Consider the following 112,707-nt stretch of genomic DNA (forward strand, 5'->3'; position numbering starts at 1 on the left):
GCCTCGCGCCGCCGCCCGCCTTGACTGACGGCCCCTATGGCGATCGCCCGCCGGCCCGCGGCGACGACTGGGGCGGTCAGGTGCGCGGACTCCACGCGGGTCTGGGGACCGAGGCCGAGGACGATCTGGATGCCGCGGTCGAGGGCGGCCTGCAGCAGGAGCGTCATCCAGGCCTGTTCGATGAGGTCGTCGCCCGTCCCGCGGCCGACGAGACGGAGCTCGGTTTGGGGCTGGCCGACGACGACAGCGACGCGGTCGCCGATCGCCAGGCCATGGCCCGCGCCGGCCAACCGATCGCCCGCGCCCACGCCATGAATGAAGGAGCCGGTCGTGACGACGACGACCTGCTGCCGGCTTTTTGAGGGGGCGGCGACATGAAGCCCCGCCATCACCTTTATCTCGACGACGCCCTGACCGAGGCGCTCGACCGCCTGGGCGGCAAGCCGGGAACCTCCAAGTCGGCGATCGTGGCCGACGCCCTGCGCGCCTATCTGGACCGTCGCGCGGCCAGCGAGATGGACACGCTGTTCAAGGTGCGGCTGGACCGGATGAGCCGCCAACTGAACCGGCTCGAGCGCGACCAGAAGGTCCTGCTCGAGAGCCTGGCCTTGTTCGTCCGCTACCAACTGACCGTCACCGCGCCGCTGCCCGAGGCCGACAAGGCCGCCCAGGCCGTGGGACGCGAGCGCTTCCAGCGCTTTGTCGACCAGGTCGGCCGGCAGCTGGCCAGCGGCCACGCGACCCTGGACGTCGACGGGGACGGGGAGGGCGCGCGATGAGCCTCATTCAGCCCGAGACCTTCGAGCGCCGCCGCACCATGCTGCGCACCGCCATGGGGCCGGCCATCCAGGCGGCCCTGGTCGATCCGGCCGTCGTCGAGGTGATGGTCAATCCCGACGGCGCCCTGCGTCTGGACCGGCTGGGCGAGGGCCGGGTCGACACCGGGGTGGTGCTGGCCCCGGCCGAGGTCGAGCGGATCATCCGCCTGGTCGCCAGCCACGTCCGCGCCGAAGTCCACGCCGGCGCCCCGATCGTCAGCGGCGACCTGCCGCCCCGCGACGGCGCGCTGACGGGCGAGCGCTTCGAAGGCGTCCTGCCGCCGGTGTCGGCCGGTCCGTGCTTTTCGATCAGGAAGCCGGCGAGCCGGATCCACACCCTGGACGACTATGTGGCCGACGGGGTCCTGGCCCCGGTCCAGGCCGACCTCCTTCGTCAGGCGATCGTCGACCGCCTCAACATCGTGATCGTTGGCGCGACCTCGGCGGGCAAGACGACCCTGGCCAATGCCTTGTTGGCGGAGATCGCGCGCCAGGACGAGCGGGTCGTCATCTTGCAGGACGTGCCCGAGCTGCAATGCGCCGCGCCCGATTGCGTGGCGCTGCGCACACGGCCCGGCGTCGTCAGCATGGCCGATCTGGTGCGCTCGACCCTGAGATTGCGGCCTGACCGAATCGTCGTGGGCGAGGTGCGCGGCGGCGAGGCGCTCGATCTTCTCAAGGCCTGGAACACCGGCCACCCGGGCGGCCTGTCGACGATCCACGCCAATTCGGCGCGCTCGGCCCTCTATCGGCTGGAGCAACTCGTCCAGGAGAGCGTCATGGCCGTGCCGCGCCGGCTTATCGCCGAGGCGGTCGATCTCCTGGTCTTCATACGTGGTCGGGGAACCGGCCGACGTGTCGAGAGCCTCGCCCGGGTCACGGGCCTCGACTCCGCCGGCGACTACGTCGTCGCCGATCTCGACCCTCCTCAGCTCAAAGCTCTAAGGCACGGAGAAATAAAATGAATGACCGCGCGACTTCATGCGCGCCGCGCGACCTGCGCCCGCTGCTTCTCACCCTCACCCTGACCTTGCTGGTCAGCGTCCAGGCCCAGGCGGCCGGATCCGGCATGCCCTGGGAGGAGCCTCTCCAGCAGGTGCTGGAGTCCGTCCAGGGGCCTGTCGCCAAGATCGTCGCGGTGCTTGTGATCATCAGCACCGGCCTCGCCCTGGCGTTTGGCGAGACCTCGGGCGGCTTTCGCAAGCTGATCCAGATCGTCTTTGGGCTCAGCATCGCGTTCGCGGCCTCCAGCTTCTTCCTGTCGTTCTTCAGCTTCGGCGGCGGAGCGCTGGTCGCGTGACGGGTCCAGCCACCCCTTCGAATGTCGGGACGCCCGGCTCCGGTGTCGCCGGTTTCGACATCCCGCTGCATCGGGCGCTGACCGCGCCGATCCTCCTGGGCGGCGCGCCCCGGGCGATCGCCATCCTCAACGGCACCCTGGCCGGGGCGCTTGGCCTTGGCCTCCAGCAATGGATCCCCGGGCTGGTGGTGTGGGTGATCGGCCATAGCCTGGCGGTGTTCGCCGCCAAGCGGGACCCGCAGTTCGCCCCGGTCCTGATGCGTCACCTTCGCCAGAAGGGGTGGCTGCGATGCTGAACCTGCGCGAATATCGCGACAGCGCCGACCGCCTGGCCGACCACGTCCCCTGGGCCGCCCTGGTCGCTCCTGGCGTCGTGCTCAACAAGGACGGCGGCTTCCAGCGGACCTTCCGCTTTCGTGGCCCCGACCTGGAAAGCGCGACGGACGCCGAACTCGTCGCCGTCTGCGCGCGGGCCAACAACGCCTTGCGCAGACTGGGCAGCGGATGGGCCCTGTTCTTCGACGCCGAGCGCGCGCCGGCCCTGGGCTACCCCGACAGCGCCTTTCCCGATGCTGCGTCCTGGCTGGTCGACGAGGAGCGGCGTGGCGGTTTCGACGGCCGCCGGGGCGAGCTCTTCGAGAGCCGCTGTCACCTGACCTTCTTCTACCTGCCGCCCGCCGACCAGGTCAGCCGGGCCGAGCGGATGCTGATCGAGCGTGAAACCGGCCAGACGGGGCGAGACTGGCGCCAGGAGCTTGCGGCCTTCGTCGCCCAGACCGATCGGATCCTCGATCTGCTGGCCGGCTTCATGCCGCAGATCCGGCCGCTCGATGATGTCGAAACCCTGACCTTCCTGCACGCGGCGGTGTCGGCCAAGCGCCATCGCGTCGCCGTGCCGCCAACGCCGATGTACCTGGACGGTCTTCTGGTCGACACGCCGCTGAGCGGCGGCATGGAGCCCCGTTTGGGCGAGCGGCGCCTGCGCACGCTGACGGTGCTGGGCTTTCCAAACACCACGCGGCCAGGGCTGCTGGACGCCCTCAATCATCAAGGGTTCGCCTATCGCTGGTCCACGCGGTTCATCGCCTTGGACAAGCCCGCGGCCGCCAAGGCCCTGGGGCGGATCCGCCGCCAATGGTTCAACAAGCGCAAGTCGGTCGTGCAGATCCTGCGCGAGGTCATCAGCAACGAGCCCGCGCCGCTGACCGACAGCGACGCCGACAACCAGTTGGCCGACGCGGACCTGGCGCTGCAGGAACTGGGCGGCGACCACGTCGCCTTCGGCTTCCTGACCACCACCATCACCGTGGTCGACGCCGATCGCGACGCGGCCGAGGAGAAGGTTCGTCAGGTCGAACGCGTCCTGGGCGGGCTCGGGTTCACCTGCATTCGCGAGCAGGTCAACGCGGTGGAGTCCTGGCTCGGATCGCTCCCCGGTCAGGTCTACGCCAATGTCCGCCAGCCGCTGGTTCACACCCTGAACCTGGCCCACCTGATGCCGTTGTCGGCGGTGTGGGCCGGGCAGGCGGGCAATCCGCACCTGAAGGGACCGGCGACCTTCTACGCCGTCACCAGCGGCTCCACGCCCTTTCGCTATGCGACCCATGTCGACGACGTCGGTCACCAACTGCTCGCCGGCCCGACCGGCGCGGGCAAGTCGGTGCTGCTGGCGCTGCTGGCGCTGCAGTTTCGGCGCTACGACGAGGCCCAGGTCTATGTGTTCGACAAGCGCTTTTCCTCGCGCGCGGCGGTGCTGGCCATGGGCGGTCGCCATCACGGCCTGGCGGCCGACGCGGGCCTGGCCTTCCAGCCTCTTCGGCGCATCGACCAGCCGGGCGAGCGCGCCTGGGCCATCGACTGGCTGGGCGATCTGCTGGCCGGCGAGAACCTGGTGGTCACGCCCCAGACCAAGGAGGCGCTGTGGTCGGCCCTGGGGAGCCTGGCCAGCGCCCCGGCCGCCGAACGGACCCTGACAGGGCTCTCGATGCTCCTGCAGTCCAACGCCCTGAAGGCGGCCCTTGCGCCCTACACGCTGGACGGGCCGTTTGGGCGCCTGCTGGATGCGGCGGAAGACGGCCTGGATCTCAGCGACGTCCAGTGCTTCGAGACCGAGACGCTGATCAAGACGCCTTCGGTGGTCGCACCGGTCCTGACCTATCTCTTCCATCGCCTGGAGGCGCGGTTCGATGGCCGCCCGACCCTGCTGGTGCTCGACGAGGCCTGGAAGTTCCTCGACACCCCGTTGTTCGCCGCCCGGATCCGCGAATGGCTCAAGGATCTGCGCAAACGCAATGTCGCGGTGGTCTTCGCCACCCAGTCGCTGGCCGACATCACCGACAGCCCCATCGCGCCGGCCATCATCGACGGCTGCCCGCAACGTGTATTCCTGGCCAACGACCGGGCGATCGAGCCGCTGTCGCGCAAGGCCTATGCCGGCTTTGGGCTCAACGACCGGCAGATCGAGCTGATCGCCCGGGCCACCCCCAAGCGCCACTACTATTTGCAGTCCCGCCTAGGCAACCGCCTGTTCGAGCTCGGCCTTGGCCCCGTGGCGCTGGCCCTGTGCGGCGCTTCGGATCCCGCGGTCCAGACCCTGATCGACAAGGTGCTCGCCGATCATGGCCAGGCCGACTTCGCGGCGGGCTTCCTCGCCGCTCGCGGCCTGCCTTGGGCCGCGTCGCTGATCGCCGATTTCGTCCCCCCTCAAACCCACAAGGAGTCCGCGCCATGACCCGGCGTCCCTTGGCGACGTGTGTCTGCGTCGCCGCTCTTGTTGTCGCGCCCCTGACGGCTTCGGTCTCGCCGGCCGCCGCCCAGATTACGGTTTTCGATCCGGCCAACTACACCCAGAACGCGTTGGCGGCGGCGCGCGCCCTGCAGCAGGTCAATGGCCAGATCCAGGCCCTGCAAAACCAGGCGGCCATGCTGCAGAACATGGCCCGTCAGTTGAAGTCTCTCGACTACAGCTCGCTCGACGCCATCAAGTCCAATCTGCAGAGGATCGACGCCCTGATGGCTCGGTCCGAAGGCATGGCGTTCGACCTGACGTCCACGCAGTCGGTGTTGGACACCGCCTTTCCATCGACGCTGGACGCGGGCGCCACCACCCGCCAGCGGGCCGACCTGGCCCGCACCCAGGCGCGACTGGCGATGGACGGCTACCGAAAATCGCTCAAAATCCAGGCTCAGGTCGTCCAGAACGTCCAGGCCGACGGCGACCTGATCAGCGCCTTGATCGGCCGGAGCCAGGCCGCGAGCGGGCAGCTGCAGGCGCAACAGGCGGCCAACCAGCTGCAGGCTCTGGCCATCAAGCAGGACCAGCAACTGCAGACCCTGATCGCCGCCCAGGCCCGGGCCGACGCGCTCGAACGGGCGCGCCAGGCCCAAGTGCTGGACGCTGGGCGACTGGCCACCCGCCAGTTCATCGGCTCGGCCTTGGCCTACTCGCCCCATTAGCCCCGCCGCAACGCTTTAGCCAAAGGCCGCTCCCGTGGACGTCGCGCCCGATCTCAACATCATCGACCGCATGATGGCGGCCTATGCCGCCCTGATCGACAGCGGCTTTGGCCTTCTCGGTCCCAAGGTCCGTAACCTTTCCTCGATCCTGATCGCGCTGGACGTCACCCTGGCGGCGCTCTGGTGGACCCTGGAAGGCGACGACAACATCCTGGGTCGCCTGATCAAGAAGGTGCTCTATGTCGGCGCCTTCGTTTTCATCCTGAACAACTTCGCCTCGCTCAGCGGGATCATCTTCCGCTCGTTCGCCGATCTTGGCGTCACGGCCGGCGGGGGCGGCATCTCGACTGCGGACCTGCTTCGGCCCGGAAAGCTGGCCGGGGTCGGCTTCACCGCCGCCCATCCGCTGATCGACAAGGCCAGCGACCTGATGGGCTTTCCGGAGTTCTTCGCCAACGCCCTGACCATCTTCATCCTGCTGCTGGCCTGGGTGTTGGTGGTGCTGGCCTTCTTCGTCATGTCGATCCAGATGCTGGTCACGGTTCTGGAGTTCAAGCTGACGAGCCTGGCCGGGTTTGCGCTGGTGCCGTTCGCCTTCTGGAACAAGTCCAGCTTCCTGGCCGAGCGCGTGCTGGGCAACGTCATCTCCAGCGGCGTGAAAGTCATGGTGCTGGCGGTGATCGTCGGCATCGGCAACACCTTTTTCGACACCTTCCTGTCGACCCTTGGGCCCGATCCCGACCTATCAGCGGCCATGACGCTGCTGCTGAGCGCTCTGACGCTCGCGGGCCTTTCGATCTTTGGGCCAGGGATCGCCGCGGGCCTGGTGTCTGGTGCGCCGCAGCTTGGCGCGGGCGCGGCGGTTGGCGCCGCCGCTGGCGCGGCCATGCTCGGTGGCGGCGCGGCGATGCTCGGCGCCAAGGCGGCGGGGATCGCCGGGGCCGGCGGCCTGGCGGCGGTTCGCGCCGGCGCCGCGCTGGGCTCGGGAGCCAGCGCGGCCTATCAACTTCGCCAGGCCACGTCCGGCGCGTCAGGCCTGCAAGGCGTGGCTGCCGGGCTCGGCGGCGTCGGTCGCGCCATGGGTGGAGCGGCGATGGCGGGGATGCGCGACGTCGTCGGACGCGCCGGCGACGCCCTTCAGTCCAGCGCCCAGAGCGGTCGCGCGGCCGCGTGGCGGGCGACGGGCGGCGCAAGTCCGGTCTCCGGCGGGCCGAGCCCCGGCGGCGCGCCTGGCGCGAGCGATATGCCCCCGCCTTGGGCTCGCGATCTTCACGTCAACCGGTCGCCGAGCCTGGGTCACCACGCGGCCATCCAGACCCTCAAGGACGGCGATCGCCCCGGCGCGCCGGCCAACCCAGACCTCAGCCAGGAGGACTAAGTAGTGCTCTTCAAGCGAAGCCCTCAGCGTTACGGGCGAACGCCGCCCCCTGAAACGCCCTATCAGGTCGCCGGCCAACTGTGGGACGAGCGGATCGGTTCCGCCCGGGTCCAGGCGTACAACTGGCGCCTGGCGTTCTTTGGAGCGCTCACCCTCAGCTGTGGTTTGGCCGGCGGCGTGATGATGCTGGCCTTGCAGAGCAAGATCACCCCCTACGTCGTCGAGGTCGATCGGCTGGGCGAGGTTCGTGCGGTCGGTCCCGCCGAGCAGAACTATCAGCCTTCCGATGCTCAGGTCGCCCGCGAGCTGCGCCAGTTCATCGTCAATGTCCGCTCATTGTCCTCGGATGGCGTGGTGGTCCGCCAGCGTTGGAACCAGGCCTATGACTACGCCACCAAGACCGGACAAGCCTTCCTGGACAGCTACGCGCGCGCCAATGAACCGCTGGCCGGCTTTGGCGAGAAGACCGTCCTGGTCCAGCCCACCAGCGTGGTGCGCGCGACCTCGACTTCGTTTCAGGTCCGCTGGACCGAGCAGACCTTCGAGCGCGGAGCCCTGGCCAAGACCGAGCGCTGGACCGCCATCCTGACGCTCAAGCGACAAGCGCCGAAGACCAGGGGCCAGCTCGAGCAAAATCCCCTTGGCCTCTACGTCGATGGTGTCGACTGGGCCCAGGAGGCCGACAGCGCCGCGGCCACGCCCAGGGCCTCGGACACGCTCGCCCCGCCGCCCGCCGTGGTCGTCGCGCCGCCGCCAGCCACCGCGCCTGCGCCCCCATCACCCCTCTCGGCTCAGGGAGAAATCCAGCCATGATCGCCAAGATTCTCATCCCGCTCGTCTGTTCGACGGCCCTGGGCGCCTGCGCTCACGATAAGGCGCCGCCGCCGGCCATCCAGTATGACCCGGCCAGCTTCGTGGCGGCGAAGGTCGAAGCGGAGCCGCTCAGGCCCGTCCAGATCGTCGAAATTCCCAAGCCCTTGCCTTTGCCCGGCCAACTGCTGCCGCCGCCCAGCGTCCGTGGCGACGCCGGAACGCCGCGCGCGCGGGTCGATACCGCCAATCGCGCCGCTACCCAGGAGCCCAGCACGGCGGGCTACATCAACGCCATCCAGGTCTATCCCTGGAGCGAAGGGGCGCTCTATCGGCTCTACACGGCGCCCGAGCGGATTAGCGATGTCGCGCTCGAACCCGGGGAACAACTGGTCGCTGTCTCCGCCGGGGACACAGTGCGCTGGGTGATCGGCGACACCACGAGCGGGGCGGGCGAGACGCGTCAGGTCCATGTCCTGGTCAAGCCCTTCGCCGCGGGCCTTTCCACCAACATGGTCATCACCACCGACCGTCGGGCCTACCATCTGGCGCTGGCCAGCACCGACGCCACCGCCATGGCGGCGGTGTCCTGGAGCTATCCTCAAGACCGATTGATCGCGCTCAAGCTCCAGAATGCGCAGGCCGAAGCGGCCGCGCCGGTCGCCGATCGCGTGGCGGTGGACGCGATCCAGTTCCGGTACGCCATCAGCGGCGACAATCCGCCCTGGCGGCCGGTGCGCGCCTGGGACGACGGCGCCAAGGTCTATATCGAGTTTCCCGCCCGTCTCGACCAAGGCGAGGCGCCGCCGCTGTTCGTCGTCGGCCCGCTCGGCGAAAGTCAGCTGGTCAACTACCGGGTGAGGGGCTCCCACTACATCGTCGATCGGCTGTTTGGCGTCGCCGAACTGCGTCTGGGCCAGAACCCCCAGCAAGTCGTGCGGATCAGCCGATCTGACGACCCGGCCAAGGCGCAGCGGCCATGATCGGAGAGGGCCATGACGCCCCGAGCGCTGGCGGCGACCCGGGACAGGGCGCCGACGTCAAGGCTGCGGCCGACACCTTGCGCTTGAGGGCAAGGACCCGCCCGGTCGTTCGCTTTCGGCGTGGATTGCTGATCGGCGCGGCGGCCGTCGGCGCGGTCGGTCTCACCGCCTTCGCCTGGCTGGCGCTCAGTCCTCGGGCGATCCGTCTGGCCGGACCGGCGCAGGAGCCGGCCGCGGACGATCGCCGAGCGCCGGCCAATGCGGTCGCGTCCTTGCCCAGCGACTACACAGCCCAGCGGACGGTCCCGATGCTTGGGCCGCCTCTGCCGGGCGATCTTGGCCATGCGGTCGTCGATCAGGAACGCCGGCGTCTCAGTGAGGGGAGCGGTGCGGAGCAGGCCGAGCGGTCAGCGGCCCAGCAGGCGGCGGAGGCCGAGCGCCAAAGGCTGGCCGCGCAGACCAAGCAGGCGCGCGAGGCCGGCGTGATGATCCAGACCGCATCGCCGTCGTCGCTGGCGAGCACGGCGCCCGCCGCGCCCGTCCAGCTTTCGGCGCCGGGCGTTACCGGCTTTCCCGCGGAGGCCCCAGCCTCGGTCGATGATCCCAACCGTCAGCAACAGAAGGCGGCGTTCCTGGAGCGGACGCCGTCGGCTGGGCCGAGCGCCGACCGGCTGGCGCCGCCGGCCTCGCCCTACGCCGTAATGGCCGGCAGCGTGATCGCCGCCAGCCTGATCACGGGCCTCAATTCGGACCTGCCAGGCCTGGTGACCGCCCAGGTCACCGAGAATGTGTTCGACAGCGTCAGTGGGCGGTTTCTTTTGATCCCCCAGGGTTCGAGGCTGATCGGCAGCTATGACAGCGTGGTGGTGTTTGGGCAGAGCAGGGCGCTCGTCGTCTGGCAGCGGCTGATTCTGCCCAATGGCGCATCGATCGTCCTGGACAACCTGCCGGCCACCGACGCGGGCGGCTATGCGGGCCTGTCGGACAAGGTCGATTTTCATACCTGGCGACTGCTCAAGGGCGTGGCGATGTCGACCCTGCTGGGCGTCGGGACCGAGCTTAGCCTCGGTGGGGATGAGAGCGATCTTGTTCGCGCCATTCGCCAGTCCACCCAGCAAAGCTCGGCCCAGGCCGGCCAGCAGATCGTCTCCAAGCAACTGGACGTGCAGCCGACCCTGCAGGTCCGCCCTGGGTGGCCGCTACGGCTCGTCGTCCACAAAGATCTCATCCTGCGCCCCTGGCCCGACTCAAGGAGGTAGCCCCGTGAAGCTCGCGAAACTTCCCGACAGGAACCCAGTCCGGCTGACCATCAGCGTGATGCCGGAGCTCAACGCCGCATTGAACGCCTATGCCCAGGCCTACCAGGCCGCCTACGGCGAGCCGGCCGCGGTCGCCGACCTGATCCCCTTCATGCTGGAGGGCTACCTCGAGAGCGATCGCGATTTCGCCAAGGCTCGCAAGTCGCACCCGGGATCCGGCGCCCCAGACGCTGCGCAGGCGCGTGGGGCGTCGAAGGCCATGGCCGGGAAGGGCGCGTCATGAACCGGTTGGTGATTGGTGTCTTCCGCCTAGCGAAGGATGGTGGATGGGAGGGCGAGATTCGCAGCCTCCTGATGAACCTCAAGGTGCGGCTGGCGCCGAATGACGATCGGTCAAACGACAACGCTCCAGCGTTCCATGTCATGACGGGACAGGTTCGCATCGGCGAAGCTTGGGAGGGGCGCTGGGGCGCCCAACGCTCCCACGTCTTCTATCGGGTCAGCCTCGACGATCCGTTTCTCCCTGGACCGCTTTCAGCGGCGCTATTCCCTCGCGAGGAGGGCGACGCCGCCCAACTGGTCTGGATGCGGCCCAAGGAGGGGGGATCGGACGACCGTTCCGGCCCGATGATCACCTCCTCATCCGATCTCCGGAACCGCGAGGAGAGCGATGTCGGCGGGCCGGGCTGATGGGGGGCGTCGGGCCAGGGCGGGCGTCGTCTGGACGACAAGGTCGCCAGTTCTCAGAGGAGTTGGTCAAGGACGCCCAGCGATTGTTTGAGGCCCGATGCGGACGGCCCGTCACGCCTGATCAAGCGCGAGTCATGTTGGGGGCTCTGACTGAGTTCGCTCAAATTCTCAGTAGAGAAGGGTGTGCATTCTCTCCTGCGCGAACCGATAGTATTTTTAAAAATGACGATGGTTCTTTGAGCGGTAATTGCATCAATGAAAGGAAGTAGTCATCGCACGATAATCTGTCTTTGATGCGCGGTGAGGCCCGGAATATCGCGTCTGGAAGCGTTCGATTATTGATTGAGACTCGCGCTTTGGTAAGATTCCCGGGTTGGTTAGGCGAGGGCGCCTCGCTGTGCGCGCGCTCTGACCTTGTCCGTCCCGAACGAAAAGTGCAGGAGCGCTCGCGTGGCGAAATCATCCAGGATCTGGCGTTCGCCGCAGCCGGAGCGGCCGACCCGTCAGCGCGCCGTCATCTACGCGCGCGTCTCCTCCAAGGAGCAGGAGCGCGAAGGCTTCTCTATCCCCGCCCAACTCAAGCTTCTCAAGGACTATGCCGACGTCAACGGCGTAACGGTTGTCGCAGAGCACGTCGACGTCGAGACCGCCAAACAAAGCGGCCGCACGAATTTCTCCGAGATGCTGGCGTTCCTCAGGAAGCACCCGACAGTCCGGATCCTCCTCGTCGAGAAGACCGATCGCCTCTACCGCAACCTCAAGGACTGGGTGACGGTCGACGAACTCGGCGTCGAAATCCATCTGGTGAAGGAGGGCGTCGTCCTGTCGAACGATTCGCGTTCGTCCGAGAAGTTCATGCACGGCATCAAGGTGCTGATGGCGAAGAACTATATCGACAACCTGTCGGAGGAGACCCGAAAGGGCATGATCGAAAAGGCCGAGCAGGGGCTCTGGCCGTCGTTCGCCCCTATCGGCTACCTTAACGTCGAGGGGGCGTCCGGCAAGAAGGTGATCGCTGTTGATCCCCACCTTGGTCCTTTGGTGGAGCGGCTCTTCGGCTGGTACGCCACAGGTCAGTTTTCCCTGAAGGAAGTCGCCGCCAAGGCGCGGCGAGCCGGGCTGTCCTATCGCAAGAGCGGAACGGGCGTGGGGATCAGCACCGTGCATACGATCCTGCGCAATCGGATCTACACGGGAGCCTTCGAATGGCTCGGGAAGACCTACAAGGGCTCACATGACGCCTTGGTTTCGGAGGACTTGTGGTTCGCCGTTCAGGACGTCCTGGACAATCGCAGCGCCTCCAAGGTGAGGGGCAGCCGCCACGACTTTGCCTTCACCGGTATGCTGACCTGCGGTCACTGCGGCTGCGCCATGGTCGGCGAGCTGAAAAAGAAGAAGTACATCTACTACCACTGCACCGGATTTAAGGGAAAATGCGGCGAGCCCTATGTCCGTGAAGAGGTCCTTGAAGAGCGGTTCGCGGGTCTCCTCGCTGAGCTGCGCTTCGACGATGAGGTCTTCGAGCTCGTGCAACGAGCGCTGAAGGAGAGCTTCGGCGACGAGGTGCGTGAGCGCGCCGCGGCGGTCCAGCGGCTTCAGGCAGAGGCCGAGAGGCTTCGAAAGCGTATCGAGGCCATGTACGTCGACAAGCTGGACGGAACGGTCGACAGCGGCTTCTTCGATCGCATGGCCGCCCAGTGGCGGGATGAGCAAGCTCGATGCATGAAGGACATCGAACGGCACAACCGAGCCGACGATTCCTACATGGACAGCGGAGTGGCTCTGCTGCGTTTGGCCCAGGATGCGCATCGGATATTCGAGGCGAAGGGTCCTGATGAAAAACGAACTCTTCTAAATTTCGTATTCTCGAACTGCTCGTGGGCCAACGGCGAGCTGTCAGTGGATTTCCGACAACCATTTGATCTGTTGAGGGAAACGAACCTAAGTCCGGATACGAAAAATCCGGCCGAAGGGCCGGATTTCTCTCAAAACCGGAGGTGGCTCCGCGGGTAGGATTCGAACCTACGACCAGCCGGTTAACAGCCGGCTGCTCTACCACTGAGCTACCGCGGAACAGGTCGCCTCAGGAAGAGGCCGGGTGATAGCCGCCGATTTGACTCGGTGCAAGCGCATTCGGACAAAAAAACAGCCCGGCTTGCGGCCGGGCTGTGGAAAGTCAGTGATGGTGGGGTGTCTTCAAGAAAGACCAGTCGAAATTGGGTCTTTATGGTTAATCAGGCCTTAATTTCGACTGCGACCAATTGGCTCCCGAGGGCTTGCTCGGCCTTTGTTCAGGGCTTCATCAGGCCGACCGGCAAGGTTCGGGCGGCCACGGCGACATCGGTCTTGGCGGCCGTGTCGCGCGACGAGGCGCCCAGGATGACGGTGTAGTCGCCGGCCGCGACCGACCAGCCGTGGGCCTGCGCGTTCCAGGTGGCCAGCAGGCGGGGATCGACGGTCAGGCTTACCTTGGTGGTCGCGCCGGGCGCCAGCTCGACCTTCTTGAAGGCCGCCAGACGCTGGGGCGCTTCCCAGCCGCCGGACTTCGGCAAGACATAGACCTGGGGCACGGCCTTGCCGGTCCGTTTGCCCGTGTTCTTGACGTCGAAGCTGATGGTCAGGGCGCCGTCCTTGGTTTCGGCCTTGAGGTTGTCGTAGGCGAAGGTCGTGTAGGACAGGCCGTGGCCGAAGGCGAACAGCGGCTGGTGGCCCTCCTTGTCGAACCACTTGTAGCCGACCGCCGCGCCTTCGATGCTGTAGTCGACCGCGAACAGGTCGTCGGGCTTCTTGGGGTCGCCGTCCAGCGTCGGGCGGGGCAGCTGGCCGAGGGCCGCGGGGAAGGTGACGGGCAGGCGGCCCGAGGCGTCGACCTCGCCGGTCAGCACGCGGGCGATGGCCTCGCCGCCTTCCGAGCCCGGATACCAGGCCTCGACCACGCCGCCGACCTTGGAGAGCCACGGCATCAGCACCGGGCCGCCGGTCTCAAGCACCACCACCGTCTTGGCGTTGGCGGTCGCGACGGCGTCGATCAGGGCGTCCTGGTTGTTTTCCAGCGTCAGCGGGCTGTCGAACGACTCGCCGTTCCACTGGGTGGCGAACACCAGCACCACGTCGCTGTCGGCCGCCAGCTTGGCGGCGGCGGCCTTGTCCGTGCCGTCGTTGAAGCGGATGTCGGCGCCCGGCAGGCGGGCCTTCAGCGCCTTCAGGGGCGAGGACGGGAAGTAGATCATCGGACCGGGCCAGCTGGCGGGACCTTCGCCCGTCACCGCGCGGCCGCCGATCGGATAAACCTGCGAGGAGCCGCCGCCCGACAGCACGCCCACGTCGGCGTGGCCGCCGATCACGGCGATCTTCTTGGCCGAGGCCAGCAGGGGCAGCAGCCCCTTGTCGTTCTTCAACAGGACGACCCCTTCCTCGGCGTCGGCGCGCGTGACCTTGGCGTGGGCGGCGTAGTCAATCGTCGTGATCTTCACCGGCCTTTCGACCACGCCGCTGGCGAACAGGCCGCGCAGGATGCGGCGGGCCATGTCGTCGATCCGGGCCTGGCTGACCTCGCCCTTGGCCAGGGCGTCCTTCAGCGGACCCCGGAAGAAGGTCTGCTTGTCGAAGGCCTCGCCGGCCGACTCCTGGTCGAGGCCGGCGTTGATCGCCTTGGCGCCGGAGTGCACCGCGCCCCAGTCGGACATCACGTAGTTCTTGTAGCCCCAGTCCTGCTTGAGCACCGTGTTGAGCAGGAACTGGTTCTCGCAGGCGTAATCGCCGTTCACCCGGTTGTAGGAACACATCACCGAGTGCGGGTCGGAGTCTTCGATCGCGAACTGGAAGGCCAGCAGGTCGGAGGTGCGGGCGTCGGCCTCGCCGATCTTGGCGTCCAGCACGAAGCGGCCGGTCTCCTGGCCGTTCAGGGCGTAGTGCTTGATGGTCGAGACGATGGCGTTGGACTGGATGCCCTTGATCTGGGCCCCGACCATCTTGCCGGCCAGCCAGGGGTCTTCGCCGCCGTATTCGAAGTTGCGGCCGTTGCGCGGCTCGCGGACCAGGTTGATCCCGCCCGCCAGCATGACGTTGAAGCCGGAGTCGCGGGCTTCGGAGCCGATCATCGCGCCGCCGGCCTGGGCCAGTTCGGGGTTCCAGGTGGCGGTGGTGGCCATGCCGGAGGGCAGGGAGGTGCGCTCGCGCTTCTTGGGCTCGCCGCCCTGGGTGGCCACGCCGACGCCGGCGTCGGTCTGGAACTGGGCCGGGATGCCCAGGCGCTCGATCCCCGGCACGTAGCCGGCCGAACCGGGCAGGGCATCGGCGACGCGCTTGTACTTGGTTCCCATGTCGGCGCCGAAGAAGCCGAAGATGATCGTCAGCTTCTCGTCCTGGGTCATGGCCTTGACCGCCAGGTCGGCGCGCGTGTCGGCGTCGAGTTTGGGGTCCAGCCACGGACGGGCGGCCGGGGTCGCGGCGGGCGCCTGGGCCTGGGCGCAGGAGGCCATGGCGCTTACGGACGCGCCGAGCATGAGGGCCAGGGCAAGGCCCCGCCAGGTCTGTCGGTTCATAATACCTCCCACTCTATTGTTGGCGCGGACGAGAGTTCGCCGACGCGGATAGGACTGCGGATCTAGCCAGCGCGGACCGGGCCGGTGGATTCTCGGATCACCAGGCTGTGCTGGGTCAGGATCGTGGCCGCCGACTTGCCGAGCGCCGCGTTGGCGTTCCAGGCGTTGAGGGCGGTGATGGCCCGCTGGGTCATCTGGTCGAAAGGCTGGCGTATGGTGGTCAGGGAGGGCCAGATCGCGGCGGCGATCGGCGCGTCGTCGAAGCCCACCACCGACAGGTCGTCGGGCAGTTTCAGACCCCGCCGCTGGGCCTCCATGCAGGTGGCGGCGGCCATGTCGTCATTGGCCGCGAAGATGGCGGTCGGCGGATTGTCCATGTCCAGCAGGGTCTGGGCGCCGACCAGGCCGCCCTTGAAGCTGAAGTCGCCGGGGACGATCAGGGCCGGGTCCGGGCGCGGCTTGCCGGCGGCGGCGTAGGCTTCGTTGAAGCCGTTGCGGCGCAGGGTGCTGGCGGCGTGGTCGGGGTGGCCGGCGATGTGACCGATTCGTTCGTGCCCCAGGCTGAACAGGTGCTCGACCACTTCACGGGCGGCCGCGCGGTCGTCCATGACGATGCTGGGCGAGTGGGAGTCGGGGCTGGTCGGCGAGATCAGCACGCAGCGCACGCCGTGCTCGCGCAGCAGGGCCTTCAAGGGCGCGAAGTCGCATTCAGGCGGCAGCAGCACCATTTCGCGGACGCCGCCCTCGGTCACGAAGGCGCGGATGCGATCCTGCCAGCCGCTCATGTCGCCGTCGACCAGCTCGGCCGACAGGTGGCGTCCGTTCTGCAGGCAGGCGACCATCAGGGCGTGGTGGACGCGGGTTTGGTACCCGCCGCTGGGGTCGCCCATCAGGATGCCGACCGCCGGAGCGGATTGCGAGCGAAGGACGCGAGCCACGGTGTTGGGGTGGTAGTCGAGGGCCCGCATGGCGTCTTGAACCCGTTCGCGGGTCTTGGCGGTGACGCTCTCGTGGTCGTTCAGGACGCGCGAGACGGTCTTCGGCGACACGCCCGCTCGCAGCGCCACATCGTGGATCGTCGCCATGACCTTGTCGCACCCAACACTTGATAGTCGCGCGGTTCGCTCGCTCACGCAGATCGCCGCCGCCCCGTTCCGCAAGCCATAGCCCAGCCCGACAACGATGTCATGGGGCAGGACAGAATTTTGTCCTATTGAGACAAAATGGGACCGGTACCAAGTCAATTTGAGACAAAACAGTCGGGCGAAACCAGTGTGCCGCGAGGGAGACAGCTCGCGGGAAACGTTCGGACCTGCCCCAAAAGCTGCTTGAGAACTTTGCCGGAATCCGTCCCCGCGGCCCGGGCGAGTCCACGTTGTGTGGTAAAAATATCCTGTGAAATCAGATGATTATAATTATGTTGCCACATGTGCGCTGCTATTCGCCGCAGGTCGATGCGCGCCTTTTCGCGAAGGCGCGTCCGAAAATGACAACGTTGACATTCTGGTTGACACAGACAGGACATTTATCGATCTTGTGGACACGGCTGGGGACGGCGTGAGCCAGCGTATGCGTCGAGGGGCGCAGGGGCCGCCAAAAGACTTTCACTTGAAGCGGGCTCGCCGGGCAGGCCGGGGGCTCAGCGTCAGGCGATCGCGAAGACAGCCCGCGTCGAAATCGGCGTGGGTCGAGAACGGCCATAAAAACTATTAGGGGAGCGAAGACCTTGTCCAATCCACGAAACCAGTCCGCGTTGGCCCGGGGCATGACCCTGGCGCTGCTGGCGGGCGCCTCGTCCATGGCCCTGGCCACGGGCGCCCACGCCCAGGCGACGCCGGACGCGCCCTCTCAAGTCGATGAAATCGTCGTCACCGGCATCCGCGGCTCGCAGATGCGCTCGGTCGACGTCAAGCGGCGCGAAGCCTCGATCGTCGACGCGATTTCGGCGGAAGACATCGGCAAGCTGCCCGACACCACCATCGCCGACTCGCTGCAACGCATTCCCGGCGTGCAGATCCGGCGTGACGCCGGCGAAGGCGCGACGATCAACATTCGCGGCCTGGCCCAGGTCATCACCCTGCTGAACGGCGAACAGTATCTCAGCGCCGGCAACATGGGCTCGGCCCAGCCGAACCTGCTGGACGTGCCCGCCCAACTGATGAACTCGGTGGTGGTCTACAAGTCGACCGATCCGACCAACGCCCTGTCGGGCATCAGCGGCACCGTCGACCTGCGCACCCGCCGTCCGTTCCAGATGGAGCAAGGGCTGCACTTCGCCGGCGGCCTGGAAGCTCAGCGCGGCGAGCGCACCGAGGACAACGACTACCTGGTCAACGGCCTGGTCAGCTGGCGCAATGACCGCGTCGGCCTGATGGTCGCCGCCACGAAAAGCGAGGCGAACCTCGGCAACAACTCGTCGGGCGTCGTCGGCCTGTCGGGCAACAACGACTGGGGCGGCTCGGCCGCCAACAACTTCATCTCGCCGCACGGCTTCGAAAGCTTCCACCGCGAGGTCGAGCGCAAGCGCCTGGGCGTCAACGTGGCCTTCGAGGCCGATCTGGGCGAAGGCTTCACCCTGATCGCCGAGGGCTTCTACGCCAAGCTCGACGAATACAACCGCGCCGCCGGCATCAACATCTCCAACCGCTGGGACGGCGGCGCCTTCGGCGTCTGGACCACCCCGACCGTGTTCGAGAACACCGGACAGAAGAGCACTGGCAACGGTCGTCCGTGGTTGGCGGTCGACGAGTACGACATCAACGCCTGGTGGGTGAACAGCTTCTCGGTGAACCGCACCACCAAGTCGGAGACCAAGAACTACAACCTCGAACTGAAGTACGACAACGGCGGTCCGTTCACGAGCGAAGTGCGGGCCGTGCGGGCCAACGGCAACCGCCTGAGCATGAACGGCCAAGCCCAGGGCGACCTGAGCAACTGGCAGTACGCTCCGGACCGCTTCAACCTGTTCCGCAACGCCGCCGACCGCACGCGGGGGCCGTTCTACCCGGCCGCCATCTGCTCCCAGTATCCGGCTTCGCAGCGTAGCAACGCTGTCGTCGGCAGCGCCGGCGGCTGCTACCTGAACCCGAACCCAGCGGGCTACGGCGCCAATCCGCAGCTGCACTACAACATCGGCGGCAACAAGGCGATCTGGAGCGGCTTCGACCGCCCGCTGGTCGGTGGCCTGGGCGCGAACAAGACGCTCAAGGACTACATGGCCAACAAGGACAGCTACGCGATCGGCGCGTTCTCCTCGGAAGGCAACAACGAGGTCGACTCGGACATGAACGTGTTCAGCGCGGCTGGACACTACAAGTTCGACGACAAGCTCCTGGGCTTCGTGACCAAGATCGACGCCGGCGTCCGCCAGAGCGACCGTACGGTCAACGTGGAAGCCTTCCACCTGTTCTCGCCGTTCTACGGCGGCACGCCGGGGGCCGTTCAGGCCAACGGCACGCCGGTGCCGGCCGCGGGCTGTTTCGCCCAGTGGAAGGCCATCGACGTCGTCATGGACCAGAATCAATGCCAGGCCGGCGAATTCGTGCCCAACCCGGCCGGCGGCGCTCCGGTTTTCCAAGGCTACACCGTCAACCGTCCGACCAAGATCGACGCCTACAACAACGTCATCTGGATGGACGATCTGGGCTCCATCACCCAGGGCATCCCGGGTTTCTGGGTCGTCGATCCGCATGACTTCGACGACGTCAAATCGTTCCAGGAGAAGGTGTTCGGCGCGGCGGTCCGCTATCAGATCCCCGGCGTGACCTATGACGTTACCTTGAAGGAGCAGAGCGCCTACGGTTCGGCCAACTTCGAGATCGGCAATCTGACGGGCGACGTCGGTCTTCGCGTCATCCAGACGCACCTGCTGGTGAAGCAGAACCTGACCGGCGACACCCAGAACTACGGCGACACCAACCTGGACGTCGGTGATACCGTCACCAGCCGCAAGTACACCGACTGGCTGCCGTCGTTGAACGCCTCCTACGACGTCAACGAGCACCTGAAGCTGCGCTTCGCCTACGCCAAGACGATGCAGCCTCTGGATCTGCAGAACTATGGCGGCGGTCTCAGCATCGCCACCGCCGACTGCGGCACCAAGCCGGGCCGCTGCGTGACGGGCGCCAGCGCATCGGGCAACCCGCAACTGGATCCGTGGCGTTCCACGAACTTCGACGGCGCGGTCGAGTACTACTTCGGCGGCGCGTCGATGGTGAACCTGTCGGTGTTCAAGCTGAAGATCGACAGCTTCGTCACCGGCGGCACGACCCGCGGCACCTTCAAGGATCAGGACGGCACGCCGCGCGAAGTGAACGTCAACCAGCCCATCCAGGGCGACGGCGGTTCGGTCAAGGGTCTGGAAGCCGGCACCAAGCTGGCGTTCAGCGATCTGCTGACCGACGGCGGCTTCTTCTCGAACTTCGGTGTCGACGCCAACGCCACCTACTCGCCCAGCTCGGAGTCGCGTCTCGGCCTGGACGGCAAGAAACTGCCGTTCACCGACAACTCCAAGTACCAGTACAACCTCGTGGGTTGGTACCAGGACGACAAGTGGCAGGCTCGTGTGGCCTACAACTATCGGACCGATCGTTTGAGCAGCGTCACCGGAAGCTCCGGCGATAACCTGGCGGTGTTCCAGGACGCCACCGGCTTCGTCGACGTGAACGTCAGCTACAACGTTCGTGACAACGTCACGGTCTACTTCAACGGCTCGAACGTGAGCGGCGAGATCGAGAATTACTATGTGCGGTTCGCCGACGGTAAGACTCAGTACTTCAGCCAGAACGAGTTCGAACCGCGCTACACCCTCGGCGTCCGCGCCAAGTGGTGATCTAGCCTAATCCTTCCCTGCGGGCCGCCGTGACCCCTGTCACGGCGGCTTCTTTTTTTGAGCGGGGCGGCTAGCATCGAGGCCAAGACGGGCGTGTTGAAAGCCCGCGACGAGAAGCCGTGAAGCGCTTCGAGCAAGGGTAGGAGCGACCATGCAGGACAGCGCGCACGAGGGACGTATCCGCGACATCGTCATCGTCGGGGGCGGCACGGCGGGCTGGATGGCGGCCGCCAGCCTGAGGCGTCATTTCGGCGCCGCGCCGGTCAACATCACCCTGATCGAGTCCTCCGAGATCGGCACGATCGGGGTGGGCGAGGCGACGATCCCGACCATTCGCCGCTTTTATCAATCAATGGGTCTGTCCGACATCGACGTGCTGCGGGCGACAGGCGGCACCTGCAAGCTGGGCATCCGCTTCAACGACTGGCTGACGCCGGGCTCTTCGTTCATCCACCCCTTCGGCCTGTACGGCCAGGATCTGAAGGGCGTGTCGTTCCACCACTACTGGATGCGCCTGCGGGCCCTGGGCGAGGCCGCCCCGATCGGCGAATACTCGCTGGGCGCCAGCCTGGCCGCCGGCGGCAAATTCACCACCCCCTCGCGCAATCCGCCCTCGACCCTGTCGGTGTTCGACTGGGCCCTGCATTTCGACGCCAGCCTGTTCGCCCGGCTGATGCGCCAGGTCGCCGAGCAGAACGGCGTCAAGCGCATCGACGCCAAGATCGTCGAGGTCAATCTGCGCGCCGGGGACGGCTTCATCGAGTCCGTGTCGCTCGACACCGGGGCCACCGTCCCTGGCGACCTGTTCATCGATTGCTCGGGCTTCCGCGGCCTGCTGATCGAGGAGGCCCTGCACACCGGCTACGAGGACTGGAGTCAGTGGCTGCTGTGCGACAGCGCCATGGCCGTGCAGAGCGAAGGCAAGGGCGATCCGCCGCCCTATACCGACGTCACCGCCCGTGAGGCCGGCTGGCAGTGGCGGATCCCGCTGCAGCACCGCTGGGGCAACGGCTATGTCTATTCCAGCCGCCACACCTCCGACGAGGAGGCGAGGGCGGTGCTGACCGGTTCGCTGGACGAACGTTTGCTGCACGAGCCGCGCAAGATCGGCTTCCATCCGGGCCGGCGCCTGAAGGCCTGGAACAAGAACTGCATCGCGCTCGGCCTGGCCTCGGGCTTTCTTGAGCCGCTGGAGAGCACCAGCATCGCCCTGATCGAGACCGGCATCGAGAAGATCAAGTCGCTGTTCCCCAACCGCGACTTCGATCCGGCGGTGGTCGAGGAATTCAACGAGATGTCGCGCCTGGAGATGGAGCGCGTGCGCGACTTCATCATCCTGCACTACAAGCTCAACCAGAGGACCGACGACCCGACCGGCTTCTGGACCCACTGCCGTGAGATGTCGGTCCCCGACTCCCTCCAGAAGAAGATGGACCTGTGGCGCGTCCAAGGGCACTTCGTCCGCTATCGCTGGGAGATGTTCGCACCGCCCAGCTGGCTGGCGATCTATGCCGGCTTCGACCTGCTGCCGCGGACCTACGACCTCAGCGTCGACGGCTTCGACGCCGCTCAGCTCTCAGGCGCCCTGGCCGAAATGCGCAAGGCGGTGGCCGACACCGTCGCCGCCACCCGCGCCCACGGCGAATTCATTGAACAGTATGCCCGCCCCCAGTCGGTCGCGGCCGAGTAGGAACAGTCAGATGGCCCACCTGAACAAGATCGTCATCGTCGGCGGCGGCTCGGCCGGCTGGATCTGCGCGGCCATGCTCAGCCACTATTTCCAGAACGGACCGACGCAGGTCGAGCTGGTCGAGTCCGAGGAGATCGGCACGATCGGGGTGGGGGAATCGACCATCCCGCCGTTCCTCCAGCTGATCCGCACCTTGGGGATCAACGAGCAGGAATTCATTCAGGAAACCCAGGCCGCCTTCAAGCTGGGCATCCGGTTCGAGGACTGGCTGGAGAAGGGCGACGTCTACTATCACCCGTTCGGCCAGATCGGCGGTCCGCTGGAGGTCAACGAGTTCTATCAGTGCTGGCTGCGGGCCAAGCAGAACGGCCATCCGTCCGATCTGCAGGACTTCGCCCCGGCCACGGTGATGGCCAAGGCCGGAAAGTTCATGCTGCCGGCCAAGGCCCAGCGCACGATGATCGCCAACGCCAACTACGCCCTGCACGTCGATGCGAAGCTGGTGGCGCTGTACCTGCGCAAGTTCGCCGAGGCGCGCGGCGTCAAGCGCACCGAGGGCATCGTCACCGACGTGGCGACCCGCCCGGACGGCGGCGTTGCGAAGGTGATCATGAAGGACGGCCGCGAGGTGGCCGGGGACTTCTTCATCGACTGCTCGGGCTTCCGGGCCCTGCTGATCGGCAAGACCCTGGGCGAGCCGTTCCGCGACTGGGGCGACGTGCTGCTGTGCGATCGGGCGATCGCCGCCCAGACCGAGAACGTCGGCGCGCCCCATCCCTACACCCTGGTCCAGGCCCAGGACTTCGGCTGGCGCTGGCGCATCCCGCTGCAGCACCGATCGGGCAACGGCTACGTCTACGCCAGCAAGTATCTCAGCGACGACGAGGCCACCGCCACGCTGCTTGGCCAGATCAAGGGCGAGGTCGTGCTGGGCCCGACGGTGATCCCGTTCAAGACCGGCGTGCGCGAGCGGCCGTGGGTCAAGAACGTGGTGTCGATCGGCCTGTCGTGCGGCTTCATCGAGCCGCTGGAATCCACGGCCCTGCACCTGATCTACAAGGGCATGGACTATCTGCTGCGGTTCATGCCCGACATGGACGCCGACCAGACCCTGGCGGCCGAGTACAACCGCCGCATGGTCGCCGACTACGAGGAGATCCGCGACTTCATCGTCCTGCACTATGTGACCACCCGGCGCGATGACACGCCGTTCTGGCGCGACTACCAGAAGGTCGATCCGCCGGAGAGCCTCAGGGAACGGATCGCCCTGTTCAAGGCGGCCGGGGTGCTGCGCGACGGGGTCGACGACATGTTCCGCGCCCCCAGCTGGCAGTCGGTGATGGAGGGCATGGGCGTGCGGCCCGACCGCTATCAGCAACTGGTCGACCGGATCCCGCTGAGCGTGATCATGAACCTGATGGACAAGTCCGCCCCCATGCTGGCCGACTTCGTGGCGACCCTGCCCAGCCATGAGGAGTTCCTGCGAACCCATTGCCCGGCCACGCCTTTTAAGCGCTCGGCATAGGGTCTTCAAGCGGAGAGCTCAGCGCCAGGTCTTGGCCTGGGTGATCGTGGCGGGCTCGGTCAGCAGCGCCTCCAGCGAGCGTCCGGCCAGCGTGCAGGTCGCGGTCTTGACGGCCCCGCCGCCGGTGATCTTGCAGGTCAGCGACTGGGCGAAGGTCGCCGCCATCAGGCGGTCGCGGTCGACGGGCAGGGCGGCCCAGGCGGGCGAGATCCGCAGGGGAATCCACCGGTCGGGCGTCGGGCCCTGGGCGATGCAGAGGGTGCGGCCGTCGATGACGTGCAGGACCGGCCCGCTGACGGTCTGGCCGGCGGCGGGCGCCGGGGCGCGGCAGGTCTGGGCTAGGGAGGTTTGGGCCAGGGCCGGCGCGCCGAGACACAGGGCGGCCAAGGCGACGGCCGCCGCTCCCGATCTCGCCCAACCCCTGGCCATGTGGATAAGTCCTCTGAACGGGGATTCAACACGGGCGGCGACTTCGCGTTCCCGGAGGAGCCCATTGAAACGACTGGCGTTTGTGATCTGTTGCCGGGATGACGCAGGCCGCGCGGACCCCAAGCCGGGCCGTCGTGCTAAAGCAGGCTCCGGGACGCGGCGACTCAGGCCTCGGGCGAACGGACACGGACGGGAGAACTCCACTGGCGACGGTGAAGCGTACGGGATCGCGAAAGACCCTGACGACGGCCAATCTGGCCGCCCTGGGGGCGGAGCGGCTGGCCGAACTGCTGATCGATGTCGCCGAGGGCCACGCCCAGATCAAGCGGCGGCTGCGCTTGGAGCTGGCGGGCGAGATCGGTCCCGAGGACCTGGCCGCCGAACTGGCCAAGCGCATCGACACCGTCGCCGACAGCCGGGTCCGCATCCACTGGCGCAAGCACAAGGAGTTCGTGCGCGAGCTCGACATGCAGCGGGCCCTGATCGCCGGGCGACTGGCCGAGCTGGACCCGACCCTGGCCTTGCCGACCATGCTGCGGTTCCTGGGCCTGGCCGAAGGCGTGTCCCATCGCTCCGCCGACGCCAAGGGCGAGATCGAGGCGGTGTTCGACTTAGGCGTCGACGACGTGGCGGCGATCGCGCCCCTAGCCTTGCCCGATCCGCGCGCGTTGGGCGACCAACTGCTGGACCTGCTGCTGCACGGCAAGGCGGGGCTGGGTCCCCGCGCGCTCAAGAACGCCTTGCCGGCGTTGGGCGCGCAGGGCGTGGCCAATCTGCGAGCGAGCGTCGAGACCACCATGGCCTCGCAGAAGCGGGTCAGCGGCGCGCTGAAGGCCGCCGTCCAGGTGCTGGCCGACGCGCAGGGCGACGTCGACGGCTACATCGCCCAGTTCACCGACTCCCAGGCGGTGCTGCCGCCGATCGGCGCGCAGATCGCCCGGCGGCTGACCGCGGCGGGGCGGCTGGACGAGGCCGTGGCGGCGCTGGACCGCTCGACGCCGGGATCGTTCGCCCAATTGGTCGGGACGGTGCTGGGACGTCCGACCTTGCCCGGTCCCGGCGCCCTGGACTGGGAGGACGCCTATATCGAAGTGCTGGAGGCGCGCGGGCAGGGCGTTCTGGCGCAGGACATGCGCTGGGTCAGTTTCGAGCGCGGCCTGTCGATCGAGCGGCTGCGCGACTTTCTCAAGCGGTTGCCCGATTTCGACGACGTCGAGGCCGAGGACAAGGCCCTGGCCCACGCCGAGGACTTCCACGATGCGCACGCCGCCCTCGACTTCCTGATCCGGTGGCCGGCCTGGGACCGTGCCGCGCGACTGGTGCTGCGCCGTTTCGGCGAGCTGGACGGGGACCGTCCCCAGCTGCTCGAGCCGGCGGCGCGGGCCATCGAGGGCCGCCACCCGCTGGCGGCCACGCTGCTGCTGCGGGCGATGATCCTGGACACCGCCCGCTACGCCCGCACGGCCCGCTACAAGGACGCCCAACAGCAGCTTCTGGAAGCCGCCTCGCTGGCCCCGGCCATCGCCGACTGGCAGGGCCACGAGGACGCCGACGCGTTCACCGCGCGGGTGGCGGGTTATCGGCGCTGGTAGAACCGCACGCCAGGGTCAAAGCCCTGATTGCCTAGACGGGAGCGGCGGACCTATAAGCGGGCTGAAAATTCCAGCCCTTCGAGGGAATCCATGAGCTCCGATTTCACGGCCGCGCGCCTGAACATGGTCGAAAGCCAGATCCGCACGGCCGACGTCACCGATCTGCCCCTGCAGGACGCCCTGCGCGTCGTGCCGCGCGAGACCTGCGTGCCCGCCGGCAAGGGCTATCTGGCCTATGCCGACGCCGACGTCGAATACGCCCCCGGCCGCTGGCTGCTGCGCCCGCGCGAGGTGGGCAAGCTGCTGCAGCACCTGCGTCCGCGCGAGGGCGACAAGGCCCTGGCCATCGCCGCGCCCTACGCCGCCGCCGTGCTCGAGAAGATGGGCCTGCAGGTCACCCGCCTGGACGGCGACGACCTGACCGCCGTGCCGGGCGCGGGTTATGACGTGATCATTTGCGAAGGCGCGGTGCCGCGGGCTCCGACCAGCTGGACCAAGGCCCTGGCCCAGGGCGGCCGCCTGGCGGTGATCGAGCGCGATGGCCCGGTCGGCCGCGCGGTGATCTACGTCCGGGCCGAGGACGGCGTGGGGCGTCGCGCGGTTTTCGACGCCACCCCGCCGATGCTGGCCGGTTTCGCCGTCGAACAGGGCTTTGCGTTCTGACGACTTCCAGTCCAGAAACAACGACGCAACGTCTGCGTGAAAAAAGCTTAACTAGCGGCCTATGGTCTCTGGCCTTACAGCCGATCATATAAGGTGCGGGCGTCGCGCCGGGTCTGACCAAGACTTCTCTGGCCAGGGGTTTCGTGGGGAATGAACTTGATGTCGAATAGTCGCCGGGCCGCTTTGCTGGCCGCCGCTTGCAGCATGGGTCTCGTGGCGGGTCTGGCTTCGGTCGCCCACGCCGAGACCCTGGCGGACGCCTTGGCTCTGGCCTATCAGACCAACCCCACCCTGCAAGGCCAGCGCGCCAACCAGCGCGTCACCGACGAGGGCGTCGTCCAGGCCAAGACCGCCTTCCGCCCGACGCTCAACGCCTCCGCCGACGCCACGGCCTCGCGCACCGACCTGGCCAACCCGGTCACCGCCGTCGTGGGCGGCCAGATCGTCACCCGCGACCACACCACCGGCAGCGGCAGCGGCGCCAGCCTGGCCCTGCAGCAACCGCTCTATACGGGCGGCCGCGCCAGCGCCAACCTCACCGCCGCCCAGGCCGACGTGCTGGCCGGCCGCGAGGACCTGCGCAGCGTCGAGCAGTCGGTGCTGGGCAATGTCATCCAGAGCTATGTCGACGTGCGCCGCGACCAGGAACGCCTGCGCATCGCCCAGGAGAACGTCAGCGTCCTGAACCGCCAGCTGGAAGAGTCCAAGGCGCGCTTCGAGGTCGGCGAGATCACCCGCACCGACGTGGCCCAGTCCGAAGCCCGCCTGGCCTCGGCCCAGGCCAGCCAATCCTCGGCCCAGGCCATCCTGGCCGCCAGCCGCGCGGCCTACGCCGCCGTGGTCGGCCAGAACCCGACCGACCTGGCCCCCGAGCCGTCCCTGGCCGCCCTGCTGCCCAGCAGCGTCGAGCAGGCCTTCGACCTGGTCGACAAGAACAACCCGCAGATCCAGGCCGCCCGCTACGCCGAACAGGCCGCCGCGGCTCGGGTCGCGGTCGCCAAGGCGGCTTATCGTCCGACCGTCGGGGCCCGCGCGGGCCTGGACACCGACGCGACCCGCACCAACGGCACGGGCCGCGACTTCGGCGACTACAACCGCGGCTACACCGCGTCGGTGACCGCCTCGATCCCGCTGTTCACCGGCGGCCTGATCAACTCGCAGGTGCGCGCCGCCCAGGAGCGCGAGAACGCCGCCCGCACGCAGGTCGAGGGCGCCCAGCGCTCGGCCCTGCAGCAGATCTCGACCGCCTGGAACAACCTGCTGGCCTCGCGCGCCAACCTGGTGTCGAACGAGGAGCAGGTCCGCGCCACCCGCATCGCCTTCGAGGGCGTGCGCCAGGAGCAGCAGGTCGGCCTGCGCACCACCCTGGACGTGCTGAACGCCCAGCTGGAGCTGGCCAACGCCGAGGTCGCCCTGGTCGTGGCCCGTCGCGACGAATACGTGGCCAGCGCCAGCGTCCTGCAGGCCATGGGCGTGCTGAACGTCGCCAACCTGGCCCCCGAGGTCGAACGCTACGATCCGGTCAAGTCGTACGACAAGGTCAACCACGCCTTCGGCTGGGTGCCGTGGGAGCCTCTGGTGAAGGGGATCGACAAGGTCGGCGCCCCGTCGACGGCGGTGAAGGGCCAGCCCAAGCCGGCCGGCAAATAGGACGAAATGGCGCGCCCGCCATCCTTGAGCTTGCTTAAGGCGCGCAAGTCTGCACCATCGCTGTGAGCGCCCGCTGGGGCGCTTACAGGATTCGTACCCCTTCGAGACGGCCCGCACATGTCCGATCAGAGCCCCCAAGAACCGACGATGGAGGAGATCCTCGCCTCCATCCGACGCATCATCTCGGAAGATGACGCGCCGGCGGAGGAGGCCGCCGCGGCGCCCGAAGCGGAACCCGCGCCCGTCGCCGAGGAAGCTCCGGCCGAGGACGATGTCCTGGAGCTGACCGACCCGATCGAACCGGCCGCGCCGGTCGAGACCATGGGCGACATCGACGTCTATTCGCCGGAGCCCGAGCCGGAACCCGCTCCGACCCCGGCCCCCGCGTCGGAGCCGATCCAGGGCTTCTCGCGCGACCAAGTGGCCGACAACCTGGTGGGCGACCATGCCGCCAGCCTGGCCGCCACCGCGTTCGGCAGCCTCAGCTCGGCCCTGCTGATGCCCAAGGACGGCCGCACCCTGGAAGACGTCGTGCGCGAACTGCTGCGTCCGCTGCTCAAGGAATGGCTGGACCAGAACCTGCCGCGCATCGTCGAGACCAAGGTCGAGGAAGAAGTCAGCCGCATCGCCCGCGGTCGCGTATAAGACCCCGTCGTCCCCCGCCTCGGCGGGCGCGACGGTGGAAAATTCAAAGGCGGTCGCTCCGGCGACCGCCTTTTTCCGTCTCAAAATCCCCATTGAACCAAGGCCCACGGTTTCGCCGGGCGGCCGCAGATGGCATACCCACCGCGCCATGCTTGAAAAGACCTTCGATCCCAAATCCGTCGAGCCCCGTCTGTACGCCGCCTGGGAGGCCTCCGGGGCCTTCAAGCCGAGCGAGGACCCGAACGCCGAGACGTTCACGATCGTCATCCCGCCGCCCAACGTCACGGGCTCGCTGCACATCGGCCATGCGCTGAACAACACGCTGCAGGACGTGCTGACGCGCTTCCACCGCATGCGCGGCAAGTCGGCCCTCTGGCTGCCTGGCACCGACCACGCCGGGATCGCGACCCAGATGGTCGTCGAGCGCCAGCTGGCGGCCGCCGGCAACATCGGCCGCCGCGAGATGGGCCGCGAGGCCTTCGTCGACAAGGTCTGGGAATGGAAGGCCGAGAGCGGCGGGGCGATCACCAACCAGCTGCGCCGCCTGGGCGCCAGCTGCGACTGGTCGCGCGAGCGCTTCACCCTGGACGAGGGCCTGTCGACCGCCGTCCGCAAGGTGTTCGTCCAGCTCTACAAGCAGAAGCTGCTGTATCGCGACAAGCGCCTGGTCAACTGGGACCCGCAGTTCCAGACCGCCATCTCCGACCTCGAGGTCGAGCAGAAGGAGGTCGACGGCCACTATTGGCACTTCGCCTATCCGCTGGCCGACGGCGTGACCTTCCAGTACCCGGTCGCCTTCGACGAGGACGGCAAGGCCACGGAGTTCGAGACCCGCGACTTCATCGTCGTGGCCACCACGCGTCCGGAGACGATGCTGGGCGACACCGCCGTGGCCGTCCATCCGTCTGACGAGCGCTACAAGGACCTGGTCGGCAAGGACGTGGTCCTGCCGATCGTCGGCCGCCGCATCCCGATCGTCGCCGACGACTACGCCGACCCGACCAAGGGCTCGGGCGCGGTCAAGATCACCCCGGCGCACGACTTCAACGACTTCGGCGTGGGCAAGCGCCACGGCCTGCCGGCGATCAACATCCTGACGCCCGACGCGCTCCTGAACGACGAGGTCCCCGAGGCCTATCGCGGCCTGGACCGCTTCGTGGCCCGCAAGGCGATCGTCGCCAAGGCCGAGGAAGACGGCTGGCTGCGCGAGATCGAGAAGACCCGGCACATGGTCCCGCACGGCGACCGCTCGGGCGTGGTCATCGAGCCCTACCTGACCGACCAGTGGTACGTCGACGCCAAGACCCTGGCTCAGCCCGCCCTGAAGGCGGTGGAGGAGGGCGCGACGGTCTTCGAACCCAGGCACTGGGAGAAGACCTACTTCGAGTGGCTGCGCAACATCGAGCCCTGGTGCGTCTCGCGTCAGCTCTGGTGGGGCCACCGCATCCCGGCCTGGTTCGGCCCGGACGGCCACATCTTCGTCGAGGAGACCGAGGAAGAGGCCCTGGCCGCCGCCATGCTGCACTATGGCGACGAGGCCCCGGTCCTGAAGCGCGACGAGGACGTCCTGGACACCTGGTTCAGCTCGGCCCTGTGGCCGTTCTCGACCCTGGGCTGGCCCGAGAAGACCGAGGATCTGGCCCGTTTCTACCCGACCAGCACCCTGGTCACCGGCTTCGACATCATCTTCTTCTGGGTGGCCCGGATGATGATGATGGGCATCCACTTCATGGGCGAAGTCCCGTTCAAGCAGGTGTTCATCAACGCCCTCGTCCGCGACGAGAAGGGCGCCAAGATGAGCAAGTCCAAGGGCAACGTGATGGACCCCCTGGTCCTGATCGACGAACTGGGCTGCGACGCGGTGCGCTTCACCATGACGGCGATGTCGGGCCAGGCCCGCGACATCAAGCTCAGCAAGCAGCGCATCGAGGGCTATCGCAACTTCGGCACCAAGCTGTGGAACGCCTCGCGCTTCGCCCAGATGAACGAGTGCGTTCGCGTCGAGGGCTTCGACCCTTCGACCGTCAAGCAGCCGATCAACAAGTGGATCCGCGGCGAGACGGTCAAGACCGCCGCCGAGGTGACGCGCGCCCTGGAGGCCCCGGCCTTCAGCGACGCGGCCGACGCGCTCTACAAGTTCATCTGGAACGTGTTCTGCGACTGGTATGTCGAGCTGGCCAAGCCGATCTTCAACGGCGACGACGCCGAGGCCAAGGCCGAAACCCGCGCCACCACCGCCTGGGCGCTGGACGTGATCCTCAAGCTGCTGCACCCGGTCATGCCGTTCATCACCGAGGAGCTGTGGGACAAGACCGCCGAGTTCGGCGCGCCCCGCAAAGGCATGCTGATCGTCGAGAAATGGCCCGAGCTGCCGGAAAGCTGGATCGACGCGGACGCCGAGGCCGAGATCGGCTGGCTGGTCGATACGGTCGGCGAGATCCGCTCGGTCCGCGCCGAAATGAACGTCCCGCCGGGCGCCAAGCCGCCGCTGTCGGTGATCGGCGCCAACGCCGAGACCAAGGGCCGCCTGACGCGTCACCGCGACCTGCTGCTGACCCTGGCCCGCTTGGACAGCGCCCGCGAGGCCGACACGGCCCCGACGGGTTCGGTCCCGATCGTGCTGGGCGAGGCGACCGGCGCCCTGGCTGTCGCCGAGTTCATCGACCTGACGGCCGAGAAGGCGCGCTTGGCCAAGGAGATCGCCGGCCACGTCGTCGAGATCGAAAAGGCAGCCAAGAAGCTGAACAACCCCGACTTCCTGGCCCGGGCCAAGGAGGAGGCGGTCACCGAGAACCGCGAGCGCCTGGCCGAGGCCGAAGCCGCCAAGGCCAAGCTGGAAGCGGCGCTCGCGCGGCTGGAAGCGGTGGGGTAGCAAGGAAAGTCTGACGGCCGCGCCGCCGCTTGTCAGAGGCGATTGTCTAGTCCGGGGGGACGCGTCGATGGCATTGAACGACTACGAAGAACAGCTCGTCGCCAACATCGTCGAATATGGCTGGTTCTGCGTCAGCGTCTTCGGTGATGAAACCTCGCCGCCCTTTTCCTACACGGTCGGGTTCGCCGAGACGCTCAATGCGCCGGAATTTATCATCCTCGGAATGGCGGGGAAGATGGCTCACGCCATGCTGTGGGAGCTCTTCCGCGCGCTTAGGGACGGCGCGCCGATCCCCCGCGACGGCGACCGCATCGCGGGCATTCTCTCGGGCTACGATTGCGTCGCCAGAAAGGTGCATCCGGACAATGTCGTCCGCGACTACTTCAATTCAGCGATGTGGCGTTGGGGCGACCCGGCTTTGCGGGGAGGGCCGTTGCATGCCTGCCAACTCCTCTGGCCCGGCCTCGACGGCTTGTTCCCCTGGGAACCCGGATGCGAGCCGGAGGTGCGCGCGGCTCAGCCCTTGCTCTTCGAACCGCCTCGCCCCAAGGGGTTGGCGGCTAGGCTTCGCAAACTGCTGAGCCGCTAGACGGCGCCCGAACGCCTACTTCTTCACGCCGAGCATCCCCTCGATCTCGGCCTTGCTGGCGTTGATCAGGGTGGCGCCGTCGCGGACGGCCAGGTTGTTGACGGCCACGGCGAAGGTCTTGTCGTCCATCTTGATGGTGGCCATCGACTTGCCGGTGGCGTCGGGCTTGACCTCGGCGACCGAGCCGATGACCGCGCCGGTGTTGTCCTTGACCGGCTGGCCGGCGGCGACCGGCGCGGCGGCGGCGGCCGGAGCCGGAGCTGGCGTGGCCGCGGCGGCCGGATCTTGAGCGGGAGCCGCCGGGGCGGTGGTCTGCGCCAGGGCGGGAGCGGCGAAGGCGAGCGCGATCGTGGCGGCGCCGAGGGTCAGAAATGAACGCATGCGATTTCCCATCTGTCGAAACTTCCCCCGAAGTTCCGTTACGCTGACGCGACTTTGGGGCGCCGGCGGGACGCTGATGCGGTCAAAATGGGTCGAGGCTGAACGCGGTTCGTTCAGCGGCCCTCCGGCGCGGGCGTGGGTCGCCACGGGGGCGGGGACGCAGGCGAGGTCGGAGACGGGGAGGGAGATGGAGCCGGATACGGGGAGGAGGACACGGACGGATACGGGGAGGAGGACGAGCAGGGCATCCAGTGATACTGGCGGTTCTCCCCGTCCCATGCCCACGAGCCGCAGGCTGGCGACTGGGCGTCGCGTTGCATGGCCGACGCGTCGCCATAGTCCGGCGGTGGGCCCTCGTCGCGATCGTGGTAGATGGTCTCGGAGCGCTCTATGACCACCGGGGGAGGGGCATAGTAGCCGTAGTAGCTGGGATAGCCGCCGTACCAGTACGGATAGGCCGCGCCCAGCGCCAGGCCCAGCCCGACGCCGCCGAGATAGCCGTAGCCGCCCCAGTAGCCGCTGTAGCCGTAGCCATGGCCGCCGTGGCCGTAGTGGCCATAACCGCCGTATCCGCCGCCATGATAGCCGCCGCCATGGTAACCGCCGCCTCCGCCGTGATAGACGCCGCCGCCATGGCCGCCGCCGCCGTGACCACCACCGCCGCCGCGACCGCCGCGCGATTGGGCGTCCGCCGGCGTCGGCGCGGCCAGCAGGGGCGCCGCCAGCAGGCTGACGGCAGCGAGCCCTGTCAAAAGGGTTTTCATCGGATCTCTCCGCGAGGCCGAGGGTCATCATGGCCGGCGGCCATGTTGCCGGCGCGACAGCCTCACAACCCTGGCAGGATACGCCCGGCGAGCCTCAAACGATAGCGTGTTGCGCCGCCGGCCCCGGCGGTCGCCTACCGAGGCTCAACGCCCGTAGACGGCGTCGCGGACCTGCGTCGTGAAGGGGCCGTTCATGCCCTCGAAGGCGGTGTTGGTCATGATCACCACGGTCAGGCGGTTCTTGGGATCCACGAACCAGTTGTGGCCGTAGACGCCGCCCCAGGCCAGCGTGCCGGCGGCTTGCGGGGTCTTGGCGACGGCGGGGTCGTCCAGCACCGCCCAGCCATAGCCGAAGCCCCAGCCGGCGCCCTGGGTGGCCGCCTGGGCGCCGACCTGGTCCTTCATCATCGCCGCGACGGTCGAGGCCTTCAGGATCGGCGCGCCGCCCTTGCGCAAGGTCTCCAGCAGGGTCAGCAGGTCGCCGGCCGTGCCGACCATGCCCGCGCCGCCGGACGGGAAGGCGGTGTTGTCCGCGGCTCGACCGGGCGCGAAACGCACGGCGGTGTCGCCCAGCGAGACGTCCAGATTGTCGGTCATCCGCTTGGGCGCCGGCTGGGCGTTGAAATAGGCCGCGGTCAGGCGGGCCGGGTCGCGGGCGACAAAGCCGGCGTCGGTCAGGCCCAGCGGCCCGGTGACGGTCTCGGCCACGACCTGGGGCAGGGACTTGCCGGACGCCTTCTCGATCACCGAGCCCAGCACGTCGATGGCCAGCGAATAGCGCCAGGCCGAGCCGGGCGGGAAGGCCAGGGGCGCCTGGCTCAGGCGCCGCAGGTTCTCGTCCAGGGTGATCCCCGAATTGTCGACGCCGTCCGAGACGCCCAGCTGGTGGTAGGGGTGCGACGGCTTCTCCGCCAAGCCGTAGGTCAGGCCGCTGGTGTGGGTCAGAAGTTGGCGCAGGGTGATGACCGGCTGGGTCCCGTCGACCAGCTTAGGCCGGAAGTCCGGAAGCCATTTGGTCACCGGATCGTCGAGGCTCAGCACGCCGTCCTCGACCAGCTTCATCACGGCGGCGGTGACGAACGGCTTGGTGACCGAGGAGAACCGGAAGACCGCGTCCTCGCGCATGGGGCTGTTGGCCTCGCGATCGGCCAGGCCGGCCGCGCGGCGGTAGACGACCTTGCCGTCCCGAGCGACCAGCACGACCGTCCCGACCAGGCGATGCTCGGCAAGGGCGGTGTCGACCACCTTGTCGAGGCGGGCGGCCAGCGCCGCGTCGGGCGCGGCGGCGACCGCCGGGGGCGCAGGCGCGGCGTGGCTGGGAACCGCCAGGGCCAGGCTGGCGGCGACGGCGAGGCTTGAGATCCACGGACGCATGCGATGATCCCCTGTTTTCCGAGACCTGAGGTAGGGCGTTACCCGAGAAGCGACAAGCGGCGTCCGATATCCTCCCCCTGTCGGGGAGGTGTCGGCGAAGCCGACGGAAGGGGGGAGGGGGCGGAAGACGGCCGCGAACTGGATCGAAGATCCTAAAGCTCCCCCCACCGATCGCTTCGCGATCGCCTCCCCCACGGGGGGAGGGCCCGAGGAAGAGCCCAATCCGCGCCTCTAAGTAATCATTGTTCCCTTACGTTCGAACGGACGTTTGCATCGCGCTCCAGCCTGTGCTTTCTCCCAAGGGAAACGTGCCCCTCGAACAAGGCGCGACACATACCGGGAGAGTAACGATGACCCAGGCCGCGCCCGCGTCCGCCGCCGCGCCCACCCAGACCCCCGCTCCTGGCGCCGTCCCGTGGCCCGCCATGTCGGTCAAGCAGGCCTACGCCATGATCACCGCCCCCGGCTCGCCCGGCGAGATGGAGGAGATCGACATCCGGGGCGTTCCGACCCGGGTCTGGAAGAACTGCCCGCCGACCCTGCGCGACACCCTGCTGGTGGGCCGCACCCATGGCGACAAGATCTATCTGGTCCACGAGGACGAGCGGGTCAGCTTCGAGGCCCTCTACCGCGCCGTGACCGTGTTCGCCGCCGAGCTGGAAGCGGCCGGCGTCAAGAAGGGCGACCGGGTCGCCCTGATCATGCGCAACCTGCCCGAATGGCCGGTGGCCTTCTATGCCGGCCTGTCGATCGGCGCGATCCTGACGCCGCTGAACGCTTGGTGGACCGGCCACGAACTGGAATACGGCCTGCTCGACAGCGGCGCCACCGTGGCGGTGATGGACGTCGAGCGCTACGAGCGCCTGGCCGAGCACTTCGACAATTGCCCCGACCTCACGCGGGTCTATGTCAGCCGTTCGCGGGAAGAGATCGCCCACCCGTACGTGAAGCGGATGGAGTCGGTGATCGGCTGCCCCAACGACTGGATCAAGCTGGACGAGAAGCCGCTGTCGACCGTCGAGCTGGGTCCCGAGGACGACGCGACGATCTTCTACACCTCCGGCACCACGGGCAAACCCAAGGGCGCCCTGGCCACGCACCGCGCGATCAACAGCAACATCTTCGCCGCCGCCGCCGCCTCCGCCCGCAGCTATCTGCGTCGCGGCGAGGCCCCGCCGCAGCCCGATCCCAGCCTGCCGCAGAAGGGCTCGCTGATCTCGGTGCCGTTCTTCCACGCCACCGGCTGTTTCGCGGTGATGAACCCCTCGCTGTTCGGCGGGGCCAAGCTGGCCATGATCCGCAAGTGGGATCCGGAAAAGGCCATGCAGCTGATCCAGGACGAGAAGCTGACCCAGATGGGCGGCGTGCCGACCATCGCCTGGCAGATCATCGAGCATCCCAGCCGGCCGAACTACGACCTATCGTCGCTGGAGACCGTGGCCTATGGCGGCGCGCCCTCGGCCCCGGAGCTGGTGCGCAAGATCAAGGAGATCTGGCCCAAGTCGCTGCCGGGCAACGGCTGGGGCATGACCGAGACCTCGGCCACGGCCACCAGCAACTCGGCGGAAGACTACGAGAACCGCCCCGACAGCTGCGGCCCGGCCGTGCCGGTCACCGACCTGAAGATCATGACCGTCGAGGCGCCCTATCGCGAGCTGCCGATCGGCGAGGTCGGCGAGCTGTGGTGCAAGGGCCCGCAGGTGGTGAAGGGCTATTGGAACAAGCCCGAGGCCACCGCCCAGACCTTCGTCGACGGCTGGGTGCGCACCGGCGACCTGGCGCGCCTGGACGAGGAAGGCTTCTGCTACATCATCGACCGGGCCAAGGACATGCTGATCCGCGGCGGCGAGAACATCTACTGCATCGAGGTCGAAAACGTCCTCTATGACCACCCGGCGGTGATGGACGCGGCCCTGGTCGGCGTCCCGCACAAGACCCTGGGCGAGGAGCCGGCCGCCATCGTCACCCTCAAGCCCGGCGCCCACGCCGACGAGGCCGAGCTGCGGGCCTTCGTCGCCGACCGCCTGGCCGCCTTCAAGGTGCCGGTCAAGGTGGTGTTCTGGCCCGAGACCCTGCCGCGCAACGCCAACGGCAAGATCATGAAGAACGAACTGAAGAAGGTGTTCGTCGAGGGCTAGGCGGCCGAAACGCCTTTCCCTCCCCTTTATGGGGAGGGTGGCCCCGAAGGGGTCGGGTGGGGCTTGATGACTCGGCGGACCCCACCCACCAGCTTCGCTGGTCCCCCCTCCCCACAAGGGGGAGGGAAGATTCAGATCACACGCTCACCACCGGCTTGCGCCACGCCCAGGGCTGGGCCGTCTCCAGCTCATACGCCAGCGCCAGCAGCGTCTTCTCGGCCCCGACCCGTCCCGCGAACTGCACGCCCACCGGCAGGCCGTCGGGGGTCCAGTGCAGCGGCACGCTCATCGACGCCGCCCCGGCCACGTTGTGCAGGGTGGTGTAGCCCACATAGGCGTTGAGCCGTTCGGTCAGGGTGGGGATGTCGACCGTCCCCGCCACCCAGCCCAGTCGCGCCGGGGGCTGGCCCAGCACGGGCGAGACGATCACGTCGTAGCGGTCGAACCAGCGGTCATAGGCCTGGCCCGCCGCGTTCAGATTGGCCACGGCCTTGCGCAGGCCGTCGGGCGGCATCTGGCCGACCAGTTCGGCCATGGCCAGGGTGAACGGCTCCAGCAGGCTGTCGTCCGGTTTCCGGCCGATCGCCTTGCCGACCGCGTCGACCAGCTCGGCGGCCCCGCTGGCCCACAGCGCCAGAAAGTCCTGGGCGTAGGCGGCGCCGTCCACCGGCCACTTGGTCGGTTCGACCGTGTGGCCCAGCGACTCCATCAGCTTGGCGGCGTTCTCGGTGGCGGCGCGCACCTCCGGGTGGGGTTGGGCGCCGAGCATGGTCTCGACCACCAGGCCGACCCGCAGCCGCCGCTTGTCGGGACCCGAGATCAGGCCGACCGGCGGCAGGATCTCGTCGGCCCCGTGGCGCTCGGTCGCCGCCAACAGGGTGGCGCTGTCGCGGACGCTGTGGCTGACGCAGTGATAGACCGACAGATCGACCCCGCGCTGGGGCGGACGGCCCAGGACCATCCGGCCCCGCGACGGCTTCAGGCCGAACAGGCCGCAATTGGACGCCGGGATGCGGATCGAGCCGCCGCCGTCGCTGGCGTGGGCGAAGGCCGTGACGCCCGCCGCGGTCGCCACCGCGGCGCCGCCGGACGAACCGCCGCTGGAATGGTCGGAGTTCCACGGGTTGCGGGTGGGCGGAAAGCCGACCGGCTCGGTGGTCGGCAGGAAGCCGTATTCCGGCGTCGACGACTTGCCGATGACGATCAGCCCGGCCTTGTCGAAGCGATCGACATAGGCTTCCTGGGCCTTGGCCGGCGGGTTGCGCAGCATGGCGCGCGAGCCGCTGTAGGTGGGCAGGCCGACATAGTCGTCCAGGTCCTTGACCAGGAACGGCACGCCCGCGAAGGGACCGGTCGGCTGGGCCGTTCCCGCGTCGAGGCGCTTGGCCTTGTCGATGGCGCGGTCGAAGTCGGGCGTGACCAGGAAGCCCAGCTTGGGCTGCAGCGCCTCGGCGTCGCGCACGGCCTTTTCCGTCACCTCCAGCGCGCTGACCTCCTTGCGGCGGATGCGGCCGGCGATCTCGACGGCGTCGGGCGCCCAGGGCGCGGACGAGGCGGCGGAGGCCGGCTTGGCCCCGGCTTCGGAAGCGGCGGCGGCGATCGCGGCGGCGCCGGCGACCAGGCCCTGGCGTCTGGACATCATGAGATTCCCCCTCTGGGCCCGACGTCTGGAGCGCGTCGGTGATCAGTGTTCACTGTGAACCGAAGGGCGTCGGCTCCGCAAGTCGTGCTACAGCCCCCGGATGAAACGCAAACGCGCCGACATTCTGCTGGTCGAGACCGGCCTGTTCGACAGCCGGGCCAAGGCCCGCGCCGCCATCGAGGCCGGGGCCGTCAAGGCCGACGGCAAGGTCGTGACCAAGCCGTCGCAGGAGCTTGAGCAGACCGCCGTGCTCGAAGGCGTCGCCGCCTTCCCCTGGGTGGGACGCGGCGCCCTGAAGCTGGCCCACGCCCTGGAGCTGTGGCCGATCGCCGTCGAGGGCAAGATCGCCCTCGACGTCGGGGCCTCGACCGGCGGCTTCACCGAGGTGCTGCTGTCGAAGGGCGCGGCCAAGGTCTATGCCGTCGATGTCGGCCGCGAGCAGCTGCATCCGCGCATCGCCGCCGATCCTCGCGTGATCGACCGCTCCGGCGTCGACGCCCGGGTGCTGGACGAAGGCCATTTGGACGAGGCGCCCGGCCTGGTGGTCAGCGACGTCAGCTTCATCTCGGTGGAGAAGTGCCTGCCCGTGGCCCTGGACCTGGCCGAGCCGGGGGCGGACCTGGTCAGCCTGATCAAACCGCAGTTCGAAGCCGGCCGCGACCGGGTGGGGAAGGGCGGCTTGGTCAAGGACCCGGCGATCATCGCCGACTGCATCGTCTCGGTGCGCGCCTTCGTCGAGGCGTCGGGCTGGACGGTGAAGGCCGTGGCGCCCAGCCCGATCACCGGCGGCGACGGCCAGGTCGAGCACCTGCTGTGGGCCGTCAAGGACTAGGGCCGATCGATACGGCTTCTGACGCGAAAACCCCGTCCTTCGACAAGCTCAGGATGAGTTTTCTACGGCCACGGCCCTGACATTGGTCCTCATCCCGAGCTTGTCGAAGGAGAGGGCCACGCACCAGGCTCGGCTCTTGGCGAAGAAAAAGGCCGCCGGCGCGAACGCCGGCGGCCTCAAGACAATCGAATGAGAAATAGCCGGACCTATTCGACGACCTGGTAGCGCCCCGAGGCGTCCGGGCAGACGCGGACGAAGCGCTTCTGGGTGCGGCCGTCCGGCAGGTAGATCGGGCTTTCGGCCAGGGTGCAGCCGCCGGCCTCGACCTTGCTGTCGCTCACGCCGTAGACGGCTTGGGCCTCGGGGCCGTAGCCGCCGGGACGATCGCCGTCGTCGCCGTCGTCGTAGCGGCTGTTGTCGGAGCGGTCGGCGTAGCTGCGATCATAGTCGGTGCGGTCATAGCCAGCGGCGCGGTCATAGCTGTCGACGCGGTCATAGTCGCTGTGGTCATAGCTGTTGCTGGCGCCCCGGTCGTAGGCCGGCGGAGGCGGCGGCGGGACCGAAGAGCAGGCGGCCGAGTGGCGGCCGATGGCCGAACCGGCGATCGCGCCCAGCAGGCCGCCGAGCACGGCGCCTTCGGTGCGGGCGCCATGGGCGGCCACGCTGGTGCCGATCGCCGCGCCCAGGCCCGCTCCGACCAGGCCGCCGCCCGTGCCGCGCTGCGTCGTGCTGCGCTGGCAGGGATCATAGTAGGGGCCGTTGGTTTGATAGCCGCCGCCGTAGGCGCCGGCGGCGCCGTAACCGCCATAGGACTGGGCCGAGGCCATCGTCGGGGCCAGCGCGCCGGCGAGGAGGGCCGCGGTCGCGACGCCGAGAACGGACTTGAACATCATCGAAAACTCCTCCGACCGAGTCCGTAGAGGGCTGGACCCGCCTTACGTCTTAGATTGCCGAGTTCTTCATGAACGGCGGTTGAGCGACCCGTTCATCTTCGTTCACGCGCATTCGCGCCGAATGCGCTAAGGGGAACGTGAAATCTTGTCGGCGCCGATCGTGGCGCGGGCATGGCGGGCCCCCGGGCCCCCGAAAATCATGACCCCGAAAGGGCCGGAACCCCGTGAAGGTTCCGCCCGACGAACAGACCCGAGAATTGGACTATCCATGCGTGAACTGAGGATCCAGGCGGTCGGCGCCCAGGGCGACGGCATCGCCGAGGGCTCTTTCGTCCCCCTGACCCTGCCTGGCGAGCTGATCACCGCCGAGATGACCGGCAATCGCGGCGAACTGGTCGAGGTGCTGGAGCCCAGCCCCGACCGCGTCCTTCCGCCATGCCCGCACTTCGGGGTCTGCGGCGGCTGCGCCTTCCAGCACTGGGACGCCAAGCCCTATCTGGAATGGAAGCGAGAGCAGATCCAGTTCCAGCTGGCCCGCGAGGGGCTGGAGACCGAGGTCCTGCCGACCTTCGCCTCGCCGCCGGCCTCGCGCCGCCGCGTCGCTCTGCACGCCCGGGGCGGCAAGGGCGGGGCGCGGCTAGGCTTCAAGGAGCGCCGCTCGTGGAACCTGGCGCGGATCGAGACCTGCCCGGTCACCAACCCCAAGCTGGTCGCGGCTTTCCCGGCCCTGGCCCGCCTGGCCGCGCCGTTCCTGGAGCACCCCAAGTCGGCCCCGACCCTGCACGTCACCCTGACCGCCACGGGCCTGGACATCGACATCACCGGCGTCGAGGCCAAGAGCGGCGGCCTGTCGGCCGACGCCCGCGTGCGCGCCGCGATGATCGCCGGCGAGCATGACTTCGCCCGGGTCACCATGGCCGGCGAGATGATCTACATGGCCCGCCAGCCGATGGTGAAGCTGGGTCCGGCCGTCGTCTCCCTGCCGGCAGGCAGCTTCCTGCAGGCCGTGCCCCAGGCCGAGAAGGCCATGGTCGATTTCGCCGTCGAGGCCGCCCAGGGCGCGTCGCGGATCGTCGACCTGTTCAGCGGCGTGGGCACCTTCACCTTCCGTCTGGCCGAGATCGGCGGGGTCTACGCCGCCGACAGCTCCGCCCCCGCCATCGCCGCCCTGAAGGGCGCGGTCGGCACGGCCACGGGCCTGAAGGCGATCACCGCCGAGGCGCGCGACCTGACCCGCCGGCCGGTGCTTTCGACCGAGCTGGCCAAGGTGGACGTTGCCGTGCTCGACCCGCCGCGCGCCGGCGCCTACGAGCAGCACGTCGAAATCGCCAAGTCCAAGGTGGCCCGCGTGGTCGGCGTCTCGTGCAATCCGGCCACCTTCGCCCGCGACGCCAAGCTGCTGGTCGACGCCGGCTTCCGCCTTGAGCGGGTCTTGCCGGTGGACCAGTTCCTGTGGTCGCCGCATATTGAGCTGGTCGGAGTGTTTTCGCGGTAGGACGGCCCATCCTTCGACAGGTGGGGCGTCCCTGGAGACGGCCATGGACGAGCGACGCGGCGATCGGGGAGAGTCCAGGGAGGCGGGTCTCAAGGGACGCGCCGCCTTCGCCCTGGACGGCGCCAGCCAGCGGGCCAAGGCGGCCGTCAAGGCCGCCTGGTGGACCGCCGCCGGCGGCGTGACCCGCGCCCTGGCCCGGCCGACGCGCGGCGAGGCCAAGACCAAGTTCGAACCCCAGGGGCCGCCGGTCTCGGCCGCCCGGCTGCGCAAGGCCTATCTGACCGCCTTCGACAAGGACGCCGCCGACGTCGCCGCCGGCCTCTATCCGCCGGTCGGGGACGGACCGCGCAATCCCGCGGACGCCTTTCGCGAAGCCCTGGACGTCATCGCCGACGCCCGCGCCGTCGACCAGCGCCGCCGCCGGGGCGACGGCGTCGAGGTGCGCGACGAGCCCGAAAGTGAAGGCTATCCAAACTACTACCGGCAGAACTTCCACTATCAGTCGGGCGGCTGGTTCACCGACGCCAGCGCGCGGCGCTACGAGGCCCAGGTCGAGGCGCTGTTCTCCGGCGCGGCCGGGGCCATGCGCCGGCGGGCCCTGTCGCTGCTGGCCCGTCACTGGCGCGGCAAGGACCAGCGGGGCTTGAGGCTGGTCGACCTGGCCTGCGGCTCGGGCGCGTTCCTCAGCGACCTGGACGCGGCCTTTCCCCGCGCCGCCATCGCGGGCCTGGACCTGTCGCGCGCCTATCTGGCCGCCGCCCGCAGCCGTTCGGGTCGGGGCGGGGTGCAGGCCAACGCCGAGGCCCTGCCGTTCGCCGACGCCAGCCTGGACGCCGTGACCTGCGTCTACCTGTTCCACGAACTGCCGCCGCGCGTGCGTCCGGTGGTGGCCGCCGAGATCGCCCGGGTGCTCAAGCCCGGCGGGGTGCTGGCCTTCGCCGATTCCGTGCAGCCGTCCGACGAGCCCGACCTGTCACGGCTGCTGGAGGCTTTCCCGGCCTATTTCCACGAGCCGTACTATTCGACCTACGCCCAGGCCGACCTGCCGGCCCTGTTCGGCGCGGCTGGGCTAAGCGTGGCCGGACAGGACCAGGCCTTCCTGACCAAGGCGCTGCTGCTCGAAAAGCCCTTGTGACGAACCCTGTGATCAACCCGCTCATGGCCATTGCCTAGCGCGGCGGGCTCCTGTATTCGAACCGACCTCTTCGCCGACGCTCCTTTGCGTTGACCCGGATGGCCCGGTGGCGGAGTGGTGACGCAGCGGATTGCAAATCCGTGCACCCCGGTTCGATTCCGGGCCGGGCCTCCACCTTTTCCAAGAACTCAGATCCCTTCGGTCCGAGCGGCTCTTTCCGCCGAGCAGCCCACACGCGCCGCGCCCGCCCCTAGGCCGCGCGGCGGGCGTAGAGGAACTCGATCACCGCGGCCCGGGCGTGGATGTAGGTCGGGTTCTCGGCGACGGCCAGGCGGTCGCGCGGGCGTTCGAGGCGCACGTCGAGCACCTGGCCGATCGCGGCGCGCGGGCCGTTGGTCATCATCACGATGCGGTCCGAAAGCAGGGCGGCCTCGTCGACGTCGTGGGTGACCATCAGCACCGTGTTGTTCAGGCTGGCGTGGATCTCCATGACGCTGTCCTGCAGGTGGGCGCGGGTCAGGGCGTCCAGGGCGCCGAACGGCTCGTCCAGCAGCAGCACCTTGGGCTCCATGGCCAGGGCCCGGGCGATGCCGACCCGCTGCTTCATGCCGCCCGAGATCTCCGAGGGCCGCTTGTCCAGGGCGTGGGTCATCTTGACCAGCTCCAGGTTGTGCAGGGTCCACGCGCGGCGCTCGGCGGCCGTCTTGGTCGCGCCGAACACCTTGTCGACCGCCAGGGCGACGTTCTCGCGCACGGACAGCCACGGCAGCAGCGAATGGTTCTGGAACACCACCGCGCGGTCCGGACCGGGGGCGTTGACCTCCTGCTTGTCGAGGATCACCGCCCCGGTGGTCACCGGAACCAGGCCGGCGACCACGTTCAGCAGGGTCGATTTTCCGCAGCCGGAATGGCCGATGATCGAGACGAACTCGCCCTTGTCGACCTTCAGGTCGATGCCGGTCAGCACCTCGGAACGGGCGGCGCCCTTGGCGAACGTGACGCCGACGCCTTCGATGGAGAGATAGGCCTTGGCCATGATGCGATGTCTCCTAGCTCGCCGCGTCGCCGCGCGAGATGACGTGGCCCAGCAGGGCCACCAGGCGATCGAGGAAGAAGCCGGTCAGTCCGACCCAGGCCAGGGCCACGATGATGTCGGAGATGCGCGAGGCGTTGTACTGGTCCCAGATGAAGAACCCGACGCCAACGCCGCCCAACAGCATCTCGGAGGCGACGATGGCCAGCCAGCTCATGCCGATGCCGATCCGCAGGCCGGTGAAGATGTAGGGCGTGGTGGCCGGCAGCAGGATCTTGAAGAAGTACTCGACGGGCGACAGCCGCAGCACCTTGGCGACATTGACGTAGTCGGTCGGGATGTTGCGCACGCCGACGGCCGTGTTGATGATGATCGGCCAGATCGAGGTGATGAAGATCACGAACAGGGCCGAGGGCTGGGCCTCGCGGAAGGCGGCTAGCGAGATCGGCAGCCAGGCCAGGGGCGGCACGGTGCGCAGCACCTGGAAGATCGGGTCCAGGCCGCGATGCGCCCAGCGGTTGGAGCCGATCAGCACGCCCAGCATCACCCCGCAGACCGCCGAGATCGAAAAGCCGACCCCGACCCGCTTGAGGCTGGTCAGCACGTGCCAGAACAGGCCCTTGTCGACGCCGCCGTGGTCGTAGAACGGATCCAGGATCAGGGCCTTGGATCCCAGCCAGACCTGGCTGGGCGACGGCAGGCCGCCATAGGAGTCCCCGACCGCCAGCTGCCAGACGCCCAGGACGGTCAGCAGGGTCAGCAGCGGCGGGATGACCGCGGCCGCCGCGGCGCCGGCCCGCCGCGCGACCTCGGCCAGGCCCGAGACGCGGGTCTCGCCGCTGGCCGCCGGGGCGAGGGACTCGACCGCGATCGGCTCGGCCGGCGAGAACGAGGGCTTGGGAAAGGTCATGCCGCGCCCTCCCTAGACCAGCTTCTTGATCGGCTGGCTGGCCAGGTAAGCGCCCGGATTGGCCGGGTCGAACACCTTGCCGTCGAAGAAGCGCTCGACGCCGCGGCTGTCGCCGGCGGGGCCCGCCTGGCCGATCGACTTGGCCGCCGCGCGCCAGATGTCCGAACGGTTGACCTTGTCGACCAACGCCTTGGTGTTGGTCTTCTGGGGCAGCACGCCCCAGCGGATGTCCTCGGTCAGGAACCACAGGTCGTGCGACTTGAACGGGAAGCTGGCGCTGTCGGCCCAGAACTTCATCCGGTGCGGCGAGTTCTTCAGCGTCCGGCCGTCGCCATAGTCCACCGTGCCCTGCAGGCGGGGCAGGATGTCGCCCATCGGCACGTTGATGTACTGCCGCCCCGAAACGATCGAGCACATGGCCGGCAGGTTCGAGGCCTTGTCGCACCACAGGGCCGCCTCCTGCACGGCGGCCGTGATGGCCTGGGCGGCGCGAGGATACTTGTCGACCCAGGCGGCGCGCATGCCCAGGGCCTTCTCGGGGTGGTTCATCCACAGTTCCGAGGTCAGGCAGGCGGTGTAGCCGACCCGCTGGTTGACCAGCTGGCCGTTCCAAGGCTCGCCCACGCAGAAGGCGTCCTGGGTGCCCGCCTTCATGTTGGCCACCATCTGGGGCGGCGGGATGACGATGGTGGCGATGTCGGTCTCGGGATTGATGCCGCCGGCCGCCAGCCAGTAACGGACCCACAGGTCGTGGGTGCCGCCCCGGAAGGTCATGGCCACCTTGGCGATGTTGCCGGCCGCCTTCAGCTGCTGGAACTTGGCCTTGGCCCCGGCGCTGTTGAGCCCGACCTTCACCGCCTTCAGGTCGTTGCCGACCGAGATGCCCTGACCGTTCGTGTTGAGGCGGGCCAGGATGTACATCGGCGTCGGCGCGCCGCCGGTGATCGATCCGGTGGTCATCAGATAGGGCATGGGCGAGAGGATGTGGGCGCCGTCGATGCCGCCGCGCTCCGATCCCAGCACCAGGTTGTCGCGGGTGGCGGCCCACGAGGCCTGCTTGACCACCTCCAGGTCGGGCAGGCCGTACTTGGCGAACAGGCCGCGCTCTTTGGCGATGATCACCGGGGCGGAGTCGGTCAGGGCGATGAAGCCCAGCCGGGCCTTGGCCACCTCGGGCCCGGCGCCGGCCGCGTGGGCGCCGGCCGGGAACAGGGCCCTGGCGGCGGCGAGCGTGGCGGCCGCGCCCACCAGGGCGTGGCGGCGGGTCAGGCTGACATCGGTCGCCAGGTCGGCGGTCTTGTCGGTCTTGGTCATGATCTCAAATCCCGCTGCAGGTCAGAGTTTGTATTCGAGGGTGAACCAGGCCTTGGTCCGCGAGGCCGGCGGCGTCGCCGCGCCCAGGGGCACGGTCTTTTCGCGCTGGAAGTCGGCGTACTTCAGCTGGATCGAGAGCTTGGGGGTGATGGCGGCGGCGAACGCGATGTCCCACTCGTGCCCGAGGTCCGCGCCGGTCCGCTGGCCGTTGAAGTCGTGGTGGCGGACCAGGATGTCGGTGTTGAAGAAGTAGGTCCGCTTGAAGCGCGGCTTGGCGTTGAAGGTGAGGTTGGCGTCCTCGATCCCGTCGACGAAGCTCTTGTTGCCGCCCGGCGAGACGAAGGCGTCGGCCCAGCCCTGGAAGGCGTGGACGGTGGCCAGGGGCGTGGTGAAGCCGCGCACGCCGTCGCCTTCCAGCGACTCGTAGCTGGCCTTGACCGTGTAGATGTCGAAGGTCCCGGCGAGGTCGCCGCCGAAATAGGTCAGGGCGTAGTCCGGCGTGTTGTGATGGTAGCCCGACTGCTTGGCGTAGGTGGCGTTGTAGGCCAGCTGGTAGAGACCGACCCAGGTCTTGCCCGAGGCCTTGGCCCCCGTGGTCAGCGACGAATTGATCGCCGAATTGCCGAAGTCCAGGGCGTAGACGAAGCCCTGCAGGCGCAGCGCCTCGGCCGGCGACCAGGTGGCGTTCAGCAGGTGGCTGTCGCTGTCCCAGTCCTTCAGTTCGCCGAGGATGCGGTTGACGTGGGAGACATAGGCGTAGGTCGCCTTGAACCGGCCGAAGGCGAAATCGGTCCGGACGGCGTCGAAGGTCTGCTCGTCCTGGCGCCAGCCGACATTGCCGACGAAGCGCTGGTCGTCGAGCAGGATGCGCTGGCGGCCGGCGACCACCTGCAGGGCGCTGCTGGGCGTCCAGGTCAGTTGGAGGCGGTTCAGCTCGGTGACGTCCGGATCATTGACGATCGGATACTTGGCCTTGTCGGCGCCGTTCAGCGGCGGCGTCAGCGCGCCCGGCACGTTGACGGCGTAGTGCTCGGGCCCAACCTGGCGGACGTCCTCGACCTCGATCAGGCCCTTGACCTTGGCGAACTCGGCGGTCTCCCAGCCCAGGCGGGTGCGAACGGTGTAGGCGGCGGCGTCCTCGGTGAGCGTGGCGGTCTTGGTCTGGTCGACGCCTTCGTAGCGGCCGCGGACCTCCAGGATCAGTCTACCGGCCGCGACCTGGTCGCTGAAGGTCGGCGGCGGGGCCGGAGGCGGCGGCGGTTCGGCGGGTTCGGGGGCCGGTTCCGGCGCGGGCTCGACCGTCGCTTCGGCGACGGATCGCGGCGCGGAATCTGGCGCGGCCTGCGCCATGGCGGCCGTGCTCCAGGCAAGCGTGCTCAGTGCCGCGCCGCAGCGCAGCATGACTTTCCATCTCTTCATGCCTTCATCCCCTGAGGCCAAAAAAAACGCCCGGCGGGATCGCTGCCGCGATCTCTCCGGACGCCATTGTCCAAGCTTACCAAGCCGCTACGTCGCGGCCGGCGACCCTCTCGGGTCAACACGGAACATCGTTGTTCCGCGTGTCGTGATCAGGAGGAGGCCGACGCGGCGCGCCGACAATCGCAAAACATTGTTCCGTGGCGCCGCGCCGCACAACGGCGCTGTTTTGCACAGCGGCCATGCAGACCAAAGCAGCGCTCTGCCCGGTATTTCCGCGTTTGGATCATCCGGACGCGACGCATCGGGAGCGCCGCGGCGGCGTCGCGGCCGATGTTCGCCAGGCGGCCGCGAGGATAGCTGGTCGTCGCAGGCTGACGGCCATAGAGTGCGTCGCGGCGAGCCGGCGCCAGATCGCTGACGATGTGGAAGCCCCTGACTTGATCAAGCACTATGGATGGTCCGACCTGCTGATGCGGGCCTTCGAACCGCACGCGCGCGCGGGCCACACCCCTGGACGCGTCGTCGTCCAGCAGCGGGACGGCTATCTGGTGGCCACCGACGAGGGCGAACTGCGCGCCAAGCCTTCCGGACGCCTGCGCCACGAGGCTCGAGAGGCCGGCCACCCGGCGGTCGGCGACTGGGTGGCGCTGTCGACGAACCTCGTCGAACGCACCGCCACCATCCACGCCATCCTGCCACGCCGCACCGCCTTCGTACGTCGGGCCGCCGACAGCGCTCAGACGCCGCAGGTGGTCGCCGCCAACATCGACCTGGCCTTCATCGTCACCTCGATGAACGCCGACCTCAATCCGCGCCGGATCGAGCGCTATCTCGCCGCCGCCTGGCAGAGCGGCGCGCGCCCCGTGGTGGTGCTGACCAAGTCGGACCTCCGCGCCGAGCCGCTGCCCCAGGCCGAGTTGGAGGCCCTGGCGGCCGGCTGCCCCGTCGTCATGGTGTCGGCGCGGCAGGGCCTGGGTCTGGAGGCCTTGCTGGCGCATCTGGCGCCGGGCGAGACGTGCGTGCTGATCGGCTCGTCCGGCGTCGGAAAGTCGACGCTGGTCAACGCCCTGCTGGGCGAGGAACGCATGGCGACCCAGGCGATCCGTGAAGCCGACGACCAGGGACGCCACACCACCAGCCACCGCCAGCTGGTCCTGCTGCCCGGCGGCGGGTTGATCGTCGACACGCCCGGCGTCCGGGAGGTCGGGCTGATCGACGCCGACGAGGGCCTGAGCGCGGTGTTCGAGGATATCGAGCGCCTGGCGGAGACCTGCCGGTTCAACGACTGCGGTCACGCCAACGAACCGGGCTGCGCGGTGCGCGCCGCGCTGGAGAGCGGGGCTCTCGACCCCGACCGCTGGGCGCACTTCCAGAAGCTCGGGCTTGAACTGGCCGCCGTGGAGGACAAGGCCGATCGCGCGGCCAGGGACGTCGAACGCCGGCGCCTGGCCGGGCTGCAGAAGAAATACCGCGCCACGAAGCGGGACGACCGGGGCGCCGACTGATCTTCAGGCAAGCCCTTGTCCACCGTCTCGACGCGCGGTTCCGCTAGTTCAGCCGGGGCTTCTTCAGCAGCGTGTTGCGGTCGACCGAGCGGATCTCGACCTCGAACACGTCCTGCTCGCGCTGGATGCGCAGCGGGATCGTGACGCCGGCCGGTCCCTGGTCCCAGAGGGCCGTGTAGAACTCGGTCAGGTCCGACACTTCGTCGCCCGCCACGGCCAGCACCAGGTCGCCGGCGTGGAGTTCGGCGCGGGCGGCGGGGCTGCCGGGCGACACCCCGACCAGGACGACCCGGGATTCGGTCTCCTGCGCGAAGACGCCCAGCCAGGGGCGAGGCGGATGGGCGGGCCGGCCCCGCGCCAGATCGTCCAGGATCGGCGGCAGCAGTTCGGCGGGCACGAACATGTTCATGGGCTTGGCCCGGCCGTCGCGCGACTGCCCCGACAGGCTGAGCGAGCCGACGCCGACCAGTTCGCCCTCGGGGCCGATCAGGGCCGCGCCGCTCCAATGCGGGTGGGCCGGTTCGGTGATGATCGCCTCGTCCAGCAGATATTCCCAATAGCCGGCGAACGGCATGCGCGTGAGCACCCGTCCGGCGGCCGCGTGGGCGCGTCCGCCGGCCCCGGCGATGACGACCGAGCTTCCGGAGTCCAGGATCTTCGAGGTTCCCAGCCGCAGCGCCGGCAGGCCGAGGGGCTCGAGCGCCTGGACCAGGCCCAGCCCGCTCTGGCCGTCGAAACCCAGCACATGGGCCTGGACGCGCTTGCCGTCGTTCAGCGTCAGGACGACCTGGCTGGCCTCGGTGATCAGATAGGCCATGGTCAGCACCAGGCCGTTCTCGCTGATCACCACGCCGTTTCCGAGCCGCTCGGTCCCGAGGATGCGCGCGGTGAAGGCGTCGGCCGGAACCTGGGATTCCAGCGCGACGACCGAGGACAACGCGTGATCAAGGTCGAAAGCATAGGCGCTGGCGGCGGGGCGCAACCGCGCTTCGACCTCGTGCCCTTGGAACGGTGATGACAAGTCGATCTCCTCTAGGAGACTCAAATCTGGGGCGCGGCCTGCCTTGAACAAGAGGGGGATCGAACAAGAGGGCTAGGCGGAGCCCGGACCAGACCGTCGCCCCGCCAGACGCGAGGCGACGGCGCCGTGGTCGATCAGTCGTCGCCGTCGGCGATGTCGGCGAGCAGGCCGGTGATCGGCTCGTCGTTGAAGCTGGTGACGTTGTGGCCCGCGTCGATCACGCCGACCTTGGCGACGTGCGGCGTTTCGGCTTGGGTGTCGGCCTTGTCGTCCGGCTTGGTGGTCATAGGGAACTCCGGATGCGAGGGCCGGGCGCCTTTCGCCCGGCGTGCCTCGCGGGCAGCTTGGCACGAACCTTTGCGGCTGTCAGCGAAGGCCGCCACGATGGGCGCGAATGAGGGAGAGGCGCCTCGAAACCGTTCGCCGCGCCGTTCGTCCGGTCGTTTGTGTTCTTGAAATGTTCTCATCGACGGTTCATGATCGACGCATGGTCGCTCCCGCCAATCTTCCCGGTCATCCGCCGCCAAGCGTGCAGGGCGCCGCGCGGGGGCGCGGGGCCAAGTCCAATCGCACCGGCCGCTTCGAGTCCCAGGTCAGCGAAGCCTTCGACGATGGCTGGGGCGAGGAGGACGAGCCGGCCCAGATCGCCACCACGCTGCAGCCGATGAAGTCGCGGACCATCATCGCCCGCAACGACAGCCCCGACGTCGGCTTCGAGAGCTCGATCAATCCTTATCGCGGCTGCAGCCACGGCTGCATCTACTGCTACGCGCGACCGGCCCACGCCTATCTGGGCCATTCTCCGGGCCTGGATTTCGAGACCAGGATCTATTTCAAGCCCGAGGCCGGCAAGCTGCTGGAGCGCGAGCTGTCCAAGAAGGGCTACGTCCCCAAGGTCATCCATATCGGCGGCGACACCGACCCCTACCAGCCCGACGAGCGCAAGCTGCGGGTGACTCGGGCGGTGCTCGAGACCCTTCAGCGGTTCCGCCACCCGTTCACGATCATCACCAAGTCGAACCTGATCACCCGCGATCTCGACATCCTGGGGCCGATGGGCCAGGCGGGGCTGGCGCGGGCGGCGGTGTCGATCACCAGCCTGGACCACAGGCTGTCGCGCAGCATGGAGCCGCGAGCCGCGACACCCAAGCGCCGGATCGACGCGGTGCGCCAGCTGACGGCGGCGGGCGTGCCGACCACGGTGATGTTCGCCCCGTCCATCCCCTCGCTGAACGACCACGAGATGGAGGCGGTGCTGGAAGCCGCCGCCGCCGCCGGGGCGACCACCGCCGGCTATGTCGCCGTGCGCCTGCCGTTGGAGATCAAGGACCTGTTCGAGGAGTGGCTGGCCGCCGAGCATCCCGACCGCGCCAAGCGGGTGATGTCGCTGGTCCGGCAGATGCGCAATGGGGCGGCCTACAGTTCCGAGTGGGGCAAACGGATGACCGGTGAGGGGCCGGTGGCCGAGGTGATGAGCCAGCGGTTCCATCTGGCGCGGACGCGGTTCGGGCTGGACCGCAAGCTGGCGCCGCTGGATCTGAACCAGTTCGCCGTGCCGGCCAAGGCGGGGGATCAGCTGTCGTTGTTTTGAGGCGGGCTCAGAAGCACAATCGTTCAATTTTTACCGTCATTCCCGCCCTTGTGGCGGGAACCCCTCTGTCCACCGCAAGGGCAGTGGGGTGGCGCGCTGGCGCGCCAAGGCCGCGCACCGTCGGCTGAGCTAGGGGTTCCCGCCACAAGGGCGGGAATGACGGTTGGAAAGGGGGAAGGATTGAGCCTCCGCTCGGAACGTCGATGCGCTCTGCCCCTTGACCTACACGCCCCAATCCCCTGAAGCAGGACCATGATCACCGTCGTCCTGCCCACCCGCGACAGCGCCGCGCGCCTGGTCCACGTCCTGCCGCTGCTGGTGCCGGCCGCCGTCGACGGTCTGGTCAAGGCGGTGGTGTTCGCCGACGCCGGCTCGACCGACGCGACGCTGGCCATCGCCGAGGACAGCGGCGCGCGGGTGGTCCAGGCGTCGGGCGATGCGGGCACGCGCCTAGCGGTCGGCTGCGCGGCGGCCAAGAGCGCCTGGATCCTGGCCCTGGGCGAGGATCTGGTCCTGCCGGAAGCCTGGCGCACGCCGGTCGAGGCTCATCTGGCGGGCGGCGGCGGCAAGCCGGCCTGGATCGCCGCGCCGGGCCTGTTCGGCCGTCCCCTGGCGGTTCTCGCCTCGCGGGAGGCCGTCGAGGCGGCGGGCGGCTTCAAGCCCGGCGGCGACCCGCTGAAGGCGCTGCTGGGGCGGCTGAAGCCTAGGGCCGCGCGGCTGCGGGTTTGAGCTCCCAAACCTCCGCTCATCCCGGCGAATGCCGGGACCTAGATCCCAAACCGGAGAGCTTGATTGGAGAGCGCTCGGAGCCTGTGGAAGCAGCTCACAGCTCTTCCATCTGGGTCCCGGCATTCGCCGGGATGAGCGGGACTTGAATTACTGATCCAGCCTGAAATCAATCACCCGCGCGCCGCTGGCCACGGCGTCAAGCGTCCTGGTCTCCGCGCCCATCAGCTTGCGATAGGTCCAGTACGAGGCCATGACCTTTTCGACGTAGTTGCGGGTTTCCTGGGCCGGCAGGCTCTCGATCAGCATCAGCGGATCGCAGTCTGCGCCGCCCAGCTGTTCCTGGGTCTTGATCAGCGTGCCGGGGCCGCCGTTATAGGCCGCGACGGCGCGGAACAGGTCCGGGCTCTGCAGGCCGCGGTCCATCAGCCAGGTGAAATAGTCCTGGCCGACCCGCAGGTTGAAGCTGGGGTCCAGCAGCGGGGTGGTGTCGGCCAGCAGCTTGTCGTCGCCGGCCGCGCGGGCCGCGGCGATCGGCATCAGCTGCATCAGGCCCACCGCGCCCGAGCCCGACGTGGCGTAGGGGTCGAAGCGGCTTTCCTGGCGCACCAGGGCGTAGACCATGGCCTTGTCGATCGTGAAGCCGCCCTTGGGCTCCAGCAGGGGGAGGGGATAGTCCTCGCCGCCCACGCGCTTGACCGCGCGCCCGGCGTTCAGCGGAGCCTTTTCATTGAGGGCCAGGGCCAGGTCGGTCCAGTCGCCGCGGGCCTTGGGATCGTCGCTGGCCAGGGACAGGCCGGCGCGCAGTTCCTGGCCGGCCTCGGCCCAGCGGCCGATCTGGGCCAGGGCGGCGGCGCGACGCGCGCGCGGGTCGGCGGCCAGCAGGCGGGCCAGCGAGGCGGTGTCGGGCCCCTCGTAGGACACCTTGGTCAGCAGGGCGGCGATCGGGTCGTCCTGGGCCAGGGCCAGGCCGGCCAGGGCCAACTGGCGGGCGGCGATCATGCCGTAGAAGGTGTTGGGCGCGCGGGCGGCCGCGCTGAGCAGATCCTCGATGTCGCGGGCTTGGCCGCCGGACGCCGCCGAGCGCGCGGCCCAGAACGAGGCGGCCGACCGCAGCCATTCGTCCTGCTTGTCGTCGTCGGCGACGCGTTCGAAATAGGTCCGGGCCTGGGCGTAGGCCTGCAGGCGGAAGGCCGACAAGCCGGCGATCCAGGGCTCGTCGGCGCGCTCGGCCAGGGTCAGGGCCTTCTTCACGTCGCCGGAATAATAGGCCTCGCGGGCGGCGCGGGCCTTGTCGGCCGGGGCGGGGCCCTTGGCGCCGGCCACGAACAGGGCCGGGATCTTCGGCGCGGCGACGCGGGCCGGCTTGCGCTTGACGGCCAGGGCGTAGACCCGGTCGGCGCCGGCCTGGTCGCCGTAGGAGTCCAGCCAGTCGGTCAGCTCGTCATAGCTGGCCGCGTAGGCGCGCGGATGCATGATCTTGGAAAATTCCAGCCGGCCCCGCAGGCTGTGGTCGCGGGCGTTGGCCGCGGCGGCCTCGGCGGCGTCGAAATCACCATGGTCGGCGGCGGCGAAGGCGGCGCGATAGAAGCGGGCGTCGGCGTCCGACAGCGGCTCGAGCGACGACGCACGGGCGCTCGAGGGGGCGCTGAAAGCGACCGCGAAGCAAAACACGAAGGCCGAGAAAACGGCCAGAGGGCGAGCTAGAAGCTGCAATGCGTTTCCGCGCCCTTGCCCCGAAAGGCTCCCCGACGCGTCCCGTGTCCAACTGGTCGCCCGAATCTCTAGTTGGGACGCTCCGGGCGATCAAGCCTCTCACTGAGCATAAGCATGTCGGCCCAGGCCTTTTTCTTGGCCGCCGGCTGACGCAGCAGGAACGCCGGATGCAAGGTGGGCAAGGCCGGAAGCTCGGTCTGGCCGTCGCTGGAGGTCCATTCGAACCACCGTCCGCGGAGCGACAATATGCCTTCCTCGCGCTTCAGCATGCTCTTCGCCGAGGCGCCGCCGACCAAAAGCAGGATCTTCGGCCGCACCAGCTGGATCGCTCGCTCGAGGAACGGCGCGCAGACGGCCTGCTCCTGCGGGGTGGGCGTGCGGTTGCCCGGCGGACGCCAGAAGACGGTGTTGGTGACGAACGCGCGGTCCAGCACGCCGGCGGCTTTCAGCATACGGTCCAGAAGCTGGCCGGCGCGGCCGACGAACGGCGCGCCCTGCAGGTCCTCGTCGGCCCCGGGGGCCTCGCCGATGATCATCAGGGGCGCGTCGGCCGGGCCGCGCGAGACCACGGCCTGCCGGGCGCCCTGGGTCTTGAGCGGACAGCCGTCGAAGGCGGCGATGGCGGCGGCCAGGGCGGGCAGGTCGGCGCAGGCGGCGGCCAGGACCTGGGCCTCGGCGACGGCGGTGCCCAGATCCGGTCCTCGACCGAAGGCCGGCGTCGCGACGGGGGCGACGGCGACCGGGGCAGGGGGCTCCTTGCGGGCCCGCAGCAGGGCCGCGCCCTCGGCCAGGCGGTCGATCGGATCGTCCGCGTACGAGGCCTCGACGCCCGCATCGGCCCAGAAGGCGAGCAGGCTTTCCACGGCGCGCGGATCGAGGTGAGACGCGATGGGGAGGTCCATGCGTTCTCTTAGTACGAAGTTTCGACGCTCGCCACGTCGGGGCTGCGCTGCATCGCAGCAAAAAACATCCGTTTATTCTTGACCACCGATGCGTCACCTCACGATAAGCTTCGATTCAAACAGCAAGAACGCGGGCAGAGTGCGCCCGGGGCGGGAGATCCCATGAGCGAAGAGCTCGAACGCGAGTCGATGGAATACGACGTCGTCATCGTCGGCGGCGGACCGGCGGGCCTTTCGGCCGCCATCCGACTCAAGCAACTGGCGGCCAAGGCCGGGACCGAGGTTTCGGTGGCCGTGCTGGAAAAGGGCTCGGAAGTCGGCGCCCACATCCTGTCGGGCGCGGTGATCGATCCCAAGGGCCTGGCCGAGCTGTTCCCCGACTGGAAGGAACGCGGCGCGCCGCTGGAGACCCCCGTCACCAAGGACGTCTTCCGGCTGCTGGGCCCATCGGGCGACCTCTCGCTGCCGATGTTCGCCATGCCGCCGTTCATGCACAATCACGGCTGCTACATCGCCTCCCTGGGCAATGTCTCGCGCTGGCTGGCCGCCCAGGCTGAGGAGCTGGGCGTCGAGATCTATCCGGGCTTCGCGGCCTCGGACCTGGTCTGGAACGCCGACGGCTCGGTCAAGGGCGTCGTGGTCGGCGTCGTGGGCGTGGCCAAGGACGGGCACCACAAGCCCGACTACAACCCCGGCATGGAGCTGCACGGCAAGTACGTGTTCATCGCCGAGGGCGTGCGTGGCTCGCTGGCCAAGCAGCTGATCGCCAAGTTCGACCTGTCGGCCGGCAAGTCGCCGCAGAAGTTCGGCATCGGCATCAAGGAATTGTGGCAGGTGCCGCCCGAGAAGCACCAGCCGGGCCTGGCCGAGCACACCACCGGCTGGCCGCTGGACAACCAGACCGGCGGCGGCAGCTTCATGTACCACTTCGGGGACAACTACGTGGCCATCGGCTACGTCGTGCACCTGAACTACAAGAACCCCTGGCTGTCGCCGTTCGACGAGTTCCAGCGCTTCAAGCACCATCCGGCGGTCAAGCCGCACCTGGAAGGCGGCAAGCGCATCGCCTACGGCGCGCGGGCCATCACCGAGGGGGGCTATCAGTCCGTCCCGAAGCTGACCTTCCCGGGCGGGGCGCTGATCGGCTGCTCGGCCGGCTTCGTCAACGTGCCGCGGATCAAGGGCAGCCACAACGCGGTGAAGACCGGCATGCTGGCCGCCGACGCCGCCTTCGAGGCCCTCGCCGCCGGCCGCGCCGGCGACGAGCTGGTCGCCTATCAGGAGCTCTACGAGAAGTCCTGGGTGGCCAAGGAGCTGAAGGTCGTCCGCAACGCCAAGCCGCTGCTGGGCAAGTTCGGCACCGCCCTGGGCGGAGCGCTGGGCATGTTCGACATGTGGGTCAACCACCTGACCGGCGGGTTCTCGTTCTTCGGCACGATGAAGCACGAGAAGACCGACGCGGCGTCGACGGGCCTGGCCAAGGACTACAAGCCGCTGGTCTATCCCAAGCCGGACGGCGTGATCAGCTTCGACAAGCTGAGCTCGGTGTTCATCTCGGCCACCAACCACGAGGAAGACCAGCCGGCCCACCTGACGCTGAAGGACCCGACCGTCCCGATCGCGGTGAACCTGCCCAAGTACGGCGAACCGGCCCGGCTCTACTGCCCGGCGGGCGTCTACGAGGTGCTCTACAACGAGCAGGGTCAGGACCCGCGCTTCCAGATCAACGCCCAGAACTGCGTCCACTGCAAAACCTGCGACATCAAGGACCCGTCGCAGAACATCGTGTGGACCACGCCCGAGGGCGGCGGCGGACCGAACTATCCGAACATGTAAGCGGCCTTCGAAAGGCCCCATAAACGCGAGACTGGAGGCGCGGTCCGAACGTTCGGACCGCGCCTTTTTCTTGCGGCGCGCCCGGAAACCGATGAGGGTGCGGACATGACGCGTATCAAGCTTCTCCTCGCCCTTCTCTCGGCCTCGACCCTGACCGCCTGCGCCGCCGCCGCGCCCGGGCCGGACCTGCGGGGCCAGTTCGCCGTGGGATCCGCCTGGGGCTCGAACCGATCGGCCTATGGCCAGTTCCTGGCCGGGCAGGCGGCGTTGCTGAACGGCTCGAACGCCCAGGCGGCGACCTATTTCGACGAGGCCCGCCAGCTGGACGAGGATCCGGGGGTGCTGGCCGACCGCGCCTTCACCGCGGCCCTGCTGGCGGGCGACGTGCAGCGCGCCGCCGCCATCGCCCCGCGCGGCGCCGACGCCAACGAGCAGGTTCGCCGGCTGGGCGTCCTGACCCGGGTGGTCGACCTGATGGCCAGCGGCAAGGGCCGCGACGCCCAGACGCTGCTGAAGACCGAGACCCTGGGCTTCCCCCACCGTCCCGCCGCCGTGTTGCTGGCCCCGTGGCTGGCCGCCGCGGCGGGCGACAACGCCGACGCGGTGACGCGTCCGGAGCTGCAGGGCGACCGGTTCGTGCAGTTTTTCGGCCAGCTGAGCCAGGCGCGGCTCTACGAGCGCGCCAAGCGCTATGACGAGGCCGAGACCGACTACAAGGCGCTGATGGCGATCGAGAACGCCCGGGGCCTGTTCGTCGAGGACTACGGCGCGTTCCTGGAGCGCCGCAAGCGTCAGGCCGACGCCGTGGCGCTGTATGACGCGGCCCTGGCCCGCGATCCGGACGATCAGGGCCTGCGGATGGCCCGGGACCGGGCCGCGGCGCGCGGTCCGGCGCCGGCCCTGCCGACCGACAAGCAGGGCGCCGCCCACATGCTGGTCGCCTGCGCCGCCACCTTCGCCAGCGAGCGCCAGAGCCAGTTCGGCCTGGCCTATCTGCGCCTGGCCCTACGGCTGGATCCCAAGCGCGACGACGCCTGGCTGCTGGTCGGCGATCTGCTGGCCCAGGACGACGACACCGCCGGAGCCCGCGAGGCCTACGCCAAGGTGGCGCCGACCTCGGCCCGCTATGTCGCGGCCCAGTCCAAGCTGGCCTGGAGCTACCAGACCGGCGGCGACAAGGAAAAGGCCGTCGCCCTGGCCCAGCAGGCCGCCGTCGCCGCGCCCAAGGACCGAGACGCGCAGATCACCTATGCCGACCTGCTGCGGGCCAACGAGCGCTGGGCCGAGTCGGCCGCCGCCCTGGATCCGCTGATCGCCGGCGAGGGCGACAAGCCCGACTGGCGTCTGCTCTACATGCGCGGCGTGGCCCTGGAGCGGGCCGGCCGCTGGACCGACGCCGAGCGCGACCTGCTGACGGCGATCAAGCTCAGCCCGGACGAACCCGACCTGCTGAACTATCTCGGCTATTCGTGGATCGATCGCGGGGTGCACCTGCCCGAGGCCATCGCCATGGTCCAGAAGGCGGTCGACGCCCGGCCGCTGTCGGGCGCCATGCTCGACTCCCTGGGCTGGGGCTACTACCGCCAGGGCGACTACCAGACCGCCGTGACCAAGCTGGAGCAGGCCGTCGAGCTGGAGCCGGGCGATCCGGACGTCAACGGCCACCTGGGCGACGCCTATTGGCGCATCGGACGCCAGATCGAGGCGCGCTACCAGTGGCAGCGGGTGCTCAGCCTGGAGCCGGACGCCAAGCAGAAGGCCGAGGCCGAGGCCAAGCTCAAGAACGGCCTGGGCGGTCCGCCGGCCAAGATGGCCTCCAGCCAGTAGCCTGACGACTTTAGACGTTTCCAGACGCTTCAAGGGCACGCCATGCGCCTCGACGCCTTCGCCCCGGCCAAGGTCAACCTGTTCCTGCACGTCGGCGGCCCCGACGCGGCCGGCTATCATCCGATCTCCAGCCTGATGCTGTTCGCCGACGTCGGCGACCGGGTCAGCCTGCAGGCGGCCGACGCGTTGAGCTTCGAGGCGACGGGCCGGTTCGGCGGCGAGATCCCGCTGGGCGACGACAATCTGGTGGTGCGGGCCGCCAACGCCCTGCGCGCGCGCCTGGGCGGACCGCTGCCGCCCTTCCGCCTGATCCTCGACAAGGCCCTGCCGATCGCCGCCGGCCTGGGCGGGGGCTCCAGCGACGCCGGAGCGGCGCTGCGGTTGCTGCGCGAGGCCCTGGCGCCCGACCTGTCAGACGTCGACCTGGAGGCCGTGGCCGGGAGCCTCGGCGCCGACGGCGCGGCCTGTCTTTGGGGCGCGCCGGTCATGGCGGAGGGGCGGGGCGAGCGCCTGTCGCCGGCGCCGGCCCTGCCGGAGCTGCACGCCGTGCTGGTCAATCCGCTGGTCCCGTCGCCGACCGGCGCGGTCTATCGGGCCTATGACGCGGCCGTCGCGCCGGAGGGCGAGGCGCCGCCGCCGCTGCTGGACGGCCTGGAAAGCGTCGAGGAGGTCTGCGCCTGGCTGGCCGGCTTCACCCGCAACGATCTGCAGGCCCCGGCCGTGGCCCTGGAGCCGCGCATCGGCCAGGTGCTGGAGCTGCTGGCCGACGAGCCCGAGACCCTGCTGGCCCGGATGTCCGGCTCGGGCGCCACGTGCTTTGCCCTGTGCGCGGGCGACATCGAGGCCGAGGGCCTGGCCGAACGCCTCGAGCAGATGCGGCCCGACTGGTGGGTCCGGCGCTGCCGGCTGGGCGGGCCGTTCGCGGGGTAGCCCCAAAAGAAAAGCGCGGAAGCCGAAGCTTCCGCGCCCTCCCGATCCGAACCTTGGACCGTGCCTTCCCCAGCCTTAGCTGTGGTAAGCGCGTTCGCCGTGTTCGGAGATGTCCAGACCTTCTTCCTCGGCGTCCGGCGTCGCGCGGAGACCGATGACCAGCTTGATCACGAAGAAGACGATGATCGAGGCGATGGCCGACCACGCGATGGTCAGGCAGACGCCCTTGGCCTGGATGATCAACTGGCCGATCGGCGTGTAGGTGGCCAGCGCGTCGCAGGTCGAGATGTCGCCGTCCTTGGCGCAGGTGGTGTAGTCGACGATGCCGGCGCCGCCCCAGGCGGGGTTGACCAGCAGGCCGGTGGCCAGGGCGCCGACGATGCCGCCGATGCCGTGGATGCCGAAGGCGTCCAGGCTGTCATCGTACTTCAGCGCGTTCTTCACGACCGAGCAGAAGAAGATGCAGACCGGCGAGACGACCAGACCCAGGATCACCGCGCCCATCGGGCCGGCGAAACCGGCGGCGGGGGTGACGGCCACCAGGCCGGCGACCACGCCCGAAGCCAGGCCCAGGGCCGACGGCTTCTTCTTGGTGACCCACTCGACGAGGACCCAGGACAGGCCGGCGGCGGCGGTGGCGACGAAGGTGTTGATCATCGCCAGCGAGGCGTAGCCGTTGGATTCCAGGTTGGAGCCGGCGTTGAAGCCGAACCAGCCCACCCACAGCAGGCCGGCGCCCACCAGGGTCAGGGTCAGCGAGTGCGGCGGCATCGGCTCCTTGCCGTAGCCTTGGCGCTTGCCCAGGATCAGGGCGCCGACCAGGGCGGCGACGCCGGCGTTGATGTGCACCACGGTGCCGCCGGCGAAGTCCAGGCCGCCCCAGGTCCAGATTTGACCGGCCTTGATCGCGGCGGTCGGGGCCAGAGCGATGGCGTCGGGACCGGGCCACCACCAGACCATGTGGGCGAGCGGATAGTAGGACAACAGGGGCCACAGGACGGCGAAGGCGACGATGGCGGCGAACTTCATGCGCTCGACCAGCGAACCGATGACCAGGGCGGCGGTGATGGCCGCGAAGGTCGCCTGGAACGAGATGAAGGTCAGTTCAGGGATCACCACGCCGGTCGAGAACGTCGCGACGTTGCTGGCCGGGGTCACGCCCTTGAGGAACAGCCGGCTGAGTCCGCCGACGAACAGGTCCCAGCTGCCGCCGTCGGTGAAGGCGAGGCTGTAGCCCCACAGCACCCAGGCGACGAAGCCGATGATGGCCACGGTCGAGACCTGCATCATCACCGACAGCATGTTCTTGGAGCGGACCAGGCCGCCGTAGAACAGGGCCAGGCCCGGCAGGATCATCAGCAGAACCAGGACGGTCGAGGTGAGCATCCAGGCGTTGTCGCCCTTGTCGTTCTTGTCGACGATGGCGGCGGGCGCGGCCTCGGCGGGAGCCGGGGCGGCGGCGACCGGAGCGGCGGGAGCCGGCGCGGCCTCGGCGGGCGCGGCGGCGGCCGGCGCGGCCGTGTCCTGAGCGAAGGCGACGGCGCCCAGCGGAGCCCCCGCCAGAGTCGCCGCGAGCATCAGCCCGGCCAGCGGTTTAAAGTGCAGTTTCATCGTTGGTATCCCCTTATTCCCCGACGAATTACAGAGCGGCCGGGCCGGTTTCGCCGGTCCGGATGCGAACGGCTTCCTCGACATTGAGGACGAAGATCTTGCCGTCGCCGATCTTGCCCGTGGCGGCGGCGGCCTTGACCGCCTCGACGGCCTTGGCGGCCGACGCATCGTCGACCACGGCTTCCAGCTTCACCTTCGGCACGAAATTCACTTGGTATTCCGCGCCGCGATAGATTTCGGTCTGGCCCTTCTGACGGCCGTAGCCCTTGACCTCGGACACCGTCAGGCCTTCGACCCCCGCGGCGACGAGCGCCTCGCGGACCTCGTCGAGCTTGAAGGGTTTGACGATCGCTATGATCAGTTTCATCCGCCTTGCTCCGACCCGCTGACTGCGCGGGCTCCCCTTGAATTGGTTTTAGAGCGCGTTGCTCACTCGCACCGCGACGCGGACCCATGGGCCCTCATCGTTTCCCCGGCGCTGTTCACGCTATCGGTCGCGCTTCGGACATGGCTGTCGCGCGGTAGGGATTTGGAAACGAAAGGGGCGCGGCGCCTAAAATTTGGGCGTCAATGGCCGGACGCGCTCGGAAAGGCGGCGTTTCGCGGTTCGAAGAGGCGGGCTGGCCCGGCCTGTCGCGAACCGCATACAATCACCGGCTCACGCGCCGCGATCTGGAGTCTCCGCCGCCCATGCCTTCCGTCTGGATCAAGATCGCGCCCTGGGGCCTGCTGATCGCCTCGAACGTCTTCATGACCTTCGCCTGGTACGGCCACCTGAAGAATCGCTCGACGACGATGCTGCTGGCCATTTTCACCAGCTGGCTGATCGCCTTGCCGGAATACATGCTGGCCGTGCCCGCCAACCGCCTGGGCCACGGCGTCTATTCGACCGCCCAGCTGAAGACGGGCCAGGAGGCGATCACCCTGATCGTCTTCACGCTGTTTTCGGTTTTCTACCTGGGCGAGGCGATCAGTTGGAAGACGCTGGTCGGGTTCGGGGTCATCTTCGTGGGCGTGGCGATCGTGATGTTCGCCAAGTAAAACGTTCACGAACCCGTGATCCTGGCAACGGACTCAAGGTCTGGACGCTGATGTGGCTGCGTTTCTTCCCAGAAGGATGAGCCCCATGTTTGTGCGTATCGCTACCGCCGCCGCCGCCCTGGCGCTGATGTCCGGCGCGGCCATGGCCCAGTCGACGGCTCCCGGCGCCCCCGTGAACCCGGACCCGACCGCCGCCGCCCCGGCCGACCAGACCATGCCCGCCGACCCGGCGACCGCCACCACGACGCCGGCCGACCCGACGGCCGCGACCACCATGCCGGCCCCGACCGGCGCGGCGACCGACACCGCCGGCCGCGTCTCGTCGATGCCCGCCGAGCAGCAGTCGACCTTGAAGGCCGGCGACCCCAACGTCGTCTCCAATCCGCCGATCGCCGACACCCCGGAAAACCGCAAGCTCTACGGCGCCCCGATGTCGAACGCCGGCAAGCGCACCGCCGCCAAGGGCAACTAAGCCTTTCCAGCGGTCCGCGAGGTCCAACTAAGCTTGAAGCGTCAGTCGGCGGGCCCTATGGTCCGCCGACTTTTTTCTGGCCCTGTTCGGACCCTGATGCCCGCCCCAAAACCCAAGTCGTTTCAAAGCCTGATCCTGACGCTCCATGACTATTGGAGCGCCCAGGGCTGCGTGATCCTGCAGCCGCACGACGTCGAGGTGGGGGCGGGGACCCTGCACCCGGCCACGGTGCTGCGCGCCCTGGGTCCCAAGCCCTGGAACGCGGCCTATGTGCAGCCCTCGCGCCGTCCGGGCGACGGCCGCTATGGCGAGAACCCCAACCGCCTGCAGCACTACTACCAGTACCAGGTGATCCTGAAGCCGAACCCGCCGAACATGCAGGACCTGTATCTGGGTTCGCTGGAGGCCATCGGCCTGGACCTGCGCACCCACGACATCCGCTTCGTCGAGGACGACTGGGAAAACCCCACCGTCGGCGCCTGGGGCCTGGGCTGGGAAGTCTGGTGCGACGGCATGGAGGTCAGCCAGTACACCTACTTCCAGCAGGTGGGCGGCCTGGACGTCTCGCCGGTGGCCGGCGAGCTGACCTACGGCCTGGAGCGCCTGGCCATGTACGTGTTCGGCGTCGACAACGTGTTCGACCTGCCGTTCAACGATCCGGACGCGCCGCTGGGCCATCTGACCTATGGCGACGTGTTCCTCGAGAACGAACGCCAGCACTCGGAAGCCAATTTCCACGGCTACGACGTAGCCGTGCTGAAGGGCCAGTTCGAGGACATGGAGCGCCAGGTGCCGCTGATGCTGGCCCGCTCGTACCAGGGCAAGTCCCTGGTGCTGCCCGCCTACGACATGGTCCTCAAGGCCAGCCACCTTTTCAACCTGATGAACGCCCGCGGCGCGATCGCCGTCGCCGAGCGCGCCAGCTACATCGGCCGCATCCGCGACCTCTGCAAGCTGTGCGCCAGCGCCTGGGTCGAGCAGCAGGAAGCCGCGTAGAGTCGATGCCTCAACTCCTTCTCGAACTGTTCTCCGAAGAGATCCCGGCCCGCATGCAGGCCGGCGCCGCGCGCGACCTGGAGCGCATGGCGCGCGAACACCTGGCCGCCGCCGGCTTCCTGCCCGAGGCCTTGAAGACCTTCGCCGGTCCGCGCCGCCTGACCCTGGTGGTCGAGGGCCTGCCGATCGCCCAGGCCGACCGCAAGGAAGAGCTGAAGGGCCCGCGCGTCGGCGCCCCGCCCCAGGCCATGGAAGGCTTCCTGCGCAAGGCGGGCCTGACCCAGGACCAGCTGGTCGAGCGCGACGGCGTCTGGATGGCCTTCATCGAGAAGACCGGCCGCCCGACCACCGAGATCGTCGCCGAGATGGTCGAGGCGATCGTGCGCGGCTTCGCCTGGCCCAAGTCGATGACCTGGGGCACGAGCAAGCTGCGCTGGGTGCGGCCGCTGAAGCGCATTCTCTGCGTGTTCGACCGCGAGGTCGTGCCGTTCGCCATCGAGGGCATCGAGAGCGGCGACGTCACCGAGGGCCACCGCTTCATGCGCCTCGGCCACGGCTGGGGCGGCCAGCCGTTCAAGGTTCGCGACTTCGACGAGTACAGCAAGGGCCTGCTGGACCACTTCGTCGTGCTGGACGTCGAGGAGCGCAAGGCGCGTATCCTGGAGGGCTGCAAGACCCTGTGCTTCGCCCGCAATCTGGAGCTGGTCGAGGACCTCGGCCTGCTCGAGGAGGTCGCCGGCCTGGCCGAATGGCCGACCCCGGTGCTGGGCGACATGGACCCGGCGTTCCTGGACCTGCCGGGCGAGGTGATCCGCACCTCGATGCGCACCCACCAGAAGTACTTCGCCGTGCGCAAGCCGGACGGGGAGGGCCTGGCCCCGCACTTCATCACGATCGCCAACGTCCAGTCGGCCGACGGCGGCAAGGTGATCGCGCAGGGCAACGCCAAGGTGCTGAGCTCGCGCCTGTCGGACGCCCGGTTCTTCTGGGACGAGGACGTCAAGGTCGGCTTCGAGCCGTGGCTGGAGAAGCTGAACGGCGTGACCTTCCACGCCAAGCTCGGGACCATGGCCGAACGTGTCGAGCGCATCGTCGCCCTGGCTCGCGAAATCGCGCCGCTGGTCGGCGCCGATCCGGACAAGGCGGCCGAAGCCGCGCGTCTGGCCAAGGCGGACCTGGCCTCGCAGATGGTCGGCGAGTTCCCGGAACTGCAGGGCCTGATGGGCGGCTATTACGCCCGCGCCGCCGGGATGGACCCCGAGATCGCCGACGCCATCCGCGACCACTACAAGCCGCAAGGCCCCGGCGACAGCGTTCCGACCGCGCCGCTGAGCGTGGCGGTGGCTCTGGCGGACAAGCTGGACACGCTGGTGGGCTTCTTCGCGATTGATGAGAAGCCGACGGGCTCGAAGGACCCGTTCGCGCTGCGTCGGGCGGCGTTGGGGGTTATCCGGATACTGCTGGAAAATAACGTCCGTGGCGGTGTGACATCCGACCTCTTATTCCCGTGGCACGAATGGCAAATCACGACTGAAATCGAAAAACTTCGTGCCGAGATGTTCGCGAAGTTTGATGACCTTGAGGCCGCAGCCTCGCTTCATGAAGACATCAAGGCGATGGCTCGCGCCAATCGTCGCGATTTCTCTTCCGTCTTCAAATTGCTCGGGGATGTTGAGCCTGAAAAGGTTGCAGTCGCGGCCCCCGCGTCGGTGTCTGAAGCAATTGAATCCTTCCTCAGCCGCCAATCAGGTGTGCTTTGGCAAGCGAGCGTTTGGCTCTCTAAAAGTGTTCTCGACTTCTTCGTTGATCGCTTGAAAGTGACACTCAAAGATCAGGGCAAACGTTCGGACCTCGTCGACGCCGTGTTCGCGCTCGGCGACGACGACCTGGTGCGCATCGTCGCCCGGGTCGAGGCGCTGGACGGGTTCCTGAAGACCGACGACGGCAAGAACCTGCTGGCCGGCTACAAGCGCGCCTCCAACATCCTCAAGGCCGAGGAGAAGAAGGGCTGGAAAGCCGAGGGCGGTCGCGAGATCCTGCCCGACGCCTCGGCCCCGGAAGTGCAGCTGCACGACGCCCTGCGGATGATCGAAAAGCCGCTGGCGTCCGCCCTGGAAGCCGAGGACTTCACCGCCGCCATGCAGGAACTGGCCGGCCTGCGCGGCCCGGTCGACGCCTTCCTGGACGGCGTGTTCGTCAACTCCGAGGTCGCCGCTGAGCGCGACAACCGCCTGAAAACCCTGGCCGCCGTCCGGGACGCGATGGGTCAAGTGGCCGACTTCTCGCTGGTCGGCGGGTAGGGGCGCTTCCTTCACCCTCTCCCTCTGGGAGAGGGTGTTTTCGTGCTGTCTCCTAAGCCTCGACCAGTTCCAGCGCCTGGTTGATCGCCGCGAACAGGCTGTGGATGCTGATCGGCTTGGCCAGATGCAGGTCGGCGCCGGACGCTAGGCAGGCCTGGACCTGATGGGGCATGGCGTTGGCGGTCAGGGAGATGATCGGCGTGCGCGCCAGTCCCTGGTCGCGTTCGCGGGCGCGGATCGCGGCGGTGGCGGCCAAGCCGTCCATCACCGGCATCTGCGTGTCCATCAGGATCAGGTCGAACGGCTGCTCGGCGAAGGCGGTCAGGGCCGCCTGGCCGTCGGCGGCGATGGTCAGGTCCGCGGCGTCGCCCAGCATCAGATCGACGACCTTCTGATTGGTCGGATGGTCCTCGGCCAGCAGGACCCGCAGGCGGCGCTCGATCTGCGGCTGGGCCGCGGTCGGTTCCGGATTCGGCTTGCAGGCGCAGGCCTCGTCGCCTTCGCAGGCGCCCAGGATCGCCTGGAAGGTGAAGGTGGCTCCGTGCCCGGGTTGGGCCGCGCAGGCGATGTCGCCGTTCATCAGCCGCGCCAGGCGCCGGGCGATCGACAGGCCCAGGCCCGAGCCGCCGGCCTGGCGGGTCACCGAGCCGTCGGCCTGCTGGAAGCGTTCGAACAACTGATCGCTGCTGGCCGGATCGAAACCCTCGCCGCTGTCCTGGACCGAGACGCTCAGCGCCACGCCGCCGCCGGGCGCGGCGGTCGTCGTGGCGTGGATATGCACGCCGCCGGCGTTGGTGAACTTGACGGCGTTGCTGGTCAGGTTGGCGACGATCTGGCGGATGCGCAGGGCGTCGCCCACCACCTGGTCGTGGAAGCCGTCGGCGAAGCCCAGCTGGAAGCCGAGGTCCTTGTCGCGGGCGACCGCCTCGAAAACCGCCGCCGCGGCCGTCACCGCCTCGCGCAGGTTCATCGGCTCCACGACCAGCTCCAGCGCGCCGGACTCGATCTTCGACAGGTCGAGGATGTCGCTGAGCAGAAGGTTCAGGGTCCGGCCCGAACTGAGGATGACCGACATCATCTCGCGCTGCCGCGGGGTGAGGCTGCTGCGGCTGAGCACCTCGGCCATGCCGATCACCCCGTTCAGCGGCGTGCGGATCTCGTGGCTTATATTGGCCAGGAACTCGCTCTTGGCGACACTGGCCGCTTCGGCCCGCTGCAGGGCCGCGTCCAGGGCGGCCGCGCTCAGCTTGCGCTCGGTGATGTCTTCGCAGATCGCCAGCAGATGGCGGCGGCCATCCTCGCCGGAAATTGCGATTTTGCGGGTCTGCAGCCAGCGCCGGCCGTTGTGCGGGGTGTCGAGCGGCTCTTCGGGGATCGTCCGCAGTTCGCCGCTCGCCAGCACCTCGCGGTCATGGGCGACGAAGAAGTCGGCCTGGTCGGCGGGAAAGAAATCGTAGTCCGAGCGGCCCAGAAGCGCCTCGCGCGGCGCGCCCAGAACCTCCTCGGCGGTCCGATTGACCAGCAGGAACTTGCCGGTCTCGCCGTCCTTGACGAACAGCATGGCCGGGACGTTCTCGATCACGGTGTCCAGGAAGGTCTGGGGCGGCGCCGAGCGTTCCGACGCGCTGGCCGGCTCGAGGCTGACGCAGCTGGTGACCCGGCCGCCCGACACCGTGCGGCGCGTGGCGAAGCGCAGGCGCTCACCATGCTCCACCCGCTCTTCGCGTACATGCTCCAAGGTCGCGCGGCGATGGATCTGTTCGGCCAGCCAGGCCTCCGGACGCGCGCCCGCGTTCGGATAGCGCCCGGCCGCCAGCCCGGCCCGCAGCAGGGCCTCGAACGTCATGTCCTCGACAACCTCGACGCCCCACCGCGCCCAGAGCTCGGCATAGCGCTGGTTCCAGGCCACGCATCGATCCGCCGGGTCGAACACGGCCAAGCCTTCGGACGCGGTGTCGAAGGCTTCGCGCATCAAGGTGTGGAGGGCCATGGGCGGGGCCGGATCATCGATCATCGTGGAACGGCTCATGCACGAATATGGACAAGCAGCTACGGCCCGACTGCCTTTCCGGACAGACAACATGGGCGTTATGCGACGATATGTCCGGCTCGGCGCCGATCAGGACCCCAGCGCGAACCCCGCATACCCCTCCGCCGCCACCGCGTCGCAGTGCAGCTTATAGCCCTCGCCGACATACGGCATGAACACCCGGGGCTTTCCCGGGATGTTGGCGCCCATGTACCAGGAGGCCGCGCGGGGGAAGAGGGTCTTGTCGGCCTCTTCGTTGACGTGGGCGACCCAGTCTTCCTGGGCGTCGGTGGTCGCTTCCAGCGTCGCGGCGTTGGTGGCCCGCACGTGGGCGATGGCGTCCATGATCCAGTCGACATGCTGCTCGGCCGCGGTCAGCACGTTGGTCAGCACCGACGGGCTGCCCGGGCCGGTGACGGTGAACAGGTTGGGGAAGCCCGCCACCGCCAGGCCCAGATAGGTCTTGGGGCCCTCGGCCCAGGCGTCCTTCAGGCTCAGCCCGCCCCGGCCGCGGATGTCCATGCGCAGCAGGGCGCCGGTCATGGCGTCGAAGCCCAGGGCGCTGACGATCACGTCCACCGGGTAGTCTCGGTCCGTCGTGCGCACCCCCGTAGGGGTGATCGCCGTGATCGGCGTGTCGCGCAGATCGACCAGCTCGACATTGTCGCGATTGAAGGTCTCGTACCAGCCGGTGTCGACGCAGGCCCGCTTGGTCATGATCGGGAAGCTGCGCGGGGTCAGCTTCTCGGCCAGGGCCGGGTCCTTGACGATCCGCGCGATCTTGGCGCGGACGAAGTCGCCGGCCGCTTGGTTGCAGCGTTCGTCGCGCACGATGTTGGGGATCTGCACGGCCGAGATCAGGCCCCAGCCGTTCCACAGCTGCTCGACCAGGGCGTTCAGCTCCTCGTCGGACGGCACATAGTCGGCGGACGGGATGGGCAGGGGCGGCTGGCCGCTGCGCAGCAGCTCGACATAGGCCGGGAAGTTGGCGCGGAACCCGGCCACCTCCTCGTCGCTCAGCGGGGCGTTCAGGGCCGGCAGGCTGTAGTTGGGCGTCCTCTGGAACACGTAGACCTGCTCGGCCTGCTCGGCGATCAGCGGCGTCGACTGGACCGCCGACGAGCCGGTGCCGATCACCGCCACCCGCTTGCCCGTGAAGTCGATCGGCTCATGCGGCCACAGGCCGGTGACGTAGGTCTCGCCCTCGAACGTGTCCGCGCCCGGCAGATCGAAGTCGCGCGGCGCCGACAGGCAGCCGGTGGCCATCACGCAGAACCGCGCGGCGATCTCGTCGCCCCGGTCGGTCTTCACCCGCCAGAGCTTGGCGGCCTCGTCGAAGACCGCCGAGGTCACGCGGGTCTCGAACAGGAATTGGGGCCGAAGATCGAAGCGATCGGCCACGTGCTGGGCGTAGGCCAGGATCTCGGGCTGGGTGGCGTACTTCTCGCTCCACCGCCACTCGGCCTGCAGCTCGTCGGAGAAGGTGTAGGAATAGAGCAGGCTGGGGATGTCGCAGCGGGCGCCGGGATAGCGGTTCCACCACCAGGTGCCGCCGACGTCGCCGGCGGCCTCGATCCCCTGGACGGTCAGTCCGGCCTCGCGCAGCCGATGGACCATGTAGAGCCCGCCGAAGCCGGCCCCGACCACCACCGCGTCCAGCGGCGCGGCGGGCGTCGTGTGAAGGGGCTCGCGAACGGCCGCGCTCGTCCCCGGATGGGTCGTTGCTGGCGCCATGATGTCCTCCCCGGTCTTGTTTTCGCCCCTGCGGGCGGCCGGCGCGTTCAAGATATGAGGGCTGACCTAGGGGCAGTAAATGGGGACGGTTCGCGCGTCATTAGCGCCGCGCCGGTCTTGAAGCGGCCGGCGGGCGAGGGCTGGAGTCAACCCTCGCCAACGCCATTCCGAGACTCAGATGGGTGTTCGTCCCCTCGCTGCTCGCGCAAATCTCAATCAGGACAACGTTGTCATTGGAAGAATTTGCCGAAATTTCGCTGTAGACTGCGAACCGCAAACCGTCGGTGGACGGCTTCTTTGACAAGGTGCTACTGAACGCCCGGATATTGCAGTGCGGGATGGGCGTTTACGCTCCATGTCCCAGGCCAGGACGGTTCCGACAGAGAACCGCCGGCTTTTTCACTATCGCAGGGTGAACAAGAAAATGCCGGTTGATACGCTGACCAAGACGCAGTGGGTCTATTCGTTCGGGGGCGGCGGCGCCGACGGCGACGCCAAGATGAAGAACCTGCTGGGCGGCAAGGGCGCCAATCTCGCCGAGATGTCGTCCCTGGGCCTGCCCGTGCCGCCGGGCTTCACGGTCACCACCGAGGCCTGCGTCCACTACTACGCCAACGGCAAGCAGTACCCGGCCGAGCTGGCCGAACAGGTCAATGCGGGCCTGGCCACGGTCGAGCAGCTGACCGGCAAGAGCTTCGGCGACGTCGCCAACCCGCTGCTGGTCTCGGTGCGCTCGGGCGCCCGGGCCTCGATGCCGGGCATGATGGACACCGTGCTGAACCTGGGCCTGAACGACGAGACCGTCGAAGGCCTGGCCGTGCTCTCGGGCGACCGCCGCTTCGCCTATGACAGCTATCGCCGCTTCATCCAGATGTACTCGAACGTCGTGCTCGACCTGGAGCACCACATGTTCGAGGAGATCCTCGACGACCATAAGGACCGGCTGGACGTCACCGTCGACACGGCCCTGACCGCCGACGACTGGGCCGCGGTGATCAAGGACTACAAGGCCGCCGTCCGCGACGCCCTGGGCAAGCCCTTCCCGCAGGACGCCCAGGAGCAGCTGTGGGGCGCCATCGGCGCGGTGTTCGCTAGCTGGATGAACGACCGGGCCAAGTTCTATCGCCGCATGCACGACATCCCCGAGGCCTGGGGCACCGCCGTCAACATCCAGTCGATGGTGTTCGGCAACATGGGCGAGACCTCGGCGACCGGCGTGGCCTTCACCCGCAACCCCTCGAACGGCGACGGCCGCCTGTACGGCGAGTTCCTGATCAACGCCCAGGGCGAGGACGTGGTGGCCGGCATCCGCACGCCGCAGTCCCTGACCAAGGCCGCCCGCGAGGAGATGGGCGACACGGCCCCCTCGATGGAGGAGGCGATGCCGGAGGTGTTCGGCCAGTTCAAGACCGTGGTCGAGACGCTGGAGCGCCACTACCGCGACATGCAGGACATCGAGTTCACGGTCGAGCAGGGCAAGCTCTACATGCTGCAGACCCGCAGCGGTAAGCGCACCGCCAAGGCCGCCCTGAAGATCGCCGTCGACATGGCCGCCGAGGGCGTGATCAGCCGCGACGAGGCCATCGGCCGCGTCGAGCCGGCCTCGCTGGACCAGCTGCTGCATCCGACCATCGACCCGACCGCCCATCGCGAGCTGATCGCCAAGGGCCTGCCGGCTTCGCCCGGCGCGGCCACCGGCAAGATCGTCTTCGACAGCGACGCCGCCGAAAAGGCCGCCGCCGCCGGCGAGGCCGTGATCCTGGTGCGCGAGGAGACGAGTCCCGAGGACATCCACGGCATGCACGCCGCGCGGGGCATCATCACCGCCCGGGGCGGCATGACCAGCCACGCCGCCGTCGTGGCGCGCGGCATGGGCCGGGCCTGCGTCAGCGGCGCCGGCGACGTGGCCATCTTCCCCAAGGAAGGCCTGTTCCGGGTGCGCGGCCGCGACTACAAGGCCGGCGAAACGATCACCATCGACGGCTCGACCGGCGAGATCCTGGTCGGTTCGCCCAAGATGATCGAGCCCGAGCTGACCGGCGACTTCGCCACCCTGATGGAGTGGGCCGACGCGGCGCGCCGCATGAAGGTCCGCGCCAACGCCGAAACCCCGCTGGACGCCAAGACCGCCCGCGGCTTCGGCGCCGAGGGCATCGGCCTGTGCCGCACCGAGCACATGTTCTTCGACGACACCCGGATCGCCGCCGTGCGCGAGATGATCCTGGCCGACGACGAGGCCGGCCGCCGCGCCGCCCTGGCCAAGATCGCGCCGTTCCAGAAGGCCGACTTCGTCGAGCTGTTCACGATCATGGAAGGCCTGCCGGTCACCATCCGCCTGCTGGACCCGCCGTTGCACGAATTCCTGCCGCATACGGAGGAAGACGTCGCGGCGGTGGCCAAGGCCACCGGCCTGGACGCCCAGAAGCTGATGCGCCGGGCCAAGGAGCTGCACGAGACCAACCCCATGCTCGGCCACCGCGGCTGCCGCCTGGGCGTGTCGTATCCCGAGATCTACGAGATGCAGGTCCGGGCGATCATCGAGGCCGCCTGCGACATCGCCAAGTCGGGCAAGGCCGCGCCGATCCCGGAAATCATGCACCCGCTGGTCGCCAAGGGCGAGGAGATGAAGTACCTGCGCGACCTGACCGACCGCACCGCCAAGGCGGTGCTGGCGGAGCAGGGCGTGGATCTTCAGTACACGGTCGGAACCATGATCGAGCTGCCGCGCGCCGCCCTTCGGGCCGGCGACCTGGCGGCCAACGCCGAGTTCTTCAGCTTCGGCACCAACGACCTGACCCAGACCACCTTCGGCATCAGCCGCGACGACGCCGGCAAGTTCCTGGGCGCCTATATCGACAAGGGCATCTTCGACAAGGACCCCTTCGTCAGCCTCGACCAGGAGGGCGTCGGCGACCTGATCCGCATCGCCGCCGAGCGGGGCCGCGCGGCTCGTCCGGACGTCAAGCTGGGCATCTGCGGCGAGCATGGCGGTGATCCCGCCTCGATCGCGTTCTGCGAGACGGTCGGCCTGGACTACGTGTCCTGCTCGCCCTACCGCGTGCCGATCGCCCGCCTGGCCGCGGCGCAGGCGGCGCTGGCCAACAAGGGGTGATCCTTCAAAGGGGCTCGTTCGCGAGCCCCTTTCTTCGTTCCCGATCATTCCGGCGAAGGCCGGGAGCCGAGCGGTCTTGGCCGATCGGCCACTCCGCGTTACTCCAGGCTCGGCTTGGGTCCCGGCTTCCGTCGGGATGAGCGGAGAACAGAGACGATGCGGACCTTGATCCTGACGGCTTCCTTGGCGGTCGTTCCAATGACCGCCCTGGCCCAGACCACGCCCGCCCTCGACCTGCCGCTCTCCATCGACCTGGCCCGCGCCGCCGTCGACGCCTGCGCCGCCCGGGGCGCGCCGGTCAGCGTCGCCGTGGTCGACGACAAGGGCAATCCGCTGGTCGTGCTGCGCGCGTCCGCCAGTCCGAAGCCGCCCATCGCGGCCCCGCGCAAGGCCGCCACCGCCGTCCAGTTCGACGCGCCGGGCAGCCAGATGGAGCCGCGCGAGAAGGCCGACCCGGCCTTCGCCGCCCTGATCAAGGCCGAGCCCGATCGCCTGAACCCCCACGGCGGCTCGCTGCCGCTGCACATGGACGGCAAGCTGGTGGGCGGCCTGGCCGTGGCCGACACCAGCCACGAGACCGCCGACGCCTGCGCCCGCGCCGCCCTGGCCAGGTTCGATGATCGGCTGAAGTAGGGCGCCTAACCCGCCTTCTCGCTCCACAGGTCCAGGTCGTCTTCGCGGCCGATCAGGGCCAGGCCGGAGGCGATGGATTCGAACTCGCCGCCGCCCTCGATCTTGTCGGTCCCGAAGCGGCGCAGAAAGATTGCGCGCACGGCCGGGACGAACGAGCTGCCGCCGGTCAGGAAGACCCGGTCGACGCCGTCGGGGCCCAGCCCGGCGCGCTCCAGCGCCTGGTCGACCGCGGTCTCGATGGCCTTCAGCTCCGGGGCGATCCAGCCCTCGAAGTCGGTGCGCCGGACGGTCTTCTCGATCAGCACCGAGCCGGCCTCGAAGCGGAACGTCGCCTCGTCCTGGCTCGACAGCGCCTCCTTCAGCGCCGAGACCGCGCGGTAGAGGGCGTAGCCGTGATTATCGTCCAGCACCTCGATCAGCCGGCGGATCTTCTCCGGCTCCATGGCCGTGCGCTCCAGGGCGCGGATGTCGCGCATGTCCTTGGAGGCCCGCAGCAGGGCCAGCTGATCCCAGCGGGCGAAGGCGGTGTAATAGCGCTGGGGGATCGGCAGCCGGTTGTCGAAGGCGCGGTACAGGCTGCCCTTGCCCAGTTCGGGCGAGACCAACTGGTCGATGATCCGATAGTCGAAGGCGTCCCCGGCCAGGCCGACGCCCGAGCGAGCCAGGGCGGTGGACCGCAGCTTGCCGTCCCCATTCTCGGAAGGGGCGCGCTCGAACCGCACGATCGAGAAGTCGCTGGTGCCGCCGCCGAAGTCGGCGACCAGCACGGTGGCGTCCTGCTTCAGCTGGCGGGCGAAGAAGAACGCCGCCCCGACCGGTTCGTAGGCGTAGCGGATGTCGGTGAAGCCCAGGCGCCTGAAGCCGGCCTCGTAGCGCGCCAGGGCCAGGGCCTCGTCGGGATTGCCGCCGGCGAAGGTCACGGGCCGCCCGACGATGACCCGGGCCGGCAGCGTCTCCATGGCCGCGCCGCCGTGACCCTTCAGCTTCAGCAGGAAGTCCGACAGCAGGTCCTCGAACAGGTAGCGCTTGTTGAGGATCTTGGTCTCGGTGAAGGCCGCGCTGGCGGCGAAGGTCTTGAACGACTGGATGAAGCGGGTCTCCAGCGGATCCTCGACATAGGCCTCGATCGCCCAGGGGCCGGCCTCGGTCACCAGTTCGTTGGCGCGGCCGCCCACGCCCATGATCGCGTGGAAGCTCAGGGCCGAGCGGAAGGCGAAGATGTCGCCGTCGGCGGTGGGGAACCTCACCAGCGTGGCGGGGCCGTCGCCATGGGTCATCGAGACGACGGTGTTGGTCGTGCCGAAATCGATGCCGATCGTCGCTTGGGGAACGGACGTCATGGGAGCGCCTGGGCGGGAGGAGGGCAGGGTTCCTAACCCCCCAGGCGCTGGCGTCAAGCGCGGGGCGGCGCTTTCCGCGAACGGTCTTGGCGATCGGCGTCTCATGGCTGAGCCTTGGGCATGCATCGCAGACGATTCCTCGCCGCCACCGGCGCCGCGGCCCTCGTTCCCATGGCGGCGCGCGCCGTGACCCCGGACGGGACCTTCATGGTCGACAGCCGGGTGCTGGGCGGGCAGCGCCGGATCAATATCGCCCTGCCGCCGGGCTATGCGGGGTCGAAGCGGCGCTATCCGGTGCTCTATCTGCTGGATGGCGGCGCGGTTCAGGAGGACTTCCCCAAGATCACCGACATCGTCGCCGAGGCGGTCTCGGCCGGCCTGGCGGCGCCGATGATCGTCGTCGGGATCGAGGGCGTCGACCGCAAGCACGACCTGACCCACCCGGCGACCTTCGCCAAGGATCGGGAGCTGCTGCCGACCTCCGGCGGCTCCGCGACGTATCGCCGCTTCCTCGTCGACGAACTTCAGCCCTGGGTGGGGGCGCGCTATCGCACGAGCGGCCGCGGCGGGCTGATCGGCGAGTCCCTGGCCGGCCTGTTCGTTGTCGAGACCTTCCTGCGCGAACCCCGGGCCTTCGACGCCTATCTCGCCGCCAGCCCCAGCCTGTGGTGGGACGATCAGAGCCTGTCGCGCGAGGCGTCCTCATTGTTGGCCAAGGGGAAGTTCGGCGGGCGTCGGCTCTACCTGTCGATCGGGGACGAGGGAACCACGATGCAGGAGGGCGTGGACCGCGTCGTCACGGCGCTGCGAACCAAACCGTCCAGGGGGCTGGTCTGGCGCTACGATCCGATGCCCCAGGAGCATCACGCGACGATTTACGATCCGTCCGCCCGGGCCGGGCTAGCTTGGCTGTTTCCTCAACGTTAACCGCTCTTTCACCGGGGCGGGCAAAACATCCTCCGAAACACGATACCGGCCGCGCTTGTTCAGCGTTCAAGGCCCCACGGGGGAAGCCATGGGTCTCGACGACCTCAAGATTTCGACCAAAGTTTTGCTCCCCGCCGCGATCCTGGCCGTCGCCGTCCTGGGGTGCACGGGCATGGGGGTCTGGCAGCAGAAGAGCCTGCAGGACGCCACCCGGATCCTCGTCGAGCAGCGCTCGCCGGCCGAGGTGCAGTCGGCCCGCTTCAGCCGTCGCCTGAGCATGATGGGCCACGCCGCCCACCGTGCGGTGACCTACGAGGGCGCGTCCGAAGCGGCCCAGTCGGCCTCCAAGGAGCTCGACAAGGTCTATGCCGAGGGCAAGGACAGCCTGGACAAGATGGTCAAGGCCGATCCGTCCATCGCCCCGACCGCCGACGGTTTCCGCCAGCGCATCGACGCCCTCTACGCCGATGGACGCGCCGCCGCCGACCTCGGGCTGGCCAATGATGACACCGGTGCCATCACGCGCCTTTCGGCCCTGGATCCGGCCATCGAGAGCCTGTCCAAGGACGCCAAGGCCTGGGGCGACGGCTACCACGTTGAAACCGACGCCCTGGTGGCCGGCGCCAACAAGAAGGCCAATCAGGGCGCGTTGCTGACCATGCTGCTGGGCCTGGTCGCCGCGATCACCGGCATGGGGTTCGCGCTGTGGATCGGCGCGACCAAGATCTCCCGTCCGATCGCTTCGCTGTCCAAGACCATGACCACCCTGGCCCAGGGCGAGCTGGACGTGACCGTCGCCGCCACCGGCCGCAAGGACGAGGTGGGCCTGATGGCCCGCGCCGTCCAGGTGTTCAAGGACAACGCCGTGGCCCTGCGGACGTCGGAAGCCGAGCAGCAGCGGATCAGCGCCGCCAGCGAGGCCGAGCGGCGCCGTAACGAAGCGGCCAGCCAGGGCGCGGCCCAGGACCAGGCCTTCGTCATGGAGCGAATCGCGGCCGGCCTGGCTCGGTTGTCGCGCGGCGACCTGACCGTGCGCGTCGTTGACCCGTTCCCCGAGGGCTACGGCCAGCTGCGCACCGATTTCAACGGCGCCATGGAGCACCTGGACCAGGCGATGGGCCAGGTCCTGGCCGCGGTCGGCGGCATCGGCCGCAGTTCCGACGAGATCACCGCCGCCGCCGACAACACCGCCCGCCGCAGCGAGCAGCAGGCCGCCGGCCTGGAAGAGACCGCCGCGGCGCTGGACGAGATCACCGCCACGGTCCGCCGCGCCTCGCAGGGGGCCAACGACGCCGCCCGCGTGGTCGGCTCGACCCGCGAGGACGCCGAACGCTCGGGCGAGGTCGTGCGCGACGCCGTCGCGGCGATGACCGGCATCGAGCAGTCCTCCCAGCAGATCGGCCAGATCATCGGCGTGATCGACGAGATCGCCTTCCAGACCAACCTGCTGGCCCTGAACGCCGGGGTCGAAGCCGCCCGGGCGGGCGACGCGGGCCGCGGCTTCGCGGTGGTCGCCCAGGAGGTCCGGGCCCTGGCCCAGCGCTCGGCCGAAGCGGCCAAGGAGATCAAGACCCTGATCTCGACCTCTGCCAGCCAGGTCGGGCAGGGCGTCAAGCTGGTCGGCCAGACCGGCGAGGCCCTCGAAGGCATCGTGTTCAAGGTGGGCGAGATCGACGCCCTGGTGAAGGAGCTGGCCGCCTCGGCCGGCGAGCAGGCCACCGGCCTCAACGAGGTCAACGCCGCCGTCAACCAGATGGACCAGGGCGTCCAGCAGAACGCCGCCATGATCGAACAGGCCACCGCCGTCAGCCATGCCCTCAAGACCGAGATCGGCGGCCTGGTGCAGATGATGCGCCGCTTCCAGGTCAGCGGCGGCCAGGCCGACGCCGCGCCGATGCGGCGGGCGGGCTGACCGCTTCGCCGCATTGACTTCCCGGCCCGCCTCCTGTCGATACGCCCCTCAATAGAGAGGGCTCGAGCCTTGGAAGACTTCGACGTCGTGGTGCTGGGCGCCGGCGCGGCCGGCATGATGTGCGCCATCGAGGCGGGCAAGCGCGGCCGCTCGGTGCTGATCGTCGACCACGCCAAGGCCCCCGGCGAGAAGATCCGCATCAGCGGCGGCGGGCGCTGCAACTTCACCAACGTCAACACCGCGCCGGCCAACTTCCTGTCGGCCAATCCGAAGTTCTGCGTCTCGGCCCTGCGCCGCTATCGGCCCAGCGACTTCATCGCCCTGGTCCAACGCTACGGCATCGCCTTCCACGAGAAGACGCTGGGCCAACTGTTCTGCGACGGCTCGGCCAAGCAGGTCATCGAGATGCTGCTGACCGAGATGGACCGGGCGGGCGTGAAGCTGCGCTTGGAGACCGAGGTCAAGGACGTGGCCAGGGATGGGGAGGGCTGGCGGGTCAGCTTCTCGAACGGCCCGGTGACCTGCCGCTCGGTCGTGGTCGCTACCGGCGGCAAGTCCATTCCGAAGATGGGCGCGACGGGCCTGGGCTACGAGATCGCCCAGCAGTTCGGGCTGAGCATCGTCGAGACCCGCCCGGCCCTGGTGCCCCTGACCTTCGAGGTGAAGACCCTGGAGCGTCTGGCGCCGTTGTCGGGCGTGGCCCTGGACGCGGTGGTCGCCAGCGGCAAGACCAAGTTCGCCGAGGCCATGTTGTTCACCCACCGCGGCCTGTCGGGCCCGTCGATCCTGCAGATCTCGTCCTACTGGCGCGAGGGCGGTGAGATCAGCGTCGACATGGCCCCGGGCGTCGACGTCTTCCAGGTCCTGCGCACCGCGCGGACGGCCACGCCCAAGCGAGCGTTGTCCACCGTGCTGGGCGAGATGCTGCCCAAGCGCCTGGCCCAGTTGATCGCCGAGGACGCCGGGGCTTACGGCAACATGGCCGACTGTTCTGACGTCCTGCTGCGCGGCGTGGCCGCGACGGTCAACGCCTGGACGTTCAAGCCGGTGGGTTCGGAGGGCTATCGGACGGCCGAGGTGACCCTGGGCGGGGTCGACACCGACGGCCTGGACTCGCGGACCATGGAGGCCAAGGCGGCGCCGGGCCTGTATTTCATCGGCGAGGTCGTGGACGTCACCGGCTGGCTGGGCGGGTATAACTTCCAGTGGGCCTGGGCGTCGGGCTGGTGCGCCGGGCAGGCGGTTTAGAAATTCCTCCCCCCGTGGGGGAGGCGATCGCGAAGCGATCGGTGGGGGGAGCTATAGGCTGGTCGATCCGGCATGCGGTCGAGGCCGTGATACTCCCCCCTCCGTCGTCCCGAAGCCGGGACGACACCTCCCCCACAGGGGGAGGGCCTGGCTCAAACTACTTCTTCTTGTACGGCGTCTTGCCGCCCGGCTTCTTGCCGAAGGCGGGCTTGGGGCCGCCGAACGCCGGCTTGTCGCCGAAGGAGCCCCCGCTCTTGAAGGCCTTGGGGGCCTTGAACGGCTTGGGGCCCTTGAACGGCGTGGCCGGACCATCGGCGCGCGGCTTGCCGGCGTAGGGCTTGCCGCCCGGCGCGCCGTCGCGGGGACGGGCGACGTAGGGCGCCTTGGCCGGCTTGTGGTCCGGGTCGTAGGGCACGCTCTCGCGGGCTTCGCGAGGGGCGCGGCGCGGGGCCGGGCCTTCGTTCAGCGGCGAATAGGCCTTGGGGGCCTCGTCGCGCGGGGCGCGGGGCTGGAAGTCGCGCGGGGCGTCGTCACGGGGCGGACGCGGCTTGAAATCGCGCTTGGGACCCTCGTCGCGGTCTCGCGGCTTGTAGTCGCGCTTGGGTTCCTCGCCACGGGCGTAGGGCTTGGCGTTGCTCACGCCGTCGGCGCCGTACGAGGACGGACGCGGGCTGCTGTCGCGCGAACCCGGGGCGTTGGCGCGCGGGCCGCGGGGACCGGCGTCGTCGCGGGGCGGGCGCGGGGTATATTCGCGGCGCGGTGCGTCGTTGTCGTCACGGGGCGGGCGCGGGGCGTATTCCTTGCGCGGACCCGAAGCGTCCCGGGCGGCCGGGGCCGTGGTCGGGGTGATGGTCACGTCGTCGCGCACGGTGGCCTGCACCGCCGCCCCGAACTTCACTTCCGCCTCGGCCGAGATCTCGAACTTGGTGTCGTAGTCGAAGATCCGGATCGAGCCGATGTCCTTCTTGGTGATGTGGCCCAGGCGGCAGATCAGCGGGATCAGCCACTTGGGGTCGGCGTTGTTGCGGCGGCCGGTGTTGAGGCGGAACCAGGCCGAGTTGCTCATGTCGGCGCGCGGCTCGCGTTCCGGTCGGTCCCCAAAGTCGCGGGCCCCGCGATCGGCGAAGCGGTCGCCGGCGTCATTGGAACGCTCCCCGCGCACGCGCGGGCCCGGGTCAGCGCCGTGGCGCGGGTCGTCGTAGATCTCTTCCGGGGCCGGCAGCTTGGCGCGGCGGGTGCGGATCAGGGCGGCGGCGATCTCCAGCGGCGTGCGCTTGGCCAGCATGGCCTCGGCCAGGGTGGTGTCTTCCTCGACCACGGCCTCGTTGAAGATCGGGTCGTCGAGCAGGCGCTCGGTGTCCTTGGCGCGGATCTCGTCGGCGGTCGGGGCGCCGCCCCACTGGCCTTCGACGCCGGCGGCCATCAGCAGCTGCTCGGCCTTGCGGCGGCGGGTGTAGGGGACGACCAGGGCCGAGACGCCCTTCTTGCCGGCCCGGCCGGTGCGGCCCGAACGGTGCAGCAGGGTGGCCTTGTTGACCGGCAGTTCGGCGTGGATGACCAGGCCCAGGTCTGGCAGATCGAGACCGCGGGCGGCGACGTCGGTGGCGACGCAGACGCGGGCGTGGCCGTCGCGCAGCGCCTGCAGGGCGTCGGCGCGTTCACGTTGGCTCAGTTCGCCCGAAAGGCCGACCACGGCGAAGCCGCGCTCGCGCAGCTTGCTGTGCAGGGCGCGGACGCTTTCGCGGGTGTTGCAGAACACCAGGGCGCCGGGGCTTTCGAAATAGCGCAGCAGGTTGACGATCGCGTGCTCGGTCTCGTTGGGCGCCACGCGAACGGCGCGATACTCGATGTCGCGGTGCGGCTCGTTGCGGCCCAGGGTGTCGATGCGCAGGGCGTCGTTCTGGTAGCTCTTGGCCAGCTGCACGATCTCGCGCGCCAGGGTGGCCGAGAACAGCAGGGTGCGGCGTTCCTTGGGGGCGGCGTCGAGGATGAATTCGAGGTCCTCGCGGAAGCCCATGTCGAGCATCTCGTCGGCCTCGTCGAGGACGGCGACCTTCAGCTCCGACAGGTCCAGGTGGCCGCGCTCGATGTGGTCGCGCAGGCGGCCGGGGGTGCCGACCACGATGTGGGCGCCGTAGTTCAGCGCGCGCTGCTCGCGGCGAGCGTCCATGCCGCCCACGCAGTTGACGACCACGGCGCCGGCGTCGGCGTACAGCCACGTCAGCTCGCGATTGACCTGGATGGCCAGTTCACGGGTCGGGGCGATGACCAGGCACATCGGGGCGCCGGCCTTGGAGAATTTCTCGGCGTCGCCCAGCAGGGTGGTGGCGGCGGCCAGGCCGAAGGCCACGGTCTTGCCCGAGCCGGTCTGGGCGCTGACCAGCAGGTCGCGGCCTTCGGCGTCGGCTTCCAGCACGGCGGCCTGGACGGGGGTGGGCTCGGAATAACCTTGAGCGGCAAGAGCCCGCTCAAGAGCGGGGTGGGAGGCGGGGAAGGGCATATAGGTCCAATTCGGTTCAAGCGGACGGCACACACACACGTGCGGCCCGCACCACGACCAAATACGACCCCCAAACGGACCGTGTTCTTGGTCAATATCTTCAGAGAATAGACCTTTTTCGCCGGGATGCCGATGAGGCGCGACGAAACACGGTCTGATGGGCGGCCTAAGGAGGCCAAAACCGTCCGGAAAGCAAGGGCGCGGGGGAAAGAATGCTGCGGTGCGGCGAAATGGTCGCGCGATCGTGGCGCACCCACTCGCCCCCAACCTGACCGCTTCGCGGTCTGTCCGCCCCCATGGGGGCCGGAGGACGCGCGCCTTCCTCTTCCCCCCGCGGGGGGAAGACGGTCGCGAAGCGACCCGTAGGGGGCAAGCGGTCGCCGCCCTACCTGTTCAGAAAAGGATCCCTACAGATCCAGGTCGTCCGCCGCGAACTCGGCGTTCTCCTGGATGAACCGGAAGCGCAGCTCGGGCTTGCGGCCCATCAGGGTCTCGACCAGGGCCTCGACCGCTTCCTCGGACCGGGGGAGGGTGATCTTGGCCAGGGTGCGCACCGACGGGTCCATGGTGGTCTCCTTCAGCTGGGAGGCCATCATCTCGCCCAGGCCCTTGAAGCGGCCGATCTCGGGCTTCTTGCCCTTGAACATCGTGGCCAAGAGCTCGTCCTTGTGCTCGTCGTCGCGGGCGTAGGCGCTCTTGCCGCCGTGGCTGATGCGGTACAGCGGCGGCAGGGCCAGGAACAGGTGCCCCTGGCGGATCAGGTCCGGCATGGTCCGGTAGAAGAAGGTGATCAGCAGGCTGGCGATGTGGGCGCCGTCGACGTCGGCGTCGGTCATGATGATGATCCGCTCGTAGCGCAGATCCTCTTCCTTGTACCGGTTGCCGCCCTGGGCCCCGAGGGCCAGCATCAGGTCGCTGAGCTCCTTGTTGGCCGTGAACTTCTCGCCGCTGGCCGAGGCCACGTTGAGGATCTTGCCGCGCAGGGGCAGGATCGCCTGGTTCTTGCGGTTGCGGGCCTGCTTGGCCGAGCCGCCGGCCGAGTCGCCTTCGACGATGAACAGCTCGGCGCCATCGACGGCCCCAGCCGCGCAGTCGGCCAGCTTGCCCGGCAGGCGCAGCTTGCGGGTCGCCGAGGCGCGCTGGACTTCCTTGTCCTTGCGGCGCTTGAGGCGTTCCTCGGCGCGCTCGATGACGAACTCCAGCAGGGCCTGGGCGGCCTTGGGCGAACCGGTCAGCCAGTGGTCGAACGGGTCGCGCAGGGCGTTTTCGACGAAGCGCTGGGCCTCGCTCGAGGACAGCTTTTCCTTGGTCTGGCCCTGGAATTCCGGGTTCTTGATGAACACCGAGATCAGGGCGCCGGCCTGGGCGATCACGTCGTCGGCGGTGATGATCGCCGCGCGCTTCTCGTTCTTCAGTTCGGCGTAGGCCTTCAGGCCCCGGGTCAGGGCGGCGCGCAGGCCGCTCTCGTGGGTGCCGCCCTCGGGGGTCGGCACGGTGTTGCAGTACGACTGCATGAAGCCGTCATGCTCGCCGAAGCCGCGCGGGGTCCAGGCGATGGCCCACTCGACCGCGCCGGCCTCGCCCTGACGCTCGATGCGCCCGGAGAAGCTGTCGGGCGTGACCAGCTCCAGGCCCTTGGTGCGCTCGGCCAGGAAGTCGGCCAGGCCGTTGGGGAAGTGGAAGGTGGCCTCGGCGGGGGTCTGGTCCTGGATTCGCGAGGGATCGCAGGACCATTTGATCTGCACGCCGCGGAACAGATAGGCCTTGGAGCGGGCCATGCGGTACAGGCGCGCCGGCTTGAAGCCGCAGCCTTCGCCGAAGATCTGGTCGTCGGGTTTGAAGCGCACCTGGGTGCCGCGCTTCTTGCTGGGCTGGATCTTCTCGACCGGGCCCAGCGGCTTGCCGCGCGCGAAGCTCTGGCGGTGCTCGAAGCCGTCGCGCCAGACGGTGACCTCGACCAGTTCGGACAGGGCGTTGACGACGCTGGCGCCGACCCCGTGCAGGCCGCCCGAGGTCTCGTAGGCCTTGCCGCTGAACTTACCGCCCGCGTGCAGGACGGTCATGATCACTTCCAGGGCCGACTTGCCCGGATGCTTGGGGTGCTCGTCGACCGGCATGCCGCGCCCGTCGTCGCGGACCGACAGGTAGCCGTCGGCGTCGAGCTTGACCTCGATGGTCTTGGCGAAGCCGGCCACGGCCTCGTCCATCGAGTTGTCCAGCACTTCGGCGAACAGGTGGTGCAGGGCCCGCTCGTCGGTGCCGCCGATGTACATGCCCGGACGCATGCGCACGGGCTCCAGGCCTTCCAGCACTTCGATCGAGCTGGCGTCGTACCCGCCGGACGAAGGCGCTCCGGACGAGGGCGCGGACGAGGGCGCGGCCGAGGGCGGCGGCGGCGCGGCGGGGCGCGGCGCGGGCTGAGGATGCGGCTCGCGGGCAGGGAACGGCGAGGCCGGGACCGGAGCCAGGGCGTCGTCGTCGAACAACGAGAAGGAAGCGGGAGCGTCTTTGGAGGACATTACGGGAACATGCGTCGATTCGGCGGGAGCGCCCCGTATGGGCCGTGCGGCGCACGAAGAAAAGAGGGGGATAGGTCGCGCCACGGGCGGCGGACACCGATTTGCCGGTCTGGATGGACGCATGGCAGGATGGCGCGTTCCTTAGACGGTTTCAGCCCGACGGAGCTTCGCGATGACCTGGCGACCCCTGACCATCCTGCTGGCTTCGCTGAGCCTGCTGGCCTGTTCCAGCCCCGGTTCAGCCCCGGCGCAGTCGACGCCGCCGACCAACGCCCGCGCCCCGGTGGCCGAGGGCGGCATGTGCGGCGGGTTCGCCGGCTTCCAATGCGCCGAAGGGCTGAGCTGCCAGATGCAGCCGGGCCAGTGCCGAACGGTGGCCGACGCCTCTGGCGTCTGCCGCAAGCCGCCGCAGATGTGCACGATGATCTACGCCCCGGTCTGCGGCTGCGACGGCAAGACCTACTCCAGCGCCTGCACCGCCGCCGCCAAGGGCGTCAGCGTCGCGGCTCAGGGGGAATGCAAGGCCTAGGGCAGGCGGCTGAGCTTGGGCTTGTAGGACCAGGTCTCGACCTCGACGCCCTTGACCAAGACTGCCGCGCGGGCCTGGTCCGGACTCGCGCCATAGGCCGCCGCCATCAGTCCCGCCAGGTCGGCGGGGCGGCCGGCGAGGTCGGCCCAGGCGCGGCGCGGGACCAGCACCAGGTAGCTGCCGAGATCGCCGCCGCCCGCCAGGCGGTACCAGGTCCAGCCGAGGGCGCCCTTGCCGGTCTGGCCGGCCTGGGCCGCGGCGAGCAGGGCGGCCTCGAAGGCCGCGACGTCACCGGGGGCGACGCGCGGGCTGTAGACGTCGAGCACCGGGCTGGGCTGGCGCTCCTCCAGGCTGCGGACCGTGCTGGGCTCGGGCCACAGCACATGGGCCGAATAGGCGCGCGCCTTGGCGTAGGGCAGGACGCGGGCCTCCATGTCGGCGCCGTCGCCGGCGGGATCGGGCCGGCGGTCCATGGCCGCGAACGGGACGCCGAAGGTCCCGTCGACGAACAGGCCGGTGCGCGGACCGCTGGTCACGTACCAGCCGAACCAGGGCAGGGCGTCGGCGTGGGCGGCGTGCCATTGCAGGTGCGCGGCGTAGCCGGCCTCGAAGGCGTCCTGCTTGCCGCGATCGACGTCGTAGGTGAACAGGAAGGCCGCCTGTTCAGCCGCCTTCGCGGAAGATTGAGCGTGGGCCTGGCCGCTTGCCAGACCCGCCGCCAGGGCGGCCGCCAGCATCACGTGTTTCCAGATCATCGGCGCCTCCGTCATGAAGTTGCAGACCTAGCGCCGAACGCGGTTCGGCAATATTTCAAACGGAACGGCCCTTCGTTCTGGATTTCGAAACGATGCGACATGTCGATCTGCGACGGGCGGCGGTGTTCCATGCGGTGGCGGCGGCCGGCGGCATCGCCGCGGCCAGTCCGCGCCTGGGCAAGTCGCCGCCGGCCATCCACCATGACCTCAAGGCCTTCGAACGCGAGATGGGCCGGCCGCTGTTCGAGAAGGTGGGACGAGGCCTGCGGCTGACCGCCGCCGGCCAGGCGTTGTTCGAAACCGTCGGCCGGGCCCTGGACGACGTCGAACGAACCCGCGAGCGGCTGAGCCGGGCCGATCCGGCCCTACGTCCGCTGCGCCTGGCCGTGGTCTCGGCCTTCGGGCGCTACCGCCTGGCGCCCCGGCTCTATGCCCGCCTGCCGGCCGACCGCCCGATCGAGCTGGTGTTCGGCTCGCACGAGACGGTGCTGTCGGCCGTGTCGACCGGCGCCGTCGACCTGGGCGTCACCTATCGGTCGGTCACCGCCGCGCCGGTGCAGTCGACGCCGGTCGCGCTGGAGGAGCTGGTGCTGGCCGCGCCAATGGGAATGGACCTCTCGCAGGATCTCGCCGCCCTCTCGCGCACCGCCTTCGCCACCTATGACGAGTACGAGTTCGTGTTCGGCCATTGGTTCGAGACGGTGTTCGGCGCCCAGCCGGACGCCTTGCGGCGCCTGGACCACGCCGGCGAGATCGAGGAGGCGATGGAGAGCTGCGCCGCCGGCCGGGGCGCGATCATCGCGCCGCTCGACCTGGTCCGGTCGGCCTGTTGGCGCGACCGCGTGCGGATCGTCCGGCCGGTGGGGCGGCCGCCTTGCTTCAACGTCCTGCACCTGCTGGGGCTTGGCGCGGCGCTGGCTTCGCCTGATGCTGACACGATCCGGTCCGTGCTCGCCGAGACTGGCGAGGGGGAGGAACCATGACGCTTTCCAACGCTATCGAACGGCGCGCGCTGCTGGCCGGCGGTCTGGCCCTGGCGGCCGTCGCCGCGCCGTCCCTGACCCAGGCCAAGGAGGACAAGACGATGTACGGACTGATCGGCCAGATGAAGGCCGCGCCCGGCAAGCGGGACGAACTGGCGGCCATCCTGGCCGAGAGCACCGAGGGCATGCCCGGCTGCCTCAGCTACATCGTCGCCAAGGACGCGACCGACGCCGACGCCCTGTGGATCACCGAGGTCTGGACCGACAAGGACAGCCACGCCGCCTCGCTGAAGCTGCCGGCCGTCCAGGCCGCCATCGCCAAGGCGCGGCCGATCATCGCCGGCTTCGGCCACCGGTTCGAGACCACGCCGATCGGCGGCGTCGGCCTGGCCGAGGCCTGAAAGAAAAAGGCCCGCGGATCGCTCCGCGGGCCTCGTCTTTCGTCCTAAGCCCCAAGGGGTTCAGGTCTTTCGCTTAGCACTTGTAGTACATGTCGAATTCGACCGGGTGCGGGTGCAGGGTCAGACGCATAACCTCTTCCATCTTCAGCTCGATGTAGCTGTCGATGAAGTCGTCATCCATCACGCCGCCGGCCTTCAGGAAGGCGCGGTCCTTGTCGAGGTTCTCGAGAGCCTCGCGGAGCGAACCGCAGACTTCCGGGATCTTCTTCTGCTCGCGGGGCGGCAGGTCGTACAGGTTCTTGTCGGCGGCCGCGCCCGGATCGATCTTGTTGTTGATGCCGTCGAGGCCCGCCATCAGCAGGGCGACGAAGGTCAGGTACGGGTTGCCCATCGGATCGGGGAAGCGCGCCTCGATGCGCTTGGCCTTCGGCGAGTCGACGTGCGGGATGCGGATCGAGGCCGAGCGGTTGCGCGACGAATAGGCCAGCTTCACCGGGGCTTCGTAGCCGGGCACCAGGCGCTTGTACGAGTTCGTCGTGGAGTTCGAGAACGCGTTGATCGCCTTGGCGTGCTTGATGATGCCGCCGATGTACCACAGGCACATGTCCGACAGGCCGGCGTACTTGTCGCCGGCGAACAGCGGCTTGCCGTCCTGCCAGATCGACTGGTGCACGTGCATGCCCGAGCCGTTGTCGCCGAACATCGGCTTGGCCATGAAGGTGGCCGTCTTGCCGTAGGCGTGGGCCACGTTGTGGATCACGTACTTGTAGAGCTGCATCCGGTCGGCCATCACGACCATGGTGTCGAACTTCAGGCCGAGCTCGTGCTGGGCGGGCGCCACTTCGTGGTGGTGCTTTTCCGGTTTCATGCCCAGCTCGCCCATCACGGCCAGCATTTCGCCGCGCAGGTCCTGAGCCGAGTCGATCGGGTTGACGGGGAAGTAGCCGCCCTTCGGACCCGGGCGGTGGCCCATGTTGCCTTCCGGATATTCCTTGGCCGAGTTGCCCGGCAGTTCGACGGAGTCGAAGGAGTAGCCGGTGTTGTTCGAGGCCGTGCTCCAGCGCACGTCGTCGAAGATGAAGAACTCGGCTTCCGGGCCGAAGAACACGGTGTCGCCGATGCCCGACGACTTGACGTAGGCCAGGGCGTTCTTGGCGATCGAGCGCGGGTCGCGGTTATAGGGGGTGCCCGTGTCGGGGTTCACCACGTCGCAGAACAGCGCCAGGGTGGTCTGCTGGTAGAACGGATCGATGATCGCGCTGTCCAGGTCCGGACGCAGCTTCATGTCCGACTCGTTGATGGCCTTCCAGCCGGCGATCGACGAGCCGTCGAACATGGTGCCGTCGTTGAGGAAGTCGTCATCGACCAGGTCGATGTCGAACGTGACGTGCTGCAGTTTGCCGCGCACGTCGGTGAAACGAACGTCGACGTACTTGACGTCCTTTTCCTTGATCAGATCCAGGATTTGCTTGGCGGTGCTCATCGTTATCCCCTTTGAGCGTTAAGCGGTTTCGGTCCGGGCCTAGACGGCGGCCGGGCCGGTTTCTCCGGTGCGGATGCGGACGACTTCCGTGATTTCGGACACGAAAATCTTGCCGTCGCCGATGCGGCCCGTGCGGGCGGCGTTGGTGATGGCTTCGAGCGCGGGTTCCAACTGGCTGTCTTCGACCACGACTTCGACTTTGATCTTGGGGAGAAAGTCGACGACGTACTCGGCGCCGCGATAGAGCTCGGTATGGCCCTTCTGGCGGCCATAGCCCTTGGCCTCCAGCACGGTCATGCCCTGCACGCCCATGTCCTGAAGCGCCTCTTTGACCTCATCGAGCTTGAACGGCTTGATGATGGCTTCGATCTTTTTCATCAGACTTCTTTCACGCCCATACGGCGCGGGCGCCGCTGACTGAGCGGCACGGAGCACGCCGGCCCGTCGGCTCACAAGCGTGCTGATACGCTTTATGGGGCGAGTTCTGTCGAGTTTGGCTCATTGATGATTATTTGTGCACGTAAAGCCTGAAAGTTGGTCATCGCACGTTTGGGCGGCCAAACCGTCCCGGGGACATCGATTGTCGCCCAAGGATCGCCGAAACGACGGTTTCAGCGGCGAAGAACCGGACCGAAGGCGGGTGGTCCGTGATGGGATGGCGTTGCGATCGCTTCGGCAAGATGGCCAAAAATGCGTCGTCGATTCGAAAACTGCTGAAGATTGCGGCGAAATCCAAAGCGGACGAGGCGATTAAGGCGGGGTCGGTTTTTGCGCGTTCGCACGTTCCTATGGCGAAGCGCGCCCGGGCTGGCGCCGGAAGCGTTAGAACAAGACCCGGCGTCACGGGCGCCGCCGGGAAGATATTGCGAAGACGACACCCGCGAGGAGGGGGAAGCGATGAGCCGCATTCATATGATCCGCCATGGCCGTCCCGCCTCGACCTGGGGCGATGCGGATCATGATCCGGGCCTTGACCCCGTCGGCCTCGAACAGGCGCGGACCGTGGCGCGCGTCTTGTTGGCCTTGCCCGAGAGCGAGCGGCCGGACCGGGTGGTCAGTTCGCCCCTGCGGCGCTGCCGGGAAACCGCCCAGCCGCTGGCCGACGCCCTGGGCGTGACGGTCGAGATCGATCCGCGGGTCGGCGAGATTCCGACGCCGGCCGCCCTCGACGCCGAAGCGCGCCCGGGCTGGCTTCGCCAGGCCTTCCAGGGCCGGTGGAGCGATATCCCGGGCGATCTCGACTACGTGGCCTGGACCCGGCGGGTCGCGCAGGGCGTGGCCTCGCATCCCGGCGCGGCGGTGTTCAGCCATTTCGTGGCCCTGAACGCGGCGGTGTCGGTGGCGACCGGCGGCGAAGCGGTGGCGGCGTTCCGGCCCGACCATGTTTCGGTGACGGTCTTCGACCTGGTCGACGGCGACTTGATCCTGATCAACAAAGGCCAAGAGGCTTCCACCCAGGTTCTCTAGCCAGGTTTCTTTAGAAGAGGAGCGGCCGTGCCGCGCGAGATCATGACCGTCGCCGAGATGACCGCGGCGGACCGCGCGGCCGCCGAGGCGGGCGCTTCGACGACCGTGCTGATGGAGCGGGCCGGCCGCGCCGTGGCCGAGGTCATCCGCGAGCGGTATGGGCGTTGCCCCACCGTGGTCTGGTGCGGTCCGGGCGACAACGGCGGCGACGGCTATGTGATCGCCCGGCACCTGCGGCGTCGCGGTTGGCCCGTGCGGGTCGAGGCGCTGGGCCCGCCCGCCAGCCCGGCGGCGCAATGGGCGGCCGCCCGCTGGAAGGGCGAGACCGGTCCGCTGGTCTCGCAACCCGGCTCGGCGTCGCTGTATGTGGATTGCCTGTTCGGGGCTGGCCTGTCTCGGCCGCTCGAAGGCGAGGCCGACCGCCTGGCGCGGGTCATGCCCGGCGCGGCGCGGATCGTCGCCGTCGACGTGCCCAGCGGGATTGTCGGCGACACGGGACGCCCGCTCGGCGAGCGGGCCTTGCAGGCGCAGCTGACGGTCACCTTCCATCGCCGCAAGCCGGCCCATGTGCTGGCGCGCGGCCGCGCCGCCTGCGGCGAGGTGGTGGTGGTCGATATCGGCCTGGAGGAGACGGGGCAGGGGCGACTGTTCGAGAACGAGCCCGGCCTTTGGGCCGAGCGCTTCCCTTGGCCGGCGGTCGACGCCCACAAGCACGCCCGGGGGCGGCTGATGACGGTCAGCGGCGAGGCCTGGAACACCGGAGCGGCCCGGCTGGCGGCGCGGGGGGGCTTGCGCATCGGGGCCGGGGTGGTGACCGTGCTGTCGCCGCCCCACGCCCTGGCCGTCAACGCCGCCCATCTGGAGGCGGTGATGCTGGCGCCGTTCGAGAGCGAGTACGACCTGCAGACCCGCGCCGCCAAGGCGGACGCGGTGGTGATCGGACCGGCGGCGGGCGTGGGGGAGGCGACGATGCGGCACGTCTTCGCCCTGGCCCGCAACGGCGCGGCCCTGGTCGTCGACGCCGACGCCCTGACCAGCTTCGCCGAGGATCCCGCCGCCCTGTTCTCGGCGCTCGACCGCGACGACGTGCTGACCCCGCATCCCGGCGAGTTCGAACGGATCTTCCCCGGGCTGCTGGCCGCCTCGCCCGAACGCATCGCGGCGACGCGGGAGGCGGCGCGACGGGCAGGGGCGGTGGTGCTGTTGAAGGGTTCGGACACGGTGGTCGCCGCGCCCGACGGGCGGGCCGCGGTCAGCCTGAACGGCGCGCCCTGGCTGGCGACGGCCGGATCGGGCGACGTGCTGGCCGGATTCATCGGCGGCCTGATCGCCCAGGGCATGGAAAGTTTCGAAGCGGCCTGCGCCGGGGTCTGGATCCACGCCGAAGCGGGCGCGGCCCACGGGCCCGGTCTGATCGCCGAGGATCTGCCGGACCTGGCGCCCTCGGTGTTGGGCGCGCTGTGGAAGGCTCGCCCTTAGCCGCCGCGCCTAGTGGTGGCGGTGTTTTCGGACCAGGACGACCTGGGTGGGAACGCCTTTGTCGAACAAGGTGTGGCTGATGGCTAGGGCTGTCTGGAACGTTCGTTCCTCGACGGTGTCGGTGAAAAGGACCTGGGCGCCGTGTCTGACGGTCCAGCCCTTCTCGTCTTCGACGACTTCAATGGTTTCCATGGCGCGCGCTCACTGAACGGACTCAGAGGCAAACCCCGTCCGAGGTCAGATCGTTCCGCACCAATTTGTAGGGAGAAACACCGGCCCGGGCGTCAGTCGGGGGGGCATGGCCCGGGCCGGCGTAAATCCGGGGCGTTGTTCAACAGCCGCGGACATCAGCATAACCGGTCGAGGGAAAATTTGTTCCGGCGGACGGGAAGAAATATTCGCCCCGCTCGCGAACGGGCCCCCGGCGGGTCGGGACAAGGCCGGTTCGCCTGGCGACTTGCCAAGCCGGCCAGGCATGTCTAACCCGCTCCGGCGCATCGTGCGGATGTGGCGAAACTGGTAGACGCACCAGATTTAGGTTCTGGCGCCGAGAGGCGTGGAGGTTCGAGTCCTCTCATCCGCACCACTTCGCCGGGCTTTTGCCCGGCGAAGCGCGCCGCTTATCGGGACTTCCGTCCGATGAGTGCACCAATGCCCTTGGATGGTCGCCAAACGCGTGACATAAGGGCGCTCTTTCGCCGCCCCGGTGACGTGGGCGGCTTTGATGTTTTGACCCCTGGGGCGGACGACGGGCGCGAACGCCCGAAGAGCCGAGAAGCTAAGAATGTCGATGCAGATCGTTGAAAAGTCGGGCGAAGGCCTCAGCCGCGTTTATGGCGTGACGGTGCCCGCGAGTGAACTCGCCACGCGTCTCGAAGCCCGGATCGCCGAGGTCGCGCCCCAGATGAACGTCAAGGGCTTTCGCCCTGGCAAGGTGCCGAAGGCCCACGTTCGCCGCCTGTATGGCAAGGCCCTGATGGGTGAAGTCATCGAGGCGACGCTGAACGAAGGCGCCCAGAAGGTGCTGGACGACAACAAGCTGCGCCCGGCCGGCCAGCCCGACCTGAAGCCCTCGTCGGACATGGAAAAGGTCATCGCCGGCGGCGAAGACCTGGCCTTCGAACTGGCCGTGGAAGTTATGCCGGAATTCGAGCCGATCGACCCCGCGTCGATCGAGCTGACCAAGCCGGTCTACAAGGTCTCGGACGCCGAAGTCGGCGAGGCCCTGGCCGATCTGGCCAAGCAGGCCCGCACCTATGAGCCGCGCAAGGGCAAGTCCCTGAAGGCCAAGGACGGCGACCAGCTGCTGATCGACTTCGTCGGCACCATCGACGGCGTGGCCTTCGACGGAGGCACCGCCACCGACGCCGAGCTGACCCTGGGTTCGGGCCAGTTCATCCCGGGCTTCGAAGCCCAGCTGGTCGGCGCCAAGCCGGACGACGTCGTCACCGTGAAGGTCAACTTCCCCGACGACTATCAAGCCGCCAACCTGGCCGGCAAGGCCGCCGAGTTCGCCACCACCGTCAAGGAAGTGCGCGCCCCGGTCGACGCCGAGCCCGACGACGAGCTGGCCAAGCGCCTGGGTCTGTCGGACCTGCAGGCCCTGAAGGACCTGCTGAAGTCGAACCTGGAAGGCCGCTACAGCAATTCGTCGCGCTTCAAGCTCAAGCGCGCCCTGCTGGACATCCTGGACACCAAGCACGACTTCGCCCTGCCGCCGCGCATGGTCGACGCCGAGTTCGCCGGCATCTGGCAGCAGGTCCAGGCCGACAAGACCCAAGGCGGCCTGCCGCCCGAGGACGAAGGCAAGACCGAAGACCAGCTGAAGGACGAGTACCGCAAGATCGCCGAGCGCCGCGTGCGCCTGGGCCTGGTGCTCGCCGAGATCGGCCGCAAGAACGACGTGGCCGTCACCGAGCAGGAACTGGCCGACGCCATGATGCGCGAAGCCCGCCAGTACGGCGCGCAAGCCCAGCAGGTGTTCGACATGTACCGCCAGCGCGCCGACCTTCAGGCCGCGCTGCGCGCCCCGATCTACGAGGACAAGGTCGTCGACCTGATCTTCGGCAAGGCCAAGATCGACGAGAAGGAAGTGTCCAAGGAAGAGCTGATGGAAGAAGACGATCTTCCGGAAGGCTACGGCGGCTAAGGCTTCCGTCATCCGACATGAACAGGGCGTGGTCCGCGAGGGCCGCGCCCTTTTTCATGGCCCGAGCTTCGGCCCGGCTCCTTGCAACCTGTTAAGCGCCACGCGATATGCGTTGGCGACGGCGCGCGGGGGCTGATTCGCGTTCGCGCCGCCCAGACATGAAAGAAAAGGGCGATCCCTATGTATGATCCGATGGCGACGGCGATGAACCTCGTGCCGATGGTGGTCGAACAGACCAGCCGCGGCGAGCGGGCGTTCGACATCTTCTCCCGTCTGTTGAAAGAGCGGATCATCTTCCTGACCGGCCCCGTCGAAGACGGGATGGCCAGCCTGATCTGCGCCCAGCTGCTTTTCCTGGAGTCCGAGAACCCCAAGAAGGAAATCGCCATGTACATCAACTCGCCCGGCGGCGTGGTGACGGCCGGCCTGGCGATCTACGACACCATGCAATACATCAAGAGCCCGGTTTCGACGGTGTGCATGGGCATGGCGGCCTCGATGGGTTCGCTGCTGCTGCAAGCTGGCGCTCCGGGCCAGCGTATCGCCCTGCCGAACGCCCGCATCATGGTCCACCAGCCGTCGGGCGGCTTCCGCGGCCAGGCCTCGGACATCGAGCGCCACGCCGAGGACATCATCAAGACCAAGCGCCGCCTGAACGAGATCTACGTCAAGCACACCGGCCGCACGTATGAGGAAGTCGAAAAAACCCTCGACCGCGACCACTTCATGAGCGCCGAGGAAGCCAAGGCCTGGGGCCTGATCGATCACATCAACGAAAGCCGCGACGCTTCGGACGACAAGGCCTAGGGGCTGCGTCTTCGCTGAGTTCAAGCCGTCGGCCGAGAGGTCGGCGGCTTTTTCGTGATCGCGGCTTGCGCGATGGCCAGAGCTCGAAGGGCGTCAGCGTTTGGCGGGCGGGATCGAAAGTCCCGGGCGGCAAGGCTTGAGGTTGGCCAAGGCGGAAGCCCGCGCCTTGGCGTAGAGCGCTTGGACCTTGGATGCGGGCGGGTACTGCACGTTGCCCTCGGCCAGGACTCGTCCGTCCGCGCTCAGGCGGCGCACGGTCACCGGCGTGCTTTCGGCGATGGCGGCTTGCAGCGGGGCAATCCCGGCAGGCGGAACAATTCCCGATAGATAACCCTCGTTGCGAGCCGGATCGCCCCAGCGCCGTTCCGGCTTGGATGTAAATCGTGGGCCTGTCCACGGCCCTTCGCCGATGCGCCAGGTGAGGCGTTCGGGCTCGGCCGCTGTTGGATCGGGCAACGCCATGTGCCACGTGATCTTTGGGATGTTCGGAGGCCCCAGGCCGGTCTCGGCGGGGTCGTAGTAGACGCCCATCGAAACGGTTCTGTCGGCGCTGAATGCTTCGGTTGCTATGTCGGTGACAACAGCCGGGCCAGAGGATCGCTGTTGGGCCGTGACGAAAACCTCGGTGTTGGCGCTCGTCGCCGTCGCCGAACCACACAGGGCCGCTCGCGCGATCGCCGTAGCCGGGAAGGCCAGCAGCGCCGCCGCGATGACCTTTCCCAATGCCATCCGTTCTTCCCCCAAATTATCCAAGCCGACTGGAGCACGTCGTGCGCACGCTGACCAAGAACCAGTTCTATCCGTTTATCTGTCGGCGGGGCGTCAAAGCCGCACCATGGACGGATGTCCTCCAGCGGAGATCAGCCCGGCTTGCCCCGGAAGATCCGGTAGCCCTTCTCGTGGGCGATCGCCAGCATCTCGCGGTCGCCGGAGGTGTCGCCGTAGGCGGCGGCCAGCGACAAATCGTCGCCGAAGATCTCCTTCAGGCGGATCACCTTCTCCGCGCCCCGGCAGTTGGCGCCCAGCAGGGGCCCTAGCACCTTGTCGTCGGCGCCGATCATCAGCTTCGAGCCGATCAGGACGTCGGCGCCCAGGCCGCGGGCGAACGGCGCGACCACGACGTCGGGCGAGGCGGTGACGATCACCAGCTTGGCGCCCTTGGCCCGCCAGCGCCGCCAGACGGCCAGGGCGTCGGGGCGGAACAGCTTGGGGGCTTCGGACTGGGCGAAGGCGCGCGCCTCGCGCTCCAGCTGCTCCAGAGGCACGCCGCGCAGGAACTCGCGGACGGCGGCGGCCTTGATCTTGCCGCGGTTGCGATCGAACACATAGCCTACGGCGGCGGGGAACAGGCGCACCATGCCCATGAAATGCCGCGCGGGGCTGACCCGCCACTTCAGGAAGGCCGTGAAGCTGTCGCGAACCGTCAGCGTGCCGTCGAAATCGAAGGCGACCAGGGGCGGCCCCTCGTGCATGTCCCCGGTCATCGGGGTCGAGGCCGACAGGCCCTTAGCCATCAGTGAACGTTTCGCCATTCGTCTCCGCGCACGCGCGCCCCGCAACCGAGCCCGTCTTGCACCACGATTCCGCTTTCACCGCTAAGCTCTTCGCGGATTTCGAAGTGCGCGCGCAGGGCCGTCCGGCGGAGCGAACCGCCTCCGGCTTGCGTTGAGGGTCTGGAACGCCATCTTAGAGAAGAATTCCATGAAACCGTATGCATCATCCACGAACTTGGGGGCTGTAAATCGGCTCCAAGGCTTGTGCCGTGCGTCCGGATCGGGGAATGTCAAGGATTAGACAACTCCCGGCGGATATCCTGCTGCCTCGGTGGCGGGATTGGCGCTAAGGAGTCGGTGGTTTCGGCTTCGGCCTGGACCGCCCTAGCGTGAGAAGCGACCATGACGAAAGCCGCGAGCGGCGACACCAAGAGCACCCTCTACTGTTCTTTCTGCGGAAAGAGCCAGCATGAGGTGCGTAAGCTCATCGCCGGCCCGACGGTGTTCATCTGTGATGAATGCGTCGAACTCTGCATGGATATCATCCGTGAAGAGCACAAGATCGCCTTCGTGAAGTCCAAGGACGGCGTGCCCACGCCGCGCGAGATCTGCGAAGTCCTGGACGATTACGTGATCGGGCAAAATCACGCCAAGAAGGTGCTCGCGGTCGCGGTGCACAATCACTACAAGCGCCTGAACCACGCGTCGAAGAACAACGACGTCGAACTGGCCAAGTCGAACATCCTGCTGGTCGGTCCGACCGGCACGGGCAAGACGCTGCTGGCCCAGACCCTGGCCCGAATCATCGACGTGCCGTTCACGATGGCCGACGCCACCACCCTGACCGAAGCCGGTTATGTGGGCGAGGACGTCGAGAACATCGTGCTCAAGCTGCTGCAAGCCGCCGACTACAATGTCGAGCGCGCCCAGCGCGGCATCGTCTACATCGACGAAATCGACAAGATCTCGCGCAAGTCCGACAATCCGTCGATCACCCGCGACGTCTCGGGCGAAGGCGTGCAGCAGGCCCTGCTGAAGATCATGGAAGGCACCGTCGCCTCCGTGCCGCCGCAGGGCGGGCGCAAGCATCCGCAGCAGGAGTTCCTGCAGGTCGACACGACCAACATCCTGTTCATCTGCGGCGGGGCCTTCGCGGGCCTGGAGCGCATCATCTCGGCGCGCGGCCAGGGCAAGTCGATCGGCTTTGGCGCCAAGGTGGCGGACCCGGAAGAGCGTCGCACGGGCGAGATCCTGCGCGGCGTCGAGCCCGACGACCTGCAGCGCTTCGGCCTGATCCCGGAATTCATCGGCCGTCTGCCGGTGATCGCCACCCTGGAGGACCTCGACGAGGCCGCTCTGGTGAAGATCCTGACCGAGCCGAAGAACGCCTTCGTCAAGCAGTACCAGCGCCTGTTCGAGATGGAGAACATCGGCCTGACCTTCACCGAGGACGCCCTGCACGGCGTCGCCAAGAAGGCCATCCTGCGCAAGACCGGCGCGCGCGGCCTGCGCTCGATCATGGAAGGCATCCTGCTGGAGACCATGTTCGAGCTGCCCAACTACGAGGGCGTCGAGGAAGTGGTGGTCAACGCCGAGGTCGTCGAAGGCCGGGCCCAGCCGCTGCTGATCTACGCCGAGAAGAAGGGCGGGGCCGCTTCGGCCTAAACGCCTTCGGCAAGGCTTGCGAAATCGGGCGCGTCCGGCTTGGCCGGGCGCGCTCTTTTCATCACACCGGACCGTCCGGCGTTGTGACGCTGAGCGCGAACGCGGCCAGGCGGGACCTCGGTCGCGGCAGGACTTAGGCGTCCTGGACCACGCACGAGCACGGATCATGCATTGTGGAGCCGGGCAGGGGGCATGAGCGTTGCACCTTGGCCAATCCGCCGCGACCCGTCGCCGCTACCAGGCGAGTGTGCTTGAACCGTGTTGCAAAAGGTCCACATAAATAACGACCATTCGCTCAGTCCCGAGCGGACGGGTCGAACGACTCAGGCGCATCGTCTGGGTGACGGCGGCCCGCGTGGCCGAGCACGAGTACAACGCGCCGGCCAGGAGTAGAAAGCATCATGTCTGAGATTCGTACGCTTCCTGTGCTGCCCCTGCGGGATATCGTTGTGTTCCCGCACATGGTGGTCCCGTTGTTCGTCGGGCGTGACAAGTCCGTTCGCGCCCTCGAAGAGGTGATGCGCGGCGGCAAGGAGATCCTTCTGGTCACCCAGAAGAACTCGGCCGACGACGATCCGGCGCCGGCCGACATCTACGATGTCGGCGTGCTGGCCACCGTCCTGCAACTGCTGAAGCTGCCCGACGGCACCGTGAAGGTGCTGGTCGAGGGCAAGGGCCGCGCGGCCGTCGTGCGCTTCACCGACCAGGAGGCCTATTACGAGGCCCAGGTCGGCGAGGTGAATGAGGATCAAGGCGTCGGCCCCGAGGCCGAGGCCCTGTCGCGCGCGGTCGTCGAGCAGTTCGAGAACTACGTCAAACTGAACAAGAAGGTGCCGCCGGAGGCCCTGGCCTCGATCCCGCAGATCGCCGAGCCGGGCAAGCTGGCCGACAGCATCTCGGCCCACCTGTCGGTCAAGATCGGCGACAAGCAGCATCTGCTGGAGATCTTCGACGTCGTGAAGCGCCTGGAGAAGGTCTTCGCCCTGATGGAGGGCGAGATCTCGGTGCTGCAGGTCGAAAAGAAGATCCGCTCGCGCGTGAAGCGCCAGATGGAGAAGACCCAGCGCGAATATTATCTGAACGAGCAGATGAAGGCGATCCAGCGCGAGCTGGGCGACCCCGACGATCAGCGCGACGAACTGATCGAACTCGAAAAGCGCATCAAGAAGACCAAGCTTTCCAAGGAAGCCCGGGCCAAGGCCGAGGGCGAACTGAAGAAGCTGCGCAACATGAGCCCGATGTCGGCCGAGAGCACCGTGGTCCGCAACTATCTGGACTGGATGCTGTCGATCCCGTGGGGCAAGGCCAAGACCAAGAAGATCGACCTGGTGGAGGCCGAAGGCATCCTCGAGGAGGATCACTACGGCCTGGAGAAGGTCAAGGAGCGCATCCTTGAGTACCTGGCCGTCCAGGCTCGCACCGGCTCGCTGAAGGGCCCGATCCTGTGCCTGGTCGGCCCTCCCGGCGTCGGCAAGACCTCGCTGGGCCGCTCGCTGGCCAAGGCGACCGGTCGCGAATTCGCCCGCATCTCGCTGGGCGGCGTGCGCGACGAGGCCGAGATCCGCGGTCACCGCCGGACCTATATCGGCTCGATGCCCGGCAAGATCATCCAGACCATGAAGAAGGCCAAGACCACCAACGCCTTCGTCCTGCTGGACGAGATCGACAAGATGGGCAGCGACTATCGCGGCGACCCGTCCTCGGCCCTGCTCGAGGTGCTGGACCCGGCCCAGAACTCGACCTTCGGCGACCACTATCTGGAAGTCGACTACGACCTCTCCCAGGTGATGTTCGTCACCACGGCCAACAGCCTCAACATGCCCCAGCCGCTGCTGGACCGCATGGAGATCATCCGCATCCCCGGCTACACCGAGGATGAGAAGCTGGAGATCGCCAAGCGCCACGTGCTGCCCAAGCTGATGAAGGACCACGGCCTGAAGTCGACCGAGTTCGTGGTGCCCGAAAAGGCCATCCGCGACCTGATCCGCTACTACACCCGGGAAGCCGGCGTGCGGTCGCTGGAGCGGGAGCTGGGCGCCCTGGCGCGCAAGACGGTCCGCGATCTGGCCCGTGAGAAGGTCGCCTCGATCACGATCGACGACGAGCGTCTGGCCAAGTACGCGGGCGTCAAGAAGTACCGCTACGGCGAGACCGACGAGATCGACCAGGTCGGCATCGTCACCGGTCTGGCCTGGACCGAGTTCGGCGGCGACATCCTGACCATCGAAGCCGTGAAGATGCCGGGCAAGGGCCGCATGACGGTCACCGGCAACCTCAAGGAAGTGATGAAGGAGTCGATCTCGGCGGCTCAGTCCTACGTCCGCTCGCGGGCCCTGCACTTCGGGGTCAAGCCGCCGGTGTTCGAGAAGACCGACGTCCACATCCACGTGCCGGACGGCGCGACGCCCAAGGACGGTCCGTCGGCCGGCGCCGCCATGGCCGTGGCGATGGTCTCGGTGCTGACCGGCATCCCGATCCGCAAGGAAATCGCCATGACCGGCGAGATCACCCTGCGCGGCCGGGTCACGGCGATCGGGGGCCTGAAGGAGAAGCTGCTGGCCGCCTTGCGCTCCGGCGTGAAGACGGTCCTGATCCCTCAGGAAAACGAGAAGGACCTGGCCGACGTTCCGCAAAGCGTGAAGGACGGTCTGGAAATCATCCCCGTCTCGACGGTCGACGAAGTGCTGAAGCACGCCCTCACGGGCCCGCTGACGCCAGTCGAGTGGAGTGAAGAGGATGAGCCGATTGCTGCAACTGCGAAGGTTGATGACAGCGACAGTGACGCTGTTCTGACCCACTAACAGTAACTTATTGTTGATAACTTAGGCGGCGTGGAGATTTTCCGCGCCGCCTTCGTTTGACGGGCCGTCTGAACCCCGCATACTCCCGGTCGAGCGAAGCGGCGTGAGCTTTAGCCGAAGCCGCCGCTTTCATGCTGGGAGAAGAACATGACCACAAAGGCCGAACTCGTCACGGCGATCGCCGAAAAGGCGGGCATCAACAAGAACCAGGCTAAGGACGCTCTCGAGGCTTTCATCGAAGCCGTCACCAGTTCGCTGAGATCGGGTCAGGATGTGCGCCTGGTCGGCTTTGGCACCTTCAAGGCCGTGGCTCGCGCCGCGGGCACCGCGCGCAACCCGCGCACCGGCGAGACGGTGAACCGCCCGGCGTCGAAGACCGCCCGGTTCCAGGTCGGCGAGGGTCTGAAGACCACGCTGAACGGCTGATCCAGTAAACGAATTTCGGGGGCGGGCCGCCAGGAGGCGTCCCGCCTTTTTCTATGCAGGACTTTTCCGGGCGGACGGGGTATCTCCCACACCCTCGTCCGTCTCGGCCTCGTCCGCCTCGAATTGCCGGACCCGAGCGGGGCGGCGCGAATGTCCTGGGGGCGGTTAGCTCAGCGGTAGAGCGTCTCGTTTACACCGAGAGGGTCGGGGGTTCGATCCCCTCACCGCCCACCACGTCCGCGAGGCTCGCGGCCTCGCGCGCGATCACGCCTTGGATTTCGCCCAGGATCGACGCGTCGCGGCCGCCTTGGCGGCGGGATCGCTGTTGATCTCGCTGTCCAGCTTCTCGGCCGCGGCCTCGAGCACGCGGCGGTACTGGGTCCGAAGGTTTGGCTTGGCGAGGTCGCCTCTCAGCCGCTCGAGCGCGGCGTCGCCGTGCGCGGAGCGATAGAATTGCACCTCGTCCAGAACGCGCTGCTTGAACCGCTCATTGCGTTTCAGGGCATGTAAAATCGAAAGCACGGCTCCGGGACCCTCAGGGCTCTCAGCCAGTGTTTCATGCTGCAAAACGGTTAACGCGTCCACGGCCAACTCGAACCGTGACAGCAATTTCACCGGGGTGTCGTCAATCATGCAACCTGGCGCGGAGCGTCCATCAGGGATGCCTAGATTGCCGCCATGCGCCCGCCGACGGCGGGGCGGTGGTCGCGTTCGCGAGGCGATGGACATTCGGCTTCGCCGCCCGCACTGATCGGGCATGGCCGCCGAACCCGAAGTCTCCGCTGTCACCGTCACCCGCCTGGCTTGGGTCGACCACGTTCTCGACGAGGTCGAGACGCCGCGCGGGCGCCTGCGCATCACCCTGGGCCTGGGCTCGGGCCTGGCGCGGCGCGCGGGCGATCCGCGCGGCGTGGTCTGGGCGATCGGCGATCGCGGTCCCAACATCAAGATCGGGCCGGCGGTCGAGGATCACGGCCTGACCGGCCTGTCCAGCCTGGCCGGGCTCGAGGGGGCCAAGATCATGCCGCGCCCGGCGATCGGTCCGACGCTGGCCCAGCTGCGCGTGGAGGGCGACACGGTCGCCTGTCTCCAGGTTCTGACTCTGCGCGACGCCAACGGCGCGACCTTCGACGGTCTTCCCGGGCCAGGCGGCGACATGGCGGCCATGGAGCCCGCCTTCGACCTGTCGGGCGCGGCGCTGGGCGGCAGCCTGGCCGGAGGCGACACCGAAGGGGTGGCGGCCCTGGCCGACGGAACGTTCCGGGTCGCCGACGAGTACGGTCCTTCGATCCTGGTCGTCGGGCCCGACGGCGTGGTCCAGGCGCGCTGGGTCCCGGAAGGCGAGGGCGCGGCCCTGGCGGGGGCGGCCTATCGCGTCGAGGACGTGCTGCCGGCCCTGTCCGCGCGCCGGCGCCTGAACCGCGGCTTCGAAGCCCTGGCCCTGTCGCCGGACGAGACGCGGCTGCACGTGATCCTGCAGAGTCCGCTCGCGTCCCAGGACGAGATCGCCCCCGAGGGGCGGGATTGCGCCCGGCTCTGGACACTGGACGCCCGGACCGGCGCGCCGCTCGCCGAACATTTCTATCCCTTCGACGCGCCGGAGACGTTCCGCCGCGACGCCGAGGCCGGGCCCGTCGGGGCGGACGATCTGAAGATCTCCGAGACCGTGTCGCTGGGCGACGACCAGTTGCTGGTGCTGGAGCGGATCTCGGCGACCTCGAAGCTCTATCGCGTGACCCTGGACGCGCCGGTCCTGACCAAGACCCTGGTGCTGTCGACCGACGACTGGCCCCAGATCGACGCCGACCTGGAGGGCATGGCCCTGCTGACCGACCGCGACCTGCTGCTCAGCACCGACAACGACTTCGGAGTCGAGGGGCGGGAGACGGCGTTCTACAGGGTGACGTTCGCGACGCCGCTTGCCGACAGCGGGCTGGCGACCGGCCCGATCTAGGCGGGGCGGGCATGAACTCCATGGCGAACATCTTGGACCGGCGAGCGCTGAACCGGGCTTTGCTGGCGCGGCAGAATCTGTTGGCGCGCGCCGACATCTCCGTTCCCGAGGCGCTGGATCGGCTGATCGCCCTGCAGGCCCAGGCGGCGCCCGCGCCCTATTTCGCGCTGTGGAGCCGCTTGAAGACCTTCGCGCCAGAGGATCTGTCGGCGCAGCTCGAGGATCTCGGCGTCGCGCGCGGGACCCTGATGCGCGGCACGCTGCATGTGGCGATGGCGGCCGATTTCGCGGCGATCCGCCCGCTGATCCAGCGGGGCCTGGACCGGTTCCTGACCGAGGGCAGCGTTTATGGCCGGGCCTTGGCGGGGCTGGACCAGGCCGAGGTGACGGCGGTCGCGCGGGAACTATTGCGCGGGGGACCGCTCACCGCGACGCAACTGCGCGAGGCCTTGGCGGCGCGCTGGCCCGATCGTGATCCGCAGGCCTTGGCGATGGCGGCGCGCATCCAACTGCCGATGCTGCAATTGCCGCCGCGCGGCCTGTGGAGACGCGGCGGCCAGCCGACCCTGGCGGCGATGGCTGATCGGCTCGAAACGCCAGAACCGGGCCTGACGCTCGCCGATCTGGTGCTGCGCTATCTGACGGCGTTCGGGCCCGCCAGCGTCGCCGACGCCCAGACCTGGCTGGGCCTCACGCGTCTGGCGACCACGTTCGAGGCGCTTCGGTCGTCCCTGATGGCTTTTCACGACGAAGACGGCCAGGAGCTTTTCGATCTGTCGGATGCGGAAAGGCCGTCGGGCGAAGTCGAAGCGCCCGTCCGCTTCCTTGGCGAATTCGACAACGTGCTGCTGGCCCACGAGGATCGGACGCGGATCATGTCGGCCGAGCACAAAAGCCGGCTCTACACCGCCAACGGCGTCCTGCGCGCAGCCGTGTTGGTCGACGGCTTCACGGCGGGACGCTGGCGCATCGAGGACAGCAAGGCGGAGTCGGTCCTGCGGATCGAGCTGTTTGGCAAGGTCGCCAAGGCCGTCGCCAGGGCTTTGACGGAGGAGGGCGAGCGCTTGCTGGCCTTCGCCGGCAAGCGCGCTGTCCACGATATCCGCATCGAGGTCGTCGAGGACTAGGTCGCCAAGGCCTCGAGCGCGGCCGCCGCGTCGCGCGCGGCCTCATCGGCGCGGATCGCCGCGCCCAGGACGTCGGCGGCGGCCCTGAACGTCGGCTCGTCCAGCAGGCGTCGTACGGCGGCGGCGACGGTCTCGGCGTCCGCGTCGGCCGGCAGGGTCAGGCCGGCGCCGCGATGAACGACGCGGGCGGCGTTGTCGTTCTGGTCGCGGCCCATCGGCAGGCACAGCAGCGGGACGCCGGCCATCAGCGGCCGCAGGGTCGAGCCGTGGCCGGCATGGGTGACGAACAGGGCCGCGTCTTTCAGCAGGTCGCCGTGCGACGCGCCGCGGACGACCGCGACGTTGGCCGGCGCTTCGAATCGCGCCGGATCAAGGGTCGGGCCGGTGGTCACCACGCCGCGCACAGGCAGTTGGCCCAGGGCGGCGATGATCGCGCGCAGGGCCGGTTCCTGGGCCTGGTAGAGGCTGGAGAACGACACCACGACCAGCGGCGCGTCGCCGGGCGGCGGCGCGAACGGCTCGACCCAGGCGGGATCGGCCAGATAGGGACCGACATGGGCGAAGGGGACGGGCAGGGGATCGGGCGCGAAGTCAAAGGCCCGGCTGGTGGCCAGCAGGATGGCCTTGGCGGCGTCCAACTGCTTGAACAGGTCGGCCAGCGGGGGCAGGCCGAGAGCGACGCGCGCGGCGTTCAGGTCGGGCAGGCCGGCCTGGAAGAAGGTCCGGCTCATCTGGCCGACCATGGCGTGCATGGCCCGTTCCTCGTCGGTGGTCGCCGGAAGCATGCCGGCCCCGAGCGGCGGCGCGCCGGCCAGGGTCGGCAGCGACCAGACATTGGCGGCCAGCAGCGCCAGCGGCAGGCCTCGCGCCTGCGCCGCCGCCATCGAGCCCAGCAAGAGTTCCTGCGAGACCACGACGTCCGGCGCGAAGGCGTCGATCGCCGCCAGGGTGTCCTCGGCGTAGGCGAGGGCGGGACCGGCCATCACCCGATCGAGCAGGCGCTGGATCACTTCCAGCGGATTATCGGCCTCGTGATCCTTCAGCCGATCGTCGTCGCGGGTCTTGCCCGTCTGGAAGGGGGCGGTCGTCCAGGCGCGGAACGGCACGTTCAAGGCCGCGGCGTCGGGCGCGTTGCAAGGATCGCTCACGGCCAGCACGGCGTGGCCGCGCGCCGCCAGGTCGCGGGCGACCAGCAGCATGGGCTGCACATGGCCACCGCCTTCCCAGGTGGTGAAGAGATACCGCGCCATCAGAGCCCCCGAACGCATCCGCCCGCCTGCCTACGCGGTCCGAACGCGCCTTGCCAGAAGCGATCAAAGTGATATCACTTTGACATCAACCTTGGAGGGCTCCATGTCCGACGCGCCGAATATCAACCGATCGACCGAACGCGCCTTTGGCGGGATGGGCGGCGGGCTGCCGCTGCTGTCGCTTCCCGTCATGCTGGCCGCCGCCGTCTGGGCCTTCTCGACCCAGCAGGCGATGATGGCGGTGATCGGCGCCGTGCTGGTCGTCCTGTTCCTGCTGACCGCCTGCGGCTTCTATTCGCTGCAACCGAACGAGGCCTATGTCGTCACCCTGTTCGGGACCTATATGGGCACCGATCGCCGGACCGGTCTGCGCTGGGTGCTGCCTTGGTACGGCCGCAAGAAGATCAGCCTGCGGGTGCGCAACGTCACCAGCGAGAGGCTGAAGGTCAACGACAAGCGCGGCAACCCGATCGAGATCGCCGCCAACATCGTCTGGCGCGTGTCGGACACCGCCCAGGCCCTGTTCGACGTCGATGACTACGTCGTCTTCATGAACATCCAGATCGAGACCGCGCTGCGCGAAACCGCTTCGCACTACGCCTACGACCACGACGAAAGCGGCGAGCCGACCCTGCGGGCCGACGCCGATCATGTCGGCGAGCGCCTGCGGACCGATCTGCGAGGGCGCACGGCCGTGGCCGGGGTGGCGATCGACGAAACCCACCTGATGCACCTGGCCTATGCCCCGGAAATCGCCGGCGCCATGCTCAGGCGCCAGCAGGCCGAAGCGGTGCTGGCCGCCCGCCGGACGATCGTCGCCGGCGCGGTCGGCATGGTCGAGAACGCCCTGCAGCAGCTCAGCGAACGGGAGGTCGTCGTCCTGGACGACGAGCGCAGGGCGGCGATGGTGTCGAACCTGCTGGTGGTGCTGTGCGCCGACCGCGAGGCCCAGCCGGTGGTCAACGCCGGCACGTTGTACGGCTGATCCGTTGGCCGCGACCCCTCCAGAGTCGGCGAAAGGCGGGCGCCGCGCGTTCCTGATGCGCGTGCGTCCCGAGGTGCTGGCCGCCGTCGAACACCTGGCGGCGGCCGAACTGCGCAGCGTCAACGCCCAGGTCGAAATGCTGCTGCGCGAGGCGCTCTTGCGCCGCGGCGTGCTGCGAGCGCTGGACAGCGGTTCAGCTTCGGAGGAACCTCCGTCCCCGTGAGTGTCTTAAGGCTCTGCGGCCGTCTCGGCGGGCGCGGCTGACAAGCGAGGTTCCGGCGTGATGGATTTGAGGTTTGATCCGCTCTCGGCGTTCAACGAGGCAGAAGAACCCCTGTTCAGGGCGGTCAGGCCGGGCGGAAAGCCGGTCAGGCTGGTTGACACCACCATGCTCTACGCGCCTCGCAGCGGTGGAGTGCGGCGCTATCTGAACTCCAAGCGGACGTGGATCGCGGCGAATCGGCCGCATGTCCGGCACACCCTGGTGGTGCCCGGTCCGCGCGACGCGCACGACGGCCACGGCCGAGTTTCGATCTATGCGGCTCCCCTGCCGTTTGGCGACGGCTATCGCTGGCCCGTGGTCAAGAACGCCTGGATGGAGCGGCTCATCCGCCAGCGACCCGACATCATCGAGGCCGGTGATCCGTACACGCCAGGTCTGGCGGCCCTGAAGGCCGGCGACGCCCTGGGCGTGCCCGTCGTCGGTTTCTGCCACACCGACCTGGGCGCCCTGGCGGCGCTGCATATCGGCGAATGGGCGGAGAAGCCGGTGCAAAAGCGCTGGGCGGCCATCTACAGCCAGTTCGACCAGGCCGTGGCCCCCAGCCAGTTCATCGCCGGACGGCTGATCGAGGCCGGGGTCAAGAGCGCCATCGGCCTGCCGCTGGGCGTCGACACCGAGATCTTCAATCCAGGCCGGGGCGACCGCGAGGCCCTGCGCCGCCGGCTGGGCCTGACCAGCCGGCATCGGATTCTGGTGTTCGCCGGGCGTCCGGCCAGGGAGAAGAAGCTGGACGTGCTGGTCGAGGCGGTCGAGCGCCTGGGCGATCCCTATGTGCTGCTGTTCGTCGGGGCGGGCGCGGGAGCGCCGTCCAGCGACCGGGTGATCTGCATGGACTACCAGCGCGACCCGCAGAGTCTGGCGGCGGTTCTGGCCAGCTGCGACGCCTTCGTCCACGCCAACGACAACGAGCCGTTCGGTCTGATCGTGCTGGAGGCCATGGCCTGCGGCCTGCCGGTGATCGGCGTGGCGGCCGGCGGCGTGGCCGAGTCGGTGGACGAAGCCGTCGGGGCCCTGGCCACGGCCTCCGAGGCTCGCGCCTTCGCCGAGGCGGTGGAGTCGGTGTTCGCGCGCGACGTGCCGGCCTTGGGCCAAGCCGCTCGCCAGCGGGCCGAGCTGCGGCACGGTTGGGACCCGGTGTTCCGCAAGCTGTCGGCGATCTACGGCCGGCTCACCGGCTGCGCCGCGTTCGACGACGTGGCCGCGCCGGTCCCCGAACCGGTCGGCTGGAACTAGAGCGCGACAGCCGAAAGTGGATGCCGGTTTCGGCGCCTGTCACGCTCTAGATGTTCGAACTAGAGCCTGCTTGTCCGATTCCAACGGAAACGGGCGGGCTCTAGGCGGCCGTCTCGGTCAGCTGGCCGCGCACCTGCGCCAGGATTTCGTAGGACCGTTTCCGCGCGGCGTGATCGTGGATCTGCGAGGCGGCCATCAGCTCATCGGCGCCGGTGGCGTCCAGGATCGTCTGGATCTTCGCGCGCACCGTGTCGGTCGAGCCGATCGCCGAATAGCGGAACGTGTGCTCCAGCCCCGCGATCTCGGCGTCCGAGGCCACCTCCCGGATATCGTCGACCGGCGGCGGCAACAGGCCCGGACTGCCGCGCCGCAGGGCCACGAACTGCTGCTGGCTGGAGGTGGACAGGCGGCGCGCCTCCTGGTCGGAGTCGGCCGCGCAGACCCCGATGCAGACCAGGACATAGGGCTGGGCCAGGGCCTGCGACGGCTTGAAGGTCCGCCGGTAGATCGCGATCGCCTCCATCAGCTGGTCCGGCGCGAAGTGGGCGGCGAAGGCGAACGGCAGACCCAGGGCGGCGGCCAGCTGGGCGCTGTAGGTGCTGGAGCCCAGCAGCCAGAGCGGCACGTCCTGGCCTTCGCCCGGCACGGCGCGCACGGCCTGGCCCGGCTGGGCCGGCTGGAACCAGGCCTGCAGTTCCACCACGTCCTGGGCGAAATTGTCGACCGCGCCCATGTAGCGGCGCAGGGCCCGCATGGTGGCCTGATCCGTGCCCGGCGCGCGGCCCAGGCCCAGGTCGATCCGGCCGGGATAGAGGGCGGCCAGCGTGCCGAACGCCTCGGCCACCATCAGCGGCGCGTGGTTGGGCAGCATGACGCCGCCCGAACCGACCCGGATCGTCGAGGTGCCGGCCGCGACGTGGCCGATGACCACGGCGGTCGCGGCGCTGGCGATCCCCGGCATGTTGTGGTGCTCGGCCAGCCAGTAGCGGTGATAGCCCAGCCGTTCGACGTGGCGGGCCAGGTCCAGGCTGTTGTGAAGGGCCTGGCCGATACTGGTTCCTTGCGGAACGGGGGCCAGGTCGAGGACGGAAAAGGGCAGGGGATGGGCGTGCGACATGCACGCTAGATCGGAACGAAGGCCGCGAACCTCAAGACGACAGGTTCGGACTAGCGGTATCGCCGCGATCGGCGCAGGAATTGCTGTGGATAACCAGCTCTGCTGGAGCGGCGATCGGAGGCGGTCATGGCGTTGAGATGCACCCATCTGGAGCAGATCCAGGACGTGACGCCTGGAACAGCCGGCTGCGAGGAATGTCTGAAGACAGGTGATTCCTGGCTGCACCTGCGGCTTTGTCGGACCTGCGGACATGTCGGCTGCTGCGACCAGTCGAAAAACAAGCACGCCACCCGGCATTTCAACGCCACCGGCCATCCGATCATCGAGGGCTACGACCCGCCGGAGGGGTGGGGCTGGTGCTATGTCGACGAGGAGTTCTTCGAATTCGACGCGCCGACCCCGCATCCCGGACCGATTCCGCGATTCTATTGAGGCGCGACAAATCCGCGCCCTGGACGGGATCTGGATTTTGGGGGTGGAAGAAGAGGCGGAAGTGGCGCGAATGACGGGACTTGAACCCGCGACCTCCGGCGTGACAGGCCGGCGCTCTAACCAACTGAGCTACATCCGCGTCGGGCGCGAACAAAAAGTCCGGCGCGGTCGTTCCATAGACTAGCCTGGCGGTGGGAAGCAGCCAACTTCAGGGAAGTGGCGCGAATGACGGGACTTGAACCCGCGACCTCCGGCGTGACAGGCCGGCGCTCTAACCAACTGAGCTACATCCGCATCAGGCTCCGCCGAAGCGAAGTGCGACCCGCCGTGCGGCGAGGGGCGTCTGATATGTCGGGCCGATGGGCGTGTCAACGGCCATGTCACGGAAGCTGTAAGGGAATGCCAGTTGCGACCGTTTCTCAATGTGTCACAGGCGTTTGAACCGCCGGCGACGCTGGGCTACAACCCGCTCGATTCAAGCCAAGGGCTGTCATGAACGCCTTCCTTCTCCAGTATCTGCCGATCGTGATCTTTCTCGGGATCGCGGCGGTCATCGGCATCGCCTTCATCCTTGCCGCCGCGGTGCTCGCCCCCAAGGCGCCGGACCCGGAAAAGCTGTCCGCCTACGAATGCGGCTTCAACGCTTTCGACGACGCGCGCATGAAGTTCGACGTCCGGTTCTACCTGGTCTCGATCCTGTTCATCATCTTCGACCTGGAAGTGGCCTTCCTGTTTCCGTGGGCCGTTTCGCTGATGAAGCTGCCCCATGACGTGGCCGCCTTCGCCTTCTGGTCGATGATGGTCTTCCTGGGCGTTCTGACCGTCGGCTTCATCTACGAATGGAAGAAGGGCGCCCTCGAATGGGAGTGATCGTTCCCCCCGCTAGCTCGCCCCTGGTTCCCGCCGGTTCGGCCGCGCGGTCGACGGTGCAGGGCTATGACCCCAAGCTGCACGACCCCTATTTCGACGGTCTGTCGGGCCAGCTGGCCGACAAGGGCTTCGTCATGGCGGCCGCCGACGACCTGATCACCTGGGCGCGCACCGGCAGCCTGATGTGGATGACGTTCGGCCTGGCCTGCTGCGCCGTCGAGATGATGCACTCGGCCATGCCGCGCTACGACCTGGAGCGCTACGGCTTCGCGCCGCGCGCCAGCCCGCGCCAGTCGGACGTGATGATCGTCGCCGGCACCCTGACCAACAAGATGGCTCCGGCTCTGCGCAAGGTCTACGACCAGATGCCCGAGCCGCGCTACGTGATCTCGATGGGCAGCTGCGCCAACGGCGGCGGCTACTATTATTACAGCTACAGCGTCGTGCGCGGCTGCGACCGGATCGTGCCGATCGACATCTATGTGCCCGGCTGCCCGCCCACCGCCGAGGCCCTGGTCTACGGCGTGCTGCAGCTGCAGAAGAAGATCCGTCGCACGGGGACGATCGAGCGATGACCGACGTTGTGACCACCGAAGCGGCCCTGTCGCCGCTGGAAACCCTGGGCCAGGCGATCGTCGCCAACTCGGCCGGCGCGATCACCGCCTATCACGTGGCGTTCGGCGAGCTGAACCTGCTGGGCCCGTCCAACCGGGTCGTCCAGGCGCTGACCTATCTGCGCGACCATCCCGACTATCGCTTCCACCAGCTGGTGGACCTGACGGGCGTCGACTATCCGGAGCGTGAGCGCCGGTTCGACGTGGTCTATCACCTGCTGTCGCTGGTGAAGAACCATCGCGTGCGCTTCAAGGTCCAGACCGACGAGGACACCGCCGTCCCCAGCGCCACGCCGGTGTTCCCGGTCGCCGACTGGTTCGAGCGCGAAGCCTTCGACATGTATGGGATCTTCTTCGACGGTCACCCCGACCTGCGCCGGATCCTCACCGACTACGGCTTCCACGGCCATCCGCTGCGGAAGGATTTCCCGATGACGGGCTATGTCGAGGTCCGCTACGACGACGAGCTGAAGCGCGTGGTCTACGAGCCCGTGAAGATCACCGAGTTCCGCGCCTTCGACTTCATGTCTCCGTGGGAGGGCGCCAAGTACGCTCTGCCGGGCGACGAGAAGGCCGAGAAGCGGGCAGGGGACGCGTAAGAGTCATGACTGGTTCCAATTCCCCCACCGCCGCGACCGACTTCTTCCACGACGCGCCGTCGCTGCCGGCCGTGCCGGAAACGCCGGTGCGCAAGTTCAACATCAACTTCGGCCCGCAACACCCGGCCGCGCACGGCGTGCTGCGCCTGGTGCTGGAGTTGGACGGCGAGATCGTCGAGCGCGTCGATCCGCACATCGGCCTGCTGCACCGCGGCACCGAGAAGCTGATGGAGGCGCGCACCTACCTCCAGAACATCCCGTACTTCGACCGCCTCGACTACGTGGCGCCGATGAACCAGGAACATGCGTTCTGCCTGGCCATCGAGAAGCTGCTGGGCGTGGACGTGCCGATGCGCGGCAGCCTAATCCGCGTGCTGTTCTGCGAGATCGGCCGGGTGCTGAACCACCTGCTGAACGTGACGACCCAGGCCATGGACGTCGGCGCCCTGACGCCGCCGCTCTGGGGCTTCGAGGAGCGCGAGAAGCTGATGGTGTTCTACGAGCGCGCCTGCGGCGCTCGCCTGCACGCCAACTACTTCCGTCCGGGCGGCGTCCACCAGGACCTGACCCCGGCGCTGATCGACGACATCGAACGGTGGGCCAAGGCCTTCCCGAAGATCTGCGACGACATCGAAGGCCTGATCACCGACAACCGCATCTTCAAGCAGCGCAACGTCGACATCGGCGTGGTGACCAAGGAAGACGCGCTGGCCTGGGGCTTCTCGGGCGTGATGGTGCGCGGTTCGGGCATCGCCTGGGACCTGCGCCGCAACCAGCCCTACGAGTGCTACAACGACTTCGAGTTCGACATCCCGCTGGGCAAGAACGGCGACTGCTACGATCGCTATCTGTGCCGCATGCAGGAGATGCGCGAGTCGACCAAGATCATCCTGCAGGCGATCGCCAAGCTGCGCGTCACGCCCGGCCCGGTGATGACCCAGGACAACAAGGTCAGCCCGCCGCGCCGCGCCGAGATGAAGCGCTCGATGGAAGCCCTGATCCACCACTTCAAGCTCTACACCGAAGGCTTCCGCACGCCGGAAGGCGAGGTCTATTCGGCGGTGGAAGCGCCCAAGGGCGAGTTCGGCGTGTTCCTAGTGTCGAACGGCACCAACAAGCCGTACCGCTGCAAGATCAAGGCGCCGGGCTTCTCGCACCTGGCGGCGATGGACTGGATGAACCGCGGCCACCAGCTGGCGGACGTCTCAGCCATCCTGGGCTCGCTGGACATCGTGTTCGGCGAGGTCGACCGGTGAGCCTGGAGGCCATCGCCCAGGCTCAGCTCGACGCCTACAACGCCCAGGACCTAGACGCTCACTGCGCCCACTTCGCCGATGACGTTATCGTCGGCGGCCTGAACGGCGACGTGGCGCGCACCGGCATCGAGGCCTATCGCGCGTGGTACGAGGCCGCGTTCGCGCAGTTCCCGAACAACAAGGCCCAGCTTCTCAACCGCATCGTGGTGGGCGCGAACGTGATCGATCACGAGCGCGTCGACCGCGGCAACGGCGATCCGGCCTTCGAGGTCGCCGCCATCTACACGTTCAGGGGCGACAAGATCGCCCGCGTGGATTTCGCGAAAGCCTAGGACCCGATCGCTTCAGGCTGAAATCGATCGGGTCCTAGAGCTCTATTTCACGCGACCGGCTGGGTCAGGGCGCCGGGGCGCGCGCCGCCCAGCCCCTCATGCCCACGGTGTTCTGAGCGCCGGCCAGGGCGGCTGACTTGCCGTCGGCGGCCACTGTCCAATCCACCGAGGCTTGCGAGCTGTATTGCACGCGGGCGACCTCGCCCTGCAGCGGCGTGCAGGTGGCTGCCTGCACGTAGGACGCGCCATAGACAACCGGAGGCGTTCCGCTGGGGAGCGGCGTCGGGCCGGCGGTGCTGAAGACGGGCGCGTTGACCACACCGCCGCGGAAATCGACAAGGCCTGTCCCGAGTTGCGACGGACTGCCCCCTTCCAGGTAGACGAGGTAGCGGCCCCCGGCGAGCCGCTCGCACGGACCGGCCCAGGCCGGCGCGGCCGCGCCGATCAGGGCGGTGGAGGCGATCAAGACGGACAGAATTCTGGTCATGGCGAATTCCCCCCCGCCGGAGTTCCGTCGGTGACGGAAGGCTTTGCGCAGCCATGGCGGGTGTTGATTGTCAACACACTCTAAGGAGTAGCGTCAACCGCCAATCGGTGAAGCTTGATATTCGGCCTGGCGTCCGGGCGTCGCGCGAACGCATGCGGCGCAGGCCATTCGGCGCCCTAAAGACAGGCGTGGACATCTTGCGGCGGCCCTTGTGGAGGGGCTAGAGAGAGGCGCGCTTCGATGGCGCC

96 protein-coding genes and 6 tRNA genes (1 of these 102 cut by a window edge) are annotated in these 112,707 nt (G+C 68.4%); 66 read left to right on the forward strand and 36 right to left on the reverse strand.

Annotated elements, in window-relative coordinates; genetic code table 11:
* From ASD21_RS21485 to ASD21_RS23665, 14 genes are all read left to right on the forward strand, one after another.
* A protein-coding gene (locus tag ASD21_RS21485; protein ID WP_056446401.1) for a conjugal transfer protein TraG crosses the window boundary here: on the forward strand, nucleotides 1–362 show its final stretch. The gene continues 1,672 nt to the left of window position 1, outside the view; 362 of the gene's 2,034 nt are visible here — the last part of the coding sequence; the start codon falls outside the window, past its left edge; the stop codon is at nucleotides 360–362.
* A gap of 12 nt (nucleotides 363–374) precedes the next feature.
* Nucleotides 375–779, forward strand: a complete 405-nt coding sequence (locus ASD21_RS21490; protein WP_056446404.1) for a CopG family transcriptional regulator — start codon at nucleotides 375–377, stop codon at nucleotides 777–779.
* Nucleotides 776–1,783: a P-type conjugative transfer ATPase TrbB gene (gene trbB, locus ASD21_RS21495; RefSeq protein ID WP_056446407.1), complete on the forward strand. Its 1,008-nt coding sequence runs from the start codon at nucleotides 776–778 to the stop codon at nucleotides 1,781–1,783. Before ASD21_RS21490 ends, trbB begins: the two co-directional genes overlap by 4 nt.
* Nucleotides 1,780–2,118: a TrbC/VirB2 family protein gene (locus tag ASD21_RS21500; protein ID WP_082554896.1), complete on the forward strand. Its 339-nt coding sequence runs from the start codon at nucleotides 1,780–1,782 to the stop codon at nucleotides 2,116–2,118. Before trbB ends, ASD21_RS21500 begins: the two co-directional genes overlap by 4 nt.
* The gene (locus ASD21_RS21505) at nucleotides 2,115–2,414 is read left to right on the forward strand and encodes a VirB3 family type IV secretion system protein (protein ID WP_056446410.1); all 300 of its coding nucleotides are present in this window, start codon (nucleotides 2,115–2,117) and stop codon (nucleotides 2,412–2,414) included. The genes ASD21_RS21500 and ASD21_RS21505 overlap by 4 nt, the downstream gene beginning before the upstream one ends.
* Nucleotides 2,408–4,849 (forward strand): conjugal transfer protein TrbE, encoded by a 2,442-nt coding sequence (gene trbE / locus ASD21_RS21510; RefSeq protein WP_056446413.1) that lies wholly within the window; start codon nucleotides 2,408–2,410, stop codon nucleotides 4,847–4,849. The genes ASD21_RS21505 and trbE overlap by 7 nt, the downstream gene beginning before the upstream one ends.
* Entirely contained in the window at nucleotides 4,846–5,574 is a 729-nt protein-coding gene (trbJ, locus tag ASD21_RS21515; protein WP_056446416.1) for a P-type conjugative transfer protein TrbJ, read from the forward strand. Before trbE ends, trbJ begins: the two co-directional genes overlap by 4 nt.
* Nucleotides 5,575–5,608: 34 nt before the next feature.
* Entirely contained in the window at nucleotides 5,609–6,952 is a 1,344-nt protein-coding gene (trbL, locus tag ASD21_RS21520; RefSeq protein ID WP_082554897.1) for a P-type conjugative transfer protein TrbL, read from the forward strand.
* 3 nt (nucleotides 6,953–6,955) lie between these two features.
* On the forward strand, nucleotides 6,956–7,765 hold the full coding sequence (gene trbF / locus ASD21_RS21525; protein ID WP_056446419.1) for a conjugal transfer protein TrbF: 810 nt from the start codon (nucleotides 6,956–6,958) through the stop codon (nucleotides 7,763–7,765).
* Nucleotides 7,762–8,745 (forward strand): P-type conjugative transfer protein TrbG, encoded by a 984-nt coding sequence (gene trbG, locus ASD21_RS21530; RefSeq protein ID WP_056446421.1) that lies wholly within the window; start codon nucleotides 7,762–7,764, stop codon nucleotides 8,743–8,745. Before trbF ends, trbG begins: the two co-directional genes overlap by 4 nt.
* Nucleotides 8,742–10,004 (forward strand): TrbI/VirB10 family protein, encoded by a 1,263-nt coding sequence (locus ASD21_RS21535; RefSeq protein ID WP_082554898.1) that lies wholly within the window; start codon nucleotides 8,742–8,744, stop codon nucleotides 10,002–10,004. Before trbG ends, ASD21_RS21535 begins: the two co-directional genes overlap by 4 nt.
* Before the next feature lie 4 nt (nucleotides 10,005–10,008).
* Entirely contained in the window at nucleotides 10,009–10,287 is a 279-nt protein-coding gene (locus tag ASD21_RS21540) for a DUF2274 domain-containing protein (RefSeq protein WP_056446424.1), read from the forward strand.
* Nucleotides 10,284–10,694, forward strand: a complete 411-nt coding sequence (locus ASD21_RS21545; RefSeq protein ID WP_082554899.1) for a DUF736 domain-containing protein — start codon at nucleotides 10,284–10,286, stop codon at nucleotides 10,692–10,694. Before ASD21_RS21540 ends, ASD21_RS21545 begins: the two co-directional genes overlap by 4 nt.
* Nucleotides 10,695–11,144: 450 nt before the next feature.
* Nucleotides 11,145–12,707: a recombinase family protein gene (locus ASD21_RS23665; RefSeq protein WP_235524941.1), complete on the forward strand. Its 1,563-nt coding sequence runs from the start codon at nucleotides 11,145–11,147 to the stop codon at nucleotides 12,705–12,707.
* Here the strand turns inward: ASD21_RS23665 and ASD21_RS21560 are convergent.
* The 3 genes from ASD21_RS21560 to ASD21_RS21570 all read right to left on the reverse strand — a co-directional run bounded on the left by ASD21_RS21560 (nucleotide 12,693) and on the right by ASD21_RS21570 (nucleotide 16,323).
* Nucleotides 12,693–12,767, reverse strand: a tRNA-Asn gene (locus tag ASD21_RS21560). The two genes, ASD21_RS23665 and ASD21_RS21560, sit on opposite strands and share 15 nt — an antisense overlap.
* Before the next feature lie 218 nt (nucleotides 12,768–12,985).
* Nucleotides 12,986–15,238, reverse strand: a complete 2,253-nt coding sequence (locus ASD21_RS21565; RefSeq protein WP_056446433.1) for a beta-glucosidase — start codon at nucleotides 15,236–15,238, stop codon at nucleotides 12,986–12,988.
* A gap of 62 nt (nucleotides 15,239–15,300) precedes the next feature.
* Nucleotides 15,301–16,323: a LacI family DNA-binding transcriptional regulator gene (locus ASD21_RS21570; protein ID WP_056446436.1), complete on the reverse strand. Its 1,023-nt coding sequence runs from the start codon at nucleotides 16,321–16,323 to the stop codon at nucleotides 15,301–15,303.
* A gap of 680 nt (nucleotides 16,324–17,003) precedes the next feature.
* Between ASD21_RS21570 and ASD21_RS21575 the strand changes: the two genes are divergently transcribed.
* The 3 genes from ASD21_RS21575 to ASD21_RS21585 all read left to right on the forward strand — a co-directional run bounded on the left by ASD21_RS21575 (nucleotide 17,004) and on the right by ASD21_RS21585 (nucleotide 23,284).
* The gene (locus ASD21_RS21575; RefSeq protein ID WP_056446439.1) at nucleotides 17,004–20,069 is read left to right on the forward strand and encodes a TonB-dependent receptor; all 3,066 of its coding nucleotides are present in this window, start codon (nucleotides 17,004–17,006) and stop codon (nucleotides 20,067–20,069) included.
* Between the two features lie 151 nt (nucleotides 20,070–20,220).
* A complete protein-coding gene (locus tag ASD21_RS21580; RefSeq protein ID WP_056446442.1) occupies nucleotides 20,221–21,759 on the forward strand; it encodes a tryptophan halogenase family protein in 1,539 nt (512 codons plus the stop codon).
* Between the two features lie 10 nt (nucleotides 21,760–21,769).
* Entirely contained in the window at nucleotides 21,770–23,284 is a 1,515-nt protein-coding gene (locus tag ASD21_RS21585) for a tryptophan halogenase family protein (protein ID WP_056446445.1), read from the forward strand.
* A gap of 18 nt (nucleotides 23,285–23,302) precedes the next feature.
* Here the strand turns inward: ASD21_RS21585 and ASD21_RS21590 are convergent, their stop codons facing one another.
* The gene (locus ASD21_RS21590) at nucleotides 23,303–23,713 is read right to left on the reverse strand and encodes a hypothetical protein (protein ID WP_156390776.1); all 411 of its coding nucleotides are present in this window, start codon (nucleotides 23,711–23,713) and stop codon (nucleotides 23,303–23,305) included.
* 212 nt (nucleotides 23,714–23,925) lie between these two features.
* On the opposite strand from ASD21_RS21590, the gene ASD21_RS21595 reads away from it, so the two are divergent.
* From ASD21_RS21595 to ASD21_RS21620, 6 genes are all read left to right on the forward strand, one after another.
* Nucleotides 23,926–25,305 carry a DUF6880 family protein gene (locus ASD21_RS21595; RefSeq protein WP_056446451.1) on the forward strand — a complete coding sequence of 460 codons (1,380 nt, stop codon included), beginning with the start codon at nucleotides 23,926–23,928 and terminating at the stop codon, nucleotides 25,303–25,305.
* Between the two features lie 90 nt (nucleotides 25,306–25,395).
* Complete coding sequence (locus ASD21_RS21600; RefSeq protein ID WP_056446452.1) at nucleotides 25,396–25,968, forward strand: protein-L-isoaspartate O-methyltransferase family protein; 573 nt, start codon at nucleotides 25,396–25,398, stop codon at nucleotides 25,966–25,968.
* A gap of 159 nt (nucleotides 25,969–26,127) precedes the next feature.
* The gene (locus ASD21_RS21605; protein WP_056446810.1) at nucleotides 26,128–27,618 is read left to right on the forward strand and encodes a TolC family outer membrane protein; all 1,491 of its coding nucleotides are present in this window, start codon (nucleotides 26,128–26,130) and stop codon (nucleotides 27,616–27,618) included.
* A gap of 117 nt (nucleotides 27,619–27,735) precedes the next feature.
* On the forward strand, nucleotides 27,736–28,263 hold the full coding sequence (popZ, locus tag ASD21_RS21610) for a pole-organizing protein PopZ (protein WP_056446456.1): 528 nt from the start codon (nucleotides 27,736–27,738) through the stop codon (nucleotides 28,261–28,263).
* A gap of 148 nt (nucleotides 28,264–28,411) precedes the next feature.
* Nucleotides 28,412–31,135, forward strand: a complete 2,724-nt coding sequence (locus ASD21_RS21615; protein WP_056446458.1) for a valine--tRNA ligase — start codon at nucleotides 28,412–28,414, stop codon at nucleotides 31,133–31,135.
* 67 nt (nucleotides 31,136–31,202) lie between these two features.
* Nucleotides 31,203–31,724 (forward strand): DUF4262 domain-containing protein, encoded by a 522-nt coding sequence (locus tag ASD21_RS21620; protein ID WP_056446461.1) that lies wholly within the window; start codon nucleotides 31,203–31,205, stop codon nucleotides 31,722–31,724.
* Between the two features lie 15 nt (nucleotides 31,725–31,739).
* Here ASD21_RS21620 and ASD21_RS21625 read toward each other — a convergent pair whose 3' ends face one another.
* The 3 genes from ASD21_RS21625 to ASD21_RS21635 form a co-directional block, all read right to left on the reverse strand.
* Nucleotides 31,740–32,105 carry a hypothetical protein gene (locus tag ASD21_RS21625; RefSeq protein WP_056446465.1) on the reverse strand — a complete coding sequence of 122 codons (366 nt, stop codon included), beginning with the start codon at nucleotides 32,103–32,105 and terminating at the stop codon, nucleotides 31,740–31,742.
* 113 nt (nucleotides 32,106–32,218) lie between these two features.
* Nucleotides 32,219–32,857 carry a hypothetical protein gene (locus ASD21_RS24315; protein WP_056446468.1) on the reverse strand — a complete coding sequence of 213 codons (639 nt, stop codon included), beginning with the start codon at nucleotides 32,855–32,857 and terminating at the stop codon, nucleotides 32,219–32,221.
* Between the two features lie 156 nt (nucleotides 32,858–33,013).
* Nucleotides 33,014–34,243 (reverse strand): serine hydrolase domain-containing protein, encoded by a 1,230-nt coding sequence (locus ASD21_RS21635; protein WP_056446471.1) that lies wholly within the window; start codon nucleotides 34,241–34,243, stop codon nucleotides 33,014–33,016.
* Between the two features lie 350 nt (nucleotides 34,244–34,593).
* Between ASD21_RS21635 and ASD21_RS21640 the strand changes: the two genes are divergently transcribed.
* Nucleotides 34,594–36,381, forward strand: a complete 1,788-nt coding sequence (locus tag ASD21_RS21640) for a class I adenylate-forming enzyme family protein (protein ID WP_056446474.1) — start codon at nucleotides 34,594–34,596, stop codon at nucleotides 36,379–36,381.
* Between the two features lie 136 nt (nucleotides 36,382–36,517).
* On the opposite strand, the gene ASD21_RS21645 is transcribed toward ASD21_RS21640, so the two are convergent.
* Nucleotides 36,518–38,023 carry an amidase gene (locus tag ASD21_RS21645; RefSeq protein ID WP_056446477.1) on the reverse strand — a complete coding sequence of 502 codons (1,506 nt, stop codon included), beginning with the start codon at nucleotides 38,021–38,023 and terminating at the stop codon, nucleotides 36,518–36,520.
* Between the two features lie 100 nt (nucleotides 38,024–38,123).
* Between ASD21_RS21645 and ASD21_RS21650 the strand changes: the two genes are divergently transcribed.
* A complete protein-coding gene (locus ASD21_RS21650) occupies nucleotides 38,124–38,855 on the forward strand; it encodes a TlyA family RNA methyltransferase (protein ID WP_056446480.1) in 732 nt (243 codons plus the stop codon).
* Between the two features lie 206 nt (nucleotides 38,856–39,061).
* Here ASD21_RS21650 and ASD21_RS21655 read toward each other — a convergent pair whose 3' ends face one another.
* The gene (locus ASD21_RS21655) at nucleotides 39,062–39,748 is read right to left on the reverse strand and encodes a hypothetical protein (RefSeq protein ID WP_056446483.1); all 687 of its coding nucleotides are present in this window, start codon (nucleotides 39,746–39,748) and stop codon (nucleotides 39,062–39,064) included.
* A 268-nt stretch (nucleotides 39,749–40,016) separates the two neighbouring features.
* On the opposite strand from ASD21_RS21655, the gene ASD21_RS21660 reads away from it, so the two are divergent.
* From ASD21_RS21660 to ASD21_RS21670, 3 genes are all read left to right on the forward strand, one after another.
* Nucleotides 40,017–41,243: a class I SAM-dependent RNA methyltransferase gene (locus tag ASD21_RS21660; protein WP_056446486.1), complete on the forward strand. Its 1,227-nt coding sequence runs from the start codon at nucleotides 40,017–40,019 to the stop codon at nucleotides 41,241–41,243.
* A 43-nt stretch (nucleotides 41,244–41,286) separates the two neighbouring features.
* On the forward strand, nucleotides 41,287–42,378 hold the full coding sequence (locus tag ASD21_RS21665; RefSeq protein WP_056446489.1) for a class I SAM-dependent methyltransferase: 1,092 nt from the start codon (nucleotides 41,287–41,289) through the stop codon (nucleotides 42,376–42,378).
* A 100-nt stretch (nucleotides 42,379–42,478) separates the two neighbouring features.
* Nucleotides 42,479–42,552: transfer RNA gene (locus ASD21_RS21670), tRNA-Cys, on the forward strand.
* A 76-nt stretch (nucleotides 42,553–42,628) separates the two neighbouring features.
* Here the strand turns inward: ASD21_RS21670 and ASD21_RS21675 are convergent.
* From ASD21_RS21675 to ASD21_RS21690, 4 genes are read right to left on the reverse strand one after another with little or no spacing between them, the layout of a single operon-like run.
* Nucleotides 42,629–43,414: an ABC transporter ATP-binding protein gene (locus tag ASD21_RS21675; RefSeq protein ID WP_056446491.1), complete on the reverse strand. Its 786-nt coding sequence runs from the start codon at nucleotides 43,412–43,414 to the stop codon at nucleotides 42,629–42,631.
* A gap of 13 nt (nucleotides 43,415–43,427) precedes the next feature.
* Entirely contained in the window at nucleotides 43,428–44,321 is an 894-nt protein-coding gene (gene ntrB, locus ASD21_RS21680; protein ID WP_056446494.1) for a nitrate ABC transporter permease, read from the reverse strand.
* Between the two features lie 12 nt (nucleotides 44,322–44,333).
* Nucleotides 44,334–45,635 carry a CmpA/NrtA family ABC transporter substrate-binding protein gene (locus tag ASD21_RS21685; protein WP_056446497.1) on the reverse strand — a complete coding sequence of 434 codons (1,302 nt, stop codon included), beginning with the start codon at nucleotides 45,633–45,635 and terminating at the stop codon, nucleotides 44,334–44,336.
* Nucleotides 45,636–45,656: 21 nt separating this feature from the next.
* On the reverse strand, nucleotides 45,657–47,054 hold the full coding sequence (locus ASD21_RS21690; protein ID WP_156398458.1) for an alginate export family protein: 1,398 nt from the start codon (nucleotides 47,052–47,054) through the stop codon (nucleotides 45,657–45,659).
* A gap of 437 nt (nucleotides 47,055–47,491) precedes the next feature.
* Between ASD21_RS21690 and rsgA the strand changes: the two genes are divergently transcribed.
* Complete coding sequence (gene rsgA / locus ASD21_RS21695) at nucleotides 47,492–48,559, forward strand: ribosome small subunit-dependent GTPase A (RefSeq protein WP_156398459.1); 1,068 nt, start codon at nucleotides 47,492–47,494, stop codon at nucleotides 48,557–48,559.
* 43 nt (nucleotides 48,560–48,602) lie between these two features.
* Here rsgA and ASD21_RS21700 read toward each other — a convergent pair whose 3' ends face one another.
* Both ASD21_RS21700 and ASD21_RS24510 read right to left on the reverse strand, forming a co-directional pair.
* Complete coding sequence (locus tag ASD21_RS21700; protein WP_056446503.1) at nucleotides 48,603–49,580, reverse strand: S1C family serine protease; 978 nt, start codon at nucleotides 49,578–49,580, stop codon at nucleotides 48,603–48,605.
* Nucleotides 49,581–49,714: 134 nt separating this feature from the next.
* On the reverse strand, nucleotides 49,715–49,867 hold the full coding sequence (locus ASD21_RS24510) for a hypothetical protein (protein ID WP_200941466.1): 153 nt from the start codon (nucleotides 49,865–49,867) through the stop codon (nucleotides 49,715–49,717).
* A 200-nt stretch (nucleotides 49,868–50,067) separates the two neighbouring features.
* Between ASD21_RS24510 and ASD21_RS21705 the strand changes: the two genes are divergently transcribed.
* Together ASD21_RS21705 and ASD21_RS21710 are read left to right on the forward strand one after the other, a co-directional pair.
* Complete coding sequence (locus tag ASD21_RS21705) at nucleotides 50,068–51,171, forward strand: PA0069 family radical SAM protein (RefSeq protein WP_056446506.1); 1,104 nt, start codon at nucleotides 50,068–50,070, stop codon at nucleotides 51,169–51,171.
* Nucleotides 51,172–51,423: 252 nt separating this feature from the next.
* Complete coding sequence (locus ASD21_RS21710; protein WP_056446508.1) at nucleotides 51,424–51,900, forward strand: hypothetical protein; 477 nt, start codon at nucleotides 51,424–51,426, stop codon at nucleotides 51,898–51,900.
* 147 nt (nucleotides 51,901–52,047) lie between these two features.
* On the opposite strand, the gene ASD21_RS21715 is transcribed toward ASD21_RS21710, so the two are convergent.
* Nucleotides 52,048–53,613: a lytic transglycosylase domain-containing protein gene (locus tag ASD21_RS21715; protein WP_082554900.1), complete on the reverse strand. Its 1,566-nt coding sequence runs from the start codon at nucleotides 53,611–53,613 to the stop codon at nucleotides 52,048–52,050.
* 68 nt (nucleotides 53,614–53,681) lie between these two features.
* Nucleotides 53,682–54,515 carry a uracil-DNA glycosylase gene (locus tag ASD21_RS21720; protein ID WP_442856990.1) on the reverse strand — a complete coding sequence of 278 codons (834 nt, stop codon included), beginning with the start codon at nucleotides 54,513–54,515 and terminating at the stop codon, nucleotides 53,682–53,684.
* Between the two features lie 162 nt (nucleotides 54,516–54,677).
* Here ASD21_RS21720 and ASD21_RS21725 point away from each other — a divergent pair, with 162 nt between their 5' ends.
* The 3 genes from ASD21_RS21725 (at nucleotide 54,678) to ASD21_RS21735 (ending at nucleotide 59,108) form a co-directional block, all read left to right on the forward strand.
* The gene (locus ASD21_RS21725; protein ID WP_056446514.1) at nucleotides 54,678–56,351 is read left to right on the forward strand and encodes an electron transfer flavoprotein-ubiquinone oxidoreductase; all 1,674 of its coding nucleotides are present in this window, start codon (nucleotides 54,678–54,680) and stop codon (nucleotides 56,349–56,351) included.
* A gap of 105 nt (nucleotides 56,352–56,456) precedes the next feature.
* Entirely contained in the window at nucleotides 56,457–58,178 is a 1,722-nt protein-coding gene (locus ASD21_RS21730) for a tetratricopeptide repeat protein (protein ID WP_056446517.1), read from the forward strand.
* 42 nt (nucleotides 58,179–58,220) lie between these two features.
* Nucleotides 58,221–59,108, forward strand: a complete 888-nt coding sequence (locus ASD21_RS21735; protein ID WP_056446520.1) for a 4-(cytidine 5'-diphospho)-2-C-methyl-D-erythritol kinase — start codon at nucleotides 58,221–58,223, stop codon at nucleotides 59,106–59,108.
* 75 nt (nucleotides 59,109–59,183) lie between these two features.
* Here the strand turns inward: ASD21_RS21735 and ASD21_RS21740 are convergent, their stop codons facing one another.
* Nucleotides 59,184–60,719, reverse strand: a complete 1,536-nt coding sequence (locus ASD21_RS21740; protein ID WP_056446523.1) for an ammonium transporter — start codon at nucleotides 60,717–60,719, stop codon at nucleotides 59,184–59,186.
* A gap of 28 nt (nucleotides 60,720–60,747) precedes the next feature.
* On the reverse strand, nucleotides 60,748–61,086 hold the full coding sequence (locus ASD21_RS21745) for a P-II family nitrogen regulator (RefSeq protein WP_007665036.1): 339 nt from the start codon (nucleotides 61,084–61,086) through the stop codon (nucleotides 60,748–60,750).
* A 323-nt stretch (nucleotides 61,087–61,409) separates the two neighbouring features.
* Here ASD21_RS21745 and ASD21_RS21750 point away from each other — a divergent pair, with 323 nt between their 5' ends.
* The 4 genes from ASD21_RS21750 (at nucleotide 61,410) to glyS (ending at nucleotide 65,528) form a co-directional block, all read left to right on the forward strand.
* Complete coding sequence (locus ASD21_RS21750) at nucleotides 61,410–61,760, forward strand: DMT family protein (protein WP_056446815.1); 351 nt, start codon at nucleotides 61,410–61,412, stop codon at nucleotides 61,758–61,760.
* A gap of 85 nt (nucleotides 61,761–61,845) precedes the next feature.
* Nucleotides 61,846–62,232, forward strand: coding sequence for a hypothetical protein (locus ASD21_RS21755; RefSeq protein WP_056446528.1), 387 nt, complete (start codon nucleotides 61,846–61,848; stop codon nucleotides 62,230–62,232).
* A 96-nt stretch (nucleotides 62,233–62,328) separates the two neighbouring features.
* Complete coding sequence (locus ASD21_RS21760) at nucleotides 62,329–63,228, forward strand: glycine--tRNA ligase subunit alpha (RefSeq protein ID WP_056446530.1); 900 nt, start codon at nucleotides 62,329–62,331, stop codon at nucleotides 63,226–63,228.
* 5 nt (nucleotides 63,229–63,233) lie between these two features.
* Nucleotides 63,234–65,528, forward strand: a complete 2,295-nt coding sequence (gene glyS, locus ASD21_RS21765) for a glycine--tRNA ligase subunit beta (protein WP_056446533.1) — start codon at nucleotides 63,234–63,236, stop codon at nucleotides 65,526–65,528.
* A 52-nt stretch (nucleotides 65,529–65,580) separates the two neighbouring features.
* Here the strand turns inward: glyS and ASD21_RS21770 are convergent, their stop codons facing one another.
* Together ASD21_RS21770 and ASD21_RS21775 are read right to left on the reverse strand one after the other, a co-directional pair.
* On the reverse strand, nucleotides 65,581–67,557 hold the full coding sequence (locus tag ASD21_RS21770; RefSeq protein WP_056446536.1) for an ATP-binding protein: 1,977 nt from the start codon (nucleotides 67,555–67,557) through the stop codon (nucleotides 65,581–65,583).
* A 90-nt stretch (nucleotides 67,558–67,647) separates the two neighbouring features.
* A complete protein-coding gene (locus ASD21_RS21775; protein ID WP_082554904.1) occupies nucleotides 67,648–69,291 on the reverse strand; it encodes a flavin-containing monooxygenase in 1,644 nt (547 codons plus the stop codon).
* Nucleotides 69,292–69,715: 424 nt separating this feature from the next.
* Between ASD21_RS21775 and ppdK the strand changes: the two genes are divergently transcribed.
* The gene (gene ppdK, locus ASD21_RS21780) at nucleotides 69,716–72,403 is read left to right on the forward strand and encodes a pyruvate, phosphate dikinase (protein ID WP_056446540.1); all 2,688 of its coding nucleotides are present in this window, start codon (nucleotides 69,716–69,718) and stop codon (nucleotides 72,401–72,403) included.
* A 156-nt stretch (nucleotides 72,404–72,559) separates the two neighbouring features.
* The gene (locus tag ASD21_RS21785) at nucleotides 72,560–73,036 is read left to right on the forward strand and encodes a GlcG/HbpS family heme-binding protein (protein WP_056446543.1); all 477 of its coding nucleotides are present in this window, start codon (nucleotides 72,560–72,562) and stop codon (nucleotides 73,034–73,036) included.
* A 5-nt stretch (nucleotides 73,037–73,041) separates the two neighbouring features.
* On the opposite strand, the gene ASD21_RS21790 is transcribed toward ASD21_RS21785, so the two are convergent.
* Complete coding sequence (locus tag ASD21_RS21790) at nucleotides 73,042–74,376, reverse strand: Hsp70 family protein (protein WP_056446545.1); 1,335 nt, start codon at nucleotides 74,374–74,376, stop codon at nucleotides 73,042–73,044.
* Between the two features lie 120 nt (nucleotides 74,377–74,496).
* Here ASD21_RS21790 and ASD21_RS21795 point away from each other — a divergent pair, with 120 nt between their 5' ends.
* The 3 genes from ASD21_RS21795 to ASD21_RS21805 all read left to right on the forward strand — a co-directional run bounded on the left by ASD21_RS21795 (nucleotide 74,497) and on the right by ASD21_RS21805 (nucleotide 78,463).
* On the forward strand, nucleotides 74,497–75,303 hold the full coding sequence (locus ASD21_RS21795) for an alpha/beta hydrolase (protein WP_056446548.1): 807 nt from the start codon (nucleotides 74,497–74,499) through the stop codon (nucleotides 75,301–75,303).
* An 88-nt stretch (nucleotides 75,304–75,391) separates the two neighbouring features.
* A complete protein-coding gene (locus tag ASD21_RS21800; protein WP_056446551.1) occupies nucleotides 75,392–77,215 on the forward strand; it encodes a methyl-accepting chemotaxis protein in 1,824 nt (607 codons plus the stop codon).
* A gap of 69 nt (nucleotides 77,216–77,284) precedes the next feature.
* Nucleotides 77,285–78,463 carry an NAD(P)/FAD-dependent oxidoreductase gene (locus ASD21_RS21805; RefSeq protein ID WP_056446554.1) on the forward strand — a complete coding sequence of 393 codons (1,179 nt, stop codon included), beginning with the start codon at nucleotides 77,285–77,287 and terminating at the stop codon, nucleotides 78,461–78,463.
* A gap of 157 nt (nucleotides 78,464–78,620) precedes the next feature.
* Here the strand turns inward: ASD21_RS21805 and ASD21_RS21810 are convergent, their stop codons facing one another.
* Nucleotides 78,621–80,963: a DEAD/DEAH box helicase gene (locus tag ASD21_RS21810; RefSeq protein ID WP_056446557.1), complete on the reverse strand. Its 2,343-nt coding sequence runs from the start codon at nucleotides 80,961–80,963 to the stop codon at nucleotides 78,621–78,623.
* Between the two features lie 407 nt (nucleotides 80,964–81,370).
* On the reverse strand, nucleotides 81,371–83,482 hold the full coding sequence (gene parE / locus ASD21_RS21815) for a DNA topoisomerase IV subunit B (protein WP_056446561.1): 2,112 nt from the start codon (nucleotides 83,480–83,482) through the stop codon (nucleotides 81,371–81,373).
* Nucleotides 83,483–83,654: 172 nt separating this feature from the next.
* Here parE and ASD21_RS21820 point away from each other — a divergent pair, with 172 nt between their 5' ends.
* Nucleotides 83,655–84,011 (forward strand): Kazal-type serine protease inhibitor family protein, encoded by a 357-nt coding sequence (locus ASD21_RS21820; protein ID WP_056446564.1) that lies wholly within the window; start codon nucleotides 83,655–83,657, stop codon nucleotides 84,009–84,011.
* Here ASD21_RS21820 and ASD21_RS21825 read toward each other — a convergent pair.
* On the reverse strand, nucleotides 84,008–84,766 hold the full coding sequence (locus ASD21_RS21825) for a hypothetical protein (RefSeq protein ID WP_156398461.1): 759 nt from the start codon (nucleotides 84,764–84,766) through the stop codon (nucleotides 84,008–84,010). The genes ASD21_RS21820 and ASD21_RS21825 overlap by 4 nt on opposite strands.
* Nucleotides 84,767–84,858: 92 nt before the next feature.
* Here ASD21_RS21825 and ASD21_RS21830 point away from each other — a divergent pair, with 92 nt between their 5' ends.
* Both ASD21_RS21830 and ASD21_RS21835 read left to right on the forward strand, forming a co-directional pair.
* Nucleotides 84,859–85,749 (forward strand): LysR family transcriptional regulator, encoded by an 891-nt coding sequence (locus ASD21_RS21830; protein ID WP_056446571.1) that lies wholly within the window; start codon nucleotides 84,859–84,861, stop codon nucleotides 85,747–85,749.
* On the forward strand, nucleotides 85,746–86,150 hold the full coding sequence (locus ASD21_RS21835; RefSeq protein ID WP_056446574.1) for a putative quinol monooxygenase: 405 nt from the start codon (nucleotides 85,746–85,748) through the stop codon (nucleotides 86,148–86,150). The genes ASD21_RS21830 and ASD21_RS21835 overlap by 4 nt, the downstream gene beginning before the upstream one ends.
* A gap of 73 nt (nucleotides 86,151–86,223) precedes the next feature.
* On the opposite strand, the gene glnA is transcribed toward ASD21_RS21835, so the two are convergent.
* Complete coding sequence (gene glnA, locus ASD21_RS21840; protein ID WP_056446578.1) at nucleotides 86,224–87,633, reverse strand: type I glutamate--ammonia ligase; 1,410 nt, start codon at nucleotides 87,631–87,633, stop codon at nucleotides 86,224–86,226.
* Between the two features lie 39 nt (nucleotides 87,634–87,672).
* Complete coding sequence (locus ASD21_RS21845; RefSeq protein ID WP_012286880.1) at nucleotides 87,673–88,011, reverse strand: P-II family nitrogen regulator; 339 nt, start codon at nucleotides 88,009–88,011, stop codon at nucleotides 87,673–87,675.
* A 519-nt stretch (nucleotides 88,012–88,530) separates the two neighbouring features.
* Here ASD21_RS21845 and ASD21_RS21850 point away from each other — a divergent pair.
* A complete protein-coding gene (locus ASD21_RS21850; RefSeq protein ID WP_056446580.1) occupies nucleotides 88,531–89,100 on the forward strand; it encodes a histidine phosphatase family protein in 570 nt (189 codons plus the stop codon).
* Between the two features lie 27 nt (nucleotides 89,101–89,127).
* Entirely contained in the window at nucleotides 89,128–90,579 is a 1,452-nt protein-coding gene (locus tag ASD21_RS21855; RefSeq protein ID WP_056446581.1) for a bifunctional ADP-dependent NAD(P)H-hydrate dehydratase/NAD(P)H-hydrate epimerase, read from the forward strand.
* Between the two features lie 9 nt (nucleotides 90,580–90,588).
* Here the strand turns inward: ASD21_RS21855 and ASD21_RS21860 are convergent, their stop codons facing one another.
* Nucleotides 90,589–90,771 (reverse strand): hypothetical protein, encoded by a 183-nt coding sequence (locus tag ASD21_RS21860; protein WP_056446584.1) that lies wholly within the window; start codon nucleotides 90,769–90,771, stop codon nucleotides 90,589–90,591.
* Nucleotides 90,772–91,080: 309 nt separating this feature from the next.
* On the opposite strand from ASD21_RS21860, the gene ASD21_RS21865 reads away from it, so the two are divergent.
* From ASD21_RS21865 to ASD21_RS21875, 3 genes are all read left to right on the forward strand, one after another.
* Nucleotides 91,081–91,165: transfer RNA gene (locus tag ASD21_RS21865), tRNA-Leu, on the forward strand.
* Nucleotides 91,166–91,369: 204 nt separating this feature from the next.
* Nucleotides 91,370–92,728: a trigger factor gene (gene tig, locus ASD21_RS21870; protein WP_268761029.1), complete on the forward strand. Its 1,359-nt coding sequence runs from the start codon at nucleotides 91,370–91,372 to the stop codon at nucleotides 92,726–92,728.
* Nucleotides 92,729–92,908: 180 nt separating this feature from the next.
* Complete coding sequence (locus ASD21_RS21875; RefSeq protein WP_056446590.1) at nucleotides 92,909–93,535, forward strand: ATP-dependent Clp protease proteolytic subunit; 627 nt, start codon at nucleotides 92,909–92,911, stop codon at nucleotides 93,533–93,535.
* 93 nt (nucleotides 93,536–93,628) lie between these two features.
* Here ASD21_RS21875 and ASD21_RS24190 read toward each other — a convergent pair whose 3' ends face one another.
* Nucleotides 93,629–94,288, reverse strand: a complete 660-nt coding sequence (locus tag ASD21_RS24190) for a hypothetical protein (protein ID WP_156398462.1) — start codon at nucleotides 94,286–94,288, stop codon at nucleotides 93,629–93,631.
* A 107-nt stretch (nucleotides 94,289–94,395) separates the two neighbouring features.
* Entirely contained in the window at nucleotides 94,396–95,067 is a 672-nt protein-coding gene (locus tag ASD21_RS21880; RefSeq protein ID WP_056446593.1) for an HAD-IB family hydrolase, read from the reverse strand.
* Nucleotides 95,068–95,430: 363 nt separating this feature from the next.
* Between ASD21_RS21880 and clpX the strand changes: the two genes are divergently transcribed.
* From clpX to ASD21_RS21900, 4 genes are all read left to right on the forward strand, one after another.
* Complete coding sequence (gene clpX, locus ASD21_RS21885) at nucleotides 95,431–96,693, forward strand: ATP-dependent Clp protease ATP-binding subunit ClpX (protein WP_007676468.1); 1,263 nt, start codon at nucleotides 95,431–95,433, stop codon at nucleotides 96,691–96,693.
* A 401-nt stretch (nucleotides 96,694–97,094) separates the two neighbouring features.
* Nucleotides 97,095–99,494 carry an endopeptidase La gene (lon, locus tag ASD21_RS21890; RefSeq protein ID WP_056446596.1) on the forward strand — a complete coding sequence of 800 codons (2,400 nt, stop codon included), beginning with the start codon at nucleotides 97,095–97,097 and terminating at the stop codon, nucleotides 99,492–99,494.
* 147 nt (nucleotides 99,495–99,641) lie between these two features.
* A complete protein-coding gene (locus ASD21_RS21895) occupies nucleotides 99,642–99,920 on the forward strand; it encodes an HU family DNA-binding protein (protein WP_056446599.1) in 279 nt (92 codons plus the stop codon).
* A 159-nt stretch (nucleotides 99,921–100,079) separates the two neighbouring features.
* Nucleotides 100,080–100,154, forward strand: a tRNA-Val gene (locus tag ASD21_RS21900).
* A gap of 30 nt (nucleotides 100,155–100,184) precedes the next feature.
* Here ASD21_RS21900 and ASD21_RS21905 read toward each other — a convergent pair.
* Nucleotides 100,185–100,553: a hypothetical protein gene (locus tag ASD21_RS21905; protein WP_156398463.1), complete on the reverse strand. Its 369-nt coding sequence runs from the start codon at nucleotides 100,551–100,553 to the stop codon at nucleotides 100,185–100,187.
* A gap of 124 nt (nucleotides 100,554–100,677) precedes the next feature.
* Here ASD21_RS21905 and ASD21_RS21910 point away from each other — a divergent pair, with 124 nt between their 5' ends.
* A complete protein-coding gene (locus ASD21_RS21910) occupies nucleotides 100,678–101,874 on the forward strand; it encodes an esterase-like activity of phytase family protein (RefSeq protein ID WP_056446605.1) in 1,197 nt (398 codons plus the stop codon).
* 20 nt (nucleotides 101,875–101,894) lie between these two features.
* The gene (locus ASD21_RS21915) at nucleotides 101,895–103,001 is read left to right on the forward strand and encodes a winged helix DNA-binding domain-containing protein (RefSeq protein WP_056462197.1); all 1,107 of its coding nucleotides are present in this window, start codon (nucleotides 101,895–101,897) and stop codon (nucleotides 102,999–103,001) included.
* Here ASD21_RS21915 and ASD21_RS21920 read toward each other — a convergent pair.
* Nucleotides 102,998–104,251, reverse strand: a complete 1,254-nt coding sequence (locus tag ASD21_RS21920) for a glycosyltransferase (protein ID WP_056446819.1) — start codon at nucleotides 104,249–104,251, stop codon at nucleotides 102,998–103,000. The two genes, ASD21_RS21915 and ASD21_RS21920, sit on opposite strands and share 4 nt — an antisense overlap.
* A 103-nt stretch (nucleotides 104,252–104,354) precedes the next feature.
* Here ASD21_RS21920 and ASD21_RS21925 point away from each other — a divergent pair, with 103 nt between their 5' ends.
* The 3 genes from ASD21_RS21925 to ASD21_RS21930 are packed head-to-tail and all read left to right on the forward strand — an operon-like array spanning nucleotide 104,355 to nucleotide 106,752.
* On the forward strand, nucleotides 104,355–105,236 hold the full coding sequence (locus tag ASD21_RS21925) for an SPFH domain-containing protein (protein WP_056446611.1): 882 nt from the start codon (nucleotides 104,355–104,357) through the stop codon (nucleotides 105,234–105,236).
* A 55-nt stretch (nucleotides 105,237–105,291) separates the two neighbouring features.
* Nucleotides 105,292–105,459, forward strand: a complete 168-nt coding sequence (locus ASD21_RS24515; protein WP_235523881.1) for a hypothetical protein — start codon at nucleotides 105,292–105,294, stop codon at nucleotides 105,457–105,459.
* A 60-nt stretch (nucleotides 105,460–105,519) separates the two neighbouring features.
* Complete coding sequence (locus tag ASD21_RS21930; protein WP_056446614.1) at nucleotides 105,520–106,752, forward strand: glycosyltransferase family 4 protein; 1,233 nt, start codon at nucleotides 105,520–105,522, stop codon at nucleotides 106,750–106,752.
* A gap of 100 nt (nucleotides 106,753–106,852) precedes the next feature.
* On the opposite strand, the gene ASD21_RS21935 is transcribed toward ASD21_RS21930, so the two are convergent.
* Complete coding sequence (locus ASD21_RS21935; protein ID WP_056446616.1) at nucleotides 106,853–107,869, reverse strand: LLM class flavin-dependent oxidoreductase; 1,017 nt, start codon at nucleotides 107,867–107,869, stop codon at nucleotides 106,853–106,855.
* A 126-nt stretch (nucleotides 107,870–107,995) separates the two neighbouring features.
* On the opposite strand from ASD21_RS21935, the gene ASD21_RS21940 reads away from it, so the two are divergent.
* The gene (locus ASD21_RS21940; RefSeq protein ID WP_200941468.1) at nucleotides 107,996–108,301 is read left to right on the forward strand and encodes a UBP-type zinc finger domain-containing protein; all 306 of its coding nucleotides are present in this window, start codon (nucleotides 107,996–107,998) and stop codon (nucleotides 108,299–108,301) included.
* A gap of 62 nt (nucleotides 108,302–108,363) precedes the next feature.
* Here the strand turns inward: ASD21_RS21940 and ASD21_RS21945 are convergent.
* Both ASD21_RS21945 and ASD21_RS21950 read right to left on the reverse strand, forming a co-directional pair.
* Nucleotides 108,364–108,440: transfer RNA gene (locus ASD21_RS21945), tRNA-Asp, on the reverse strand.
* Nucleotides 108,441–108,518: 78 nt separating this feature from the next.
* Nucleotides 108,519–108,595 (reverse strand) — tRNA-Asp (locus ASD21_RS21950).
* Nucleotides 108,596–108,793: 198 nt separating this feature from the next.
* On the opposite strand from ASD21_RS21950, the gene ASD21_RS21955 reads away from it, so the two are divergent.
* From ASD21_RS21955 to ASD21_RS21975, 5 genes are read left to right on the forward strand one after another with little or no spacing between them, the layout of a single operon-like run.
* The gene (locus ASD21_RS21955) at nucleotides 108,794–109,171 is read left to right on the forward strand and encodes an NADH-quinone oxidoreductase subunit A (protein ID WP_035074791.1); all 378 of its coding nucleotides are present in this window, start codon (nucleotides 108,794–108,796) and stop codon (nucleotides 109,169–109,171) included.
* On the forward strand, nucleotides 109,141–109,746 hold the full coding sequence (locus ASD21_RS21960) for a NuoB/complex I 20 kDa subunit family protein (protein WP_156390769.1): 606 nt from the start codon (nucleotides 109,141–109,143) through the stop codon (nucleotides 109,744–109,746). Before ASD21_RS21955 ends, ASD21_RS21960 begins: the two co-directional genes overlap by 31 nt.
* Nucleotides 109,743–110,384 (forward strand): NADH-quinone oxidoreductase subunit C, encoded by a 642-nt coding sequence (locus ASD21_RS21965; RefSeq protein WP_056446621.1) that lies wholly within the window; start codon nucleotides 109,743–109,745, stop codon nucleotides 110,382–110,384. Before ASD21_RS21960 ends, ASD21_RS21965 begins: the two co-directional genes overlap by 4 nt.
* Before the next feature lie 5 nt (nucleotides 110,385–110,389).
* Nucleotides 110,390–111,640 carry an NADH-quinone oxidoreductase subunit D gene (locus ASD21_RS21970; RefSeq protein ID WP_056446624.1) on the forward strand — a complete coding sequence of 417 codons (1,251 nt, stop codon included), beginning with the start codon at nucleotides 110,390–110,392 and terminating at the stop codon, nucleotides 111,638–111,640.
* Nucleotides 111,637–111,972: a nuclear transport factor 2 family protein gene (locus tag ASD21_RS21975; protein WP_056446627.1), complete on the forward strand. Its 336-nt coding sequence runs from the start codon at nucleotides 111,637–111,639 to the stop codon at nucleotides 111,970–111,972. Before ASD21_RS21970 ends, ASD21_RS21975 begins: the two co-directional genes overlap by 4 nt.
* Nucleotides 111,973–112,036: 64 nt before the next feature.
* On the opposite strand, the gene ASD21_RS21980 is transcribed toward ASD21_RS21975, so the two are convergent.
* A complete protein-coding gene (locus ASD21_RS21980; RefSeq protein WP_056446630.1) occupies nucleotides 112,037–112,459 on the reverse strand; it encodes a hypothetical protein in 423 nt (140 codons plus the stop codon).
* Nucleotides 112,460–112,707 lie beyond the last annotated feature (248 nt).

Source organism: Caulobacter sp. Root1455 (genome assembly GCF_001426905.1).
In the GTDB taxonomy this organism is placed as follows: domain Bacteria; phylum Pseudomonadota; class Alphaproteobacteria; order Caulobacterales; family Caulobacteraceae; genus Caulobacter.

Bases quoted from the DNA above. Each gene is read 5' to 3' on its own strand.
- ASD21_RS21785 (WP_056446543.1), top strand. From the start codon at position 72,560: ATGCGGACCTTGATCCTGACGGCTTCCTTGGCGGTCGTTCCAATGACC.
- ASD21_RS21875 (WP_056446590.1), top strand. From the start codon at position 92,909: ATGTATGATCCGATGGCGACGGCGATGAACCTCGTGCCGATGGTGGTC.
- ASD21_RS24510 (WP_200941466.1), bottom strand. From the start codon at position 49,867: ATGACCACCAAGCCGGACGACAAGGCCGACACCCAAGCCGAAACGCCG.
- ASD21_RS21905 (WP_156398463.1), bottom strand. From the start codon at position 100,553: ATGATTGACGACACCCCGGTGAAATTGCTGTCACGGTTCGAGTTGGCC.
- ASD21_RS21690 (WP_156398458.1), bottom strand. From the start codon at position 47,054: ATGAAGAGATGGAAAGTCATGCTGCGCTGCGGCGCGGCACTGAGCACG.
- clpX (WP_007676468.1), top strand. From the start codon at position 95,431: ATGACGAAAGCCGCGAGCGGCGACACCAAGAGCACCCTCTACTGTTCT.
- ASD21_RS21590 (WP_156390776.1), bottom strand. From the start codon at position 23,713: ATGGCCAGGGGTTGGGCGAGATCGGGAGCGGCGGCCGTCGCCTTGGCC.
- ASD21_RS21710 (WP_056446508.1), top strand. From the start codon at position 51,424: ATGATCACCGTCGTCCTGCCCACCCGCGACAGCGCCGCGCGCCTGGTC.
- ASD21_RS21615 (WP_056446458.1), top strand. From the start codon at position 28,412: ATGCTTGAAAAGACCTTCGATCCCAAATCCGTCGAGCCCCGTCTGTAC.
- ASD21_RS21705 (WP_056446506.1), top strand. From the start codon at position 50,068: ATGGTCGCTCCCGCCAATCTTCCCGGTCATCCGCCGCCAAGCGTGCAG.
- ASD21_RS21790 (WP_056446545.1), bottom strand. From the start codon at position 74,376: ATGACGTCCGTTCCCCAAGCGACGATCGGCATCGATTTCGGCACGACC.
- ASD21_RS21490 (WP_056446404.1), top strand. From the start codon at position 375: ATGAAGCCCCGCCATCACCTTTATCTCGACGACGCCCTGACCGAGGCG.
- ASD21_RS21575 (WP_056446439.1), top strand. From the start codon at position 17,004: ATGACCCTGGCGCTGCTGGCGGGCGCCTCGTCCATGGCCCTGGCCACG.
- ASD21_RS21685 (WP_056446497.1), bottom strand. From the start codon at position 45,635: ATGACCAAGACCGACAAGACCGCCGACCTGGCGACCGATGTCAGCCTG.
- ASD21_RS21675 (WP_056446491.1), bottom strand. From the start codon at position 43,414: ATGGCCAAGGCCTATCTCTCCATCGAAGGCGTCGGCGTCACGTTCGCC.
- ASD21_RS21850 (WP_056446580.1), top strand. From the start codon at position 88,531: ATGAGCCGCATTCATATGATCCGCCATGGCCGTCCCGCCTCGACCTGG.
- ASD21_RS21605 (WP_056446810.1), top strand. From the start codon at position 26,128: ATGTCGAATAGTCGCCGGGCCGCTTTGCTGGCCGCCGCTTGCAGCATG.
- ASD21_RS21895 (WP_056446599.1), top strand. From the start codon at position 99,642: ATGACCACAAAGGCCGAACTCGTCACGGCGATCGCCGAAAAGGCGGGC.
- ASD21_RS21830 (WP_056446571.1), top strand. From the start codon at position 84,859: ATGCGACATGTCGATCTGCGACGGGCGGCGGTGTTCCATGCGGTGGCG.
- ASD21_RS21650 (WP_056446480.1), top strand. From the start codon at position 38,124: ATGAAACGCAAACGCGCCGACATTCTGCTGGTCGAGACCGGCCTGTTC.
- trbE (WP_056446413.1), top strand. From the start codon at position 2,408: ATGCTGAACCTGCGCGAATATCGCGACAGCGCCGACCGCCTGGCCGAC.
- ASD21_RS21730 (WP_056446517.1), top strand. From the start codon at position 56,457: ATGACGCGTATCAAGCTTCTCCTCGCCCTTCTCTCGGCCTCGACCCTG.
- ASD21_RS21720 (WP_442856990.1), bottom strand. From the start codon at position 54,515: ATGGACCTCCCCATCGCGTCTCACCTCGATCCGCGCGCCGTGGAAAGC.
- ASD21_RS21795 (WP_056446548.1), top strand. From the start codon at position 74,497: ATGCATCGCAGACGATTCCTCGCCGCCACCGGCGCCGCGGCCCTCGTT.
- ASD21_RS21825 (WP_156398461.1), bottom strand. From the start codon at position 84,766: ATGATCTGGAAACACGTGATGCTGGCGGCCGCCCTGGCGGCGGGTCTG.
- ASD21_RS21910 (WP_056446605.1), top strand. From the start codon at position 100,678: ATGGCCGCCGAACCCGAAGTCTCCGCTGTCACCGTCACCCGCCTGGCT.
- ASD21_RS21935 (WP_056446616.1), bottom strand. From the start codon at position 107,869: ATGTCGCACGCCCATCCCCTGCCCTTTTCCGTCCTCGACCTGGCCCCC.
- ASD21_RS21645 (WP_056446477.1), bottom strand. From the start codon at position 38,023: ATGATGTCCAGACGCCAGGGCCTGGTCGCCGGCGCCGCCGCGATCGCC.
- ASD21_RS21860 (WP_056446584.1), bottom strand. From the start codon at position 90,771: ATGGAAACCATTGAAGTCGTCGAAGACGAGAAGGGCTGGACCGTCAGA.
- ASD21_RS21775 (WP_082554904.1), bottom strand. From the start codon at position 69,291: ATGGCGCCAGCAACGACCCATCCGGGGACGAGCGCGGCCGTTCGCGAG.
- ASD21_RS21960 (WP_156390769.1), top strand. From the start codon at position 109,141: ATGGAAGAAGGGCGCCCTCGAATGGGAGTGATCGTTCCCCCCGCTAGC.
- ntrB (WP_056446494.1), bottom strand. From the start codon at position 44,321: ATGACCTTTCCCAAGCCCTCGTTCTCGCCGGCCGAGCCGATCGCGGTC.
- ASD21_RS21930 (WP_056446614.1), top strand. From the start codon at position 105,520: ATGGATTTGAGGTTTGATCCGCTCTCGGCGTTCAACGAGGCAGAAGAA.
- ASD21_RS21940 (WP_200941468.1), top strand. From the start codon at position 107,996: ATGGCGTTGAGATGCACCCATCTGGAGCAGATCCAGGACGTGACGCCT.
- ASD21_RS21925 (WP_056446611.1), top strand. From the start codon at position 104,355: ATGTCCGACGCGCCGAATATCAACCGATCGACCGAACGCGCCTTTGGC.
- ASD21_RS21965 (WP_056446621.1), top strand. From the start codon at position 109,743: ATGACCGACGTTGTGACCACCGAAGCGGCCCTGTCGCCGCTGGAAACC.
- ASD21_RS21725 (WP_056446514.1), top strand. From the start codon at position 54,678: ATGAGCGAAGAGCTCGAACGCGAGTCGATGGAATACGACGTCGTCATC.
- ASD21_RS21735 (WP_056446520.1), top strand. From the start codon at position 58,221: ATGCGCCTCGACGCCTTCGCCCCGGCCAAGGTCAACCTGTTCCTGCAC.
- ASD21_RS21750 (WP_056446815.1), top strand. From the start codon at position 61,410: ATGCCTTCCGTCTGGATCAAGATCGCGCCCTGGGGCCTGCTGATCGCC.
- ASD21_RS21500 (WP_082554896.1), top strand. From the start codon at position 1,780: ATGAATGACCGCGCGACTTCATGCGCGCCGCGCGACCTGCGCCCGCTG.
- ASD21_RS21570 (WP_056446436.1), bottom strand. From the start codon at position 16,323: ATGGCGACGATCCACGATGTGGCGCTGCGAGCGGGCGTGTCGCCGAAG.
- ASD21_RS21635 (WP_056446471.1), bottom strand. From the start codon at position 34,243: ATGCGTCCGTGGATCTCAAGCCTCGCCGTCGCCGCCAGCCTGGCCCTG.
- ASD21_RS21600 (WP_056446452.1), top strand. From the start codon at position 25,396: ATGAGCTCCGATTTCACGGCCGCGCGCCTGAACATGGTCGAAAGCCAG.
- parE (WP_056446561.1), bottom strand. From the start codon at position 83,482: ATGTCCTCCAAAGACGCTCCCGCTTCCTTCTCGTTGTTCGACGACGAC.
- ASD21_RS21665 (WP_056446489.1), top strand. From the start codon at position 41,287: ATGGACGAGCGACGCGGCGATCGGGGAGAGTCCAGGGAGGCGGGTCTC.
- ASD21_RS21880 (WP_056446593.1), bottom strand. From the start codon at position 95,067: ATGGCGAAACGTTCACTGATGGCTAAGGGCCTGTCGGCCTCGACCCCG.
- lon (WP_056446596.1), top strand. From the start codon at position 97,095: ATGTCTGAGATTCGTACGCTTCCTGTGCTGCCCCTGCGGGATATCGTT.
- ASD21_RS21740 (WP_056446523.1), bottom strand. From the start codon at position 60,719: ATGAAACTGCACTTTAAACCGCTGGCCGGGCTGATGCTCGCGGCGACT.
- glnA (WP_056446578.1), bottom strand. From the start codon at position 87,633: ATGAGCACCGCCAAGCAAATCCTGGATCTGATCAAGGAAAAGGACGTC.
- ASD21_RS21835 (WP_056446574.1), top strand. From the start codon at position 85,746: ATGACGCTTTCCAACGCTATCGAACGGCGCGCGCTGCTGGCCGGCGGT.
- ASD21_RS21810 (WP_056446557.1), bottom strand. From the start codon at position 80,963: ATGCCCTTCCCCGCCTCCCACCCCGCTCTTGAGCGGGCTCTTGCCGCT.
- ASD21_RS21920 (WP_056446819.1), bottom strand. From the start codon at position 104,251: ATGGCGCGGTATCTCTTCACCACCTGGGAAGGCGGTGGCCATGTGCAG.
- ASD21_RS21970 (WP_056446624.1), top strand. From the start codon at position 110,390: ATGACTGGTTCCAATTCCCCCACCGCCGCGACCGACTTCTTCCACGAC.
- ASD21_RS21640 (WP_056446474.1), top strand. From the start codon at position 34,594: ATGACCCAGGCCGCGCCCGCGTCCGCCGCCGCGCCCACCCAGACCCCC.
- tig (WP_268761029.1), top strand. From the start codon at position 91,370: ATGCAGATCGTTGAAAAGTCGGGCGAAGGCCTCAGCCGCGTTTATGGC.
- ppdK (WP_056446540.1), top strand. From the start codon at position 69,716: ATGCCGGTTGATACGCTGACCAAGACGCAGTGGGTCTATTCGTTCGGG.
- ASD21_RS21620 (WP_056446461.1), top strand. From the start codon at position 31,203: ATGGCATTGAACGACTACGAAGAACAGCTCGTCGCCAACATCGTCGAA.
- ASD21_RS21915 (WP_056462197.1), top strand. From the start codon at position 101,895: ATGGCGAACATCTTGGACCGGCGAGCGCTGAACCGGGCTTTGCTGGCG.
- glyS (WP_056446533.1), top strand. From the start codon at position 63,234: ATGCCTCAACTCCTTCTCGAACTGTTCTCCGAAGAGATCCCGGCCCGC.
- ASD21_RS21545 (WP_082554899.1), top strand. From the start codon at position 10,284: ATGAACCGGTTGGTGATTGGTGTCTTCCGCCTAGCGAAGGATGGTGGA.
- popZ (WP_056446456.1), top strand. From the start codon at position 27,736: ATGTCCGATCAGAGCCCCCAAGAACCGACGATGGAGGAGATCCTCGCC.
- ASD21_RS21770 (WP_056446536.1), bottom strand. From the start codon at position 67,557: ATGAGCCGTTCCACGATGATCGATGATCCGGCCCCGCCCATGGCCCTC.
- ASD21_RS21655 (WP_056446483.1), bottom strand. From the start codon at position 39,748: ATGATGTTCAAGTCCGTTCTCGGCGTCGCGACCGCGGCCCTCCTCGCC.
- ASD21_RS21660 (WP_056446486.1), top strand. From the start codon at position 40,017: ATGCGTGAACTGAGGATCCAGGCGGTCGGCGCCCAGGGCGACGGCATC.
- ASD21_RS21845 (WP_012286880.1), bottom strand. From the start codon at position 88,011: ATGAAAAAGATCGAAGCCATCATCAAGCCGTTCAAGCTCGATGAGGTC.
- ASD21_RS21535 (WP_082554898.1), top strand. From the start codon at position 8,742: ATGATCGGAGAGGGCCATGACGCCCCGAGCGCTGGCGGCGACCCGGGA.
- ASD21_RS21800 (WP_056446551.1), top strand. From the start codon at position 75,392: ATGGGTCTCGACGACCTCAAGATTTCGACCAAAGTTTTGCTCCCCGCC.
- trbB (WP_056446407.1), top strand. From the start codon at position 776: ATGAGCCTCATTCAGCCCGAGACCTTCGAGCGCCGCCGCACCATGCTG.
- trbJ (WP_056446416.1), top strand. From the start codon at position 4,846: ATGACCCGGCGTCCCTTGGCGACGTGTGTCTGCGTCGCCGCTCTTGTT.
- ASD21_RS21745 (WP_007665036.1), bottom strand. From the start codon at position 61,086: ATGAAACTGATCATAGCGATCGTCAAACCCTTCAAGCTCGACGAGGTC.
- ASD21_RS21955 (WP_035074791.1), top strand. From the start codon at position 108,794: ATGAACGCCTTCCTTCTCCAGTATCTGCCGATCGTGATCTTTCTCGGG.
- ASD21_RS21760 (WP_056446530.1), top strand. From the start codon at position 62,329: ATGCCCGCCCCAAAACCCAAGTCGTTTCAAAGCCTGATCCTGACGCTC.
- ASD21_RS21580 (WP_056446442.1), top strand. From the start codon at position 20,221: ATGCAGGACAGCGCGCACGAGGGACGTATCCGCGACATCGTCATCGTC.
- ASD21_RS24515 (WP_235523881.1), top strand. From the start codon at position 105,292: ATGCGCGTGCGTCCCGAGGTGCTGGCCGCCGTCGAACACCTGGCGGCG.
- ASD21_RS21625 (WP_056446465.1), bottom strand. From the start codon at position 32,105: ATGCGTTCATTTCTGACCCTCGGCGCCGCCACGATCGCGCTCGCCTTC.
- ASD21_RS21585 (WP_056446445.1), top strand. From the start codon at position 21,770: ATGGCCCACCTGAACAAGATCGTCATCGTCGGCGGCGGCTCGGCCGGC.
- ASD21_RS21565 (WP_056446433.1), bottom strand. From the start codon at position 15,238: ATGAACCGACAGACCTGGCGGGGCCTTGCCCTGGCCCTCATGCTCGGC.
- ASD21_RS21980 (WP_056446630.1), bottom strand. From the start codon at position 112,459: ATGACCAGAATTCTGTCCGTCTTGATCGCCTCCACCGCCCTGATCGGC.
- ASD21_RS21755 (WP_056446528.1), top strand. From the start codon at position 61,846: ATGTTTGTGCGTATCGCTACCGCCGCCGCCGCCCTGGCGCTGATGTCC.
- trbG (WP_056446421.1), top strand. From the start codon at position 7,762: ATGATCGCCAAGATTCTCATCCCGCTCGTCTGTTCGACGGCCCTGGGC.
- ASD21_RS21820 (WP_056446564.1), top strand. From the start codon at position 83,655: ATGACCTGGCGACCCCTGACCATCCTGCTGGCTTCGCTGAGCCTGCTG.